A 115,343-nucleotide genomic window follows, 5' to 3' on the forward strand; every position below is an offset into this window, starting at 1 on the left:
AATCAGTAGACTGTAAATGATCACAAACAGGGTCAAGGTAAACAGCACGCGTTCTGGGGGGAGCGGTGATACGATCTCGGAGGTTCTCACCAAGTTATAGACAATCCAGGGCTGACGACCGATTTCGACCACATACCAGCCTGCCAGTACCGCAATGACACCCATAGGAGTAAATAATGTCACCAAAGCCAGAAAGGCTTTGTTTTCATATAAGCGATCTTTACGACGTAGCAACAGCGCGAGCGCCGCAATGCCCATCATGCCAAAGCCAATACCCACCATGACACGGAAAGACCAAAACACTAACGGCACATTGGGTCTGTCTTCTGGTGGTACGGCTTTTAAGCCTTGCACAGCGCCATCCCAAGAGTGAGTTAAAATCAAGCTACCAAGGTTGGGAATACCGACTTCATAATCGTTCGACTCGGTTTTCATATTCGGCATAGCGAACAACAGCAGAGGAACGTTTGCTTCTTGCGCAGGCCAAATGCCTTCCATTGCCGCTAATTTGGTTGGTTGATGTTCACGAACGTTCAATCCGTGCATATCACCGATCCATGCTTGTAGTGGTGTTAGCACCAAGGCAAACCACATGCACATAGACAGGCCTTTTTTCGCAAAAGGCAGGTTTTTCTTTTTCAACAAATAATACGCGCAGATGCCAGCCACCACGAAAGTCGCGGTGATAAACGACGCCACCACCATGTGAGTGAAGCGATAGGGCATAGATGGATTGAAGATCACTTCCATCCAGCTTTCGACTTCAAACTTACCATTAACAATTTTGTGGCCCGTTGGGGTTTGCATCCAAGAGTTGGCCGCTATGATCCAAAACGCGGAAATCCAAGTGCCTATCATGACAACCAGGGTGGAGAAGAAATGCAGCTTGCGACCGACACGCTGCCAACCGAATAGCATGACGCCAAGGAAACCGGCTTCCAAGAAAAAAGCGGTCAGCACTTCGTAGGCCATTAATGGCCCAATAACGGCGCCGGTTATTTCCGAGAACTTGGAAAAGTTGGTGCCAAATTCATAGGACAAGACGATGCCAGAAACCACGCCCATGCCGAATGTAATGGCAAACGGTTTGATCCAAAACTTGGCAAGCTGTAAGTAATACGGATTGTGTGTTTTAAGCCATAAGCCTTCCCAAATAGCAATCAGCGTCGCCAGACCAATAGTGATGCTGGGGAAAATAATATGAAAGCTCACCGTGAAGGCGAACTGTATGCGAGATAAAATGGCGACATCGAGGTCCATAATGGCTCCCTTAGGAATGAATAAGCGTTAAGAAATAGGGAAAGCGTTAGGCGTGTTTCTTAACGCTGCGCGTACGTATTTGTTGTACCAGCAGAGGCAATAGCGCCAAACCTACCATGCTAAAAAGGGTGATGATCTCGGTCATTAAAAAGCCAGTATTCATAATATCGCTCCTAGAATTTGATGTTAGTTTGATATAGATCAAAAATTTCTGTCGTTATGGTGGGGAGTAGAGCAAAGGACAGGCCAACTATTAATGAAATTTATCTATTTGATTTAAAAGGGAAAAATTATAGCTTTGCTTGTGGTGTAAAAAAGGTTTACGATTTTCTCACTTTTAGGTGTAAACGAGGTTTACGATTTTGACGCTTTCCTTGATGTTTGAAGTGGCCATGCTGGTGACCAGTGTGTGCGGCGTATTGGTCGCGGTTTGGCTATTGTGGCGAGCGCGCAAGCAAAGCGACCTGCAAGCCTTAGCCGGTTTCGCCATCATGATGGCGATTTGGTGTTTTGGGCATGTGGCGTTGTTTCAAGGCTATGAGGAAATGGGCATTCACATCATTCTTGCCAACCCGCTAATGCCGACTTTTTTCTTACATTTTGCCATTCGTTTTGTGAACTCAGGCTCGGTCAAAGAGCCGATGCTAGAGCGCTTATATCAGGCGGTGCCTTGGTTTTATCTCACCAGTTTCGCGGTGGTTTTACAGAGCTGGTGGATAGGCGCGGGCGACGCCATTAGTACCTTGGATACGCGCTCCTTTTTTATTTTTACCGAAGCGGGGGCATGGAATCTCGTCTATACCGTCTTGGTCGGTATGTTGGCTCATGGTGTGTTGTTGTTCGGTTGGTATCGGCATTCTGGTAACAAGAAGCGTTCCATTCTTGCCATGTTTGGTGTTGGCGCTTGGGGGTTGTTGCTAGCAACGAGCTTTGTTTTCCCTTCTTTTGGTATTAGCTGGTTTCCTTACCCTATGTTATTGCTGCCAACCTATTTGCTCTTGTTGGTGTATGCCGTGGTGCGTTATCAGATTTTATCGGTGAACGCGTTTGCCAATCGTGCCTTGCTTTGGCTTGCCATGATGCTGGTGATTCTGTGTGTGATCGCGGTGATCAGTGTGGTGTCTGGGCGCATCGGTTTGCAGGCGTTAGCGAATGTTCCCAGCTGGCAGTTGTGGTTGTATTCCCTGTTGATTTTGGTGGTTGCGGCGGTGATTTATCAACCGTTGAACCGTTTGTTTTCACGTCTTATTTATCCCGGTGCTGCGTTGAATGAAGCGGTATTGGATACTTGGTCAAGGCAATTAAAAGACGCCCAAGACTGGCCACAACTGATTGCCATTGGTGAGCGTTTACTCTCTCTGCAGATAAGACGTAACGTGGCGATTCAATTGCAACGTTCTGCTTTTCCAGTAAGGGAGCAAAATGATGCCTTGGCAATACGAGTGTCTCGATCAGATTCGGACTGGCACTTTGTTTTGATCGGCTGGGAAGATGCCAGCCCTGGGATGCGTCTGACGGCAGAAGTGTTCGCTTCCTTGTTTTCGACCAGTTGCGGTTTGCTTGAACGATCGCTGGCGTTGGCCGTGGCGGAGCGAAAACGCCTGGACGAGCAGCATCTTGTTGAATTAGGAAGCTTGTCTGCGGCGATGGCTCACGAGCTGCGTAATCCGCTGAATATTATTTCCATGGCGGCCTATGATGCGCCAGCCGAGACGCGTCAGCATATTCAAACTCAACTCAAGCGCGCCGATCGTTTGGTGAGCGATATGTTAGTGTATTCCGGTGGCTTGACGTTACAAGTGGCCGCCACGCCATTACGTTCTTTAGTGGCCAGTATTTTGGCGCAGACGCAACCAGAAGGCGTGGCGTTTGAGTTGGATATTGATGAAACGATTGAGCTGGAGGCCGACCCGCAACGCCTGCAACAGGTGTTTATTAACCTCATCGATAACGCGATGTCTTTTTTGCGTAACACGCCAGATGGCAAATTATTGATTGAAGCCAAAGAACAAGAGCAGCAGATAGTGGTTTATGTGCATAACAACGGACCGGCAATTGACCCAAGTCTGCATGGCGAGGCGCTGTTTCAACCCTTTGTGACCAAGCGAGCGGGCGGTAGTGGTCTCGGCTTGGCGATTGTGCGCCGTATTATTGACGCCCATGGTGGCAAAATCAGACACAGCGTTGATTCTTCTTGGCCGGTGACTTTCGAGCTTATTTTACCTCGCCATTTTTCTGGCGCTGCGATTTCAAACAGAGAATTCCATGACACAAAATAAAATATTACTGGTCGATGACGAGCCAGCCTTTCGTGAGCTGGCTAGCCGTTGGTTGGCGAAGCAAGATTATCATGTAAAAACCGCCGGTAGTTTAGACGAAGCTCGAAGCGCTTTGACGTCGTTTGATGCGGATTTGGTGTTATTAGACTTGTCTATGCCGCCGCATTTTGACCCGCAAGTGACCTTGGACGCGATGGACGAGTTTGCTGGTCGTCCGGTGATTATTATTACTGGCCATGCGGATCGAGATTTGGCGCTTAAAGCCATTGAATTGGGCGCTTGGGATTTTATTGCCAAGCCAATTGACCCCGATATGTTGGCGGTGGTGGTGCGTCGAGCCATCACTAAAACCACCTTGGAACGAGAGCTGACCCAGTTAAAGCAAGCCAGTCATTCTCCTCAAGGGGCGTCGGCTTACATCGGTCATTCGATGAGTTCGCAAAAGGTTAGGGCGCTGGTGGAACGAATCGCGCCGACCGATGTGCGCGTCTTGGTCACGGGGCCATCGGGAACGGGCAAAGAAGTGATTTCACGTACCTTACATGATTTAAGTCACCGCGCTGCCAAGCCCTTTGTTTCAGTGCATTGCGGCGCGATTCCGGCGGATTTATTGGAAAGCGAGTTGTTTGGCTATGTGAAAGGCGCGTTTACTGGGGCGGAAAAAGACAAGGTGGGTTTGTTGAGTTTGGCCGATAGTGGCACCTTGTTCTTGGATGAAATTGGCGAAATGCCCTTGGCGATGCAGGTGAAATTACTGCGAGTACTGCAAGAAGGCACTTTTTTCCCTGTCGGTGGGCGAGAACAGAAATACATCGACATTCGGGTGATTTCCGCAACCAATGCCGACTTACTCGAAAAAGTCCGCGAAGGCAGTTTTCGAGAAGATCTATATTACCGCATCAAAGGCGTCAATATTGAAACTCAAGCGCTTGCACAGCGGCTAGAAGATGTTCCTGTACTCTTGCAATCTTTCTTACAGCGTTTGCAACGTCAGCAAGCGAAACAACTGCAACTCAGCCCAGAAGCCGTGCAATGGTTTCGCGATCAATCGTGGCCGGGCAATGTACGTGAATTGAAAAATGCTTTGGAAAGCGTGGCGTCTATTTGTCCGCAAGGGCGCATTACCATAGACGATATTCAGCTACTCTATCCCACGGGCGAACGTACTCGTCACACCGCGGCAACCTTGCCGACCAGCGACGCCTCGTTAGACGAACAAGTTCGAGACCTTGAAATTCGACTGATTAACCAAGCCCTAGAAAAACAACAAGGCAACCGCACTCAAGCGGCCAAGCAACTGGGCATTTCACGGCAGGGGTTGATCAAAAAGATAGAAAGGTATGGGTTAACCTTTTGAATTATGGGTAGATTTGTTTGTTATATGGCAAACTTTTTATAAATACGTTATTTTATTTGTTATATAGCAAACTTATAAGCCTTTAAATACAGGTGTGGGTGGCGAAATGGCCAATCGAGAAGAAATCGGCGAGAAAATTTGCGCAGCACGTAAGGCGCTGAAGAAAACGCAAAAGCAAATGGCAGAACAGACAGGTATTCATAAATCGACCTTGTCGTTGATTGAAAACGGCCGTTTTACTGGCTCGTTGGATATCCTAGAACGCTACTTAGACGCTGTTGGTTTAACACTAGAAGTCGCTCCTAAAAAGCATCGATTACCCCAATGGGATGAAATAGAAGCCCTATTTGCGGAGGATGACTGATGTCTGCTGAAATCTCCTCTATTTTATTCCCGAATAAAATAGATAAGCTCACGGTTTGTGCAGAAGGTTATGAACTTGGCTTGTTAACCAATGCTTCTAGGCATCATTATCAGCCTAGCCAAACAGAGCGTTTTGTTTCTCTGACCATGACTAAGCCAGATTTAGACGGTTATTCTTCTGGTGCCCTGCATCCTATTTTTTCTCAGAATCTTCCCGAAGGTTTTAATCGTCGTTTTATTGCTGAGAAACTGGCGCGTTATGCTCGGGTTGATGATATGTATTTGTTGGCGCTGCAAGGAGAACATGGCATTGGTCGCTTGTCTTATCGTGGCGAGTTGGCTTTACCCGAGTTAGAGCCTGTTGGCTTGGATGATATTTTGCGGTATCAGGGGAAGCAGCCTTTGTTTCCACAGTTACTGGAAAAATATTATCTGCGCAATAGTTTAGCCGGTGTGCAGCCTAAGGTGAGTATTCCGAATGCCAGTTTGTCGACGGGGCGAAGCTTGCAGCAGAAAGATCTGATCGTTAAATCATTTGATGCTGAGTTTACCTTGCTGACCGTGAACGAATTTGTTTGTATGGAAGCGGCAAGATTTTGTGGTTTAGAGCCGCCTAAAACCTATTTGTCCGAAAACTTAGATACCTTTGTTGTAGAGCGCTTTGATAAACCAAATGGCGAGAGCTTAGGTTATGAAGATTTTACTACCTTGCTGAAAAAGCCCAATACACCAGATGCAAAATACAGTGGCAGCTATGAGGCCTTGTTGAAAGCGACTTTTATGTACACCAATAGTCTTGACGAAGTGCGTAAAATGTATCGGTATATTGTATTTAACTGCCTTATTGGCAACGGTGATGCGCATCTGAAAAATTTTGCCTTGCAATACACGCCGGATATGACACGTATTTTTGTCGCGCCACCTTTTGATATAACGCATACGGTTATTTACCAGACGATTGACGATAAAATGGCGTTAAAGTTGGCAAAGAGTCATGCTTTTCCCGATTATAAAACTTTGCTTGGGTTGGCGGATTCTGCTTTGTTTCGAATTCGTGATGCTAAAGACATTATTGATAGTACGGCTCAAGGTATTTTAGAGTCTCTAGCAGGCTCTAATGAAGTTGCTTTGCTGACAGGTTTGAAAGACTCCATTGAAAAATCGGTAGCGGTTGGCATGAGTGTACAAGCGATAAGTAAAGATTTCCGACACGATAAAAAACGTAAGTTTGAATAGGGCTGTATTAATGCCAATGAATAATACGGCGAACATTTTCTCGATTACTAAGCCTAGTCATACCTGCTGAAAGAATTACTACTCCTTACGAAGACGTTTTAATATTTGCCCTTGGGTGACTTCGCCTAACATATGCTGTTGTAAAAGCGCGACCAACAAGGCTTGGCGTTCAGAGGCTGTCATTTTAGTGGGTGTTTTCATGGAATATCTATAGTGAGCATAGTTTTGCTCACTTTACTCAAAAACAGGCGTTAGATAGTCAGGGCCCAGTTGCTGCATTTGTTGTTCAACCCAGTTCACTCTTTGACGAAGGTAAAAAGTCAAATCGTTGGGGTTTCGAGTACGTGGGCTGGGTAATAAAATGGCCAGCCGTGCGGCTTGGTTCATGGTGAGTTTGCTGGCGGATCGACCAAAATAATGCTGGCTTGCGGCTTCGACGCCGTAAATGCCTTTGCCAAATTCTGCGACGTTTAAATACACTTCGAGAATACGTTTTTTACCCCAAAGTGCTTCAAGGCTCACCGCCAATCCCGCTTCCAAACCTTTGCGAATAAAGCTTCGACCCGACCAGAGAAAGAGGTTTTTCGCGGTTTGCTGTGTGATGGTACTGGCACCACGAAGACCGTCGCCTTCATCGTATTGAGTGAGCGCTTTACTGATTGCCGTAAAGTCGACACCAAAGTGCTCAGGAAAACGCTGATCTTCAGCAGCGACCACCGCCAGCGGCATATAAGACGGCAGCTTATCAATGCTGATCCAAGTCTGTTTCACCGGATAATTGCTTTGCAGCATAAACGCTGTCGTTGGTGGCGGCACAAAGCGAAACACCAGTAAAACAAGCATCAGCAAGAGCAAAGCGCGCCAAATGATCGTCCAAACTTTTCTAAAAATACCGCGTTTACGCTTTGCCATTGATGGTCTCTTAATTGGTTTAACGAGGCTTTTTAGCCCATTACGCGCACAAGTATAACCAATAAAAGAGGCAATCTTTAATGAATCTTTAATGGTGAGTGCGCAGATTCTAGATCTCGATTGCGGTAGCATTCGCCCACCCAATTTTCACCCTTCGTTTATCATTTGTTTGCCCTTGAAGCGAAAACCGCTTGGGGCATTGGTGGCTTCATCTTTCTTGGCGCGACCATTCACCTGATACTTGACGAGTTATACAGTATTGAACTATCAGGAATGCGCATCAAACGCTCATTTGGCACCGCGATGAAGCTCACCGATTGGGGGGAGCCGTTGGCGTCGCTGGTGTTGGTGCTCTGCTGCGCTTTGGGTTATTGGTTAAGCCCAAGTTGGTGGCTGGAGCCAGAACGTTTGGCTGAGTGGATAAAGCAGGGACTGGATGAGTTTAATCACTTGTGGAGCTAGAGCTCATAACATTACGGTTTCACCTTTAAGTCACCATCAAGTTGAGCGCCAGCCATCATATACTTCGCTACATGAGGATGAATTGGCGATAGCCCAGATTTTATTCCCAGAGGCTTGAAAACCTTGTCGATAATGCTCTGTACTTGGTTGCCTTTGTCTTGTTCGATATCTGTCAAGGTGCGACGACTGACTCCCACTAACTCAGCGTAGCGAGTTTGAGAAAAGCCAAGTACCTCCTTACGCAGGTGTTTTAACATTTGCCCTTGAGTGAGTTCACCTAATATATGCTTCTGTAGCAGCTCTACTAATAAAGCTTGGCGCTGTTCTGCTGTCATGCTCATAAAAGCCCCCAACGTTTGAGTTTTGTTTCTAGCCATTTAACCTGGATAACATCTAATATTCGTTCGGGAACACCTCTCGCTTTCAAGCGTTGTTGTTGAATCAGAGCTTGAATAGTGAGTGTTTTCATTGAATGCCTATATGTGCATAGTTTTGCTCATTATAGTCATTTAAAGTAGATTTTGAGAAACAAATTGCTCAAAAATATCGGTAAAAGTTATGTTTGAGCATAATATTGCTCATTTTTTATGACATGAAACAGGTTAAGTCGTGCAACCCTGTCAGACTGGCTTATGAAGACATAACCCAGTCTGTGGCTTCTTTCTTACGCTTGAACACCTTAATGTCTGCAGAGATAAACCAGCTAATTACACGAATTAGTCTATTCTGCCAACGACTCTTCCCATAGATGGCAATGCGATTAAACTCACCACCAAGTCGTTGGCTTAATAAAAACTCCGACCAAGCGCTTTTCATGCTCCAACCTTCGAATTCGCTAATATCGACCAGCAAACCTGCGTAAGGTAAATGGATAGAATAAATCGCTGCCTCTAACTGAGGCGTGATGCGTTCAAAATCCATATCACTTGAAATTGGGGTCAGATGAAAATAGAACACTGGTCGCTAGCTTGACTCAATAAGTGTTTGCCCTAAGATATTAGCTAGCCTGATATTTATGAACAGGATGTTCGTATCAGAGTCTTTTCAGTAAAGCTTATTTCAAAGGAGTGAAATATGGCGAGGCTTCCCCGACTTTGTCCGATTGGTATCCCGCAACATATTATTCAACGTGGTAATAACCGCCAAGTGTGTTTTGCCAGTGAAGATGACTTCATCGCTTATGCACACTGGTTAACAGAGTACGCCCAGCAGTATCAGGTAAAAGTCCATGCATGGGTCTTTATGACCAATCATGTACATTTACTTGCAACGCCGATGACCGAGGGCGGTATATCGAAAATGATGCAAGCACTGGGACGCCGCTATGTCCGTTACTTCAACTACACCTACCAAAGAACCGGCACATTGTGGGAAGGGCGGTTTAAATCTTGTGTCATCAGTGCTGAGGAATACTTTTTTATCTGCCAGCGATATATCGAACTAAATCCCGTTAGAGCAAATATGGTCGCTCATCCAGCAGACTACAAATGGTCGAGTTATCGCTTTCATGCTCAGGAGTCACTGGATCTACAAAGTGAACTTTGGCAACCACATGAACTTTATCTCAAACTTAGCCGTCAGCAGGAAACGCGAGCGAAGCGTTATCAAGCTTTATTCAAATACCACATCCCAGAAGAAGAACTCGGACGGATTCGATCCGCTACGCATTCAGATATGGCACTGGGAAACGAACGTTTCAAAGAGGAGATCGAGAAGCTAACGGGTAGGCGAGTGACGCCAAGAAAACGCGGTAGAAAACCAAGTCAGATGGATTAAATTTTCATCTGACCCTGAGGTATCCCCACAAAATTACGCATGCTTAGACCCCTTCGATAACTGTTGGACGAGTTGTCTGATTCCATTCCTCCAATCCTGTTTTGATATTTGGAAACGTGTCATAACAGCTCGTTTCCCAAGGTAAAAGTGTGATAGAACTCTTCGCTTGCGTAGTGTATTGGCTTGGAAGCGGTTCGCATATCCTGCCAACTCTATAACTTTACCGACTAAAACAAGCAACAGCGCAGTAAGAGTTGTTAGCAGCATTAAGTTGCTCAACCGCTGTATTTTGAATGTATAACTTAGCTCAAATCCCAAGCCGAATCGGCTGCTTTTTATATCGCGAAACCCTTCTTCAATTTGCATTCTCGTTTCATATGCCCTGACGCAACGTTTCGCAAAAAGACGGTTCACTGGAAGAGAAGACACTAATAACCAAGGCTCTTTTGCTCCTCTTGCTGCGGTGAGTGAAGACAAGGAAGCTCGTCTGTTTCCTTTCTGATTTATAGAATGACGTCCCTTAGGGCAGCTTTTGTAGAGAACAAACTGGTTGGTGACCGGACTCGACTGGCGATGTTTAAGCTCTAGATGCTGAGGTTTTTGATTGGCGTTTGAGAATAAAGTGGATATACAACGCCAAGCTTGAAGCGAGTTATCATAGTACTTACGCGGCCTTCTGACTCGCCCGACATAATCCCAACCTTGCTTCACCACTTCCTCTAGCCAAGGTGTCTTAAATCCAGCGTCCGTTACAATGATGGGCTTTGCTTTACTTGGCAGCAGTGCTTTTAAAACGCTTAAAAACTGTCGATGTGTTTTAGGCTTTTCTTTTGTGAGCTTGTCATGGACTTCTTCATAAAGCGTAATAGATCGCCCCTCAAAAGCCATGCTGGCGCGAATTAGAAAGTGTTGTCCACGAGCATCCAAATCAGACCAATCCACACTAATGATTGGACGCGTTTGAATCAGAAAGAGCCGGCAGATATAAGCGTAAATCGATAATGCTTCGCGGCGTAAATTCGGGTTGGAGAGCAATCGGTCTGATTGTTTAATGCGGTGCTTTTCGTACGCTTTTGATTGGATACCTCGACCGATACTCGTCACGGTGCAAAGATTACCTTGTGCTAAGCTGAGTACACAAGCGGATAGCGCCTTGCGTCGAGTTTTATGCATATTTGGGCTGACAAGAGGAAGGATTTTGTTCAGAATAGTGGTCGCGTTCATGGCTCTCGTGTTTGGTTGTTTTTGGCGAAATTATTGATCACCAAGGGCCATGAACGTTCCCTTCTTACGTTAACTAATTGTTATTTATATCAAATTCGTGGGGATACCTCAGCATCTGACCCCAATTGCTCATCTGACTCCAATTGTTCGTTAATAACTATTTTTAGATAGTAGAGTACATACTATATAAATGTATTTTTCCTATTCCTAGTGATCTATCGATACTTTTGACTGGAAAGTCATAAACTGCACTTATATTTTTTTTACGAGTGTTTTTCTTGAAATTGTTTATTAAAAACAAAGAAATTGCTATGGTCGAGGGCTTAGTTCCTAATGGAGCTAGTATGATTTTTTCATAAGCATCCCATAGTTCATCAATTTTTTGATATAAAGCATATGGGTTTAAACTTGAGCATAAAGATAAAGAGCATTGATGAGTTTTTTTAAAGTGTCTTAAATTTGACTTGATGGATCTATTCTCCCACCCTACTTTATACGCTGGAATAGCAATTAGACCAGTAATAGAGCTGTATTCTCTTCCATCATCTGAATTTAACAATTGCCCTAATCTCATTGGTTCAAAACCAAGAGGTGCTACTATAGCTGCCTTTTCATCTAAATTCATCACTCCAAAATTTGGGAGGTGAGAAAAAATATTTTGATTTAAACTTAAATCAAAATCTATTTCTTCTGGTGTAGTAGATTCTTTCTTTTTATATTCCCTTGGCTCTAAGTAGATAATATCTATTTCGATTTCTTTAAAGCTAAGCTCTCTTAGAATATAAGTTAATTCTGGAAAATCTAGAGAAGTGGATTCTATTAATACTTTATCCCCTACCTTAGGGAAAAAAGAATTTATTTTGTTTGGGTTTATTTTTTTTCATTTATTTCAATTTCTTTTTTTGAATTTATCCATCTTATTTTTGTTTTTACCACACCTTCATTTTTTTTGATTTCTGAAATTATTTTCCTAGTTCTATCATCAATTTCAACCCCATAAAAAATATGGGTGTAATTTTTAAAATTAATATTGTTCAAAGAAGGTAGTATTTTTACTCTTTTGATTTCAATCATAAAAACTCAACTGTATTCCGTTTTTTTCTTCTGAGTTGTAAGGGTCTTCATTTACTTTCCATTTTTTTTGAAAGTTGTTAAGTAATTTTTTGAAGTCTTCATCGCTTCCTTTGATAATGGTAGAGAAATCTGTAGAAGAAAGACTTAATTTTCGACGTTTTGTTGGGCTTATTCCAAAGTGAGATGATAATACAGGATGCAAAATATAATCATATGATTCAATGTTAGTGTCAGATTTTACTTTTGTACTTGCTTCTTCGAATAAAACTGACCAAACAAGGCACTCATTTAATAGCTTTCTTGACTCTTTATCTAATGAGGCTAATCCTGAAATAGGAATGCTAAAATGATTTACTTCAGGTTCACTTTGAGATTTTCGTGCTTGGCTATTAAGGAATAAAATACCAAAACGTAATGCAATTCGTTTTAATAGATTTCCATGAGCTCCGAGATCTGCAATTTTATCTAATTCTAGCTTGCTTGTATATTTTGTCGCTTTTGCCTGAATATCGATAGGAATCGGATCTGCTGGAGAAAAATCATCTAATGAATCTTCGGCTTTAACAATTGCCTGATGACAGAGCTCTATAAAGTGACGTAAATTTCCTCGGGACATCAAAGTAAATTGATCAAAACCAGAATAAATTGGACATATTCTATTAGGTGTGGCGTTATATATATAAATAATAACGCCTTTTAGGTTGTTTGGAATCCAGTTATCATATTTTGAGATTTCTCCATTTTTATATTATAAAAATTCCTTATGTAATATTTCCGGAAACATAGATTTAGATTTTCTATTTAATAGTGCACCATTTACAATACTAGCTTGTTTATAATTAGGGTCTAGAAAGTCACTTATGAGATAGTCAGAATTATGAAGTTTTAGACCTGAGTCAATTAAGTTTTTAAGTTTGTTGTTTAAGGCGTTGTTTTTTAGTATATCCTCAGAAATTTCTGACATAGTTGTTTTCGGGAGTATTTTTTGTACAATAAATTTGATGTTCTTTAAATATTTATCTGATCTTCTTGTACTTATTAACTCTGGATCCGAGCAAATATCAATAAATTCTTCTAATTCTGTTATATGATTATCTTGTATCCATTTAAGAACAAACACTTCAGCCGCTAAGTTTTCAAAGTCTTTTGAATAAATTTCGTCTAAATCAATAAGTCTAAAATCATTTCTCCCGACAATTTTCTCTTGGCTTTTTGTTTCTCTACTAACCTCGGAATGTTTTTTATGGGCTATTGAAAATATTAAGTTTTGAGAGCTGTGTTTAAGCCAAGTGTTAATTATTTTTTGTTGCTGATTTGTTAAGTTTTCAAACTCATCTACAAATATAGTGAAGATTGATTTCTGAAATACGGAGATATTAATTGATAGTCTTTCTGTTATGAGCTTTAAACTAGACACAAGATCTATGAAGCTAGGGGGGATGCTAGAGTCTGGTGAGTTTATCCAGTTGCATAGGTCGAAATTTATATCTTCAAGCTCTTCTTTGCAATCGATAAATTTTTCTTTTTTTATGCCTAGTTTTTGTCTTATTGGCTTTGGTAATTCAAAAGAGGCTATTTTTTCTATTTCATCTTTAGAGTTGAATTTAGATCGTAAAATGTTTTCAAGCATTTTTGCAAAATCAATCAAAAGTGTTAATGTCATTAGGCTATTAAATGATCGTTCCCATTTTTCTCCTAGTAACTTTTCATTTATATTTTGTGTGAAGAAAGTATCTGGTCTCCAATGGAAACCTATGAATTCAAAATCTTCATTTCTAATAATATCTTTTTTAGGGCTAAATGTAGTTGGATGGCAGTGATATTTTAAAAACATGGTTTTACCTGAACCTCTACCTCCAACTAAAACTGTAGGTTTTGTCCATTTTTTTAAATCAAAACGTCCTTCATTTCTTGGGTGAACAAACATCTTCCAAAGGTCATCTGGTAATTCCTCTGTACGATTTTTTGCAAATATTTCAGATAAAGATCTAATCCTACTCATTATTTATCTCACAGCTAAGTTTTTCCAATGCTCATCTTTATATGTAAGCAATGTTAAATTATTATTTGGGGTGGAGTTATTAAATAGGTAAGTGAGCTCCTCTTCCCCAAATCCTAAAGGATTATTGATTTTTTTATTGATTGTTTTACACAATTCAAGATATATTTTTTTGAATTTCAAATGGCCATCTTTAGATTTTACCGTCAACATTTCATTATTTTCATTGAAAAAATTAGAACCGTTATTTATTATTTCAATTGGATGTATTTTTATATTTTCATATTTATTGTTAAGGTATAAGTAGGAGTTTTCTATCGCGCTTAATGGACAATATATGAAGAAAAAAGGAGAACTTTCGATGTTAAACTTTTTTATGAAAGTTTCTAGTTGTTCGCCTGTACATAGCATATCATCAATAATTATAATGGCTTTTACAATTGTTTTAGCCGTTTTTTGAAAGTCTGAACTATTAATTCGATCTATCGATAGTATAAGGCTTTTATCGAAATAATTGCGTTGTAAGTTTCGTAGAAGAGTCTGCCCGCTTTTGGCTGTTTGGTGGTCAACACTCTCAATAGTAGTAAATCTTATTGGAATGTTCGATCTGGCGTCAGATGACGATATATCATTCATCCAGGTTGAAATATCCTTTATTTCATAAATTGAGTTATCTTCTAGTATTTGTGGTAAATGAACCTGAAGAAGGTGTGTGAAAAAAGCTTTTTCTGCATCTTGACTTCGATATATTATACTTTCAAGAATAGCACAAGCTAGGTATTTTTCAGCACCATCATTGAAATTATTGTACCAATTTAAGAGTGAAACTTTTCCAATTGCATCCCAATAATTTAAGTCTATCAAATGCTTGCATTTTTCAATTATTCTGTCACAGATTTCTTCGTGGTTTTCAGGTAATAAATCTTTCATAATATCATTGGGAACCTGTATATTTCTGAAATAGTTATATGCTTGGCTCCGACTCCTTTTGATACGGATTTTAACCAAGAAACTCCAAAACTCGACTTTAAACTTTGATAAACTTTATATCTTATAGATTCATCTTTTATTCTTATTACAATAATACAGTCAGAAATTGCTTTTCCTCCTATATTAGAAATGTTCACTTTTCCAATAGATCTACTACCTACTCTGGCAACTAAGATATCACCTGGTATAGAATATATGAAATCTTTAGGAGCTTCTTTGTGTTTTTTTTCTATGTTACAGTTTTCGATATTATTTGTATGTATATAGTCTATATTTAAATTTTTTAAATATTTCCCTGAATGTTTTCCTCTAATTATTTTTGTTTCCAACTCTCTTAAAGTAGTCTTCGATATTGAAATGGGTTTGTTATAAAAATTATAATCACCTCTATTAATGAAGTCATTTTTTTGGATAGTTATTTTCTTTGTAGAACCTAACTTCGAAAGGATAATGTTTGAGTGTTTAGGTTTTTTGTTTACTATTTGGATTATATGGGTTTTAGCTTCTGTTCCTACAAAAGATTTTGGTGGGATTTCTATGATTCTTTTAATTGTGTATTTTTTAAATAATTCTTCTCTAAACTTTTTTAGCCTTATATTAGTTAATATTCCATCTGGTATCACATAAATAAATTGAGCATCATTTTTTAAAAGCAATAGGCCATGAACTATAAATATTAATTCTGTAGGTATAAACTTTGAATTTAGTAGATATTTTAAGTTTGTTGCTTCAAGTGTTTCTCTTAACTCATCGATTAATGATGATTTTCCATATGGTGGGTTGCCGATTACTAAATCAAAACGTCCATAGTATGAAATTATTTCTTTTATTGTCGTTTTTCTTGTACTGTCCTTTAAAATTGCAGTGCAACTGTCAATATTATTGGATATGTATTTTACATTTTTCGGGTCTAAATCTATAGCAACACAACTTTTTAATTTTTTTATTTTTTTTACTGCTTTAATTAGAGCTCCTTCACCTGCTCCGATATCTATGCACGAATCAACCTCTCCCGATATTATAGAGGCCATGAATTTTGCAATATCTTCTTGTGTATAATACTGAGAAAATGTTTTTTTATCTTGAGCAGGCATTATCCTTTCCTGATACTAGCTTTTTTGAATTAGGCTGTATTTTTAATTTTTTGAATTTTATAGATCTTTTCTTTTAGATCTATCTTCTATCGGTTCAAACTATATTTGACCATAGTTAATTTACAAAAATGTATTTTTTATTAATTGTAGAGGTTACCAGCTCTTTTGGTGCTATGTCATTGGTATCTAATCTTCGGTCTATTTTCAAGTCTAGTATACTTGCTCATTTTGAAATTGTGGGCACAATGAACGATCACGCAGTCCTGTCATTTGTGTTTTTACATTAATTGAGTTGGTCGTTTTTTACAGGTTAGAAAAGCAATATCTGTTTCGGATCCTATGATATTATGTATCTGATAGATCTTTTCAAATACCCGAACCATTACATTCACCATTCTATTTTTGATAGGTAACAAAAACATTCCTGCAATTGAGTAAATTTATTTCATTGATTGAATCGTTTCTAGTTATTTAACTATTCCTTGTTAGCCTCTCATTCCGCTTTTCAAGCGTACAAACGTCAAAAGGTCTCTAGGAAATTAAATGAGTCAATCATTGCAACGGTAGCCTGTTTAATGTTCCATTAATATAGTTGTAACGCCTTAACACTGCAATTTTTACCATCCGCAGCAATTATTGCTGTGGCGGTAAGTGGAAAAGCGCTTCATTTAAAGTGTTTGCTCTATGGGCTGTATGTGACATCCTTGATCCTTAAGTCGTCTTGACGAGCCTGTCAATTTTGCATAGCATTATTCACGAGTGCTTTGGATATCCCTGCTTTTGCAGCCCACCAAAGACAAACGAAATATAAAAAAAGCCATGCATCTGCGTGGTTTTTTTTATTCTAAAGTAATGTATTTCTCATTACGAGAATAAATCACCACAGCCTTCACTATAAGCATCACTTCCTTTTGTCGCTTCCAACATTAGAGCCAACCCGCTTTTTTGTAGCACATCTAAAACGTCTTCTTGTGGTTCGGATCAGAGCGGGTTACTTCCTAAGAAAATCGTTCAGTAGCTAAGATTTTTGTTCAGTTTGGCCGTTTAGCTAAGAAAATTGTTACGCTTTACTGCTTTTGAGTGTCACTTAGAGGGTTCTGCCGAACTTGAAGCAACCGTTAGGAAGGTAGAATTTCATAACGGTCAGTTATATACTTTGTAATAACACGGCTCCTTTCAATGAGGCTACTTGATGTAGCTGATTTGCTTAGGAGTTTTTTTGTGCTCAAAGAAAGTCAGAAGCCGCTAGGGGCTGCGGGTAAAAAAGCTTTAGATCAGACTATCTTGGTTATTTTACATTCTGCCTGAAGGTTCTTTATCATTGACTGTTTGTTGTCGGTTGCAATACGTTGGTGTCAGTACTAAAATTGATCATGTAGAAGGGCTTAACATATGACTCATTACTGGATTGTCCATATGTTCTCACGCTACCAATGATTCGCCAGTGACATCATTGTTGATGGTTAGACTAAACATTGTTTAGTCACCCTGACCCCAAAGAGCTAAAGAGCTAAAGGGCTGCCACGAACTATCATTTTTTATTTTAAAAAAGAGCATTTGTCACGCTCTTTTTTTATGCCTGTTTTATATCATTGCGATAACTGTCCCTGGGTGGGATTTTCTATCGTAGGCACTGATAATGTCGTAATAGGTTTTGTCTTTGGATAATCTTAAAATGACCAGCCCCGTCTTGGACTCAATAACCAGCGCGGCGTTTTCGTCTTTCACCGTGTCAACAATGACGGTTGCTCCGTCAGTGATGATAGATTCTATATAGCCCGATACTTGGCTTGGGCAGGTAATGCCAATTTCTTGGCTATGTTTTTCATAGATATGTCTAACACCAAATGCTCCCGATCTTGTTCTTCCAAAACCTGCAAAGCCGACTTTCAATCGAATTTCTAGTTCTGGCCAGTGAGCGTTGTTTTTAGGAAAGGTGCCAAATGAAAGTGAACCGTTCGTTGTCGTAACAAAGGCGTTTTTACTTCGTTTGTGCGACATCCATTCGACTGAAAGGTCGCCATGTAGAATGGTGGTTTCCATTTAATCCCTTAAGTTTAAAGTAGGCTCTTCCTTGAGCCTTGCTCGTATTCATTTGTTATTTTAGAGCCTTAATGCGCCTCGTCCCAGTTGTCTCCAACCCCCGCTTCAACCAGCAAAGGCACGTCAATCTGACTACTATTCTGCATGATGTCGACGATTTTTTCTTTGGCAGCGTCGATGTCTTTTTCAGCCACTTCGAAGATGAGTTCATCGTGTACTTGCATGATCATTTTTACATCTAGGTCGGTGCTCTGCAGCCAGTCGTGCATTTTGATCATGGCGCGTTTGATGATGTCGGCGGCGGAGCCTTGCATCGGGGCGTTGATGGCGGTGCGTTCGGCGGCTTGGCGCATCATGGCGTTTTTCGCTTTGATGTCTGGTAGGTACAAGCGGCGGCCGTAGATGGTTTCGACATAGCCTTTTTCTTTCGCGCTTTCGCGGGTGTTTTCCATGTATTGCTGTACGCCGGGGTAACGTTCGAAGTAGCGTTTGATGTACTTGCCTGCTTCTGGACGACCAATGCCCAGTTGTTTCGCTAGACCAAAGGCCGACATGCCGTAGATCAAGCCGAAGTTGATGGCTTTGGCGCGGCGGCGTTGTTCTGTGGTGACCTCGTCTAGGCTGACTTCGAAGACTTCCGCGGCGGTGGCTTTGTGCACGTCGGCGTCTTTGGTGAAGGCGTCTAATAAGCCCGGATCTTGTGACAAGTGCGCCATGATGCGTAATTCCACTTGCGAGTAATCGGCCGCGACTAGCTTGTAGCCCGCTGGTGCGATAAAAGCTTGGCGAATACGACGACCTTCCGCAGAACGGATGGGGATGTTTTGCAAGTTCGGATCCGTCGACGACAAACGACCAGTCGCGGTGATGGCTTGGTGGTAAGAGGTATGAATGCGGCCGGTTTTTTGGATCATTTCTGGCAGTTTGTCTGTGTAAGTGGATTTCAGCTTAGACAGTGTGCGGTGTTCCATGATCAAGCGTGGCAGTTCATGGTCTTGCGCCAGTTCTTGCAAGATAGGTTCGGCCGTGGAGGGCTGACCTTTGGGGGTTTTCTTGATCACTGGCAAGCCTTGTTTTTCAAACAAGATCACTTGCAGTTGCTTGGGCGAGCTTAGGTTGAAGCTTTCACCCGCTTCTTCGTGGGCTTTGATTTCCAGTTCTTGTAGCTTGCCAGCGATTTCACTGCTTTGAATATGTAAGAGTTCTGGGTCGATCAAGGCGCCGGTTTGTTCCATTTTCGCCAAGACCGGAATCAATGGGCATTCGATGTCTTTAAAAATACTGACCAATTCTGGCGTCGCTTCGATTTTCGGCCAAATCGCTTCATGCAAACGCAAGGTGATGTCGGCGTCTTCGGCGGCGTAAAACGCCGCCACTTCTAGGTCGATTTGGTTAAAGGTTTTTTGCTTGGCACCTTTGCCGGCGATGTCTTCAAAGCTCACGTTGGTGTGGCCGAGGAACTTGCTGGCAAGGGTGTCCATATCGTGACGGGAGCTTACGGAATTGTACACGTACGATTCCAACATGGTGTCGTAAGCGATGCCGCGTAAGGTAATGCCGTAGTTGTTGAGTACGTTGGCGTCGTATTTTAGGTGTTGGCCGACTTTCGCTTGGCTGTCGTCTTCTAACCAAGGTTTCAGCTGTTCGAGCACCCAAGCGCGGTCTAGTTGTTCTGGCGCGCCTTCATAATCGTGCGCTACCGGAATATAGGCGGCTTCGCCCGCTTTGATGGAGAAGGACAGGCCAACCAGTTCCGCTGCCATGTAGTTCAGCGAGGTGGTTTCGGTATCGAAGGCGACCAGCTCAGCCGCTTGGATTTTCTCTAGCCAAACGCCAAAGGTTTCTTTATCCAATACCGTGGTGTAGTTGGCTTCTAGATCAGATTTAACCGGTGTGTCGACTTGGCCGTTTTGTTCAGAGGAAATATTGCCCATGGTGTCGCTGGCGGATTCGACGTTTGGGGCTTTGTCTAGGTCGGTCAGCCAAGTTTTAAATTCTAGTTTGGCATACCATTCACGTAGGGTGTCTTTGTCGGCTTCGCCGTTTTTCAATTCGAGGGAGTTGAAGGGCAGTTCCACGTCGCATTTGATGGTGGCTAAGGTGTAAGACAGCTCGGCCATTTCTTTGTTGTCGACCATTTTTTGCTTCATGGTTTTGGAACCACGAAAGCCCAAATCGGCGATCTCGTCTAGGCGATTGTAAATGTCTTTGATGCTGCCCAACCCTTGCAGCAAGGCAAGGGCGGTTTTTTCACCCACGCCGGGTACGCCGGGGATGTTATCGACCTTGTCGCCCATTAAGGCTAAGTAATCGATGATAAGTTCGGGTGGGATGCCGAATTTATCTTTCACGCCTTGGATGTCCATGACGGTGTTGTTCATGGTGTTCACTAGGGTGACTTTTTCGTTGACCAGCTGTGCCATGTCTTTATCGCCCGTGGAAACAACGACCTCGCGGCCCGCTTCACCCACTTGTTTGGCGATGGTGCCGATCACGTCGTCGGCTTCTACGTTATCGATGATCACCAGTGGCAAGCCCATGGCTTCCACCATGCGGTGAATCGGCTCGATTTGTGGACGAAGATCGTCCGGCATGGGCGGGCGGTGGGCTTTGTATTCGCTGTAGATCTCGTCGCGGAAGGTTTTGCCCTTGGCGTCGAAGATGATCACCATCGGCGAATCTGGGTAGGTTTTGATGAGGCTGCGGATCATGCTGATCACACCGCGTGTGGCGTTGGTCGGGTGGCCGTCGCGGGTGTGCATCGGTGGAATCGCGTGGAATGCTCGGTAAAGGTAAGACGAACCGTCTACCAGAACCATAGGGGATGTTTGTGTTTTTGAATCCGTAGCCAAAATAGAACCTCTTTTTAATCGGCGGTTATGGGCTCTATTCTATGTGTTTATGATGAATTTTTCAGTGTTAAAGATGAATTTATACTTGGTTAATTGACCTTTTGATGCTTATTGTGGAGCATAGGCGCTTCTTTTTTCATTCCATCTTTTTTTAGACAACAATAGGTAAAAACTTGGCTGTTTACACTTCCCTTTCTGACTCTGACATGCGGGCCTTAGTGGCCGATTATTATTTAGGTGAACTGGTTTCGTTCCAAGGTATTTCCGGCGGTGTCGAAAACACCAATTATTTTTTGACCACGACAACGGGCAAATACGTGGTGACCTTGTTTGAAGAATTTCAGTTAGAAGAGGTGCCTTACTTTTTAGATGTGGTCGCGCATTTGAAACACAAAGGTTTTAATGTTCCTGCTGCTTTGATCGACATTCATGGTGAGCGACTACGCGAAGTAAATGGCCGACCAACCATTATTGTCGATTGTTTCCCCGGCAGCGAGTTAAAAAGCACCGATGAGGTTGCTTGTCGTTTGATGGGGGAAGCCTTGGCGAAGTTACACATTGCGGGTGAAGATTTCCCTGTTCATCGTGACAGTCATCGAGGCATGGCGTGGTGGCATAAAACGAGCGCCGCGATTGAGTTACAGTTGGAACCCGAACAAGCGCAATTGTTGTTCGCGCAAATCGCTGAATTCGATGCCTTTATTGCAGAGCATCCTGATCTGCCTAAAACCACCATTCATGGGGATTTGTTTTATAACAACACCTTGTTTGAAGGTCATAAACTCTCGGCCATTATCGATTTCTACAACGCGTGTCATTCTTGGGTGATGTATGACTTAGCCATTGTGGTGAACGATTGGTGTTCTGATATGGCAACAGGCGAATTAGATAAAGCCAAATACAAGGCGTTGATAAAAGCCTATTTGCACGAGCGAGAAGTCAGCTCTGAGGAAGTTCTAGCGTGGCCTTATATGTTGCGTATTGCGGCATTGCGTTTTTGGTTGTCTCGCTTGGAAGCTTGGCATGGCGCGAAACATGATCCTGAGCGTTTGGCGCAGCAGCATGATCCTCGTGAGTTTCAGCGTATTTTAGAAGCTCGGGTACGATATGCTCCGGCGTTGGTGGACTCTCTATGAGACAAGCGGTGCGTTATTTGAGTGTTTTTTTCAGTGCGTTGTTTGCTGTTTCAGCGATGGCGCACCCACACGTTTGGGTCGATTCTCAATATCGCGTTAATGTCGATCAAGCAACCATTGAAACGCTTGAGGCGACCTGGGGTTTAGATCTTTTTACCTCGACCAGTTTAATTGTCGAATACGATGTTGACGGTGATGGTGAATTAACGGGGCAAGAAAAGCTCGATATGATCGAGGTGTTGAAGAGCTTTGATCAATACGGCTTTTTTATCAAAATGAAGCAAGATGGCGCCGATATTGTACCCAATGAGGTACAGGTATTGGATGTTCGCGTTCGCGATCAGATGCTATGGATTCGCCTCGGTATTGCGCTGCCAACGCCAGTTAACCTTGAAACCTCGACCTTGAGCTTCGCGTTTGGCGACGATGAGTTGTATTTTGCCATGGAGCCTTTAGAAGAAGGTTTGGTGCGTTTGTCTGGTACTTTGTCTGAAACCTGCACCCCCATTGAGCGTGAAGCGGAAGAAACCTCGGTAGCGCTATGGGTGGATTTGACCTGCAAACCCTAACGCTATTCCTCTTATTTTAGCGCCTTTAAGGTAGAAGCACATGTTAGAGCATTTTCAATGGTTGCCGTTTTTAGCGACCATTACTTTGTTGACGATGAGCCCCGGTGTAGACACGATTATCGTCATGCGTAACGCTGCAGCGGGTGGTTGGCGATTGGGCTTTTTGACCAGTTTGGGGATTTGCATGGGCCTGTTTGCTCATGCGACTGTGTCGGCGTTAGGTTTGTCGGTGATTCTACTGGGCTCGGCTGGGTTGTTTACCGCGTTCAAGTTGGTGGGCGCGGCGTATCTGGTGTATTTGGGGGTACAAGCTGTTCGCAGTGCGATGAAGCCGGTGGGAATGACGTTTAAAGACGCTAAGAGTGCAAAGGCATTGACGGCGTGGGGCAGCTTTCGTCAGGGGATTTTGTCGAATGTGTTGAACCCTAAGCCGATTATTTTCTACATGGCGTTCTTGCCGCAGTTTATTGATCCGAGTCATTCGGCGTTGGCGCAATCGCTTTTTATGGCGTCTCTTCACTTTATCATCGCGATGCTGTGGCAAACGTTTCTGGCGCTTATGGTGCATAAAGCGCGAGTCTGGCTGGCGCGACCCAAAGTGGCGCAGGTGTTAGATGGTTTAACGGGCGTCTTGCTGTTGGGCTTCGGTGTAAAGCTGGCCTTGAGCCAACGTTAATCGTTCACTGGTTTATCGTTTACTGGTTATTGTCTACTGATTAGGCCATTTTAGGAAGGCGAGTTTGACGTGGTGCAGACGCCTTCCATTAACACTAATTCTATTATGGTTAATACTCTTGTTCTGGGCACTCGTCCTAGACGCTCTGCTTCTATCATGGTGAAGAATAAACCATGGAAGCATTCTGTAATTACCGCCGCACTAACGTCTACTCGGAAGTGACCACTTTGTTGGCCCTTTAAGAAGAAGGCATCGAGTTTTTCTTGTGCTTTTGTGCACTCGCAGTTTTCTAATAGCTCTGGTTGCCAGTGTTGAATGGTAAAGAGCGTTAACTCTTTATTTTTATAGCAGTTTTCCAGCAGTTTTCGTACCCCTTCTCTTGGCTGTGCCGTGTCTAAATTAGCGTCTTCTATCGCCAGTTTATAGGCGTTCATACTGCTGCTCTGTAGTCTTTCTAGCAGGCTTTCTCTAGTGGGGCAAAAACGATACAAGGTGGCTTTACTCACCCCGACGGCACAGGCAAGTTCTTGTAGTGACGCTCGTGGATGTTCCACTAATGCAAGCGCCAGTGCGTTCTGTAATGCCTCGTTTGTTTCGTGCTCAGCCATATCAGTATCCAGTTTACGTTTGAATAACCATATTTCATGATGGTTTATTATGTTACTCGTTTTTTGTGCCTTAGTGATTTTACGCAGAATATCTTTTATATGAAATCTTATATGCCAGTAAAAAGCAGAAATAAAAAGAACTTTATTGGAATCAAATGAATCATTATAGATTCATTTGGGTCATTTTAATACTATTAGAAACTGTTTTATCTCTGGCAAAAATATAAGGTATTAACCAATGATACGAATTCTCAAGAATGGACGAACGTTGCTACCGGCTTTGGTGGTGTTATTGATAGTGTCTGGCTGTACCCCAAGTGAGCCAGAGGCCCAAGTTAGTTCTCCTGCCAGTGCAAGAGCCGCTACCGTGATGGCTGTGCAACCGGTTGAATATGAAGAAAATGCGATTTTGCCGGGTCGAGTTGAACCGATCCGTGAGGCGGAAGTGCGCGCTCGTGTTCCTGGTATTGTACTGCACAGAAAGTTTGTCGAAGGGTCTGATGTTAAGGCAGGCGATGTGTTGTTTGAAATTGATCCAGCGTCCTTAAAAATCGCCCTTGCGCGTGCGAAAGGTGAGCTAGCCCGAGCAGAAGCAACCGTATTTGATGCAAAAGTATTGGTGGATCGTTATGCCCCTTTATTAGAGTCTCAAGCGGTGAGTAAGCAAGTATTTGATGCGGCGCAAGCGGCTTATCTGAGTGCAAACGCAGCGGTTATTTCGGCGAAAGCGGACGTGGACAATGCAGAACTGAACCTTGATTATGCAACGGTTCGCGCCCCTATTTCTGGGCGAATTGGGCGAGCAAATGTCAGTGAAGGTATGTTGGTGGGTCAAGGCGACACCACCTTGTTAGCCACGATTCAGCAGCTTGATCCTGTGTACATCGATTTCACTCAGTCCGTGACCGATAGCTTGAAATATCAACAATCTGTAGAAGAGCGCGCTGCCACTAACAGCACGATATTAATGGCTAAGTTGGATGGTTATAATACGTTTTTTGAAGGTGAATTATTATTCTCTGACAGTCAGGTTGATGAAAAAACCGGTAACGTCGTGTTACGTGGTCTGTTCCCTAATCCGAATGCAGTACTGTTGCCAGGTATGTATGTGCGCGTTAAAGCGGTGCAATCTCACTCTGCTCAAGCAATTTTGATTCCTCAGCGTGCTGTTATGCGCGGTCACGACGGCCGAGCATTTGTGTATGTTGTTAATGATCAAAATACCGTGGAATCTCGCCCTGTAGAAACGGGTTCAATGGCGCAAAACTTGTGGCGTATTACGGAAGGTTTGCAAGCCGAAGAAAAGGTAATTATAGACAACGCTGCTATGTATCAAGCGGGCGAAAAGGTAACAACATCCGTTAAATTGGCCTCAAATTCGTAGTTTTTCTTATTTTATCTTAACTGTTAAGACGTTTCCTTAGAGGCTGAATGCATGTCTAATTTTTTCATTGCTCGACCCAATTTTGCTTGGGTCATGGCAATCTTTATTTTTTGCGCGGGTTTGTTGGCGTTGCCCACTTTACCTGTGTCGCAATTCCCAGTGGTTGCACCACCGCAAATTGCGATTACAGCAACGTATCCCGGTGCGTCTGCTCAAGTATTAGTTGACTCGGTAACCAGCGTTATTGAGGAAGAGTTAAATGGCGCGAAAGGTTTGCTCTATTTTGATTCCTCCAGTAACTCAAACGGTATTTCCCAGATTACGGCGTCTTTTGAACCGGGTACGGACCCTGATTTGGCTCAGGTTGATATTCAAAACCGACTTAAAAAAGCCGAGGCGCGTTTACCCAGCAGTGTTATTACTCAAGGTGTGCAAGTAGACCAAGCCAGTTCTGGTTTCTTGATGATGTATGCTTTGACATTTAAAGGCGACGATTCTTCTAAGAGTATTGTGCGTTTGGCTGATTTTGGCGCCCGCAATATGAACAACAATATTCGTCGTGTAGAGGGTGTGGGTAAACTGCAGTACTTCGGTACAGAAGCCGCGATGCGTGTCTGGGTGTCGCCAGAAAAATTGTTGAGCTACGGTTTATCCATTGGCGATATTAATACCGCCATTAGAAACCAAAACGTGCAAGTCCCAGCAGGCAGCTTTGGCGGTCGTCCAGCCGATGATGCACAAGAACTAACGGCCAGTCTGGTCGTCAAAGGCTTTTTGGAAGACCCTGAAGAGTTTGGCGATATTGTGTTGCGCAGTAACGCGGACGGCGCGGCGGTTTATTTAAGAGATGTAGCCCGAATCGAGTTGGGCAAGCAAGACTATAACTTTGAAACCCGCCTAAATGGTAAAAAAGCCATCATGGGAGCGGTTCAGTTATCGCCTGGTGCGAATGCGATCGAGACGGTAAAAGCGGTTAAAGCGCGTGCCGCTGAATTGGAAGAGAATTTTCCAGACGATATTCAGATTAGTTTTCCTTATGACACCTCTACATTCGTCAGTGCCGCGATTGAAAAGGTTATTTACACCTTAGTTGAAGCCATTGTCTTAGTGTTTTTGGTGATGCTGCTGTTTTTACAGAATTTTCGTTACACCCTGATTCCTACCATTGTGGTGCCGGTTTGTATTTCAGGCACCTTTGCGGTGATGTCTTTGATGGGCTTTTCGGTGAACATGATGACCATGTTTGGTATGGTGCTCGCCATTGGTATTTTGGTGGATGATGCCATTGTTGTGGTCGAGAATGTCGAGCGTATTATGGTGGAAGAAGGGCTTTCGCCACCAGCTGCCACGATTAAAGCCATGGGCCAAGTGTCTGGTGCGATTGTGGGTATTACCTTGGTGTTGTCTGCGGTGTTTGTACCGCTTGCCTTTATGAGCGGCTCGGTGGGGATTATTTATCAGCAGTTTTCCATGTCTCTGGCGGTGTCAATTATGTTGTCTGGGATCTTGGCGCTGACTTTTACGCCAGCCTTGTGTGCGACTTTGCTGAAACCGATCAACCAAGAAGAGCATCATGAAAAAAGCGGATTCTTTGGCTGGTTTAATCGGATATTTGCAGGTCTGACGAGTCGCTATACAGTATTAAATGGCAAGCTGGTAAACCGTTCAGGGCGCTTTATGCTGGTGTATCTTGTGCTGGTTATCGGCCTAGGTTATGCCTATGTGCGCTTGCCTGAATCTTTTGTGCCTACGGAAGATCAAGGTTACATGATTGTTGATATGCAGCTTCCGGCGGGTGCGACGTTTTCCCGAACCAACGAAACCATGAAAGGCGCTGAGCAATTTTTGGGTCAACGGGATGCGGTTGAAAATGTCATTACCATAATGGGCTTTAGTTTCTCTGGTATGGGCGCGAATGCGGGTCTGTTATTTCCAACCTTTACTGATTGGTCAGAGCGCGAGCAGTCTGTATTGGATGAAACCGTGGCTTACAATCAATTCGCAGGCAGCATATCAGACGGCCGTTCTATGGCTGTTACGCCGCCACCTATTGAAGGTATGGGTAACTCGGGTGGTTTCTCGGTGCGTTTACAGGATCGTAGTAACCTAGGGCGAGAAGCGTTAACAAACGCCCGTAATACACTGCTTGGTCAAGCGAATGCGTCGCCTATTATTGCTTACGCCATGATGGAGGGCTTGGAAGATGCGCCGCAGTTGAGAATCAATATAGATCGTAAAAAAGCGACGGCATTGGGCGTGGGCTTTGAGTCGATCAATAATGCCGTATCAACAGCTTATGGTTCTGCCACTGTGAATGATTTTGCCAATGCGGGTCGTTTGCAGCGCGTTGTCGTGCAGGCTGATGTGGCCGATCGAATGACGCCAGAACGCGTATTGGAACTGCAAGTTCTTAATGACGAAGGCAATCTTGTCCCGATGCGCTCTTTTGCGAGCAGTTCATGGGAAATAGGCCCTGTTCAAGTCTCCCGCTACAATGGTTATCCTGCCTATAAAATTTCAGGCAGCCCTATGCCGGGATACAGTTCAGGTGAGGCCATGGCGGAAATTGAGCGCATTATTAATACGCTGCCAAAAGGCATTGGTTATGAGTGGACGGGGTTGTCTTATCAAGAAAAAGCCGCTGGTTCACAAGCGCCTATGCTGCTGACCATTTCTATTATGGTGGTTTTCTTGTTGCTGGTGGCGCTGTATGAAAGCTGGGCGATTCCCTTGTCGGTTATTTTGATCATACCGATTGGCGCCTTGGGTGCGGTCGCGGCGGTCTTTTTGACAGGCATGTCGAATGATGTGTATTTCAAAGTTGGCTTAATCACGATTATTGGTTTGTCAGCGAAAAATGCGATCTTAATTGTGGAATTTGCCAAAGACCTTTATCAGCAAGGTTATTCTCTAAAAAACGCGGCAATTCAAGCGGCTAAGTTGCGTTTTCGCCCTATTATTATGACGTCAATGGCGTTTATTCTAGGGGTTGTTCCGTTAACTCTGGCGACGGGTGCCGGTGCAGCGAGTCAGCATTCCTTGGGTGTGAGTGTTATTGGCGGGATGATTTCGGCAACTGTGTTGGGGGTGTTGTTCGTACCTGTGTTCTTTACATGGGTACTGGGGCGCGTCAAAAAAACACCTAACACCGACTAAATTTTTGCTTATCAAAACAACTAAGCCGTTGCAAAGTGTGACTTTGTAGCGGCTTTTCTTTTTTCAATTCACGGTTATTTATTCCTCACCTTTGCTGATTTTTTGCTAGAATTCTTTCATCTGCGCTCTCTTAGAGACGGTCTTTAAATAGATGGCGTTCAGGTGGCTATTTGTTGTGCCACAAGCGCGGTAAATTGGGGGAGTTCTGACGATATAACGTCGGATTTTTGATAATTAAGTATTTGGCTTTGCTCAATACTTTTCTGGTGAATGTTTACATGAGTTTATTGATCTCGACTTGGATTAAGTTCTTTTTCCTGTTTGCGCCGTTTTTTGTGTTGTCTATGTTTCTCGCGTTAACGCGCGGTGAATCATCGGCCTCGCGCCGACAGGTCGCAAATAAGGCCATTATTGCTTCAGTCGCAATTTCTATTGTGTTGCTGTTTTTTGGCGGCAGTTTGTTTGCGGTGTTGGGCATTACCTTGGATTCGTTCCGTATTGGCTCTGGCATCTTGTTGTTTATGTCGGCGTTGAGTTTGGTTCGGGATGGTACGCGGAATCATGCGGTTGGCATGCCCAGCGAAGAGCGTGATGATGTGTCTGTGGTGCCGCTGGCGGTGCCGACGATTATCGGGCCGGCGACCATTGGTACGATTCTAGTCTACGGTGCCGAGCTGCAAGGCTGGGACTTATTCCTCGGCTTGTGTGGTTTGCTGTTGGCGTTGGGTACCTTGACCATTATTTTGTACTCTGGTTCTTTGATCGAAAAAATGCTCGGCCGTACGGGGTTAAATGTCTTGTCTAAAATTACCGGTTTGATTCTGGCTGCCATGGCGGCGCAAATCTTTATGAGCGGTGTGATGGGGTTTTTACAGCCAGTGGTTCCTGCCATTAGCTAACGCTTATTAATTGACGTTGGTACAAAATGTGACGTTTCTGGGCTTTGGCTTCTCCTTGGGTTTTACTTGTTATATCATAACAAAATCGTATTCAACCTCAGGTGAGAGCCAATTATGGCGAAGAACGTCGCTTTTTTTCTGTTATCTTTTTTATTGCTGAGTCCACCGCTGTACGCTGCGGTGGAATTTTCGGTGTATCAAGACTTTATTCAGTGGACCCTTTCTCAACAGGCGACTTTTCATCGTGAATTGGTGTCTTTGGTTCGCTCTATCAGCAAGGGCGGCAGTCCGGTTTTATTGTGGGGTTTAATATCCACTAGCTTCTTTTATGGCGTGTTTCATGCGGCTGGCCCAGGTCATGGCAAGGCGGTTATTTCAGCCTACATGCTAGCGAGTAAAGCGCCGTTACGCCGCGGTGTGAGTCTGGCGTTTTTGTGCGCTGGCGTTCAAGCCGTCATGGCGATATTGGTTATTCTTGTGTTGAGTCAGGTGTTTTCTTTGGCCGGAAAAGCCATGCAAATCAGTCGCTTTTTTGAGATTGCCAGCTTTGCGGCAGTGGGCTTGATAGGTGTGTGGATTCTGCTGCGTTTACTGCGTGGTCAGTCCGGTTGCGGCCATGATCACTCAGAAGAAAGCCATTCACCAGATCATTTAACCGAACATCATCATTCTGATGCAGATCGGGGCCATTCACATGAACACTCTGATAACCATGCCTGCTGCGCACATCATGCCGATGAAGCTAAAACCGCTCGTCGTAGTATTTGGGCGATGGTCGCCGCCGTGGGGATTCGACCTTGTACGGGGGCGATTTTAGTCTTGTTGTTTTCTTTGAGTACGGGCATCTTTTTGTGGGGCATCGTTGCGACCTTTGCCATGGCACTGGGCACTGCGATTACGGTGGCGGTGTTGGCTGGGGTGAGTGTGTTGGTACGTGATACTGGGTTGGCGTTAAGCAGTGAACATCGTGTTTGGCGACAACGGGTGTCGCGCATTTTTGGGTTTATGGCGGCTTTTGCCTTGATCATCATTAGTGGTTCCATGATTTGGAGCTACTTGAGCAATGCAGGAAGGACGTTTTAATGACAAAACAAGATTTACAGTCTCATCAATATGGCGCGCGCCATAATCACGATCATTGTATTGATACGGCGCTTGCTACTGCAGAAACCTTGTGTGTTCAGCAAGGTCAGCGTTTGACGAAAGTACGCCGTCGCGCATTGGAGTTGATTTGGGAAAGTCATCGTCCACTGGGTGCGTATCAGTTATTGGCTAAGTTGGCGGAAGAAGGCTTCAACTCTGCGCCGCCAACGGTTTATCGTGCTTTGGACTTTTTATTGGGTGCAGGCTTGATTCATAAAGTCGAATCAATGAACGCGTATCTTGGTTGTTCTCATGCTGATAAGGCGCATAAGGGGTATTTTTTAATTTGCGACGAATGCCACAATGTGATGGAGTTTGATTACCAAGACATCCATGCGGCGTTGATTGCTAAAGCGGCTCAGCAAGGCTTTGAATTGCGCGCTGAAACCATTGAGTTAACGGGCTTGTGTGCCAAGTGCAAGGCGAACTCTGCAGGAGCCAACCCATGAGTAAGCGATTGGTCGCTTTTGAAAAAATTGGTATTGCATTTGATGGTCGTATTTTGCTGGATAATATCGATATGAGCGTCAGTGAAGGCGAGATTGTCACCTTGATTGGCCCCAATGGCAGCGGAAAAAGCACGCTTATTCGCACCTTACTAGGTCTGCAAGAGGCAACCTCTGGTGAGGTAGTGCGACACAAAACCTTGCGCATTGGTTATATGCCGCAAAAACTGCACATTGATCCGACGCTGCCTTTAACCGTAAAGCATTTTTTGGCCTTGGTGCGAGGTGTTGATAAACAGCAGATTCTTCCCACGCTGGAAAAGCTCGGCATTGCGCATTTGCTGCATTCCCAAGTGCATGTCTTGTCTGGCGGTGAAACACAGCGCGTGCTGTTGGCGCGGGCTTTGTTGAATCGACCCAATCTATTGGTGTTAGATGAGCCAGTGCAAGGCGTGGATGTGAACGGTCAGGTGGAACTTTATAACCTGATTGAAAGCATTCGTAATGAGCTTAACTGCGGTGTGTTGATGGTGTCCCATGATTTGCATTTGGTGATGGCGAAAACCGATACGGTCGTGTGCATTAACCAGCATGTTTGTTGTTCTGGTAGCCCTCAGCATGTGACTGGGCATCCGGCGTATCAGGCGTTGTTTGGCGTACCTGGCGCGGATGAGTCCATCGCTATTTACGCTCATCAGCACGATCATGTGCATGACGAACATGGCAGCATTTTATCTGACGATAATAAGGCTCACGCCCATTGTGAGCACCATTAATATCTCCCAGTTACCTAGTTAGTCGATTTTGGAGTCAGGAATACCATGTTAGATCTTTTGCTCAGAGCCTTGTTAGGCGGTTTGGGGGTAGCGGCGGTGGCCGGGCCGTTAGGGGCGTTTGTGGTGTGGCGACGCATGGCGTATTTTGGCGATACCTTGGCGCATTCGGCTTTGTTGGGTGTGGCGTTAGGCTTTTTGTTAGACATCAATTTGAATCTTGCCATTGTCGTCTTATGTGTTGGCTTGGCCTTGGTATTAGTGACCTTGCAGAAAAAACACATTATCGCCACCGATACCTTGTTAGGGATTTTAGCCCATTCGGCCTTGTCACTTGGTTTGGTGGCGGTGAGTTTTCTGGACAATATCCGCATCGATTTGATGGCGTATTTATTTGGCGATTTATTAGCCATTAACCAAGCCGATGTGTATTGGATTTACGGCGGTGGCTTGGCGGTTATCAGCTTATTAGTTGTCTTTTGGAAGCCGCTTTTGGCCGTCACCGTCAACGAAGAATTGGCAAAAGTAGAAGGTTATCCGGTAGAAGCGATCCGTCTATTATTGATGTTGCTGGTGGCACTGGTGATTGCCGTGGCGATGAAAATCGTTGGCGTGTTGCTGATTACCTCCTTGATGATTATTCCCGCCGCGACCGCACGCAAACTCTCCAAGACGCCGGTGCAGATGGCGTCCATCGCTAGCCTGATAGGTTGTTTGGCGGTATGTGGCGGCTTGTGGGCGTCTTATCGCTGGGACACGCCAACCGGCCCTAGTGTTGTGGTGTGCGCCGCTTTATTGTTCTTGATTGCTTATACCTTGCCGTTTCAAAAAATGAAGCGATTTGGCTGACCATAGCGTTAGCGTGGGTCAGCATCAGAATAGAACAATAACCAATGTCATACCCGCTAAGCCAAGGGCGGCGAAGCGGGTTGTTTATGTTATTTGCCAACTTCTGCCTTTGCTTCTGCCAAGTACTCATCTTTTAGTTTGACGTAGTTGAGCCCTGCATACTGGAAGTATTCGATTTCTTTTTCACTCAATGGGCGTATCTGTTTCACCGGGGAACCCATGTACATAAAGCCTGTTTCTAAACGTTTGCCGGGTGGGACTAAAGAGCCTGCGCCTATGATGACTTTGTCTTCAATCACTGCGCCATCAAGAATGGTGGTTCCCATGCCGACCAATACTTTATTGCCAATCGTGCAGCCATGTAACATGGCCATGTGGCCGACTGTTACGTCGTCGCCAATCTCTAAAGGATGGCCTTCTGGCTTGTAAGCACTGGCATGAGTAATGTGCAAACAGGAGTTGTCTTGGATACTGGTGCGAGCGCCAATGCGAATACGGTGCATGTCGCCGCGTATGGCCACCAAAGGCCACACTGAGCTGTCTTCGCCTATAGTGACATCGCCAATAACCACCGCACTGTCATCGACCCAAACACGGTCACCGAGTTGTGGTGTTTTACCACGGAAAGATTTCATCACCATAAATCCTCTCTATAAGGGTTTTTACTACAAAATGAAGGAACTATTAACGCAATAGGGTTTTATGCATTGAAAAAGTGTTAAGACAACCTATCTTAGTAAGCATAGTATTGTATTAATTAGTGCAATACAGCGTTCAATTTATATAAAAGGATACCATGATATGTCACAGTCTGTATGGGACGCGACCAGCTTACCGAATTTTACCAATGTTGATGTTGCGAACATTGAAGCGGATCTAGAAAGCCTGCTAAAGCACCACCAAGTAGCCATCGACGCCTGTGTCAGCGAGAACACCAATCCAACGTGGCAAAGTCTTATTTTACCATTGGATCAACTGCACGATGATCTCAATAATTTTTGGTCACCGATTGGTCATTTGAATTCTGTTAAAAATACCCCAGAGCTACGGGCGGCGTACAATGCTTGTTTGCCAAAGCTCACCCAGTACTACACCGACCTTGGGCAAAACAAAGCCTTGTATCAAGCGTACAAAACCCTTGCCGAAAGCGACGCTACAAAGAATCTAACGCCAGCGCAAACCGAAGCCCTAAGCCAAACTATTCGTGACTTTGAATTATCGGGTGTGGGTTTAGAAGGTGATGCGAAAAAACGTTACGGCGAGATAAGCCAACGTTTGTCCGAGCTGGGTAGCCAGTTTGGTGAAAATGTTCTAGACGCCACACAGGCTTGGAGCAAACTCATCACCGACGAAAGTGAGTTGTTAGGATTGCCTGAATCGGCTCTCGCCCAAGCGAAGCAAATGGCCGACGCCAAAGAAAAAGACGGTTGGTTGTTTACTTTAGATTTCCCCTCTTATATGCCAGTGATGAGTTACGCCGACAATGCTGAGCTGCGCGAAGAAATGTATCGGGCTTTTGCGACGCGCGCGTCTGATCAAGGTGGCGACATCAAATTCAATAACGCCCCTTTGATTGATGAGATTTTGGCGTTGCGTCATGAAATGGCACAGATTCTTGGTTTTGATAATTATGCAGAACTGTCTGTTGCCACTAAAATGGCCGACAACGGACAGCAGGTTATCGACTTCCTGGAAGACCTTGCTAAAAAATCAAAAAGCTCGGCAGAACAAGATCTTGCGCAATTAACCGCGTTTGCGAAAGACGAAAATGGTGTGGAAAAATTGAACGCGTGGGACATGACTTACTACGCGGAGAAATTACGTCAGCATAAGTACAGTATTTCCCAAGAAGAACTGCGTCCTTATTTCCCCATGAACAAGGTTTTGTCTGGATTGTTTCACGTGGCACAAACTTTATTTGGCGTCGATATTCGTGAAGAAAAAGAATTTGATAGTTATAACAAGAACTTGCAGTTATTTACTATCAGTAAAGACGGCGAAGACATTTCTCGCTTCTATCTAGATCCTTATGCTCGTGAAGCAAAACGTGGTGGCGCGTGGATGGATTCTTGCCGTACTCGTCGTCGTTTGAGTGATAACCGCTTACAGCTACCGATTGCCTATCTGGTGTGTAACTTCACGCCACCGATTGGTGACAAGCCAGCGCTGTTGACGCACGATGAAGTCACCACCTTGTTCCATGAATTTGGTCACGGTTTGCACCATATGTTGACCCAAGTGGACGTTTCATCCGTATCCGGTATTAACGGTGTGGCTTGGGATGCCGTTGAATTACCCAGTCAATTTATGGAAAACTGGTGTTATGAGCCAGAAGCGCTGGCGCATATTGCGGGTCATTACGAAACGGGCGCACCGCTGCCACAAGATTTGTTAGATAAGATGCTGGCTGCGAAGAACTTCCAATCGGGCATGCAGATGATGCGCCAGCTGGAGTTTTCTTTGTTCGACTTCCGTTTGCACATGGAATACCAAAAAGGCGTTTCTGTTCAATCGGTTATCGACGATGTGCGCAGCAAAGTCGCGGTGATTACGCCGCCTGAATTTAACCGCTTCCAAACCAGCTTTTCGCACATTTTTGCCGGTGGTTACGCGGCAGGTTACTACAGCTATAAATGGGCGGAAGTCTTGTCAGCAGATGCGTTCTCGAAATTCGAAGAAGATGGCATTTTCAATAAAGATACCGGCGCACGCTTCCGTGATACCATATTGGCCAATGGCGGTTCTCGTCCAGCAGCGGAATTATTCGCTGAATTCCGTGGCCGTGAGCCAAGCACCGATGCCTTGTTGAGACACAGCGGCATCGCGGCGTAAATTTTCGTTTTGCAAGGAAGCAGTGTTTAGTTTGATGATTATCGAACAAGGCGCTGCTTTTTTATGACGTCGTTCAAGGCGTTACTTTTTAAAGGTAATTTGGGTTATGACAGTAAAACGCTTTATCGCAGGGGCGGTGTGCCCTCGTTGTAGTGAGATGGATAAGATTCGTGCATGGCGTGACGATGATGCTGAAAAGCAATATCGCGAATGCGTTGTGTGTGGTTACACGGATGAGCAATCGACTGTTGTGCAGGCGCAGCCAACTGAAATCCCCACGCGCGTTAATACGCCGCACAGCAGTGCGCCACAAGCAGACGAAATGGTGATTAACTTTATCCCGAATCCTGGCTCGACCAAGCACTAATTAATGGCGTGTTAAGAGTCTTTGAGGGAGAAGGTTAGTTGCTCAAACAAAAACACCAGCCGAGGCTGGTGTTTTTGTTGACGCAGTAAAAAAAGCTAAACGGTTAAGATTGAGCTTTTTTGAACGCTTTGATCAGTGCTTGGGTGGAGGCATCCAGTGCGCTGTTGTCGCTGTCGCTAACAAGGCGGTTGTAAATGTCGGTGCCCAGTACTTTGCCTAGTTCTACGCCCCATTGGTCGAATGAGTTGATGCCCCAGATGGTACCTTGTACAAAAGTACGGTGCTCGTAGAGGGCGATCAAGGCACCCACGGTGGCAGGTGTCATTTTGTCGGTCAGTAGGGTGTTGCTAGGGCGGTTGCCCTTGATCACTTTGTGCGGCGCAATAGCGTCGACTTGTTCTGGTGTTGCACCAGCATCACGCAGTTCTTGCTTGGCTTGCTCAAGGCTTTTACCGACCATCAAGGCTTGCGATTGGCTTAGGCAGTTGGCAAACAATTGCGTGTGGTGTTCGCCAATGGGGTTGTGCGACGCCAATGGTGCGATAAAGTCGACCGGCACAAGACGTGTGCCTTGATGTAATAATTGGTGGTAAGCGTGTTGGCCGTTGGTGCCCGCGCCGCCCCAGATGATGGGGCCTGTGTCGGTTGCTACGCCGTCGCCATTCAATAGATTCGCTTTGCCGTTGCTTTCCATGTCGAGCTGCTGAATGTGAGCTGGCATGGCGCGTAGGTAATGGTCGTAAGGAATCAGTGCGTGGGTTTGGGCGTTGTGGAAGTTGATGTACCACACGCCAAGTGTGCCCATGATAACCGGTAGGTTTTCTTCAAACGGGGTGGTGCGAAAGTGCTCGTCCATTTGGTGAGCGCCGTCGAGTAAGGCGTAGAAGTTGTCCATGCCAACGGCAATCGCAACTGGCAAACCAATCGCTGACCAAAGTGAGTAGCGTCCGCCAACCCAGTCCCACATTGGGAAGATGTTTTCTTTTGCCATACCGAAGTCGACGGCTTTTTTCACGTTTGAGCTAACCGCTGCAAAATGCTTGCTGACGTTCTCTTGTGAGCCACCGTTACTGAGGAACCAATCGCGCGCGGCATTGGCGTTAGATAAGGTTTCTAAGGTGCCGAAGGTTTTAGACGAGATGACAAATAGCGTGGTTTCTGGGTTAAGTTGTTTTAACTTACCGGTGATGTCTGAACCATCGATGTTGGCAACAAAGTGCACCTTGATGCCGTCTTTCTTATAAGGTGTGAGTGCTTCTGCGACGACTTTTGGGCCAAGGTAAGAGCCACCAATGCCGATAGAGACCACGTCAGTAATGGTTTTGCCGGTGTGGCCTTTCCATTCACCGCTGTGTAGTTGCGCGACAAATGTTTCCATTTGTTTTAGGGTCGCGCGCACTTCTGCTAAGACGTTAACGCCATCGACCATTAATGTGTCTTGGGCTTGGCTCGCACGTAGAGCGATGTGCAGCACAGAGCGGTCTTCGGTGTTGTTGATGTGCGCACCGCTGAACATGCCTTTGATGGCGGTTTCTAGGCCGGCTTCTTTGGCCAATTCTGTGAGCAGTGCAAGGGTTTTTTCACTGGCGCGGTTTTTTGCGTAATCCAATGTCCAGCCGGCCGCTTGTGCGGTGTATTTCTCGGCACGTTTTGGGTCTGCGTCAAACAGGGATGTCATGTTAACAGACGCCATTTCTTGTTTGTGCTCTGTTAATTTTTGCCAAGTAGTTAGTTTTGTGGGTGAGCCCATTACAATCTCCCTAGAAATCAAAGTTATAGCTCGACACGCAAATTATCAATCAAGCGTGCACTGCCTAAGTATGCCGCAGCCAAAATGACCAGGCGTTTCTCTTCCTCTGACGGTGTTTGTAAATTATCTTGTGCGCGGATTTCGAAATAATCTCGACGGAAACCAGCCGCTTCAAGCTTCTGTTGAGCTTGTTCGCGAATGTCCTCGTGACTCGCACGGTTTGCTAAGAGCGCCTCTTTCGCCCAGAGCAGGGTTTGGTACATTGCTGGTGCAATGCGTCTTTCTTCTTCTGTTAGGTAGCCGTTGCGCGAGCTCATGGCGAGCCCGTCGTCGTTGCGAGCCGTGTCTATGCCGATAACTCGGACGTTAGAACTGAGGTCGCGTACCATGTCTTCAATGACTTTAAGTTGCTGGAAATCTTTGTTGCCGAATATCGCACAGTCTGGCTGCACAATATTAAACAATTTGGTCACTACGGTGGCAACGCCAACAAAGTGACCTGGGCGTGATGCGCCGCACAGGATGTCCGATAAGCCCATCACTTCGATTTGGGTTTGGCTGCGTTTGCCATCTGGGTACATTGCTAAGGCGTCTGGGGCGAATAAGTAATGACAGCCATTGGCTTCAAGCACTCTTTTGTCTTCTTCCAGTGTTTTTGGATAGCGTTCTAAATCTTCGTTGGCTGAGAACTGCATTGGGTTGACAAAAATTGAGGAGACAACGACGTCGCCTTCTTCTGTGGCTCGGCGAATCAATGACATGTGGCCATCGTGTAAGTTGCCCATGGTGGGGACAAAGGTAATGCTTTTATCTTGTAAGCGCTCGATTTTTAGCGCGGCACGAAGTTCAGCGATGGTGTGGAATGTTTTCATTATTTGAATCCGTGCTCTGGTCCAGGGAAGGTCATGTCTTTTACTTCTTTCACGTAAGCTTCAAAGGCTTGTGTGACATTACGGCCGTTGGTGAGGAAGTTTTTAACGAATTTTGGTGTGTGGCCTAGGTTGATGCCAAGCATGTCGTGCATCACCAGTACTTGTCCATCGGTATGATGTCCCGCACCGATGCCGATGGTAGGCACCGGAACGGCGTCGGTCAAGGTTTTGCCCAACTCAGTTGGAATACATTCGTATAGAAGAATGTCGGCGCCGGCGGCCACAAGGTCTAGCGATTCTTGCAATAGTAAGTCGGCGGCGTCTTGGCTTTTGCCTTGCACTTTGTAACCACCAAATTTATGCACAGACTGTGGCGTCAGGCCTAAATGTGCGCAAACAGGAATGCCCCGTTGGCTGAGTAATTTAACCGTGTCTGCCAGCCAGCTGCCACCTTCTAGTTTGACCATGTTGGCGCCCGCTTGCATGAGTTTTGCTGCGTTATCGAGCGCTTGCTCAGGCTTGCTATAACTCATAAAAGACATGTCCGCGAGAATAAAGGCGTTGCTGTTGCCACGTTTGACGGCGGCGGTGTGGTAGCACATGTCTTCGATGGTGACGGGCAGGGTGCTGTCTTGGCCTTGTATGACCATGCCAAGAGAATCCCCAACTAGGATGGTTTCCACCCCAGCCACGTTCATCACATGGGTAAAAGAAGCGTCATAGCTGGTTAGGCAGGTGATTTTTTCTTTATCCGCTTTCATTTTTTTGAGCGTCGATAAGGTGACTGGTTTGGTGAGTTTTCTTTGTGAGTTATCTGAATACATAGTTTATTCTTCTTTGATAAAGACCAAATCACTGGTGTCAAGTTGCTGTAACTGCTCGGTAACGGTGTTGCCATTGGCTAAGCGCATATCCGGCGCTAAGTCACTAAGCGGCTTTATTACAAACCCTCGCTCTAGCATGAAGGGATGTGGCACGGTGAGTCGCGGCTGCTGTATTTTTTCCTGTCCATACAATAACAGATCTAGGTCTAAGGTGCGCGGTCCCCAATGCCGTTCTCGTACTCGGCGTTGCGATTGTTCAATGCTTTGTAATAAGTCGAGTAAGTCGATAGGGGAGAGGTCGGTTTCAAATGAAGCGACGGCATTAACATAGTCTGGTTGATCCTGAGGACCAACCGGTTTGCTGCCATAAACCGAAGAAACACGAAGATGGTTTAAATCGTCGTGTTTCTTTAGGGCGTCAATGGCGCGATCTAGCTGCGCCATTGGATTGTCAAGATTGCTGCCGAGGCCAATATAAGCTTGTATCACGACACATCCTCTTATTCGTCGGAAGTTTCTCTTTGTGGGGCGCTGCTATTATTTTTTCGGCGACGACGAGGACGGCGTTTTTTAGGGCCTTCTTTGTCGTTAGCGAACTTATCAATGCTTTTAATCAGATCTCTTTGTTGGCTTTCTGTCGCGTGTTGGAATTTTTCCCACCAATCGCCCAATCCATCTAATTCTGTTCCGCTTAACTCGCGTATTAACAAGAAATCAAAACCGGCACGAAAGCGTGGGTGTTCAAGCAATAGAAAGGCGCGTTTGCCATAGCGTTTGGGTAAGCGATACTGCATGTCCCAGATTTCGCGCATTGGTGTAGAAAATCGACGCGGAATAGCGGTGGAAGCGACTTGGTTATCTAAGACCATATTGGCGGCTTGATGCAACGCCGGAGTCGCTGGCATGCCTTGCGCTTGGAATTCTTCATGACGAAGTGCCACACTCGGCCAAAGTAATACCGCGTACAAGAAATACGGAGCGGTGGTTTTGCCGCTTTGGATACGATCGTCAGTGTTTTTCAGGCCTTGAAGTATGAAGGCTTCCGGATCGATGTCATCACGTTTCCAGCCGCTTTGTAACAAGGCGTCAGTGTCTGGAAATAAGTAGCGAAATAAACCGTATTGACGTAGTAAAGCGAAGGTCTCAATGCCGTTGCCGCTACCAAGAAGTTTTAAGACTTCTTCAAATAAGCGTGCGGGTGGAATGTGATCTAGCAGGTGCGCCATTTCTTTAATGGGGGCGGCCGTGTCGGCTTCTATTTCGAATCCTAGCTTTCCAGCAAATCGAATCGCACGCAGCATGCGCACTGGGTCTTCTTGATAGCGCTGACGTGCGTCGCCGATCATTCTAATTTGTTTGTTTTCAATGTCTTTTAGGCCGCCACAGAAATCGTGAATGCTGAAGTCTTGAACATTGTAATACAAGGCGTTAAAAGTGAAGTCTCGACGCTCGGCATCTTCTTCAATATTGCCATACACATTGTCGCGTAACACAATACCATGGGCTGATCGTGCTGAGTCTTTGCCTTTTAACGAGGTGGTTGGTGTGTCGTCATCGTCATTATCGTCTTGAGCGGAGGGTGCTCTAAAGGTTGAGACTTCAATAATTTCGCGTCCAAACGTCACGTGGACTAATTTAAAGCGTCGTCCAATGAGTCTTGAGTTAGAAAAAATGGTGTGAACTTCTTCTGGCGTGGCATTGGTTACGACATCAAAGTCTTTTGGTTCAATACCAATAAGATGATCTCGAACGCAGCCTCCGACTAAGTATGCGTCATAGCCTGCTTTATTGAGACGATACAATACTTTGACAGCATTCGGGCTCAAATCTTGGCGAGACAAGCTGTGATCGCTGCGGGGGATGATAATAGGGTAAGTCTGTACCTTTGGAGAGGCAAACAGAGAGGTAGCTTTACGTACCAGAGATTTTAATCCTGTAAGCATTAGACAACAAATTTTAAAGTTAACGAAAAGGGCATTCTACACGTGATAAGCGAAAGTTACACGAATAAAGGTCTTATCTGGGTGATTTTGGTAAGTCTATAATTAGGGGGGGTATTCGATAGAGCGATTGATTATTTACAATTGAGTAAATAAAATAATCGCTTTGGATACATGAAGATACTAGTTCCGAAAACAAAGTGGGTGCTGCTTCTGCAGTTCTACTCAGGTTTTATTTTTATTATTGCATTGTTTTCATTGCCCGAAGGCTTATATATCTAAAAAAATCAATTATCCAAAGCGATTTTCCATCCATGACCTCAAATTTTTATTTTTGTTTGAAGAGGTCACGGTGTTCCTAGTTGTTATTTTTATTGTTAAGAACCTACATACGACGATTAACTTATTTTTATTCTTGGTCAATCTTCTTATCGTTGTGCCATATATAAGGCATTAGTTGTGCCAAAAATAATAAGATGCTGATTTCATTAAGGTTTAATGTATTTTTGTACACTTTCTTTACATATTTGTACTTATTTTTTGGGTATTTTGGTATCAAGTGTTACTTTTCGGTTGTTACTTTTTTGGGTATCGCCAACTTCTGTCGTCTTTCCCATAGGCTTTTTCTTGATATGCCCAAAGAATGTGCAAGTTGTGTCTCTGTCATCTTGTGTTGGTGCGTGAGGACAAAGTGTTTGAAGTAATCGTCTAGGGTGGATCCTGCGAAAGTGTTGGCCTCGGAGGTGAGTGAGTCCTTTATTGTATTGCTCATGCCTTGTTGGCTGGCAAGCTTTAGGTTGGCTGCCTCGACTCTCTCCGGTGGACTAAGAATGACGGCCCTTTCGATGGCGTTTTCTAGTTCCCTTACGTTCCCTGGCCAGTGATGTGAGCGAATGGCTTTGTCGAACGCGCGGTTGTATCGATAAATGGACTTGTTGTGCTTCTGACAGGCTTTTTCCAATAAAATCTGCGCCAGCATGGAAATGTCATCGCCTCTGTCTCTCAATGGGGGCAGTAGGAGTTCCATGACATAGAGGCGATAGTATAAATCCTCTCGAAACAGCCCTTGTTTGACCATGGCGATCAAATCTCGATGAGTGGCGGTAATTAATCGGATATTAACCTTGGTTGAGTGGGTGGCGCCTACTCTGCGAATTTCCCCTTCTTGGAGTACGCGCAGCAGTCTTGCTTGGGCTTCTAGTGGCAGTTCGCCTATTTCGTCTAAAAACAACGTGCCTTTGTCGGCGGCATAAATTAGACCGTCATGGGAGGTGTTTGCGCCAGTGAAGGCACCTTTTTCATGGCCGAAGAGCTCTGATTCTATTAGGTTTTCTGGGATGGCGGCACAGTTTACGCTAATGATGGGGTGGTGGTGGCGCTGGCTTAAGTTGTGCAGTGCTTTGGCGACTAATTCTTTACCTGTTCCTGATTCTCCCCGTATCAGCACGGTGACATCGGTGCCGGCAATTTTTCGCATGTCGCTAAACAAGTCTTGCATTAAAGGCGATTGGCCAATGATGCCGCTGCCCTGAGCGCCTAAGGTCAGGGTTTCTTCTTTTGTGGTGTTGGTTGAAGATGGCTGGGAGGTGGTGGTTGAGCTGGGCTCGTTGTTTTGCTCCAGCACGTTTACGACGTGTTTGAGTAGCGTTTCCGAATCGGTTGGTAAGGGCAGGTAGTAAACCGCTCCTTGAGCCATGCAGTTGACGCCTGTGCTTAGGCTTGGCTTGGTATCGAGCACAATGCGGCGCGGTGTGCTAGGCAGTTGAGTGTTGGACGATTGAGTATTGGACAGTTGAGTGCTGTTGAGGTGCTCAATGGCTTCTTGGTCGATAAGCAGTAGATGAAATTCTGTTAGTTCATAATATTTGTTGGCTTGTTCTAGGCTGTTGCTGGTGTTGACCTGAAAACCATAGCGAGACAGCCACTTTTCGGACTCTTTGAGTGGTGAGTGGTCGGGGCAAATAATCATAATACTGTGCATGAAGTGTCACCTCTTGTAACTAGTGTAACGATTATACACATAGGGGCGTGTGGGTCGAGGTGAGCTTAGCGCAAATTGATCAGCTGATCTTGGGTATTGGGTGATTTTTAAAGGAAGCCTCTTAAAGGACGTTGTTAAAGAAAGTGACGATCTTCTGCTTCGAGTGGTAACTGTTGGATGTTTTTCAGTTTATCTGGGTTCCAAGCGTCGATTGCTAATGATAAGGCTTCGGCGATGGAGGTGGGGGTTGTTAGATCAATTTTCAAATAATGCAGGGCGCGTAATAAGGTCGCCAGGTGGCCGTTCTGAATGGGCTTGGCATGATTTTGTTTGCTTATTTTATCTCCGGCTGGATTGGTGATAAGAGGGATGTGGCAAACGCTAGGAGGTGTCCAGTCAAATAAATCATACAGATAGAGCTGCTGCGCCGTGGTGTCGATTAAGTCGGCGCCTCTTACTAAATGCGTGATGTTTTGTAGGTGATCGTCTACGACGACGGCCAGTTGGTAGGAAAAAAAGCCGTCTTTTCGTTTCAGCACAGGGCTGTTTTTTAAGTCATCGGTAAAGACTAATTTGCCTTGAATACGATCTTGGCACTGATAAATCGTCGAGCTGGCTTTGAGTCGCCATGAATGCGGTTTATCGGGAGTGCTTTTGCAGATTGATGGGTGGTTGCCCAGTTGTTGGCTGAGGGACTGGCGTGTGCAATTGCATGGGAAGACAGTTTGTTGCTGTTTTAAGATCAGCAAATGTTGTTCGTAAATGTCGCTGTGTTGGCTTTGTATTCGAAGGTTTTCATCAGAAAAAAGTTGGTAGCTATTTAAGGTGTCGAGAATTTGTTCAGAATATAATGGTTTGCAGCGCGTACCGTCCACATCTTCAATGCGAATGATCCAAGTGCCATGGTGTTGTTTGGCGTCCAAATAGCTCGCTAATGCGCTGACTAGCGAGCCAAAATGGAGTGGGCCGGTTGGCGAAGGTGCAAAACGGCCACGATAGTGTGTCGAAACGGTATTAGTGTGTTTAGGCACAGTACTAAAGGCTAGCCGCCGATTTGTCTCTCTTTGATTTCTGCCAATGTTTTGCAATCAATGCACATGGTGGCAGTAGGGCGCGCTTCTAATCGGCGGATGCCAATTTCGATACCGCACTCTTCGCAATAGCCATAGTCGTCTGCATCAATCAATTCGACCGTTTGAGAGATTTTCTTCACCAGTTTGCGTTCACGATCACGTGCACGAAGTTCTAGGCTGAATTCTTCCTCTTGGCTCGCGCGGTCGTTGGGATCCGCGTAGTTCACCGCTTCTTCTTTCAGGTGGTGAACCGTACGATCAACCTCTTCCATAAGGTTTTGCTTCCAGTTGAGCAGGATGCTTTTAAAGTGCGCCAACTGCTTCTCGTTCATGTACTCTTCGCCTTCCTTAGCTACATAAGGAGTGAAGTCTTTCATTAATGAATCAGGGTTCATTTTTGGCATACGCATTGCCTCACTTCGCAGGTTTCCATTGTGGTAACCTGTAAACGATAAAATTGGGGGTTTATTTTCGGCCGGAAACTTACCAGATAACGTGAAAGTTAACCAGATTTTTTATGCAAAATGTCACGAAAATTTTAAAATAGGCAGAGATCGCGGGATGAAAAAGCATAAGTTGGCAACAAGAGTTGAACAAATCGCTCCGTTTCAAGTGATGGCGATTTTGGCGCGCGCAAAAAAGTTAGCCTTAGCCGGTGAGGATGTTATTCATCTGGAAATTGGCGAGCCAGATTTTGTTGCTGTCGACGCGGTTGCCGAAGCGGGTGTTTTGGCGATTCAGCAAGGTAAGACAGGCTACACGTCAGCGACGGGTTTGCCAGAATTGAAGCAAGCTATTAGTGAGTATTATCACTCTCGTTATCACGCCAGTGTGTCGCCGGAACGTATTATTGTCACACCGGGGGCGTCTGGGGCTTTGTTGCTGATGGCGTCACTCATGGTGAACGCGGGTGAGGAGGTGATCATGCCGGACCCTTGCTACCCTTGTAATCGGCATTTTTTGATTCAGGCAGGGGCAAAGGCGAAATTAGTCGAAACCAAGGCAGAAGACGGTTTTGAAATGGATCTGAGTGCTTTGTCTGAGCATTGGCAAGATAACACCTCGGGGCTTTGGTTGGCGTCGCCGTCGAACCCAACTGGAGCGGTGTTAAGCAAGCAATATGTTTCAGAAGCTTGGCAAAAGGTGTCTGAATTGGGCGGTCATTTATTGGTAGACGAGATTTACCAAGGCTTGGTTTACGACGGTGAGGATTTTTCGGCGCTGTCTATTTCTGATGATATTTTTGTCATTAATAGTTTTTCAAAATACTTCGCCATGACGGGGTGGCGATTGGGCTGGCTGGTGGTGCCAGAGTGGGCGATTGATGGCGCGACAAAGCTGGCGCAAAATGTCTTTATTGCCGCGCCAAGTGTGTCTCAATATGCCGCAGTACGTGCCTTTTCGCCCGATGTGTTGGCCGAGTGTGAGTTACGCAGACAAACCTTAAATGCGCGTCGTTTGGTTTTACTCGAACAATTAAACGCGATTGGCTTACCCGTGGTTGCCCCAGCACACGGCGCGTTTTATGTTTACGTGGATGTGTCGAGTGTAACGCAAGATGCTATGGCTTGGTGCTTGGCATTGCTTGAAAAAGAGAAAGTGGCGCTTACTCCCGGCGCGGATTTTGGTGTTAAAGACGCACATAAGTATGTGCGTTTTGCTTACACCTGCGATGAAGCTCGCTTAAAAGAGGCGTTGGCGAGAATTGCGCGTTTTATAGCGCTGAGTTCCTAGTCATCATCTAGGTGGCTTTGCTGGCGCAGGGTCAGCCTCTGCGTCGTATTAAGAGGATGCCCGCCAATAAGCAGATGATAATCGGAATGCTCACGCCGATAATGGGCGGAAAGCTGACGGCTATGCTCATTCGACCAAATAAGTTGAGCGCGTTTTGAAAGGCCAATCCGATGATAACGCCAGAAAATATTCGCCCGCCCATGGTAGAGGATCGAAGAGGACCAAACACACTTGATAGTGCGACTAGTACCAAGGCGAGTGAGGCGATTGGTCGTAGGGCGGTGATCCAAAACTCCAACTCATATTGAGAGCCATCAAGCTTTTGTTGGTGCAAGTAACGGTGATAATCCAGTAATTGGCTAAGGGAGAGTGCGCTAGGCTCTTGAGAGGCCAAAAACAAATACTCAGGCTTAATGCTGACGTTCCAATCTTCATGTTCATGGCGCTTGGTTTCAATGCGATCCGCAAAGAAGTAGGTCTCTGTGACCTTGTTTAGTTGCCATTGGGTGCCTTGGATGTGTTGAGCACTCTCGGCACTTTTGGTGTACTTTAATTGTTGTTGTTCTGGCGCGTAGATGTCTATTCCATAGAGCTTTCCGGTGTTGTCAGCCGCATCGATGTAAACAAAATTGTTGTCGGCTTTGAGCCAAACGCCGCCGGTTAATGAAAAAGTATCGTTTTCTTGTTGTTGGAATTTTTCAATTAAGTTGGCTTTTTGTTCTGCGGTAGGCGCAACGAATTCTGAAATGGCCATTCCTAGCAAGGAAACCAGTAATATGGGTTGGCAGGCGGCAAAACCAATGCGCCAGATTGGCATGCCTGCGGCGCGCATAACGGTCAGCTCTGAGGTCGCCGCGAGAGTGCCAAGCCCCATTAATGTCCCGATTAATGATGCGACGGGAATGTACTCTGCCAATTTTCCGGGCAGACGATATAAGATGACCTGTAATAAGGATTGAATGGTGTAGTCATCGTTGACCTTTTTAATTTGCTCAATAAAGGTTAGCGCGAAATCCAGCCCCAGCAACACGACCACGACAATCAAAAAAGCCCATAAGACGCTGCTTGCGATGTATTTGTCTATTTTGTTCATATCGAACGTCCATCCGTGTCTGTTGCCTTGGGAGTGCGGTCTGCTGTGTTGGAAATGTTGGCTTTGCGACGTTCAAATATTTGGTTGTATTGGGCAAACAGCAGCGCGGCAATAATGATAAAAATACCGTGTATCCACCACAAACCAAGCTGAATGGGCAGTTTGCCTTTTTCCAAGCCAGTTCGCCCCCAGATGAGCAGAGCAATGTATACAATCATTAATAAAATAGCAGGAAGCATCTTAAAAAAACGCCCTTGTCTTGGGTTTACTTGGCTCAGTGATAAACCAATAATGGCCAGAATTGGCACCATAACGACTAATGAAATACGCCATTGCAGCTCGACTTTGTCTTTCAGCTGGGGGCTTTTTATTAGGTCGAGTGTGCTTAGTGTATAGGGCTCGTCTATCGGGCTGCTGTCTTGGCTTGCCATGCGAACTGCATAGGTATCAAAATTTGTGATGCGGTAGCTGGCTGTGCCGGGTTTGCCTTCGTATCGAGTGCCATCTTTAAACACCAAGTAGTTTTGGTTGCCTTCGGAGCTGATGCGTATTTGCTCTGCATAGGCGGCCAAGGTTTGTGTGGGAATATTTTGGTCTTTTTTACGCACCACGTCTGAAATAAAGATTTGTTCCATCCAGCCTTCGTTTGGGGTGAAGCTGTCAACATAGGTGGTGCGTTGTCCGCTGCCTTCAAAGCGGCCGGGTATTAAGAAGTCAAAAGCAGACAGTTGGCTTTGCGCTTGCGATGCCTCTGCTGCGCGATATTCGCTGGCTGGCGCTATCCAGAAGTTAATGGCGGCGCTCACTGTGCCCACCATGCAGGCGATGCCAAGGGTGTAACCTGCGAGTTTGACTTTGCTAATGCCGCTGGAAAAAAGCACCGACATTTCGTTTTCTATGTACAAACGTCCAAATGCCATCAGCAGTGAGAGAAAAAATGCCAAGGGTAAGATCATTTGGACGAAGCTAGGAATATGGTAGCCCAGAATAACGAATAGAAATTCGAAGGTCATTTTTCCTTCGGCGATACGGCCTAAATAGGAGGAAATGCGGCCACTTAGTATGACAAGTAGTAAAATAAGCGTCACGCCAACGGTTGACACAAGCACTTCTTTCGCTAAGTATCTGAATAGTCTCAAAGTCACCTCTGGATGGATTCTGCTTTTTTAAGCGTAGAGTTGTTTACACATCTAAAGCCCCCATTATCTCGTGGTAAGAAGGATATTATCCAGTTTTTTTTAAAGTTATCGTTTGAGGTTCTTTCATGAATATGGCGTTATTTGATCGTATATCTACAGCGCAAGCGGATTTGCTTGTGGTATTTGTCCCGAGCGAGGGCGACTTCGCCGAGTCCACCGCGTGGGTTGATGAGAATGCCAATGGGCAAATCTCTCAACTACGCGAAACCGGCGTCTTTAAAGGTGGCGTAGCACAAACACTGTTGTTGCCAGGCGTGTCGCAAGATTTTGCGCAAGCGGTTCTGTTAGTTGGGATTGGTAAAGAAGCCCAATTGAGTGATATGCAGGCGCGTAAAATAATCGCGGCCGTAGCCGCTCAAATTAAAGGTTTGCCCTTTGCCTCGGTTGCGGTTGCAAGTGCCGGACTGGTATTGAAAAATCGCTCTCAAGCCGATGTGCTTGCGTTGGTTGCGCAATGGCTAAATGAAGGTTTTTATAACTTCCTTGGCTTTAAAAAAGACGATGCTGAGAAAACGACAAAAGTTAAATCCTTGTTGTTAGAGGGTACAGATGAAGCGGCTTTAGCCATTGGTACGGCCACGGCGAAAGGTTCTGCCTTTGCACGTCAGCTAGGAAACCTGCCTGGTAACGTATGTACGCCAAGTTACTTGGCATCTAAAGCTCAGCAGCTAGGCGAAGAATACAGCATTAGTGTTGAGTTGCTTGATGAAAGTAAAATGGATGAATTAGGCATGCATTGCCTATTGTCCGTGGGTCATGGCAGCGATCAGCCAAGCTACTTGATCGTGATGAACTATCGTGGCGGCGAAGCGAGTGAAGCACCTCATGTCCTGCTCGGTAAAGGGATCACCTTTGATACGGGTGGTATTTCTTTGAAACCGGGTCCAAAAATGGACGAAATGAAGTACGACATGTGTGGCGCTGCTAGCGTTTTTGGCACCATGAAAGCGATTTGTGAGCTAAAGCCAAAGCTTAACTTTACCGCGGTGATTGCCGCCGCTGAAAATATGCCAAGCGCACGCGCAACGAAGCCGGGTGATATTGTGAAAACCATGTCTGGCCAAACGGTAGAGATTTTGAATACCGATGCGGAAGGTCGTTTGGTGCTTTGTGATGCATTAACTTATATCGAACGCTTTAAGCCTAAATCGGTTGTGGATATTGCCACTCTTACCGGTGCTTGTGTGGTTGCCTTGGGTAGCGTTAACTCAGGCATGTACGCGAACAACGAGGATCTAGCAGTAGAGTTGAAAGCAGCCAGCCAAGTCGCAGCCGACAAAATTTGGCAAATGCCACTCGATGAAGAATATCAGCAGCAGTTAGATAGTAATTTTGCTGACATTGCGAACATTGGTGGCCCAGAGGCGGGTTCGGTTACGGCGGCGTGTTTCTTGTCTCGCTTTACGGGCGCTTACCCTTGGGCGCATTTGGACATTGCGGGTACGGCGTGGGCTGGTGGCGCAACCAAAGGCGCCAGTGGTCGTCCTGTTGCCTTATTGACTCGATACCTATTGAATAAAACGTCTTGATTCGCGTTCTTTAAACGCTAGAGTGAGCTTTCTAAAAGCAGTGACAATTATTTGTCACTGCTTTTTTTATTGTCTTTTTCTCAGAAAGATTAATCTGATCAAGGTGTTATTTTCCTTCTTACAAGAATAGAACAAAGCCCATGGTGTCTGAGGGTGGACTTTTGCTTTTGTCAGTGCGAAAGTTAACGGCTATTAAGAGCGATAGGTTAATCGGCTTAATCCGTTTGATTTGTCATATGTTGTGTTTTTACCGTTGGTTTTTCCTATGTCAGATTTAGCGACTCAGCATGATGATGGTGTTTTCGAACCAGATGAAGAAACCTTGATATCGGCTTTACGAAATCAAGATGACATTCCTATTTTGATGGATGTTGTTGAGGAGCATGTGAGTGCTTCGATCAGTCAAGAAATCCACCTCTCTCAGTCCTTAGATGGTCCAAACGACGGGTCATTGCAGTCAGAGGTGCGAGTTGAGCCTGCTGAAGAAAAAAGAGCAAAAGAGGAAAGTAATGCAGGGGCACTTTCGAAAGAACTCATCGCAAAGACCATAACTGATGTGCTGGCAAAACGTTTGCCAGCATTGGTTGAAGAGGTGATGCAGACATTACAGACTGTGTCCGCCAAACAAAAATCAGACGAAAACGAATAGCAAAAGCACCTTGGTTAGACAGACTGTTGTCTGATAAATGCCTTAATTGTATGCGTGTTATTCTTTATATTGCTATGACGCGTTATAATTCCTCAACTTACAATTTACCGCTACATAAGAGCCTTAAGACACCATAATGGAAAAGACTTACCAACCTCAGAGTATTGAACAGCCTATTTATCAACGTTGGGAAGAGGGTGGTTACTTCACACCTCAAGGCAACGGTTCTCCATTTTCTATCATGATTCCCCCGCCAAATGTCACTGGCAGCTTGCACATGGGGCATGCTTTTCAGCACACCTTGATGGATGCCATGATTCGCCGCGAGCGAATGAAAGGCAGTCGTACGTTATGGCAGCCCGGTTGTGACCATGCGGGCATCGCGACGCAAATGGTGGTTGAACGCCAATTAGCGGCTCAGAATATTACTCGCCATGATCTTGGTCGTGAGAAATTCCTAGAAAAAGTCTGGCAATGGAAAGACCAATCTGGCGGTACGATTTCAGATCAAATGCGTGTGCTAGGCGATTCGGTTGCTTGGGATAAAGAGCGTTTCACCATGGACCCAGGCATGTCTGCTGCGGTTCAAGAAGTCTTTGTGCGGTTATTTGACGAAGGCATCATTTACCGTGGGCAACGTTTGGTAAATTGGGACCCGGTTTTACACACGGCTATTTCAGATTTAGAAGTGGTTTCCGAAGAAGAAAATGGCTTCATGTGGTACTTCCGTTACCCGCTGGCGGATGGCGTTAAAACCGCCGATGGTAAGGATTACATTGTTGTCGCCACGACGCGTCCAGAGACTATGTTTGGTGATGCGGCAGTGGCCGTTGCGCCAGATGACGAGCGCTTCACGGATCTTATCGGTAAATTTGTTGACTTGCCATTGGTGGGTCGTCGTATCCCCATTGTTGCTGACGACTATGTTGATAAAGAATTTGGTACGGGTTGCGTAAAAATTACCCCAGCTCATGATTTTAATGACTATGAAGTGGGTAAACGCCATGACATGCCATTGATCAATATCTTGACCGACGATGCTGCGATCAATGACGTTGCACCAGAAAAATACCATGGCATGGACCGTTTTGACGCCCGTAAAGCCGTAGTGGCGGATTTTGATGCGCTTGGCTTGCTTGAAAAAGTGGTTGATCACAAGTTAAAAGTGCCACGCGGTGAACGTGGTAATACGGTGATTGAACCCTATTTGACGCAACAATGGTATGTGGCGGTTGAGTCTCTTGCTAAGCCTGCGATCGAAGCGGTTGAAAACGGCGACATTCAATTTGTGCCTAAACAGTGGGAAAACACTTACTTTGCTTGGATGCGTGATTTGCAAGATTGGTGTATTTCTCGCCAGCTTTGGTGGGGACACCAGATTCCTGCTTGGTATGATGCGGACGGCAAACACTATGTTGGTAAGAGTGAAGAAGAAGTTCGTGCAAAATACAGTCTAGCGGCTGATGTTGAATTGACTCAAGATGAAGACGTATTAGACACTTGGTTCTCTTCTGCCCTTTGGACGTTTGCAACGCAAGGCTGGCCGGAAGAAACGCAAGACTTTGCCGAGTTCAGTGAGTCGGATGTGTTGGTCACGGGCTTTGATATTATTTTCTTCTGGGTTGCCAGAATGATTATGATGACGTTGAAGTTCACCGATAAGGTGCCTTTCAAAACAGTTTACATCACGGGGCTCATTCGTGACGAACGCGGCGACAAAATGTCCAAATCCAAAGGCAATGTTATTGATCCATTGGATTTGATTAATGGTATTGATATCGAGTCTTTGGTCGCGAAGCGTACTTACGGCATGATGCAGCCACGTTTGGCAGAAAAAGTCGAAAAGAATACTCGCGAAACCTACCCAGAAGGGATTCAGCCTTACGGCACCGATGCACTGCGTTTTACGCTTTGTTCATTGGCGTCTGGTGGTCGAGACATTAAGTTTGACCTTAATCGTCTTGAAGGTTACCGCAATTTCTGTAACAAAATCTGGAACGCCACTCGTTATGTGTTGATGAACACAGAGGATCAAGATTGTGGTCAAAATGGCGCTGAGGTTGAGTTGTCTTTGGCGGATAAGTGGATTATCTCTCGCTTACAACACGCAGAAGAGGCGGTAAATCGCGCCTTTGATACTCATCGTTTTGATTTGGCGGCTCAAGCGCTTTATGAATTCATGTGGCACGAATACTGTGATTGGTATTTGGAGCTGTCTAAGCCTGTGCTTTGGGACGAAAATGCCACGGTTGCACAATTGACTGGTACTCGTCGTACCTTGGTTCGCGTATTGGAAGCTTTCCTTCGCCTTGCTCATCCCATGATGCCATTCTTGACCGAAGAAATTTGGCAGCGCGTTGCGCCGCTAGCTGGCGTCGAAGGCGAGACCGTTATGTTGGGTCACTATCCACAAGCGGATGAAGATAAAAAAGACGCGCAAGCCGAAGCGGATGTGGAGTGGCTAAAAGGGGTTATCGAAGGTATTCGTAATATCCGTGGTGAAATGAATATTTCCCCTTCTAAACCACTGACTATTTTGCTCCGCAATGGTTCTGAGCAAGATAAAGCGCGTTTAGAGGCGAATTTAACCTTCTTGCAAACCTTGGCTAAGTTAGGGTCGGTTACTTGGTTAAATGTTGGTGATGAAGCGCCCATGTCTGCGACGGCATTAGTCGGCGACATGGAAGTGCTTGTGCCTATGGCTGGTTTGATCGATAAAAACGCTGAAATCGCCCGTTTGCAAAAAGAAATCGACAAAGCGACGAAAGAGCTCGAGCGCATTCAAGGTAAGCTTTCTAACGACAGCTTTGTGGCGAAGGCGCCAGTTGCCGTGGTAGAAAAAGAGCGCGCTAAGTGTGATGACTTACAGCTTGCTGTGACCAAGTTGGAAGAGCAAAAGATCAGTATTGAGTCGTTGTAAATACGCTTAGTAGTGCATAGATATCAGAAGTACATAGATATCAGAAGTACATAGATATCAGAAGTACATAGAGATCAGAAGTCCGTGTTGGCTTCTGATCTTGCGCTTACTTAATAAAAATAACAAAGAGGCGAGATAGAGATGGAAAGGTTAACGGGAAAAGTGAAGTGGTTTAACGACGCCAAAGGCGTAGGTTTTATCAAGCGAGAAGAAGACGGTGATGTATTTGTTCATTACAAGTCGATTGCTTGCGAGGGTCATAAAACCCTTAGAAAAGGCCAGTCGGTTCATTTTGAGTTATCAAGCACGGACTTTGGTGTACAGGCGATCGATGTGCGCTTAGAGAAAGAGGCGCAACGTGCATCCTCTGGCTCTAGTCAACCTCTCGAAAACGCTTAGTTTAAGCTGGTTTTTTTAGCATTTTATGTGCCAGTTTGACGAAGTCGACAGGGGTAAGAATGCCGACGAGTTTGTCATTCTGAGTAACTGGCAGGCAGCCGTATTTGTTTTCAATGAAAAACTCGGCCGCCATGTCTAAGTCTGTCTCAGGGCTAACCGTTAATATGTCCTTGTTCATGGCGTTGGCAATGGGTGTTTGCTGCTCTTTTTTGGACATTTGCTGAGTGCCAAACTGACTCACCAGATGAAAGGCATGGCGCAGATATTCACGCTGCGTGAGCATACCAACGCATTCTCCTTGGTCGTTTACGATGGGGATGTTCCTAATGTTTTTTTCCTGCATTAATGCTTTGGCTTTCGCTAAAGAGTCGTTTTCTCTTAAAGTAATTAAATCAGTAACCATCAGGTCGGCCACGGTGCGCATGAATGAGTCTCCTTGTGTCTGTTTCAGCGTGTTTATTTTGACAGTAAGATCCAGTGTAGAGCGTATTAAGTATGAAAGGCAATCCTGTATTTAAGACAATATAGTTCCTTGAGGTAGATCAAGCATGACAGATCAAGAATGGATGGAACGCGCGATCGCGCTGGCGGATAAGGCGGCATCAGAGAGTGAAATTCCTGTGGGGGCGATTGTTGTACTTAATAATGAGATGATTGGTGAAGGCTATAATTCGCCTATTTCGAATTGCGACCCAACAGCCCATGCCGAAATACAAGCCATTCGCATGGCCTGTAAAACCATGAATAACTATCGGCTTCCCGGTGCGACTTTGTACGTGACATTAGAACCTTGTTCCATGTGCGCTGGCGCCATGGTGCATTCGCGTATTGATAGAGTGGTGTATGCCGCCACGGAGCCAAAAAGTGGCATTATTGAAAGCCAAGGGCGGTTTTTTGACGCGCCATTTCTTAATCATAAAGTGAAAGTTGAGTCTGGAGTCTTGGCCGAAAAGGCGTCTCTGCAGCTGACTCAGTTCTTCCAATATCGTCGTGAGCAAAAAAAGCGGCTCAAGGAACAGGCAAAAAAGGCGATTTAGGCGATTAATTCCGTCATTTGGTGTAGAAATTTCATACTCTGCTGGCCTCTATTTGCCTCATTGATTTAAAATACCCGCACCATTTCCCCAAAACTACCAAGTGAGGCAATACTCAACATGCTAATCCTGCATGGTTCCGCAGCGCTTTCAGCGTTTCGCAAGGCAAAGTTATTAGCCAATATGCAAGCATCTATCCCGTCTGTCACAGATGTTGATGCTCAATTTCTCCATTTTGTGGAGTTGGCTGATACTCAAACGCTGACGGCTGAACAGGAAACTGTTTTGCAGCGCGCTTTGGCCTACGGTCCTAAACCCTCCCAAGTCTGTTCATCTGATCAAAGCGTTTTAGTGGTGCCGCGTTTAGGCACTATTTCACCTTGGTCCTCGAAAGCAACCGATATCCTTCATAACTGTGGCCTTGCGGCCGTATCCCGCGTTGAACGTGGCGTGGAATACTTTATTCATAGCTCGGAAGCCTTAACGCTTGAAGCGCTAGATTTGTTGTCTGCCATGTTGCATGACCGCATGACAGAAAGCGTGCTTCCGGCATTGAGCGACGCAGCTGACATGTTCTCTCATGCAGAACCCGCTCCCATGACCAGTGTGGATGTATTGGGCGGTGGCCGCGCCGCGTTGGTTGAGGCAAACCAAACGCTCGGCCTTGCTCTTGCCGATGACGAAATTGATTACCTTGTGGCGTCTTTCGTTGAATTGGGTCGTAATCCAATCGATGTGGAATTGATGATGTTTGCCCAAGCAAACTCTGAACATTGTCGCCATAAAATTTTTAACGCCTCTTGGACGATTGATGGCGAAGAGCAAGAGCGCTCTTTGTTTAAAATGATCAAGAATACGCACGAGCATAACCCGCATGGCACCTTGTCTGCTTACAAAGACAACGCCGCGGTGATGGAAGGTCACTTTGGCGGGCGCTTCTTCCCGTCTGCTGAGACACGCGAATACGACTTTAGTCACGAACACATCGACATCTTGATGAAGGTGGAAACGCACAACCACCCAACGGCCATTTCACCATTCTCGGGTGCGGCAACGGGTTCCGGTGGTGAGATTCGTGACGAAGGCGCCACGGGTATTGGCTCAAAACCAAAAGCAGGTTTGAGCGGTTACACAGTATCCGACCTTAAAATTCCAGGCTTTGAACAGCCATGGGAAAGCTATTACGGAAAGCCGTCTCGTATCGTTACGCCGTTGGACATTATGATTGAAGGTCCTATTGGCGGTGCTGCATTTAACAATGAGTTTGGTCGTCCAAACTTATTGGGTTACTTCCGTACTTATGAACAAACCATCCAAGGTGCGTCGCAAGAAGAAGTGCGTGGTTACCACAAGCCAATCATGTTGGCGGGCGGTATCGGTAACATTCGTCGTGAGCACGTTGAGAAAAAAGAAATTAAAGTTGGCGCTAAGCTAATTGTGCTTGGTGGCCCGGCTATGTTGATCGGTCTTGGCGGCGGTGCGGCGTCTTCTATGGCGTCTGCTGATGGCAATGAAGATCTGGATTTTGCTTCGGTACAACGTGGCAATCCAGAAATGGAACGTCGTTGTCAGGAAGTGATCGACCGTTGCTGGCAACTTGGTGATAAAAACCCAATCAGTTTTATCCATGATGTGGGCGCGGGTGGTTTGTCTAACGCCTTGCCTGAATTGGTAAAAGACGGCGAGCGCGGTGGTAACTTTGATTTGCGTAAAGTGCTTAATGATGAGCCTGGCATGTCTCCACTGGAAATCTGGTGTAACGAATCACAAGAGCGTTATGTGATGGCGGTTTCTCCAGATCGTATTGAAGAGTTTACCGCGATTTGTGAGCGTGAGCGTTGTCCTTTTGCCATCGTGGGTGAAGCGAAAGAAGAAATGCATTTGCAAGTAGCGGATGAGCATTTTGATAATAATCCTGTCGATTTGCCCATGTCGATTCTGTTTGGCAAGCCGCCTAAAATGCACCGCGAAGCTACTAAAGCCGTTATCTCGGGTGATGATTTCACGGCAATTGATGTTGATTTGGCCGAGGCGGCAAACCGTGTATTAAGTTTGCCAACAGTCGCCAGCAAAAATTTCTTGATCACCATTGGTGACCGCTCGATTACCGGCATGGTGGCTCGTGATCAAATGGTGGGTCCATGGCAGGTGCCAGTCGCCGATGTGGCGGTAACAACCTCCTCTCTAGAAAGCTACACTGGCGAAGCCATGACCATGGGTGAGCGCACTCCTATTGCTTTGCTGGATGCGCCTGCGTCTGGCCGCATGGCGGTGGGTGAAGCCTTAACAAATTTGGCGGCAGCACAGATTACTAAACGTAGCAGCATTAAGTTATCTGCGAACTGGATGGCCGCAGCCGGTCATGAAGGTGAAGATGAAAAACTTTATCAAACGGTGAAAGCCGTGGGTATGGAGTTGTGTCCCGCCTTGGATATTGCCATTCCGGTTGGTAAAGACTCGATGTCGATGAAAACCGTATGGAAAGAAGATGGCCAAGAAAAAGCCGTAACCTCGCCATTGTCTTTGGTTATTTCGGCGTTTGCACCCGTCACCGATGTTCGCAAGACATTGACGCCTGAGCTACAAAATAAAGCCGATACGCGTTTGTTGTTGATTGATTTGGGTGCCGGTAAAAATCGTCTAGGCGGTTCTGTGATTGCTCAGGTTTACAATAAACTGGGCCAGCAAGCGCCAGACGTCGACGATGCAAGCGCGTTGGCTGGCTTCTTTGATACCACGCAAGCGCTTAATGCTGAAGGTAAATTGTTGGCCTACCATGACCGTTCAGACGGTGGTGTGTTTGCAACCTTGGTTGAAATGTCATTCGCTAGCCATCTAGGTTTGACTATCGACTTGGATGAAACCATTACCAATCGCATGCAAGTGGCGCCCGCTTTATTTAGTGAAGAATTGGGCGCGGTGATTCAGGTCGCTGAATCCGATGTGACTGAGGTTATTTCAGCTTATGCTAGCGCAGGCGTGACGGTAACGCCGATTGCTACCTTGTCTGATGACGATACAATTCGTGTGCGTTTTTCAGGCGAAACGCTGCTTGAAGAATCTCGTGTTAATTGGCAGCGTGTTTGGTCTGAAACCAGTTACCGTATTCAAGCTTTACGTGACAACCCAGAGTCTGCACAGCAAGAGTTTGATAATTTGTTGGATGCGAAAGACCCAGGTTTGTCGGCTGACGTGCGTTTCGACCAAAATGAAGACATTGTTGCTGCCTTTATTGCTTCTGGTGTTAAACCTAAGGTCGCCGTCCTGCGTGAGCAAGGCGTAAACGGCCAAGTCGAAATGGCGGCGGCTTTTCATAAAGCAGGCTTCACTCCAGTGGATGTTCACATGAGTGATATCTTGTCTGGTCGTACTACGCTTGATCAATTTAGCGGTTTGGTGGCTTGTGGTGGTTTCTCATACGGTGACGTATTGGGAGCGGGTGAAGGTTGGGCGAAATCCATCCTTTTCAACCCAGTCGCTCGTCAACAGTTCGAAGCTTTTTTCAATCGTCCTGATACTTTCACGCTCGGTGTGTGTAATGGTTGTCAGATGTTGTCGAACCTTCATGAATTGATTCCAGGGGCAGGGCATTGGCCGAAGTTTGTGCGTAACCAATCCGCACAATTCGAAGCGCGTCTTGTTCAGGTAGAAGTTCAAAAATCCAACTCTATCTTGCTGGCTGGCATGGAAGGTTCTCGTCTGCCTATTGTTGTAGCGCATGGTGAAGGGTTAACGGAATACCGTGATGATCAAGACATGGCCGAGTTGGCTTCCTCTGCTCAAATCGCACTTCGTTATGTGGACAACTACGGCCAAGCGACCGAACGCTATCCATTCAACCCGAATGGTTCTGCGCAAGGGGTAACGGGTTTAACGTCTGAAGATGGTCGTGTGACTATCATGATGCCTCACCCAGAGCGTGTTTATCGTACGCTTCAGCACAGCTGGCACCCAAGTGAATGGCAAGAGCAAGCGCCGTGGTTACGTTTGTTCCAAAACGCGAGAAAATGGTTGGGTTAATTTATTAGCTTCAATTGCCTTAAAAGGTCTCTAATCGAAAGATTAGGGGCCTTTTTTTATATGATGGTTTTTCTTTTGATTGGAAAATAAACGATTTAGACGGTTTTTGAGTGTTTTTTGAACTAAAAATATAAAAGATTCAATTAATTAAAAGAATTTACAAAAAGAGGTTGCACAAAATCTGTAGATCCTTAATATACGCCCTCGCTGACACGGACAAGGCTTCAGAGCAACGAAGACCAAGTTCAACTTTACCAGATTAAGATTCTGGTAAAGAATTCAAGTCAGCCCGCTCTTTAAAATAGATAATCAGATAATTTGTGTGGGCGCTCGCTGGAGGCTTCAGAAGATCATCGCAGACCGGTTTTACCGAGATGTAGTTGATCAAAAAAATTGAAGTCTTACGAGTGTTTATACAGTAATTCGCTTTATGTTGGCTTGTTGTTTTTCGAAGCAGTGAGTCGATTAAGTTATAGTTAGTGTAATAAATTTTGAGTAAGCAAGCTTTTTTAACTGAAGAGTTTGATCATGGCTCAGATTGAACGCTGGCGGCAGGCTTAACACATGCAAGTCGAGCGGTAACAGGGGAGCTTGCTCCTGCTGACGAGCGGCGGACGGGTGAGTAACGCGTAGGAATCTGCCTAGTAGAGGGGGACAACATGTGGAAACGCATGCTAATACCGCATACACCCTGAGGGGGAAAGGAGGGGATCACTTGTGACCTTCCGCTATTAGATGAGCCTGCGTAAGATTAGCTAGTTGGTAGGGTAAAGGCCTACCAAGGCGACGATCTTTAACTGGTCTGAGAGGATGGCCAGTCACACTGGGACTGAGACACGGCCCAGACTCCTACGGGAGGCAGCAGTGGGGAATATTGGACAATGGGCGCAAGCCTGATCCAGCCATGCCGCGTGTGTGAAGAAGGCCTTAGGGTTGTAAAGCACTTTCAGGGGTGAGGAAGGGCGTTTGGCTAATATCCAAATGTTTTGACGTTAGCCCCAGAAGAAGCACCGGCTAACTCTGTGCCAGCAGCCGCGGTAATACAGAGGGTGCAAGCGTTAATCGGAATTACTGGGCGTAAAGCGCGCGTAGGTGGTTTGTTAAGTCGGATGTGAAATCCCAGGGCTCAACCTTGGAATGGCACCCGATACTGGCTAGCTAGAGTATGGTAGAGGGGTGTGGAATTTCCTGTGTAGCGGTGAAATGCGTAGATATAGGAAGGAACATCAGTGGCGAAGGCGACACCCTGGACTAATACTGACACTGAGGTGCGAAAGCGTGGGGAGCAAACAGGATTAGATACCCTGGTAGTCCACGCCGTAAACGATGTCTACTAGCCGTTGGGTTGTAATGACTTAGTGGCGCAGCTAACGCAATAAGTAGACCGCCTGGGGAGTACGGCCGCAAGGTTAAAACTCAAATGAATTGACGGGGGCCCGCACAAGCGGTGGAGCATGTGGTTTAATTCGACGCAACGCGAAGAACCTTACCTACTCTTGACATCCACAGAACATTTGAGAGATCAGATGGTGCCTTCGGGAACTGTGAGACAGGTGCTGCATGGCTGTCGTCAGCTCGTGTTGTGAAATGTTGGGTTAAGTCCCGTAACGAGCGCAACCCTTATCCTTATTTGCCAGCACTTCGGGTGGGAACTTTAAGGAGACTGCCGGTGACAAACCGGAGGAAGGTGGGGACGACGTCAAGTCATCATGGCCCTTACGAGTAGGGCTACACACGTGCTACAATGGCGTATACAGAGGGCAGCGAGCTAGCGATAGTGAGCGAATCCCAGAAAGTACGTCGTAGTCCGGATTGGAGTCTGCAACTCGACTCCATGAAGTCGGAATCGCTAGTAATCGTGAATCAGAATGTCACGGTGAATACGTTCCCGGGCCTTGTACACACCGCCCGTCACACCATGGGAGTTGATTGCTCCAGAAGTAGGTAGTCTAACCGCAAGGGGGACGCTTACCACGGAGTGGTCAATGACTGGGGTGAAGTCGTAACAAGGTAGCCCTAGGGGAACCTGGGGCTGGATCACCTCCTTAAACGATAGAAGGCTCTGGTGAGCGTTCACACAAATTATCTGATACCTATCTTAAAAGCATTAGCACAAAGTATTAAGCAAGACGCTAAGCATCAAACACGACTGTGATTGATGATTTTTAGTCTCTGACTTAGTGCTTTGCACTAAACTTGCTCTTTAACAATTCGAATTTTGAAATAACGATAAATCAAGTGTTAAACCGGTGGAAGTTCACTTGCTCTTATTCTTTAAGGATAACAGCTTAGTGACTTCTATTATCGTAAATCCAGAGAGACACAAAAGCTCTTTGGTATGTGATCTGATGGTTGTTTCTACTTTTTATACTGAGTCATTTATGGCTTTTTATTGAATCGTAAAAACTACTTTGGGTTATATGGTCAAGTGACCAAGCGTGCACGGTGGATGCCTTGGCAGTCAGAGGCGATGAAGGACGTGGTAATCTGCGAAAAGGTTCGGGGAGTCGATAAACAGGCTGTGATCCGAACATGTCCGAATGGGGAAACCCACTCTACTTGTAGAGTATCCCACAGTGAATACATAGCTGTGAGGAGGCGAACCCGGGGAACTGAAACATCTAAGTACCCGGAGGAAAAGAAATCAACCGAGATTCCCTAAGTAGCGGCGAGCGAAAGGGGATTAGCCCTTAAGTGATTTTGGTGTTAGTAGAAGGCTCTGGAAAGTGCCGCGATAGAGGGTGATAGCCCCGTATACGAAAACACCTTAATGATGAAAACGAGTAGGACGGGACACGTGTTATCCTGTCTGAATATGGGGGGACCATCCTCCAAGGCTAAATACTCCTGACTGACCGATAGTGAACCAGTACCGTGAGGGAAAGGCGAAAAGAACCCCTGTGAGGGGAGTGAAATAGATCCTGAAACCGTGTACGTACAAGCAGTGGGAGCGGACTTGTTCCGTGACTGCGTACCTTTTGTATAATGGGTCAACGACTTATTTTCAGTAGCAAGGTTAAGCGATTAGTGGAGCCGTAGGGAAACCGAGTCTTAATAGGGCGTTTAGTTGCTGGGAATAGACCCGAAACCGGGCGATCTATCCATGAGCAGGTTGAAGGTTGAGTAACATCAACTGGAGGACCGAACCCACATCCGTTGAAAAGGCTGGGGATGACTTGTGGATAGGAGTGAAAGGCTAATCAAGCTCGGAGATAGCTGGTTCTCCTCGAAAGCTATTTAGGTAGCGCCTCGTATCTCACCATTGGGGGTAGAGCACTGTTTGGGCTAGGGGGTCATCCCGACTTACCAACCCCATGCAAACTCCGAATACCAATGAGTGCAATTACGGGAGACACACGGCGGGTGCTAACGTCCGTCGTGGAAAGGGAAACAACCCAGACCGTCAGCTAAGGTCCCCAAGTGCCAGTTAAGTGGGAAACGATGTGGGAAGGCTTAGACAGCTAGGAGGTTGGCTTAGAAGCAGCCATCCTTTAAAGAAAGCGTAATAGCTCACTAGTCGAGTCGGCCTGCGCGGAAGATATAACGGGGCTCAAACTGGCCACCGAAGCTACGGATGCTTAGTTTACTAGGCATGGTAGAGGAGCGTTCTGTAAGCCGTTGAAGGTCAAGCTGTAAGGCAGGCTGGAGGTATCAGAAGTGCGAATGTTGACATGAGTAACGATAAGGGGAGTGAAAAACTCCCCCGCCGGAAGACCAAGGTTTCCTGTCCCATGTTAATCAGGGCAGGGTGAGTCGGCCCCTAAGGCGAGGCAGAAATGCGTAGTCGATGGAAAACAGGTTAATATTCCTGTACCGATGTATATTGCGATGGAGAGACGGAGAAGGCTAGGCCAGCACAGCGATGGTTGTCTGTGTTTAAGGCGGTAGGCAAGTGACTTAGGCAAATCCGGGTCACTCTTTAAGAGAGGATGTCGAGAACTGATGACGAGCCCTCTTTTGGGCGAAGTGGTTGATGCCATGCTTCCAGGAAAAACTTCTAAGCGTCAGATATACATTGACCGTACCCCAAACCGACACAGGTGGTCAGGTAGAGAATACCAAGGCGCTTGAGAGAACTCGGGTGAAGGAACTAGGCAAAATGGTACCGTAACTTCGGGAGAAGGTACGCCGGCCAGTGTGAAGGGCTTGCCCCGTAAGCACCAGTCGGTCGAAGATACCAGGTGGCTGCGACTGTTTATTAAAAACACAGCACTCTGCAAACACGAAAGTGGACGTATAGGGTGTGACGCCTGCCCGGTGCTTGAAGGTTAATTGATGGGGTTAGCGCAAGCGAAGCTCTTGATCGAAGCCCAAGTAAACGGCGGCCGTAACTATAACGGTCCTAAGGTAGCGAAATTCCTTGTCGGGTAAGTTCCGACCTGCACGAATGGCGTAACGATGGCCACACTGTCTCCACCCGAGACTCAGTGAAATTGAAATCGCAGTGAAGATGCTGTGTATCCGCGGCTAGACGGAAAGACCCCGTGAACCTTTACTATAGCTTCACAGTGAACTTTGAACCTACTTGTGTAGGATAGGTGGGAGGCTTTGAAGCGGTGACGCCAGTTACCGTGGAGCCACTCTTGAAATACCACCCTGGTATGTTTGAGGTTCTAACTCAGGTCCGTTATCCGGATCGAGGACACTGTGTGGTGGGTAGTTTGACTGGGGCGGTCTCCTCCCAAAGAGTAACGGAGGAGCACGAAGGTGTGCTCAGCATGGTCGGAAATCATGCATAGAGTGTAAAGGCAAAAGCACGCTTAACTGCGAGACAGACACGTCGAGCAGGTACGAAAGTAGGTCTTAGTGATCCGGTGGTTCTGTATGGAAGGGCCATCGCTCAACGGATAAAAGGTACTCCGGGGATAACAGGCTGATACCGCCCAAGAGTTCACATCGACGGCGGTGTTTGGCACCTCGATGTCGGCTCATCACATCCTGGGGCTGAAGCCGGTCCCAAGGGTATGGCTGTTCGCCATTTAAAGTGGTACGCGAGCTGGGTTTAGAACGTCGTGAGACAGTTCGGTCCCTATCTGCCGTGGACGTTTGAGATTTGAGAGGAGCTGCTCCTAGTACGAGAGGACCGGAGTGGACGAACCTCTGGTGTTCCGGTTGTCACGCCAGTGGCATTGCCGGGTAGCTATGTTCGGACGGGATAACCGCTGAAAGCATCTAAGCGGGAAGCCTCCCTTAAGATAAGATCTCACTGGGACATAAGTCCCCTAAAGAGCCGTTCGAGACTAGGACGTTGATAGGTTGGGTGTGTAAGTGCTGTGAGGCATTGAGCTAACCAATACTAATTGCTCGTGAGGCTTGACCATATAACACCAAAGTGGTTTTGCTGACTAGACGAAAGTTGAACAGTAAACACATAGAGACACAGATTACGATAACGCATCAGTCATGATGAGCATCGGTTTAATACTTGATTATTGTTATTTCAAAACAGAATTGTTAAAGATCCAAGCACGTCTTCGCGTGTTTTGGTGAGACGAAAAGTCCAGCCAGAACGAACGCAACAGAATTGCTTGACGATCATAGAGGCGTTGAACCACCTGATCCCATCCCGAACTCAGAAGTGAAAAGCGCCATCGCCGATGGTAGTGTGGGAGATCCCATGTGAGAGTAGGTCGTCGTCAAGCTTTACATTAAGAAAGCCCTGATAGCTAACGCTGTCAGGGCTTTTTTTCGTCTGTAGAAAAATCAGAAACACACTCGCCTTGATGTTCGATTCGCTTGCGCCTGTTTCGCGGGCTCAACGCGTCAGCGCGAATCCAACACCAAGACGAGCTTTTGCGAAGGTTGGATAGGTTTTGTAGGCCTGATGAGGGAGGCACGACCGTTATCAGGCGTGTGACTCTATTCATCCTGCAATTGATTGATTTATATTGTTTTTGTAGGTCGTGGCTTTAGCCCGACAAGGCGTAATTTGTCGAGGTGAGTTTTTTGTCTGTAGAAAAATCAGAAATACACTCGTCTTGGTATTTCATTCGCTTGCGCCTGTTTCGCGGGCTCAACGCGTCAGCGCGAATCCAACACCAAGACGAGCTTTTGCGAAGGTTGGATAGGTTTTGTAGGCCTGATGAGGGAGGGACGACCGTTATCAGACGTGTGACGTTATTCATCCTGCAATTGATTGATTTATATTGTTTTTTTGTAGGTCGTGGCTTTAGCCCGACAAGGCGTAATTTGTCGAGGTGAGTTTTTGTCGGCATGCTATTTTTTCAGGATGAATCGCGACCTACAAGATCGGCGGAAGTCGTTTGCGGAAGTCGTTTAGCGACACCCTTGAAGGCGGAAATCCAACACCAAGACCTGCAATCATAAAAATAGCCTTAACCGCGTGTAGCTGGTTAAGGCTGTTTTTTATTTATTCACTGCCATGGGAAAACCCCGCGGGCTTTAATGTTAATAACTTAGGCACTTATCTACTTCCTTGTCATGGCTCGGCTTTTTCGACGTAAGCCAATGCCTTGGGTACTGTTTTTTTAATGTCATCAAAAAGGCATGAATTTCGCTTAAATTCGTCATACCATTAAAGCTGACTTTTTGGTTAGTATTTTTTCAATAAGAACGATGTTTGAATAAATGGAGTAATGTCATGACGTTTTTTGTGCATAAGGGCGCGACGCTGTTTGCCTCTTCTTTGCTGCTTGCTACGATGGCGCAGGCTTCTACCATTGACCTGCGAGTCATGGAAACCACTGATATTCATATGAATTTGGTGGATTACGATTACTACGGTGATAAGCAAAGCGATGCGGTTGGTTTGTCTCGTGTGGCGACTTTGATTAAAGCGGCCCGCGCTGAGGTGACGAACTCTGTATTGGTGGATAATGGTGACTTATTACAGGGCACGCCGTTGGGTGATTATGTGGCAAAAGGTCGTGTGCTGCGCTTTGGTGAGACACACCCTGCTTATAAAGCGATGAATTTGTTGGATTACGATGTGGGTAATGTCGGTAACCATGAGTTTAACTACGGTTTAGACTTTTTGATGAAGAGTTTAAGTGGCGCTAATTTCCCTTATGTTAATTCGAATGTGTATGTGGATGATGGCGACAATGATGCGTCAAATGATCAGCCATATTTCCAGCCATATCTCATTAAAGACAAAACCTTTGTCGATTCTGACGGTAATAAACAAACGGTCAAAATAGGCTACATTGGTTTTGTTCCGCCACAAATTATGACGTGGGATAAAGACAATTTGACCCATAAAGTTATTGCTAAAGACATTATTGAAACGGCCAACAAGTACGTGCCTGAAATGAAAGCCAAGGGTGCGGATGTGGTTATCGCGATTCCGCACAGTGGCATGATGAATTCGCCTTATTTAAAAGGCGAGGAAAACGCTTCTTATCATCTGGCGAAGGTTGATGGTATCGATGCGATTTTGTTTGGTCACTCTCATCGTATTTTTCCAGGCGATAAAGCCTTTGATGCCTTCGATGGTGTGGATAGCGAAAAAGGCACGGTATTTGGCAAGCCTGCTACCATGCCGGGTTTTTGGGGCTCTCACCTTGGGGTGATTGATTTAAAACTTGAGCCAGCTGGCAATGGTTGGAAAGTGGCCGATGGCAAAGCTGAAGTGCGTGCGATTGCACGTCGCGAAGGCCGTAATACAGTGGCTTTGGTGGAAGCGGATGCAAGTATTAACGAAGCGGTAGAAACTGAGCACGAAGGCACCTTGGCTTACATGCGCCGCAAAGTGGGCGAATCCACGGCCGATATCAATAGCTTCTTCGCTCTTGTGCAAGACGACCCTTCTATTCAAATCGTCAATAACGCGCAGATTTGGTATGTGGAAAATATCGTTCGTGGTACGTCTTATGAAGGTTTGCCAATCTTGTCTGCGGCGGCACCCTTTAAAGCCGGTGGTCGTGGTGGCCCAGAGTACTACACGGATGTGCCAAAAGGCGATATTGCCTTGAAAAACGTCAGCGATTTGTACATTTACCCAAATGATTTAAAAGTCGTGAAGTTAACGGGCGCGCAAGTAGTAGCGTGGTTAGAAGTTGCCGCTGGGCAGTTTAACCAAATCGATGCGACGTCTGCTCAGCCCCAAGAATTGGTGAATCAGTCGTTCCCAACCTATAACTTCGATGTGATCGACGGTATTTCGTATCGTATCGATGTGACACAACCTGCTCGTTACAACGGCGATGGCGAAGTAGTGAATAACGATGCACATCGAATTACTCAGGTGATGTTTAATGGCGAACCTTTGAACATGGGCGGTGAGTTCTTGGTGGCGACGAATAATTACCGTGCGGGTGGTGGCGGTCATTTTCCAAACCTCAATGGCGAGACAATCGTTATTGATGCGCCAGATAAGAACCGTGATGTGGTCGCGAATTATCTACTGAGTCAGAAAACCATTAATCCAGCGGCCGATGGGAACTGGTCGTTTACTGGGTTTGGTAAGGCAAATGTCTTGTTTACCACGACGCCAAAAGCAAAAGAGGCCGCTAGTAAAAACATGACGTATCAGTCTTTGGATGAAAATGGCTTTGCGATATTTAGGCTAAAATAACGTTAAATGCTGTAGGCATAAAAACGCCCGTATGACTCACGTTATACGGGCGTTTTTATGCGCTAATTGATTGCTTTAAAAGAAAAAGTGAGCAGTTACCGCTGTTTACTTTCAAACTCAGGGTGAATCCAAACCGGAGCGTTTAGGCTCGGCAAGGCGGTTTTACCAAGAATCATATCGGCGGCTTTTTCTGCCACCATGATGGTCGGCGCATTCAAGTTGCCGTTGGTGATGGTGGGGAAGATAGACGAATCCACCACGCGCAAGCTTTCGACGCCGCGCACTTGGCATTGCTCGTTCAACACCGCCATTGGGTCGTTGTCGTCGCCCATCTTACAGGTACAAGATGGATGATAGGCACTTTCCACATTCTGTTTTACCCATTGGTCGATGTCTGCATCGCTCTGGATATTTATGCCCGGCTGGATTTCATCGCCACGGTATTGGTCTAGAGCTGATTGTTGCAGCACTTCGCGCGTTAGGCGAATGGTATCGCGCCAATCCTGTTTGTCTTGCTCGGTCGAAAGATAGTTAAACAAGATGCGCGGTTTGGCCGCTGGATTAGCAGATTCGATCCATAACTTACCTCGACTCTCTGGCTTGTTTGGGCCGACATGGACTTGGAAGCCATGGCCTTCTACGGCGGCTTGACCATCGTAACGCATGGCAGCAGGTAAGAAGTGATATTGAATGTTGGGCCATTTAAGACCTGCGCGGGAGCGAATAAAACCACAAGATTCAAAGTGGTTGGTCGCGCCTAAGCCGGTTTTAAACAGCATCCAGCGTGTGCCGATCAAGCCTTTACTGATCAAGCCCAGCTTGCTGTTTAGCGTCACCGGTTGTTTGCAGTAGTATTGAAAGTAGACTTCCAAATGGTCTTGTAGGTTTTCACCCACGCCCGGCAGTTCGTGAACCACTGGGACGCCGGCTTTTTCTAATACGTCTTTTGGCCCGACACCAGACAGTTGTAATAACTGCGGAGAGCCAACGGAGCCTGCCGACAAGATAACTTCTTTGTTGGCGGTGACTTGTTGAACTTGGCCGTTTTTGCTGAACTCAATACCGATGGCTTTTTTATCATCAAAGAGCACTTTATGGCTTAAAACGCCGGTTTTTAGCGTCAGGTTAGGGCGTTGCATCGCTCGGCGTAAATAGGCGTTAGACGTAGAGGCACGCACGCCGTTTTTCACCGTCATGTGCATCGCGCCAAAACCTTCTTGGCGAAACCCGTTGTAGTCGTCGGTTTTGCCGTAGCCAGCGTCTTCACCCGCGTCGATAAAGGCTTGGTAAAGCGGGTTATAAGTCATGTCGTTGCCGTTGTTGGTCGATAATGGGCCATTGCCGCCACGGTACAAATCTGCGCCGCCTTTCCATGTTTCAGCTTTTTTGAAATAGGGCAGACAGGCTTGGTAGTTCCAACCTTTGGCACCGTTTACTTCCCATTGGTCGAAATCACAGGCGTGGCCACGAACATAGACCATGCCATTGATAGACGACGAACCGCCTAATACTTTGCCGCGTGGGCAATGCATTTCACGACCATCAAGGCCCGGCTCTTTGTCGGTGTGGAACTGCCAAGCGTATTTTTCTGTGTTCATTGGGTAAGACAGGGCGGTTGGCATTTGGATAAAGACGCTCTTATCTGAGCCGCCCATTTCCAATAGCAATACCTTGTGTTCGCCACTTTCTGTCAGTCGGTCTGCTAACACGCAGCCCGCGGAGCCAGCGCCGACTATAATGTAATCGTACGTTTCGTTTGTCATGCTTATCTCGTTTTAATAAGAGTCTCGCTTAATTGAGTAAGAGTCGCTTAGTAAGGACTTTCGATGTCGTTTAGATCGACAAAGACGCTCTTGTTTTGTGTGTAGTGGTACAAGGTTTCGATGCCGTTTTCACGACCAATACCAGATTCTTTGTAACCACCCACTGGCATTTCAGCAGGAGAAGCACCCCAAGCGTTGATCCAACAAATACCGGCTTGCAATTGATTAATTACACGATGAGCGCGCGCGAAGTCTTTGGTGAAAACGCCTGCAGCCAGTCCTAGCTTGGTGTCGTTAGCACGGGCAATCACTTCGTCTTCGTCGGTGAAGCTAAGCACTGACATGACAGGGCCGAAGATTTCATCGCGCACTTGTGGCATGTCGTCGGTGCAATCAGTGAAGACAGTTGGCGCCACAAAAGCGCCTTTGTCTAAGCCGTTTTCAGTGACTTGGTAACCACCGCACAACAAGGTTGCACCGGCGTCTTTGGCGGCTTGAATATAACCTAAAACTTTTTGCATGTGATCTTTTGAAATCAAGGCGCCGACTTGCGTGTTCATGTCCATTGGATCGCCAATGATCATCGCCTCAGTGCGCGTTTTTAGTTCTTTGGTGAAGGCGTCCAGCATGTCGGCATGGACGAAAACACGGGTGCCGTTGGTGCACACTTCGCCTTGGGTGTAGAAGTTCGCCAACATTGCCGCAGAAACCGCCTGATCCACTGGCATATCAGGGAAGATAATCATGGGGGATTTGCCACCCAATTCCATCGTCACTTGTTTCAACGATTGCGCCGAAGCGGCCATGACTTTTTTGCCTGTGCCGACTTCGCCGGTGAAAGAGACTTTGTCGATGCCTGGGTGTGCGGTGATCATTTGGCCTGTGCGACCGTCACCCTGAATGACGTTGAAAACACCATCAGGCAAGCCAGCTTGAGTGAAAATTTCCGCCAGTTTAAGAGCGGTCAGTGGCGTTTCTTCGGATGGCTTGAAGATCATTGCGTTACCAGCGGCGAGCGCAGGGCCAGCTTTCCACATGGCGATTTGAATGGGATAGTTCCATGCGCCGATACCAGCACAAATGCCGAGTGGTTCGCGGCGAGTGTAGAAGAAGTTGCCCTTGCCAAGGTCTTGGTAATCACCTTGGATCTTGTCGGTTAGGCCTGCGTAATATTCGATCACGTCTGCGCCAGTTTGAATGTCCACGCAAATGGCTTCTTGCAGTGGCTTACCAGTGTCTAATACTTCCAGACGGGCAAGTGCTTCGTTGTTTTCACGCAGTAAGTCAGCGGCTTTTTTAAGAATGCGGCCACGTTCCACTGGGCTCATTGCCGCCCAGACTTTTTGACCTTGCTTTGCAGACTCAACGGCAGCATCTAGCTCGGCTTGTCCTGCGTGCTCGATTGTCGCAATCACCTCACCTGTGGCTGGGTTGATTGTCTCAAAGTGTTCACCGCTGGTAGATGCATGGTAGCGGCCATGAATGTATTGCTGCTGATGTGCCATGATGTGCCTCTTGTCGTCTGTTTCGGTGTTCTTACAGGGATCACCGACCAATGAATTTTTTATTAAACGCGCGTTTAATAAAAACAATTGTACATATTTTGACTATAAATTGCAGCCTGAATCCATGAAATAGTGGTTTTGGGGCAAAAAAATGACGTTATAGAGTGAAAGCGGTTTAGGGTAATTAAGCGTCAAAGGATGGACAAAGGACGGTATTGAGAGACGAACGTCCCGATCTGAATTTCGAGATCGAGACGTGCTATTAGTCGCTGTATGAAGGTTTAAAAGGGGTATTACAGGCTGATGACGCCGTTTGTGTCGAAGCTTACCGGGCTTGGAACATAGGCGTCGGCCATGTCGTCGTTGAGCCAGTTTTGCTCGTCGATTAAATAGCGAAGTTGATAGCTATGATCAACCTCTAAATTTAGCGTTGAGGCAAACACGCCAGACTTTTGTTTTTTCATTGGGTTGGCGGTGCCATCCCAGTTATTAAAGTCGCCAACCAGAGCGACGTTTTTGGCGTCACCGACGATTTCAGCAGGTAGGGCAAATTTCACTTTGCATTCAGGTTTGGTTTTTAGGTAGGTTTTTTCAATCATTTCCGGCTCCAAGGTCTATCTAGTGATAAACAAAAAGTTAAGGCTACTGAAAAAGCCTGAGTGTGGATGAATTTTATGCTTACGTTGTGAAAGCTAAGCAAGGCTTGCGCCATATTTCTTAACTCATTCATTGATCAATAAAAAAACTCGTACGCCGTCTTTCTTGTGGCTTTATATCAAATGTTTTAGCGCTTTATCTCGCTGTATTTGTTTTATATTTGAGCATATTGCACTCTTGTGGGGCTTGTTTCATCGGTCCAAAATAAAGACGTAAATTCACATTTGAGACGGTTTTCTGTCCTATACTCAAAGTGCACCAATAAAAATAACGAGGTGATTCATGGATATTCAAATGATCGTTCTTATTGCGCTTAGTGTGATGCTGGTTATCAAGATTGTTTATTTGGTTTTCTTTAAACGTCCTGAACAAGCAGCTCATCATACTCATCGCCATCATTCGCATGGTCATCATCACGATCCAAGATCGTAAATTAATGACTCACTTGGTTATGACCTCGGTAGCGTTTGTTTTTCGCTTCTTTGACTGTATTTAGGTCTACTAGGACCAATCCGTCCACACAGTAGCCAAAGTCGGCATCGACACCAAAGTCTAAGAAGCGAACCCCACCGGGCTCACACAATTCACTGTATTGTTTGAACAGCGTTGGCACACTGGCACCAAAGTGGCTGAGTTGCTCTTTTAATAGTCTAAAATCTTCTTCGTAATCGTCACCACTGAAGATAGTCGAAATGATGTCATTGTGTTCGGCATTAACTTGATAGGGCGTGAAAGCGCGCGCTAAGTGTTCTTTGTCGGCAAAATACAGTTTGTAGAAAGAGACGATAAAGTCTTTTGCCACTTGTGGGTAGCTGTTGCTTAGGCTTACCGGGCCAAACATGTAGCGAATGTCAGGGTGTTTATCGAGGTAAGCACCAATGCCGTACCACAAATAATCCAGACTACGCTTGCCCCAGTATTTGGGCTGGATAAAGCTGCGTCCTAGCTCGATGCCTTGCTCGAAATAGGGTTCCATATCGCAAGAGTATTGGAACAGCTCGGCACTGTAGATACGATTTGGTGTGTCTGATTTCATATATCGAGCCACTTCGCCAATACGGTAAGCGCCAACGATTTCCAGCTCTTCTTCGTCCCACAGAATCAAATGGCGATAGTACTGGTCGAACTTATCTAGGTCAGAGCGTTCGCCTGTGCCTTCACCCACTTTGCGGAAGGCAATCTCGCGTAAGCGGCCAATTTCTTTCATGGTGATTGACATAGGATCGTAATCGAATAGGTAAATTTGTTTGTTGTCTTTGGTGTTGCCAAGATGCTCTGCCAGTTTGAGTTCTTGTTTGATCATCTGTCTATTTTGCGGGTGTTCAACGGTTTTTTCGGTTTTAAGCAGCGGTTTTTTGCCTTTAGCGATGCGGTACAAATGGCGTTTTACCAGTTTGTTTTTCTCTTTGTCGCTCAAAGGCAGCTTTGCCAATTCTTGAATGGGAATGGCTTGACCCACTTGCATGGGAATTTTGCGATTTTTCTGACGAAACATTTCATTGGCAAGTTGAATCGTAGACAGCGGACGATACAAAAGTGAGCTGGTGTAAAACAGCATGGAATTGCGTCCGCCAATATGAACTGGCAATAATGGACTGTTGGTTTTTTGCGCCAATTTGAGATAGTTCTGATTCCATTGCTGGTCTTTGACGCCACTTGGCGACATACGAGAGACTTCGCCAGCGGGGAAAATAATCACCGCTTCTTCATTGTGCAGGCAACTCATAATGGCTTTAAGTTGCTGGCGCGCGGTTTTTCCGCCTAGATTATCCACTGGTAGCACCAGCCTCTTTAAACCATCAAACCCCATTAATAAATCATTGGCGACGATTTTTACGTCGGGACGAATTTCGCCTATTAAGCGTAATAGCGCCAAGCCATCTAGTGCTCCAAGGGGGTGATTGGCGATGATCATCACGCGTCCGCTGGCGGGAATGTTGCGTCGGTCAACTTGGCTGACTTGATAACTAAAGTTGAAGTGATCCAGTACGCGATCAATAAATTCGAAGCCGACACAGCCGTGGTTTTTTTCCAGGAAATGGTTTACTTCACTTTCGTGGAATAAGCGCTTTAATAGGCTTAACGTCGGGCGAGTGATGAGTGGGCTCTTGTCGAAAAACTGAGGCGATTTACTGGCAATCATTTGCTCAACTTGTATCACAGTCGTACTCCGCTCTAATAAGATGTCTTATTGATGAGAGTAGAGCGTCAATATGACAAGAACGTGACGTTTGTGTGTCGAAAAAATGACCTGTTGCTATTCTGTTTGCGGACAAACGTGGTTGTCTAAGGCGTTGTCTAATAAGTCGGAGGTCAATTAGGTAGGCGTAGAATAAGAGTGATTTGAGGTAGGATTAATCTCGCGCTTTGGGCTTTTAATATACTTAAACTAACGTATACCCAAGCGCGCGATAATAGAGCTTCTAACGGATAAAAATAACAAAAACGTTTGCGATAAACGAACTGTCTTTAGCGCTTATTGTGCTTTGGTTTTGCTATTTCCCAAAGAAATATGGCGCGATCCTGTTAATTGCGATTGTCCACTAACCCCTGAATCAATCTTATCTATTTGACCACCACGAGCAAGAAACTCTTGCATCTGCTTTTCGATGGATTCTGAGGTTTCCGAAGCGGCTGGCTGCTTTTTCTTCGTTGCCATAATAAATAGTCCTTGTTATTAGATTGAATAAGGACTATACCAGAATCTTAGAAACATTGCTTGTTATTCACTAACGTCTGCTATCGTGCGCTTAATTTTCGTATGTCGTAACAATTGTATTAAGTGTGCGAATGTGGATGATAACGACGAATAATCGGATTGAGTAAACGTGTAAACCACCCCGTAAACTCAATCGGTGCATCTAATACCGTTAAACAAATGCATTCGGCGTCTTCAGTGACCATCGGCTTGTGTTTGTGGCTGGCATCACGGCAAATGAAATCTCCCTGTCTATAAACGCCACTGTCATCGGAAAACGCCCCTTCTAATACCAAGGTTATTTCATCCCCTGTATGAGTGTGAGTCGGCATGTGGGCACCGGCTTTGACTCGCGTAAGAGCAACTTGTGCACCGCCTTCTTCGTTGTAAAGTGTGGCGATCTTAAAGGACGGAGACAAACGCATCCAAGACAGCTCATCGTAGCTTTTGCTAATAAACTGGCGCAGGCTGCGAGGAATGGCGTAATCATCCCATTGGGTGTCTTTATCTTTATCTTGCTGTGTGCTTTTAACGCTTTCTTGTGCTGGCTGCTGGGCTAAGTTTTTGAAAAAACTGTCTTTTAAATTACTCAGTGGACGGTTTTCCGTTTGCGCCTGATCAAAAAGGTGTGAGCCAAGCATTTCTAATTTTCGGATTTGCTGTTGGCATTCAGGGCAATGCTCCAAATGTGTCGACACGCACAAGGAATGCGCTAGAGGCAATGAACCCGCAGCGTAGTCGGTGAGTATTTCAATCGATGGATGGTAGTGGGTCATCGATATTACCTCTTAACGTAAATAGTGAGTTTGTGCAAAGCAAGGCGAACCCGAGATTTTATCGTTCCAAGAGGGAGAGATAATTCTTCCGCGGCTTCCTTATGTGTTTTGCCTTCTAAATAGACTTTTGACAGCACCTGTTTTTGATCTGGTGGTAACTTGTCTAAGCCTTGCTGAATGCGTTCTTGATCTCTTTTTTGCTGTGCGTCTTTAAATGGATCGGCGTTTTCGTCGATCACATTTTGCCAAAGATATTCCGGATCAATATCCGACTGATGTCGACTGTTTTTGCGCAAATAATCAATACGTGCGTTTCTTGCTAGGGTAAAAACCCAGGTATTAAGCGACGCCGATTCAGGTTTGTAAGTGTGTGCTTTATTCCAAATACGTATCATCACCTCTTGGGCAATATCATCGGCCATTAAATTGGCCCCCGGCTGGGCGGCAAGGCAGAAAGATCTTACTTTCGGAACATAGTGATCAAACAAACGCCCTAAGGCGGCTTGGTCTCTATGTTCGGCAACGGCAAAAAGGTCTGCTAGCCGTTTTTCGTCAATGGGTAATGGTGTTGCGCGTTCCATTTATCGCTCCAAAAAAAGCAAAACTGTCATACGCCAGTGTGCGCTGTATCAAATATACGTTGGATTTGTGGCGGTGGATCACTTTTGTTTATTTAAATAGTTTAATTTGTCCTGTGTTTAATTTTTCATTCTGGGCGTTTAATTTTTCATTCGAGGGTGATCCAAAATGCGCTGAAATGCGTTTAACCACTAGGGTGAGACAAAAAGCCCCTCCATCAAGGCAAATAGCTAAGGTAAATGATGAGTATGACGGACTCAAAAGTGCCCCCCAATTCTTTATTAATAGAACGCTTTAAGGCGTTTTATCAAGATGTGAAGCACCCACGATTAGATAAGATCGACGATGTTTACGCTGATGATGTGTTTTTCAAGGATCCTATCCATGAAATACGTGGCGTGGCAACCTTGCACGCTTACCTGTCGGAAATGTGTGCCAATGTGCACAGCGGTCGTTTTGAATACCTAGACCAGCTGGTGTCTGAGAATACGGCTTACATTAAATGGAATATGCATTTTAAACACCCTAAATTAGGCAATCAAATTATTACGGTACGGGGTATGAGTCAGGTGCAATTTAATGAGCGCATTTATTTCCATGAGGATGTGTACGACCTTGGTCAGCTGATTTATGAGCATGTACCCTTATTGGGCGCAGCGGTTAAAGGCTTAAAAAAGCGCTTGGCAAAGTAAGTAGAGGGATATTCGATGAATCAAAAGACGGCAAAAAAAGTGGTTTGGGTAACCGGTGCCAGCTCTGGGATTGGCTTGGCGCTCACAAAACGCTATTTAGAAGCAGGCTGGCGAGTCTTGGCAAGTGCAAGAAAGCCGGGTGAGTTAACGCCTTTATTAGACAAGCATGAGCACTTAGCCTTTATTGAGTTTGATATTGCCGACGACAGTCAAATTGATTCGGTACGGGCTGCATTGGCGGCTCACTCAGACTGCTTAGATTGTGCGGTTTTAAACGCAGGCACCTGTGAATACCTCGATATGAGCGATATCGACCCAGATTGGAAAATGATGGATCGAATCATGTCAGTGAATTTTTTCGGCCTGGTCAACAGTGTGGATGTGTGTCTGCCTTTGCTGAAAAAATCTTCGCGCCCGCATCTAGTTGGGGTCAGTTCTCAAGCCGTGCAAGCGGCCTTTCCTCAGGCCGAAGCCTATGGCGCGAGTAAAGCCGCTGTGCGTTATTTCCTCTCTTCTTTGCGCATGGATTTAAAGCCATTCAATATTGATGTGACCTGCTTGTTACCAGGCTTTGTTGATACACCATTAACGCAGAAAAACAGCTTTTCGATGCCTTTTTTGATGTCTGCCGATGACGCCGCTAAAAGAATGTTCAGCGCCTTAGAATCACGCCCTTTTGAGTTTGCCTTTCCTAAGCGTTTATCGGCCATGTTGTGGGCAGGGCGGCACTTTCCGAAATTATGGCTGACTATGTTGGCACCTAAAAAAGAGCGTTAGTGTCTAGAAAAATCGTTAGTGCCTAAGCAAAGTCATTAGCGTCTAAAAAACAGCAAATCAAACGGAATAAAAATATCGGCCTAACTTGGCGGATGAAGAAACCTATGTTTAAGGGGACAATGAGTGAAAATTGCCATAATTGGGTCAGGGATTTCCGGTTTAACCAGCGCCTATCTTTTACAGCAACAACATGAGGTGATGGTATTCGAATCTGCTGAGCGCATTGGTGGTCATACCGCAACGGTCGATGTGGCCGAAGGCGGGCGTACGCGGTCGATTGATACCGGTTTTATTGTGTTTAATGATTGGACTTACCCCAACTTCATTCGCTTAATGGATGAACTGGGAGTGGCGTCTAAGGCGACAGAAATGAGCTTTAGTGTGAGCTGTCAGCGCACGGGGTTAGAATACGGCGGCAACAACCTTAATACCTTGTTTGCACAGCGTCGTAATCTGTTAAATTTTGCCTTTATGGGCATGTTAAAAGACATCGTGCGTTTCAATAAAGAAGCCATCCAAGACCTAGACAGCGGCCAATTGAAAGAAGGCGTCACACTGGGCGAATACCTGCAAGAAAAAGGCTATGGTCCGCGTTTTGCCAGCCATTATTTGATTCCGATGGGCAGTGCGATTTGGTCGTCCACACTGGATGAAATGATGGATTTCCCCTTGGTGTTTTTTGTGCGTTTCTTTAAGAATCATGGCTTGTTGAGTGTTAATGATCGTCCTCAGTGGCGCGTGATTGAAGGTGGCTCATCGGCGTATCTAGCGCCGCTGGTGGCTAAGTTCCAAGACAGAATCCAACTTAGCGCCAACATCAGCAAAGTGCATCGCTTTGATGACAAGGTGGTGATTCACTTTGCCGATGGCTCTGAACAGACCTTTGATCAAGTGGTGTTTGCCTGTCACAGCGACGAAGCCTTGGCTTTGCTGGCGGATCCTTCTGCCGATGAAAAAGCAATTTTGTCGGCGATTCCATACCGCAATAACGATGTGGTATTGCATACCGATAGCCGCTTGCTACCGAAGAAAAAACTCGCTTGGTCGAGCTGGAATTACCATTTAGGCGAAGATAGCACCAAACCCGCTACGCTGAGCTATAACATGAATATCTTGCAGCATTTTTCCAGCGATACCACTTATGTGGTGACCTTGAACCAGACCGAGATGATAGACGAAGACAAAATAGTCGGGCGCTTTCAGTACTCCCACCCGACGTTTACCTTGGATGGCATCAAAGCACAGGACCGCTGGCAAGAGATTAATGGCGTCAATAAAACCTGGTTCTGTGGCGCTTATTGGCGCAATGGTTTCCACGAAGATGGCTGTTGGAGCGGCGTTCGTGTCGCCAATGGATTGGGTGTCATATGGTAGATTTTGTGCCTCAGCACAGTGCTATTTATCAGGGTACGGTGCGTCATCGCCGTTTTACGCCGCGCGCTCATGCGTTTCGCTATGGCGTTTTTATGATGTATTTCGATTTAGATGAGTTAGACGATGTGCTGGCGATGAGCCCTTGGTGGTCAATGAAATCTTGGTCGCTCGCTCGATTTTCGCGCAAGGATTATTTTGGCGACCCAAGTGTGTCGATCAAACAAGCGGTGCTGAATGAAGTCAACACGCGTCTTGATTTGAACTTATCGGGTGCCGTTAGGATGCTGACTAATTGCCGCTATTTCGGCTTTATTATTAACCCCATTACTCTCTATTACTGCTTTGATGAAAATGAGCAACTACAGGCCATGTTGCTTGAAGTCACCAATACGCCTTGGCGAGAAAAAATCCCTTACGTTTTAAAATGTGATCCAAATCAGCCAATGCAGCGTATCCAATTCAATAAGGCAATGCATGTGTCGCCTTTTCATCCAATGGAACATTTTTATGATTGGCGCAGCAATGTTCCGCACCATAAATTAGCGGTCCACATGCAAAATAAAGCGTTAGTGGGAGAGCAATGTGTGTTCGATGCCACCTTGTCGCTGACTCGTATGCCGTTAACGTCTTCTGCTATGGCGAGGGTGCTGTTTCGCTATCCGGTCATGACCATGCAAGTGGCCTTTGGTATTTATTGGCAAGCGCTAAAATTATGGATTAAAAAGGTGCCTATTTATTCGCATCCAAACTCATCGTCTACCTCTACTAAAAAAAGTAATCAGTAGCAAAACGCATTAGGAGACTACTAACTATGAACTCCGTCAGTATGGATAATCAGAAAGTGAGCAAAAATAACACAACAACATGGTTTGATACGCTAGCCCGCAAAATGGTGTTTGCTATGCTGGGGAAATTGGAAATAGGCCATCTTACGCTTGAAGAAAATGGCAAAACCTATGCATTTGGTGAGGCGAAAGACAGCACTCGTTACCTTGCTCATATTCAAGTCCATGATATTCATGCCTATCGCGATGTGTTTTTAAACAGCAGTATTGGTGCTGGCGAAGCCTATATGAAAGGCTGGTGGTCGTCGTCTGATGTGGTCGCGGTGATTCGTTTGATGGTGGCCAATTTAAACTTGATCAATAAAATGGACGCCAAACGTCCCATCTGGAGCCGTATCGGCGCCAAGATCGTACACAAGCTAAACGCCAACACCAAGAAGGGGTCAAAGGATAATATTTCTGCCCATTACGATTTGGGTAATGACTTTTTTTCTTTGTTTTTAGACCCAACCATGATGTATTCCTCGGCGGTTTATCCACAGTTAGATTCTTCTTTGGAAGAAGCGTCGGTGAATAAACTGGATCGGATTTGTCAAAAACTGCAATTAAGTAAAGACGATCATTTATTAGAGATAGGCACGGGATGGGGCGGCATGGCGATTCATGCGGCCAAACATTATGGCTGCCAAGTAACCACCACTACTATTTCTAAGGAACAGTACGAGTTTGCCAAAGCTCGGGTAGCAGCCGAAGGTTTGCAAGACAAGGTGACCTTGTTGCTAGAAGACTACCGAGATTTGCAAGGTCAATATGACAAGCTGGTGTCGATCGAGATGATAGAAGCCGTTGGTCATGAATACTACGATAGTTATTTCTCTAAGTGCAGCGAACTATTGAAACCCCATGGTGTGATGGTGATTCAGGCCATTACCATTGCAGATCAGCGTTATGATTATGCGCGCCGCTCGGTCGATTTTATCCAGCGTTATATTTTTCCGGGTGGTTGTTTGCCATCTAACCAAGTGATTGCGCATAAAATTGCCTCAAAAACAGACATGCAAATTGTCGGTTTAGAAGACATTACCGAACATTATGCTAAAACCTTAGCCGACTGGCGCATGCGCTTTCACGCGGCTCGCCATGAAGTAACCAATATGGGCTTTGATGACGTGTTTTGCCGTATGTGGGATTTTTATCTCGCCTATTGTGAAGGTGGTTTTAAAGAGCGTGCTATTAGCACCGGGCAATTCGTGTTTGCCAAACCTGATCACCGTTTGTCGATTGATTCGAAATAATAGGAGAAGGTGGCATGAAACCCTTACTGAATGCCATTTTGTTTCAAATTGTTTGGTTTGTTTGCTTACTGGCCGGAAATGTATGGGCTCTCGCCGTCACCGTTTTGTATTTGTTTTTGCATGATCGCTATTTTATGCGTACGCGAAGAGAGTGGCGTTTGCTGCTTGTCTTTCTCATGCTGGGGGTGGTTGTAGACGGCACCTTGTTTCAATTAGGTGTTTTTTCATCCAGTGCAGGCGGCGCCTCTGTCATGAACAGCCTACCGCCCATTTGGTTACTTTGCCTTTGGGTATGCGTGGCTACCTTGTTTGCTCATAGTTTGGCGTTGTTGCGTTTTCGTTATGCATTGAGCGCATTAATGGGCGCTATCGGCCCCACATTTAGCTATTTTGCTGGCGCCAAACTAGCGGGTATTCATTTAGCCGACCCTATCTGGTTAACCTTGCTGATGGTGGCCATTATCTGGGCTCTGGTATTAACACTAGGGGTGTGGTTGGCCGATAAGTGGTCACTGTTTGAAAACCAAGGGCAAATAAAATGATCAGATCCGCGAGGTTTACTACGCCAAAGCGCGCCATTGTTGTGGCGGTTTGTGGTGCTGTGTTGAGCTTAGTTAATGTGGCACATGCGGCGCCAGAAAAAATTATCGGCAGTGCTTACAGTTTAAAAACCGGTGCCTTGTTGTATCGAGAAACCCACCAACGGCTCGATGACAATACTCATAAAGTGGACTATTCAGAACCCAATGGGCGTATTTTTGCCCGCAAAACCCTCGATTTTTCTCAGTCACAGATTGCCCCAAGCTTTTCTCAACTCAATGAGCGCAATGGGGAGACAATAGACGTCAAGCAGGTTGAGGATAGATTACAGGTTAACTACTTGGAAAACAGCGCGTCTGAGCGGGAAGAAGAGTCGGTACCCCTGGTGTCGGGAATGGTCGTCGATGCGGGTTTTGATGCCTTTGTTAAGCAATATTGGGACGCATTGGCCGGCAAAAAAATGGACATTGAATATCTGGTGCCTAGTCAACAAAGGACATTTTCTTTTCGTGTCGGCAAAACCACGTGTGTTGAAAATACGCGGTCGGATGCGTTCTGTTTCGCGCTGACCCCTGTTTCTTGGTTGGTGAAAATGGCCGTTGATCCTATTGTGGTGGCGTACGATCCGAGCAACAAGACACTGTTACGTTTTACCGGGCGGGCCAATATTTGTGATGAAAATGGCAACTATCAGAGTGTGGACATTCAATATCGTTATCTTTAAGCCTGTTTTATGAGGGAGTCAGTATGAGTCATCTAGGTCGATCTGTTATGGGTAAAGTTTTGCTGTTATTGAGCTTGTTGTTGAGCTTATTGTTGGTCACGGCGTGCTCAACGTCCGATGTGTCTTTATACGCTAAAAATACGCCGAAGTTTGAATTGCAGAGCTTTTTTTCAGGTTCGTTGACGGCGCACGGTATCTTGAAAAACCGCAGTGGCGAGGTTATTCGTTACTTCAATGCGACCCTAGAAGGAAGCTGGGACGATGGCGTAGGCACCTTAGCCGAAGTGTTTGTGTTTGATGATGGCGAGGTTCAAAAACGCACATGGACAATGACGCCAAATGAGCAGGGCAATTATACGGCAACAGCGAACGATGTGATCGGCTCCGGCGAGGTGAAAATAGCCGGTAATGCATTATTTATGAACTATGTTCTTCAAGTGCCTTATGATGGCGACCTGATTGAAGTGAACGTGGACGATCGCATGTATATGGTTAAAGAAGGCGTCGTTATCAATGAGTCGGTGATGCGCAAATTTGGTGTTGAAGTGGGCTATTTGTCCATTGTGATTGAGCAGGCAGATCGCCAGTTGTAAGACTTAATGAGTAATAAATCACTCATTAAATGACGTTAATATCATTTGGCTAGAAAACAGTCGTTGGTTAGAAAAACGTGCCATTAAGTTGCGCAACGCACTGGATTATATGCACTGGGTAATATTGTATTTTCACTTAGCTTCTCTTACCCTTTAGCGCTTCTTTTGTCTCTGCAAGGTTATGTCATGGCAACTCTGGTGTTCCGGCTCAAATATGTTCCAGATGAGGAAGCGGATGATATTCGCCAATTATTAACCGATCATGATATTGCCTTCTACGAAACGACCGCCGGACGTTGGCAAGTGTCTATGGTTGGGCTCTGGGTAAAAGACAAAGAGCAAGCCACACAAGCCTTGGCGCTGATACGGGAAGATCAAATGGCCCGTGCCCAAACCATGCGTCCGATTACGCTAGGGCAGTGGGTGCTGGGTTATCTACAGCATGCGCGCCAAAACCCCGCGGAAGCCTTTTTTACCTTGGTGGCGGTTTTGCTGATTCTGGGCATTTCCATTATTCCGTTTACACTGTGGTTGTAGGGCCATTGACTCAAACGGTTGGGCTTTATTGTTTGTTACGCCACATTACTTAACGGCTTTGAGAGTAAGGCGGCTTTACGCTGTGCTCTGGCACTGATCCATTGCACGTTAATCGCACTAACAATAACAATCAACATGCCCAATAAACTTAGCAAATCCGCATGAGACGAACTAATGCTGCCGGTCCACCAACCCAAGGCGACACACAGTTCCGTTAGAATGAACGCCATCACTGGTGTTAACGCAACAGACGCACTGACTTGTACGGTTTGCCAGTAGCGCATGGCTTGTGCAAAAGCACCATAGGCGATGAGCGTATTAAGACAGCAAAATGCAGCAATCCAAGCCTCATCCGAGGACATGTTCAGCAGCTCGCTGGGCGATGAAAACGGCAACATCACAAGCAAGGCATAAAGGTAAACCGCCAATAAAATATTCGATGGTGCGAGGCGCTTGAACAACGATTTTTGTAGCAAGGCGTACAGAGACCAAGCCGCCGCAGACAGTTGCACAATGGCGAATCCCAGCCAAATAGAACCTTGCCCGCCTAGTCCAAAAATAGGGTGGAAGAACACCAACATCCCCAAGCCTATTCCGACAAAACATAGCCATTGTTGCCAATGAATGCTTTCTTTTAAGAAGAACAAGCCCCCTAAAGCGAGAAACAGCGGCGCGACTTGGAAACTCAGCTGTGCTGAACCCGGCAATAAAAAGTCTAAACTCCAGGCAAAGCAGGTGTAGTTAACAATCAAAAATGTGCCCGCCGTAAAAAGGCGTAGCCAGTCTTTTTTGACAAGCGATTTGAACTCGCCAAGTTTGCCGCGCTGCCACTGCCATAATCCCAGTAGGATGCCGGCCACTGAAAAGCGTAACCACGTCAGTGTAATGGGATCAGAAAATCCGCTAGACAGCTTGAGGGCAATCGGCAGCATTCCCCAAAATAGCACGGTAATAGAGCTAAAAAAGAGACCGTATAGAAACGTCTGTTTGGCGGTTAGCATGGCAGTTGCCCTTCAACATAAAGTAAATCAGAGCGATCATAATGGCGTTCCCTCTTTATTAAATCCAATGCATAATAGTTCTAATCATTATGCATAAAACGAGATTCGCTCATGATTCCTAGCTCGCTACAACATTTGGATCTTAAATCCCTGACTGGGTTGTTATATTTATTGGAAGAGCGCAATGTTGGGCGCGCCGCCGAGCGCTTGTACTTGAGTCAATCTGCGATGAGCCGATTATTGAACCGATTGCGTGACGCCTTTGATGACCCTTTGTTTATTCGCACCTCAAAAGGCATGGTGCCAACATCGAAAGCCATAGCACTAGAAGCGCCATTAAAGCTCATGTTGGAGCAAATGGCGGGGCTGTGGACAGAATCTGAATTCCAGCCACAAAGCAGTTATCGCACGTTTCGTATGCAAACCACTCATTATCAAGCACAAGCCTATATGCCTGCGATTGCGGAGCAATTTTATCGAGACGCTCCTTTTGCCTCACTCGAGACCAGCACGCTTACGGAAACCAGTTTGCTAAACCAAACCGAGTCCGCTTTGGATCTTGCTTTGTGCAGTGATTATATCCAGCTTCCGAAACATTTTGAGAAGCACTTATTGGGTCGAGAAAAGTTTCGCTGTGTTATGTCGGCGAATCATGCGTTGGCCACAAAAGACAACATTAGCCTAGACGACTATTTGGCTTACTCGCATGTGTTAGTGAATTTGGGCGGATCCAATCCGGTTATTAGTGATGCGTTACTTGGCGAGCGGGCCCGTGAGCGGCATTTTGCCTTTCGTACCCCTTATATGTTGGCCGCCTTGGAAACCGTGGGGCGGACGTCACTTTTAATGAGCAATAGTGGATTATTGCCAGAACGCTTCCAAAAACAATTTGGGCTGGTGATCAAAGATTTGCCGATGGATTTCCCTTTTATTCACTATTATTCAAGCTGGCCAAAATCGATAGAAAACGACCCCGGCGTGATGTGGTTTCGAGACATTTGTGAGCGAGTGGTAAAAGCCTTAATTCCTTATCCAGAGCAGTGACAGTCTAGGGAAGTGCCAGCAGATTTAGTCCAAGCTGGGCAATTCGGTTATACTCGTGTTTTGGTTTGAAACAATGGCATTATTGTGGTCTTAAAAAGCAAGAATACGAAGAGTAAACGCACCAACAAATTAGAACTCCATCCGCGTAATCCGCATCGAGCGCGTTACGATTTTGCGCTATTGGCCGACTCTTGCCCGGAACTTTCAAACTTTATACAGCTGAATCAATACGGTAACGAATCGGTCGATTTTGCCAACCCTGATGCCGTTAAAACCCTAAATCGAGCCTTGCTCAGTCACTTTTATGGGGTGGCTTTTTGGGATATTCCACCAGGCTACCTTTGTCCGCCGATTCCGGGGCGGGCCGATTACATTCATTATTTAGCCGACTTATTAGCGGTCAGCAATCAAGGCGTGATTCCACGTGGAAAAGCGATAAAAGTCTTGGACGTTGGGGTCGGCGCCAACTGTGTGTATCCGATTATTGGCCACCAAGAATATGGCTGGCAGTTTGTCGGTTCCGATGTCAATCCGGTTGCGGTGGCGACGTGTAACACCATCGTTAAATCCAATGCGGGTTTAAAAAGTGCGATAGTCGCGCGTTTACAAACGCAAGCAGACAAAGTATTTGATGGCGTGTGGAAAGAAAAAGACCGCTTTGATTTGACCTTATGTAACCCGCCCTTTCATAGCAGTGAAGCGGCGATGATTGATGAATCTCAGCGTAAATGGCGCGGCGTGAAAGGCAAAACCATTCGCGCAACCACAACCGTAAAACCAGTGTTGAACTTTGGTGGCAGCGCCGCAGAGTTGTGGTGCGATGGCGGGGAGGCGGGGTTTATCTCTCGCATGGTCAAAGAAAGCGTGCACTACGCGGATCGTTGTTTTTGGTTTACTTCTTTGGTGGCGCGCCAAGAGAATTTGGACACGATTTACCGCGCCTTAAAAGAGGTCGGCGCCCGCCAAGTAAAAACCATCGACATGGCGCAAGGCCAAAAGATCAGCCGATTTGTCGCGTGGAGTTTCCTCGCTGACGATCAAGTCGACTATTGGAAAGACCATTATTGGCAGCACTAATTTGCCAAAATGACGGTGGTGTGTTCATCGTTGAGTCAATGCAAGCCAGATGATGCCGACGCGTTGCCGTCTTAATATGGCGTAAAAGCCTTACAAGCCCTATTATTCTTATTATCCAGTGGCCAGTATTAAAGAGGATTTAGCGTGTTAAAAAGCTTTCAGGCACGACTGATCATGTTTGTTTTATTGCTGCTGGCGCTGGCTCAACTTGGAACCGCGCTCGCGGTATTGTCGTCGTTAAAGGAAGACAACTACAAGCAAGGTGTGCAATCCATCGATGTCTCACGCAATGTGTTCGATTTGTTTTTGGCTGCCCGTGCTGAACAATTGACCAAGGGCGTAGAAATACTCACCTCAGACTTTGGCTTTAAACAAGCCGTCGCGACCCGAGAAACGGGCACGATTCGTTCCGTGCTAGAAAACCATGGGGCGCGTATCAACGCCGATGTGTCCTTACTGGTCTCTCCAAACGGTGAGTTAATCACCGCCACTCAAGCGCTTGATATCGACAATACCATTGCCGATTTAGTCTACGCTGCGCGCCGTTCTCGTGGGGCGTCAATTAGTGCCATGATTGCGTTAGAGCGTCGCGCTTATCAATTGGTTTTGGTACCGATTCGAGCGCCCAATGTGGTTGCTTGGGTGGGAATGGCATTTTTATTAGACCAAGCGCTTGCCGAGCAAATAAAAAATGTGACTGGGCTGGATATTAGTTTTGTTTATGAAACCGGCGATAACTCAATGCTGGCGGGCGGGTCCACTTTGCCAGTGAATGAGAAAGCCTTGTTGTTTAAAGAGATCGGCAACACAAAAGACCTATTGACCGCTCCGGTGTTTTCTAATGATGAGAAGTACTTGTCTTTGGGGGTTGATCTGGGCATGACGGATCAATGGGGAATGATTCATTTGCCTTATCGTCCTTGGTTAGAAAGTTACAACCATACTCGTAATCAGTTGGTGTTGATCTTCACTGGGGCGCTGGCGTTGGCGTTATTATTTGGTGTGGCTCTTGCGCGGAATATGACGCGGCCCATTAATCGCTTGGTCGAATACGCGACGCAAATAGGACTGGGGGCGGCAAAAGGTCGATTGGAGTCGCCGCACATGTCTGGTGAGTTTGGGGTTTTGTCGAATACGATGGAGACCATGCAAAATGCCATTATTAACCGCGAAGAAGAATTAACGTATCGAGCCTCCCATGACCAGATGACAGGGCTGTTTAATCAAAGTGCGGTCGAGCATTATTTGAGTGAGGCGTTGCCAAAACAAGATGGGGCGCTGCTATTAATTAATATCCGACAATTTAAACAGATTAATAATATGTTGGGTTTTGATGTCGGTAATATTTTATTGGAGAAAATGGCCCAGCGGTTGAAAACCTGGAGCGGCGATGTCCATATGTTGGCGAGAATGAGTGGCGATAAATTCTTATTAATCGTTAATCAAAATGTCTCTTATCAAGACTGTGGCGCGATAAAACAATTGTTTAGTCGTGAGTTTGAGATTGAGCCAGGATCAGCGATTCGCCTCGATATTAGTATGGCCGTGCTGCCTTTTGAATACGCGACCGCCAGTGTCAACAGCGCCATGAGACGCTTGGATATTGTGGCGGATAAAGCGCGAGAAGACAGCCGCTTGTGTGTGTTTTATGAAGAAGGGCAAGACGAAGATCATCGTCGAAAACTGATTATTATCCGAGACTTACCGGCCGCATTAGACAGTGGGCAGTTGTTTGTGGTGTATCAGCCAAAGGTCAGCGTGGCGGAAAATGGTTGCCATGAGGCGGAGGCATTAATTCGTTGGATTCACCCCGATCTTGGCTTTTTGCCTCCTGATGAGTTTATTACGCTGTTAGAACGCGCAGGCTGCATACAGTTATTAACCCAATGGGTGTTGAATACGGTGCTTTCTCAGTTGCGGGTATGGTGGCAAGCGGGTCATGAAATACGTGTGGCGGTGAATTTATCGGCTCACGACTTGGTTGATGAAACCTTGCCCAATATGGTCGCAGAGGCGCTAAAGAAAAATGCCTTGCCGGAGCGTGCTTTGGCGTTGGAAGTGACGGAAAGTGCGGTGATGAAAGACCGGGAAAAGGTCATTGGTGTTTTGAATGCACTACAAAATATGGGCATTCACCTTGCTATTGATGATTTTGGCACGGGGCAATCCTCTTTAGCGTATTTACGTGAGTTGCCAGTGAATGAGGTCAAAATCGATCGGGCGTTTATTCAGTATATGGATACCAATAAAGGTGATGAGTTTATTGTTAAGGCGACGATTAATTTATCCCACAGTTTGGGTTTTCAAGTGACCGCAGAAGGCGCGGAGAATGTTGAAGGTGTCGCGCTTTTAAGACAGTATCAATGTGATAAAATACAGGGCTATTTCTTTTCTAAGCCTTTGGCTGCAGAAGAGTTTTTTAATTGGCGTGACAGCTTTAATCAGCGCTAAGTCAGCTCTTAAAACGATAACAAATCTTATAAATTGTGAAGGAAGACCGGCTCGAATATGTTGTTTTTGATACGGATGGCGTTGCTATTATGGTTAATCGTGGGGGTAACCCTGTGCGGTATTGTATTTTGTCTGCTGACTCTGTGGTCGAAAAATCGCGTTTATTATATCAGTCGCGTTTTTGCTCAGGTTGGCCCGCTGTTTGGATTATCCGTTGAGGTTAGGGTGGCGGCGTTAGCAAAAGCGGTTCCTCAAGCGGTTTATGTCGCTAACCATCAGAATAATTTTGATTTGTTTACCTTGGCGAAAATTGTTCCCAAAGGTGTGGTGACCGTGGGGAAAACCAGTTTGCGGTGGATTCCATTTTTCGGCGCGCTTTACTGGGCCAGTGGCAATATTTTGATTAATCGAGACAATCGTCAACAAGCCATCGCCACCATTGAGCAAGTGGTAGCGAGTATGAAAAAAACGGGTCTTTCGATTTGGATGTTTCCCGAAGGCACACGGAGTCGAGGGCGTGGCTGGCTACCGTTTAAGCGCGGAGCTTTTCATGCTGCGCTGCAAGCTGGGGTGCCGATTATTCCGGTGGTGTGTAGTAGCACTCATGGTCAAGTGAACTTGAATCGCTGGGATAATGGCAAGGTGCTGGTGGAAATGTTGCCGCCCATCGATACCGCAGGGTTACTGGAAATCGATGTAGTGGCCTTGATGAAACAATGTGAGCAACAGATGCACGACACGCAACAACGTTTGGATAACGAGCTTGGGAAGCGCACGCTGGCTTAGTTTTTCTCTTGGTTCAGCGCTTCTCTTGGTTTAGCGCTTGTTCGAGCGCCTGTTGCAAACCTCGTTTACTTGGATGGGAATCAGGCAGATCCTGCGTTTCCCATTCTGGGTGCTGTTGTGCTTGTTTCCAGTAAGGCTTAATGCGTTCGATCAAGGTGTCGCCTTGTGCTTGAGGAGTTAGCTGGTAGGCTTGTTGAGAAGCGTGCCCTCTTTGATGCAAGTGTTGAATCACCGTTAAGCCGCGCAAACATAGCAGTGTCAGGGTGGCTTTATCCACACACAAATAATAGCGTTTGGTCAGTTTGCTTTTCAGGGTATCTTTGTAATGTCGTCCGGTTTTCCATGTGGCGCCTAACAATGCGCCAATGGTTGTGGCGGTGCCTAATGTTAGCCCTGCTGACATTATGTCAACACCTGCCCCAATAGCGGCACCGGTTAATGCGCTGGTGCCCGTGTTTATGCCCCATTCTTTTAAGGTCTCGGTATCGAAAATATCCTGTTGCCAGCGATTGTTTTGGATTGCCAATGGCGTGGCGATAACATCTTCTTGTTGAAACTCATAAAGCCGCAACAGTCCGGCTATGTAGCGACTTTCTAGGGCGCGTATTTTATTTTCAAAGGTGTCTGTATCGTTGCTGGTCGGCGGATAGTGTGTGCATTCCAAACGGGCGCTAGCGGCTTTGATCATGAGTTCGGTGAGCTGGTTGACGGCCATGACTTTGCGTAATTGGGCGGCTTCTTCGCGCGATTGAATAAGCTGAGCGATGGCATCATAGTCTTCGGGCATTAGGCTTTGAATGCTCTGATAGAGCCGCTTTTCGTCTTCCACATAAAACGCCACGGTGTCGTATTTGATGACGGCGTGCAAATGTCGCTCGGCCAGAACTTTTCGCCACGCTTCTAGATGAGCGCTTGGTGACGCACTGAAGTTCAGGATGGGAATAATAGGCTTGTTGGCGCTGGCTAATAACGCCAGCTCATCTAGGTATTTCCCCAGCGGCGCTTGGCGAATATCAATCACGTATAAAATAATATCCGTCTTGCTTAACTGCTTTAAAATCTTAGCTTCTTGTTCAAACTCATTTTGCGCAAAGTGGCTTGCACAAAAAGGCGGCAGCCAGTCTGCGCCTTGATAAGCACGGAACGCTGCAGAATGGCGAATCTGCCATAACCCCATTGAGTCTTCAAACCCTGGCGTATCGGTTAGGGTGATGGTCGATTGTTGGCTGATTTCTATTGTGACGCTTTCGACGTGGCGCGTGGTACCGGCTCGGTCGCTAACATCGCCAAAGTCGTGACGGCGCAACAGCGTACGAATCAACGACGTTTTTCCGGTATTCGCGTGACCAACGATTAAAAGGGCAATTGACACAGCGTCTTCCTTTTATGTAAATGGGGTAAAGGGCAAATGGGTTTCTCTGGCAAGGCGTTGCCAATCCTCGCTGAATGTCGCGTTTTCACCGCCGTATATCACCATAAAGAGCGCCGGGTATGTGGTGCTGGCTTGGGAGAAAAAACGCCTTGTTCCCCGATCTGGACTTTGCTTTGCGTCTACTAAAATATACATAGCCTCGTCGCTGGGGGAGGCTAAAAAGTCATCTTGTTGTTGGCGATTGTTTAATAAAGATAAAGAGCGCGGTTGGCGTAAAGAATCGGGTTTCGCTTGGCTCCATTCATACAAGGCCCAATGCTGAGAGAGCGCATTGCTTGGCAGAGGTCCGTTACTTGCGTTGTTCGCATTTGTCGCTGAATGGCTGGCTGGATGGTGATCGGCATCTAAAATGTGTCGACTTTGCTTTGCCTGCTGTCGATAGCGATTTTGAATGATCTTTTCCGGCGTACTGAGTGGCTGAGTGGCGCGTTTGACATGGTACAAACCTAGACAGATAGCCGTCAAAATCAGCCTTGGCAACACCCCATAAAGCATAATGCTCGCCAATAAAAAGTTAGCCCAATGCTGTCTGGTCGCAGCGGTCTGTGACACCAAGTCAACGCGACTGGCGAGAATATCCAATTGGTTCGGCAGGGAAATACCAAACCATTGGGGAATAACGCTCAAGGTTTGCGTTAGTTGAATAAAGGCATTGTCGCTTAGAAGCGTGGTTTCCCAGACAAAATTGACCTGATTGGTGAGTAATAATAACAAAGTCATCATCCAGCCAGCGAATAAATAACACCCCCAGGCACCATGGGAAATACTGCTTACCAGCCATTTGTTGGCGTGAGTAGGGCATTGCCAATGGAAATAAGCAGCGGCCACTTCTTCTTCGATATGTGAGTGCTTACTGATTTTTTTGTTGATGAAAATCAACAGGCTAAGTAACAGACCTTGGCCTGATGTTTGTTGTCTCATGGTCGCCAGCATGGTGATAAACCACACCACAAAGTTCAGTGCATGAAAGCCTAACAAGATAATGAACAACCAAAAAATGTTTACCTGATGGGATTCCCCGGTGGCAAAAGCTGGCGGTACCGCAATCATCCCCAACAAAAAGGACACGACAAACAGGCTCAAAATTGCACGTATAAAATACCGTCTCAAACGCGAAAATTGCGTCAAATAACCGTTGAGATGAGGCGTGGTTTCAAGCGCTTTTAAGGCATCGGACAGATTATTTGCCTCGGTCGGCAGGCGAAATGCGGAGTGCGATTCTAACCAAGCCGCGAGAGCAAGTTTGGCGCCTTGTGTTGGGAACGTCATGTTATCGCGTTACTCTTTTGTTAAACGTGAATTGAAAGTGTTTTGCTGGCTATTTTTTGTCGATGAATGTTGTTGTACGTGATCTTGCGGCTAAAAGCAAAGCCAACGAGTTGAATGAAAAACAGACTCGATTAAGGCGTTTTTTAATGCTTTATCTGTGACCTAGAACAGTACCAGTATCGACCATCGTTAAATTGTATTGGTGTGTTATGACAAGTCCTTCTACTATTAGTGTGTGCGCGATAAATAGTGAGTACGCGATAAAATGATACTTTTTGTTAGGAGATAAACCATGCGTCTGCATTCCATTCGGGTAAAAACCACCTTACCTATTGTTGTGATGGGAATCACTTTCACGATCGCCCTGATTTCAATGGGGTATATTATAAATCAATTTAGTGCGGCTTTGGACGCGCAGGCGGATTCCTATGGGAAAGCGTCTGCGGTGATTCTAAACGCCGACCGGGATTTATATCAGGCTAAGCTGGCGGAGCAGCGGATTGTTGCTGGCGTCGGAGACCTCGTCAATGAAGAAAAAGACCGCTTAGAAAATGCCCAGCAAGTAGAAGAAAGGCTGGACTTGTTTCGCCAGCATTTGTCTCAGGAAGCGCACGTTTACCAGACCATAGGGGATCTTGATAGCGCCCTAACAACCTGGCTAAATGCCTCTAATGCGTTCGTTGCTGTTCGCGTTGGTGAACCTGGTTTTGTCGCCGCCGAGGAAAAAGCCAATAGTGACTTTCAAGCCTTAAGAGATATGCTCGATAAAGCCGGTGAAGCTGTTAACAACCATGCGGTATTCTCGAAAAACTCTATGCTCGAAAAAGCCCAAACCTTTGAGCGATTCGCCATTATCATTGTGCTGATTGGTTTATTGATTAGTGTCTGGTTTAGCTACAAAATGCCGAAGGTATTGGCAAATCAAGTGCAATACTTGGGGCTGCGTATTCGTGAAATTTCCGAGGGAGATGGTGATTTAACCCAGCGTATTGAGTTTTCAACCAAAGACGAATTGGGTGACCTTGCGAATGAGTTTAATGGTTTTATTGGTCGTTTAAGAGACATTATCGCCAGTATTCATCAGCAATCGGATGCCTTGGGTGATATGACGGGGCAGTTAAATGAGGTGGCCACGAAAACCACGGGCATTACCACCGCCTTGGCGAATGCATCGACGTCTATCGTTAGCGCGGGTCATGAAATGGACATGTCAAATCAGCAAATGGCCAGCGTGGCTCGTGATACCGCCGACGAAGCGAAAAAATCGAATACCTTGACACAAAGTGGTATGACGGCGGTGAATAAATCGCACCGTGCGATAACAGAATTGGTATCGGATATCGAACTGGCGCTTGATCGGTCGGGTGAGTTGCAAAAAAGCTCAGACAGCATCGCCTCTGTTTTGGAAGTCATTCGTAATATTGCCGAACAAACCAATTTACTGGCATTGAACGCCGCGATAGAAGCCGCTCGTGCCGGTGAACAGGGTCGTGGCTTCGCTGTGGTTGCCGATGAAGTTCGCACCTTGGCGACGCGCACGCAAGACAGCACCAATGAAATAGAAACCATGATTGAGAAGCTTAAAATCAATGTGGCAGAGTCGTCTAAAGCCATCCAGAATAGTCGCGACAATGCTGAGTCTACGGTCAGTTATTTTGAAGAAGTGACGAAAACATTTAACGATTTGCAGTCATCGTTCGCCAAAGTTCAGGAAATGGCGGCTCAAACCGCGCAAGCCACACAAGAGCAATCAATCGTCGCCAACGATATCAACCGCAATATGGTGTCGTTAAAAGAACAGAGCGACTCGGTTCAATCCGTGTCCGACTTATTGCAGCAGCAATCGCAAGATATTACTAAGCTGTATAAAGGACTGGATCAACAAGTCGGTAGTTTCAAAGTCTAGCGTCTAACATGGAACCACAATCGAAAAACCGCTTATCGAGAGATAAACGGTTTTTTTCGTTAACTTTAAAGAGGGTAGGGTTGAGCAAGAAATCAAATCTAACAAGCCCGCTGTAACTTAAAAATGACGCTTTGTTAAGCAAAGTGGCGGATCAATCTGGTGACCTCCTGACATCGTTGAAATTTGATACAACAGAGGCTCCTGAAAAAGTAGCATTTCCAATGCTGTTAGATAGCATGAGTGGTCGAAATGAAGTGGTTTTATTGTTTTAGCGCTGGTATTCCCCCGCTTTATTGATGGCTGGTTTATGGTTAAACCGTTATCATAGACGGCTATAAGGTGGTTGTTAGCTGCCTTACTTAACATTTTTAGGATCATAATGAAAAAGACGTTTGTACTCTCTCACCCCAAGCTTTCTTATCAGCGCCTTATCGAAGCGGCGAAAAACGAAGTGAAGCAATACATCAAAACAGAGCGTAACAAAGCTCTGCCAGAAGGCGCTGACTTTTGGGGATTTAACTGCAAATTTGGCCAAGCCGCAGACAAAGCAAGAAGCGTTCACGAAGGCGATATCAACGCCAGTATCAGTTCTGCACAAAGCCAGCATTGGAAATCTTTTTACCTCGAAGTGATCCCAACCCCTAAGACTCGTGCTAAGCGTTCAGAAGACTAAAGGACAGTCTGTTGAAAGAATTCGAGTTGATACAAAACATCTTTCAAGCGTCGGTGATGGCGAGTACGCAAGGACGTGAAGATCTTTTGTTGGGTATTGGTGATGATTGCGCTCAGGTGCAAGTGCCACAGGGCCAGAGTCTGGTATTTTCCATGGACACCTTGGTGGAAGGACGACACTTTCCGTTCGATGCGGATCCGGTGGATATTGGCTATCGTGCGGTGGCAAGCTGCGTGAGTGATTTGGCTGCGATGGGTGCGAAACCGGCATTCTTCACCTTGGGTCTGACGATTCCTCAATCCGATCCGCAATGGCTAGCGGGCTTGGCGCAAGGCATGGCGGAATTGGCAGAGCCTATTGGCTTGGCTTTGGTTGGCGGCGATACCACCAAAGGCCCATTAACCATTACCCTACAAGTGCATGGTTATGTGGAAGCGGATATGGCGGTAAAGCGCAGCGCAGCAAAAGTCGGTGATGATATTTACGTCACAGGGTTGCTTGGCGACGCGGCCGCCGCTGTGCCGATTGTCACCGGTGAGTTACAGGTTTCGAGCGAGCGTTTTGACTATTTTTATGAGCGTTTCTGGCGACCACAGCCAAGGCTAATAGCTGGCATGGCGTTGAAACGAGTGGTGCATGCCATGATGGATATTTCCGATGGTCTTGCGCAAGATATCCAGCATATACTCAAAGCATCCGGTGTCGGTGCGAACATCGATGCCGGTCGTTTGCCAATGTCCGCTCAGTTACGCCAATGGCAACCCGATTCTGCTGTGGCATTAGCCTTGACGGGTGGTGATGATTACGAGTTATGTTTTACCGCCCCCAAGGAGCAAGCCGCTGAGATTGCCCTGATTACTCAAACACTGAGTTTGCCTTGTACCAAGATAGGTGAGATTGTCGCAGAGGCAGAGGGTTTTGTGATTCAAAACTATGAGGGTGAAATACGTGGCTGGCAGCATTTTTAGCAAGGATTGCGCCCACTAAGCGTTTTTAGTTTTTTAATTTAACCAAATAGGTAATGACTTCATGGCAAACTCTGCCCCCGCGTCGGTATGGCGTAATCCGATACATTTTTTGGCCTTTGGTCTAGGTTCTGGCGCGGCGCCAAAAGCCCCAGGTACCTTTGGTACGCTCGCTGCTGTGCCGATTTTTATTTGGTTATTACAAGATTTAACTGCGACGACCTATCTTGCTGTGCTGGTGGTGACGTCGTTGGTAGGGATTTACCTTTGTGGTAAAACCTCGAAAGACATGGGCGTACACGACCATGCTGGCATCGTCTGGGACGAGTTTGTCGGCTTCTGGATCACCATGTGGCTCGCGCCTGTGGGCTGGTTTTATATCGTGCTCGGCTTTGTGCTGTTTCGTCTATTCGATATCCTGAAACCTTGGCCAATTTCGTGGGTTGATAAAAACGTCCACGGCGGCTTCGGCATCATGCTGGATGACATTCTGGCGGGCATTATGTCTTTTGTCGTGTTACAGGCCTTGGTTACCTTCGTTCTTTGAGAACTTAGTTTCTTTTTTCAAAATAACCCCCTCCCAGCCTCCCCCTTCAAGACACAAGGGGGAGGAGCAGACCTAAACTGTCACTGTCCCTTCCCCTTTCAAGACACGAGGGGAGGAGCAGACCTGAATTGTCACTGTCCCTTCCCCTTATCACTTCCAAGGGGAAGGCTAGGATGGGGTTATCTTTAGTCAAATCGATTGAATTATATGGTTTTTTGTAGGTCGCGGCTTCAGCCCGACAAGACTTAATTTGTCGTGGCGAGGTTTGTTGTCGGCATACTTTTTTAGGAGAAATCGCGACAAGATCGACTCAAATCGTTTTGCGATACTCCTTTCAAGGACTAGGGTGGGGTCAAAGATCTCAAGCAAGCTTTGGGCCATCAAGTGGCATCTCTTGGCGTAAGCGAGTATATTCGCTTACCCATGTTCAAATCGATGAATGTCGATTTTTAAGACTGTGATTAAGGTTGTTATGTCCCGCGAATTACCTCCACAACAGGCGTTTCAAACCCATTGCTTAGCACAAATGGGCGTGGTGTCTTGGTTGTCTATTGAGAAAAGTGAGTCTGCTTCGGACAGCGTGACAGGTACGGTGTTTATGCCGGTTCAACCTTGGCCAGTTGATGTGGCGACGACCGAGACTTCGCCAGCCGAAACGCCCATTTATCCTGAATCTACCGGATTTAGGTCTTCAGAGCCTGCGCCTGTTCCGGTTGCCAAATTATTGCCAGAAGAAAAAGACCCCTTGGTTCACCATCTTCGTGAGCAGCTAAATGCTGGGCCGGAAATCATTGTTGAAGATTTACAGCCGATTGAAGAGTTGGCTGTTGATATTGTGGTTGAGCCAGATCCAGCTTTGAATACTCACATCACGCGGCTTAATATTTATGCTTATGCTTTATCAAATAAGCTGTTGATTTTGAGCGATGTACCTGAAGTATTTTCTCAAGCGGAAGAGGTTGAGCGTTTGGCGTTAAAAATGGGTCAAGCCTTATTAAAGCAATCTGTTGATGAATGGCAAGGCAGTGCATTTTCTTGGCCGGGGGCTTTGAGGAATCCACATTTCTGGAAGCGCACAGATTGGTTGTTTGGCGCCCTGGAAAGCTATGTGGGGCGTTTGGTAAAAGACTTTCCTGAAACGCCATTATTAGTGCTTGCGGGTGCACAAATCACTCAGCTGGTGGCCGATCTTCCGCCAGAAAGCCTTTTGAAACACTATCCTACTGCGCGTATTGTGAGTTTGTCCGAATTGTATCGTATTCCCGAACTGCGCAAAGAAGCATGGCAAGTGATGCAGTCGAGCTTTTTCCGTTAATATCTTTGCCTTTAAATGAGGCGTTCAATTTTATGATACCTGCTGTTTCTATTCGTTTGGCGACCGAGTCAGACTTGTGCGTTATTCTTCAGCTCGATGCTTTGTCTAACCCTCATCCTTGGGGAGCAAACTTGGTGGTCGACGCCTTACAAACCCGCCAAAACTGGGTGGTTGAGTTGGGCGATGCGACGCAAAAAATGATCGTTGGTTGGCTCACTGCATCGATGGTGCTTGATCAGTCCGAATTAGAATTAATTGTGGTTGATTACTCTGTCCGTAGACAAGGGCTAGCAAGAAAGCTGATCATGGTTTGGTCAGAAGCGGTCGCGCAGCAAGGTGTCAGTGAACTCTTGTTAGAAGTGCGCGAGTCGAATCAGGGTGCTATTTCGCTTTACGAATCTTTGGGGTTCGAGCTGGTTGGACGTCGAAAAAATTACTATCAAATAGACAAAAAAGGGCAAACAGCACAAGGCCACGAAGCGGCCTGCTTGTTTACGCGAAAAATGTGAATGATCTAAATGTTTGAAAGAGGCAGAGTATGAGCAAGGTATTAGTTCCTATTGCGAACGGCAATGAAGATATTGAAGCCATAACCATTATTGACGTGTTACGTCGTGGTGGTGTGGACGTCACGGTGGCGAGCGTTCACCCGTCAAAGCAGGTTGTTTTGGCGCATGGCGCTAAGTTAGAAGCGGATGTGTTACTGACTGACGTGGCAGAGCAGATATTCGATGCGGTGGTGTTGGCGGGCGGTATGCCGGGCGCGGAGCATTTGCGTGATTGTGCGTTGCTTATTGATATGTTGGAAAAACATGACATTCAAGATGCGTTACTGGCGGCTATTTGCGCCTCACCGGCGGTGGTATTTGGTACGCATGGTTTTGTGGTGGACAAGCAGGCGACTTGTTATCCCGGCTTTGAAGACGGACTGATTGGCGCTGAGTACATTGCCAATGAACCTGTGGTAATGGATGGCAATATTTTGACTGGCAAAGGGCCAGCGGCCGCCATGGTGTTTGCCTTGACTGTATTGGGTAACTTAAAAGGTTACGATGCCGCTAAAAATGTGGCCGATGGATTATTGTGTTAAATCATTGTCTGACGACTTGGTGGTTTAATTTTATTCCTGACTAAGAAGTCAAGAAAAAATACCCGCTTATTCTGTGTTTTTACCAGATTTGGCGGCAATTCGGTGGACGCTAAAGGCGTATCAGAGTAGAATTAGGCAGATTTTTTGAACGCGAGATCCATTGATTATCTATCAATGGATGCACGGCAAAAACGCAATTTCTTAAAAGCGAGATGAGCCGCCGGTTTATCTCGCTTTTTTGCAACCTGAAAGGCTCTAAATGGGAGGTTCCTTTGGCAACATCAGCGATTCTGGCTCTGGAAGACGGCACGGTTTTTAAAGGGGTGTCGATCGGAGCAGATGGCTCCTCAACAGCCGAAGTGGTATTTAACACTTCGATGACTGGTTATCAAGAAATTCTTACTGATCCTTCCTATGCTCGACAAATGGTCACCTTGACCTATCCCCATATCGGGAATACTGGCGTTAACTCTGAAGATGAAGAATCCGACAAAATTTGGTGTGAAGGTTTGATCATTCGTGATTTGCCTTTGGTTGCCAGCAGCTGGCGCTCACAAGAATCTCTAGATTCTTATTTGAAGCGCAAAGGCGTGGTGGGTATTGCCGACATTGATACACGTAAGTTGACGCGTATTCTACGTGAAAAAGGCGCCCAAGCCGGTTGCATCATGGCGGGTGAAAACCTTGATGAAGCCGCTGCCATTGCTGCTGCGCGTGCTTTCCCAGGCTTGAAAGGCATGGATTTGGCCAAAGAAGTCACGGTTGAAAAAGCTTACGAGTGGACAGAATCAACGTGGAATTTGGTGAAGGGTCACACAACACCGGAATCATTTGATTTCCACGTGGTGGCGTATGACTACGGCGTAAAACGTAATATTTTGCGTATGTTGGTTGAGCGCGGTTGCCGTTTAACAGTGGTGCCAGCACAAACGCCAGCAAAAGACGTATTGGCGATGAATCCAGATGGCGTTTTCTTATCCAATGGTCCTGGTGATCCAGAGCCATGTGATTACGCGATTCAAGCCATTAAAGACATTTTAGCAACAGATATTCCTGTGTTTGGTATCTGTCTGGGTCACCAACTGTTGGCCTTGGCGTCTGGCGCGAAAACCAAAAAAATGAAGTTTGGTCACCACGGTGCAAACCATCCGGTGCAAGCGCTTGAAAAAGGCACTGTGATGATCACCAGCCAAAACCACGGTTTTGCGGTAGACGAAGAGACTTTGCCAGCTAACCTTGTGATGACGCATAAATCTTTGTTCGATGGCTCTTTGCAAGGCATCGCGCGGATCGATAAGAGCGCCTTCAGCTTCCAAGGTCACCCTGAAGCGAGCCCGGGGCCACACGATGTTGCGCCGCTGTTCGATCAGTTTATTGAAAACATCAAAGCCTCAAAAGCCACTAATAAAGCCTAAGACAAAACCCTAAATAGGAGCGGAACGAAAATATTATGCCAAAACGTACTGACATAAAAAGCGTCTTAATTTTAGGTGCAGGCCCTATTGTTATCGGTCAGGCTTGTGAGTTTGACTATTCTGGTGCGCAAGCGTGTAAAGCGCTTCGTGAAGAAGGCATTCGCGTTATTCTGGTGAACTCAAACCCAGCCACCATCATGACAGATCCAGCGATGGCCGATGCGACTTACATCGAGCCAGTTGAATGGAAAACCGTCGAAAAAATTATTGAAAAAGAACGTCCCGATGCGGTTCTGCCGACGATGGGCGGTCAAACCGCATTGAACTGTGCGTTGGATCTTGAACGTCACGGTGTGCTTGCTAAATACAATGTTGAAATGATTGGTGCGACGGCCGACGCCATCGACAAAGCGGAAGATCGTAGCCGTTTTGACAAAGCCATGCGTGCCATTGGTCTTGAATGTCCTCGTGCGGGCATTGCCCACAACATGGAAGAAGCGCTAAAAGTGCAAGCGGAAGTAGGCTTCCCTTGTATCATCCGTCCTTCTTTTACCATGGGCGGCACGGGTGGCGGTATCGCCTATAACATGGAAGAGTTTGACGAAATCTGTACTCGTGGTTTGGATTTGTCGCCAACCAACGAATTGCTGATCGATGAATCTTTGATCGGTTGGAAAGAGTACGAAATGGAAGTTGTCCGCGACAAAAAAGACAACTGCATCATCGTTTGTGCGATTGAAAACTTCGACGCCATGGGGGTTCACACCGGTGACTCCATTACGGTTGCGCCAGCACAAACCTTGACCGATAAAGAATATCAAATCATGCGTAACGCGTCTTTGGCGGTATTGCGTGAGATCGGCGTAGAAACTGGCGGCTCCAACGTACAGTTTGGTATGGACCCAGAAACAGGTCGTCTTGTGGTGATCGAGATGAACCCTCGTGTGTCTCGTTCGTCTGCCTTGGCATCGAAAGCGACAGGTTTCCCTATCGCAAAAATCGCCGCGAAATTGGCGATTGGTTATACCCTTGATGAATTGCAAAACGACATCACTGGCGGCCAAACGCCAGCGAGCTTTGAGCCAGCCATCGACTACGTGGTCACTAAGATTCCTCGTTTTACCTTCGAAAAATTCCCTACCGCAAACGACCGTCTAACCACGCAAATGAAATCGGTGGGTGAAGTGATGGCGATTGGCCGTACTTTCCAAGAGTCGCTACAAAAAGCCTTGCGCGGTTTGGAAGTGGGTTCTGACGGTTTCAATCCTCAGTTAGACTTCGCGGAAGAAAATAGCAAAGAGAAACTCGCTTACGAGCTTCAATCGCCTGGTTCTGACCGCATTTGGTACATTGGCGATGCCTTCCGCTCTGGCATGACAGTTGACGAAGTATACGAAGCAACGGGTGTTGATCATTGGTTCTTGGTGCAAATCGAAGACTTGATCAAAGAAGAAGTGGCGTTGGCCGACAAGGGTCTGATCGACATGACCTACGACGTATTGCGTCGTTTGAAGCGTAAAGGTTTCTCTGATGCGCGTTTGGCTAGCTTGTTAAGCGTGACGGAAAAATCGATGCGTGAGCGTCGTTATTTGATGAATGTTCACCCAGTCTACAAGCGTGTGGATACTTGTGCGGCGGAATTCGCGACTAACACCGCCTACATGTACTCAACGTACGAAGACGAGTGTGAAGCGGCACCTACTGATCGTGAGAAAATCATCATTCTTGGTGGTGGTCCAAACCGTATCGGTCAAGGTATCGAGTTTGATTACTGCTGTGTGCACGCGGCATTAGGTCTACGTGATGCCGGTTACGAAACCATTATGGTGAACTGTAACCCAGAAACCGTTTCGACTGACTACGACACTTCTGACCGTTTGTACTTCGAGCCAGTGACGCTAGAAGACGTGTTAGAAATCGTTCGTAAAGAAAAACCAAAAGGCGTGATCGTTCAATTCGGTGGCCAAACACCGCTGAAAATCGCTCGTGCTTTGCAAAACGAAGGCGTGCCAATTATTGGTACCACGCCTGAGTCTATCGACCGTGCAGAAGATCGTGAGCGTTTCCAAAGCATGATCCAACGTTTGGGTTACAAACAACCTCATAACGCGACGGTGCGCAGCGTTGATCAAGCGGCAGCGAAAGCCGCGCTTATCGGCTACCCACTTGTGGTGCGTCCATCCTATGTATTGGGCGGCCGTGCGATGGAAATCGTTTACAACGAAAAAGAATTGATGCGTTACATGACCAGTGCTGTAAAAGTGTCTAATGACAGCCCTGTGTTGCTAGATCACTTCTTGAACGCAGCGATTGAGATTGATATCGACTGTATCTGTGATGGACATCAAGTCGTTATCGGCGGCATCATGCAACATATCGAACAAGCGGGCGTTCACTCAGGTGACTCTGCGTGTTCTTTGCCACCATATTCTTTGTCTAAAGAAGTGCAAGACGACATTCGTGAGATGATCAAAAACATGGCGCTAGAATTGGGCGTTGTCGGTTTGATGAACACTCAGCTTGCGATTCAGGATGGCGAAATCTACGTAATTGAGGTTAACCCTCGTGCATCACGTACTGTGCCTTTCGTTTCTAAGTGTATCGGTCGCTCTTTGGCGCAAGTTGCTGCATTGGTTATGTCAGGTAAAACACTGGAAGAGCTTGGTTTCACCAAAGAAATCATTCCTTCTTACTACAGCGTGAAAGAAGCCGTTTTCCCATTCAACAAGTTCCAAGGTGTCGATCCGATTCTTGGGCCTGAAATGAAGTCTACGGGCGAAGTGATGGGCGTGGGTGATACCTTCGCTGAGGCGTTCGGTAAAGCGGTTCTGGGTGGCGGTACGGAATTGCCAACATCGGGTCGAGCTTTCATTAGTGTTCGTGATATGGACAAAGAAGGCGCGGTAGATGTAGCGCGTCGCTTGGCGGAACTTGGTTTTGACCTTGTTGGCACCGAAGGCACAGCTAAATACCTAACTGAGCGCGGCGTTGACGTTCGCAAGGTGAACAAGGTGAATGAAGGGCGTCCGCATATCGTTGATATGATGAAAAATGGCGAGATTCATTACATCATCAACACCACGTCTGGCACACAAGCCATTGCAGATTCCTCTGTTATTCGTCGTACAGCTTTACAGCGTAAGGTTTGTTACACTACGACATTGGCTGGAGCTGAAGCGACAAGCATGGCGATTAGCCTAACAGGTGAAACGAAAGTTAGAAGACTGCAAGATTTGCACTTGGGGAAATAATGAAAAAAGTACCAATGACAGTAGAAGGTGAAGCTCGTCTTCGAGAAGAGCTAAATCACTTGAAAACTGTCGTCCGTCCTCGCGTGATTGCGGATATCGCAACCGCACGCGAGCATGGCGACTTAAAAGAAAACGCAGAGTACCACGCCGCTCGTGAAGAGCAGGGGTTTGCTGAAGGTCGTATTAAAGAGATCGAAGGCAAGCTGGCTGATTCACAAGTGATCGACATTAAAGTATTGCCAGTATCTGGCAAAGTGATTTTCGGTACGACAGTCACCTTATTTAATGTCGATACCGAAGAGACCGTCACTTACAAAATTGTCGGCGATGATGAGGCTGACGTAAAAGTGAAGAAAATCTCTTACGCGTCACCGATTGCTAAAGCCATCATCGGGAAAGAAGAAGGTGACGAAGTTGCCATTCAAGTCCCTAGTGGTGAAGTGGTGTACGAAATCGAGAAAGTCGAATACCTTTAAATCTAAGGTGTTTTTAGACGACTCTAAAAACCACGGTGTGAAAGCAGCGTGGTTTTTTTGTGCTTGTAAAACCGGGGAAGCCAGCATGAGCCGAATAATTGACTTATTCGGCTCATTTATTTGTGCTATTCTGAGCCGAATAGTTTACTTAATTGGCTCACACTATGAAATACAGCTGGCAACACCCTGATTGGCCAAATTTCACCTTTGACGAAACGCCCTGTCGAGACGCCTTGTATCAGTACGCGTTAGAGGCTGGTCGCTTGTCTGGCGGAATGAGTCAACTTGAAAATACGTTGCAGTATGATGCCTATATCGACCTCATGGTGAGCGAAGCAATCAATACCAGTCAGATAGAAGGCGAGCGTTTGGATCGAGAAGACGTACGTTCCTCTATCAAAAACTTTTTAGGCTTGAGTAATCCGCCCACCCGAGTTGCTGATCCGCGGGCAGAAGGCATGGCGGCTTTAATGGTCGATGTGCGAAATAGCTTTGCAGGCGAACTCACAAAAACCACCTTGTTTCATTGGCATCAATTAGTACTTCCGCAGCAAGAAAATAGTCTACTGCCGCGTAACCTAAAAGTTGGACAATGGCGAGATTCCGCAGAGCCTATGCAAATAGTCTCTGGCCCAATTGGCTATGAAAAAGTGCATTATGAAGCACCACCATCACATCAAGTCGATACAGAAATAAGCCGATTTCTGGATTGGTTTAACCGCTCTAACCCCTTAAAAGCAGAGAGAGACAAAACAGAGAAAGACATTGTTCTGGCTGGGCCAGTACGCTCGGCTATCGCGCATTTGTGGTTTGAAACTATTCACCCATTTGATGATGGCAACGGCCGAGTAGGGCGAGCGATTGCGGAAATGGCCTTGGCTCAAGACCTTAATCGACCGCCATTACTCAGTTTGTCGGCGATCATCGCGCAAGACAAAAACGCCTATTACAATGGACTCAACAACGCCAGCCAGTTCAATTTAGAGATTACCGACTGGGTGACATGGTTCGTCGACTCGGTTTTGTTGGCACAAAAAGAAGCCGCTCAGAAAGTCGATTTTGTCTTGAAGAAAGCCAAGTTCTGGGAAAAACATCGACACACCGAACTGAATGAACGTCAAACGAAAGTGCTCAACAAGCTCTTTAATGCCGGGTCAGACGGCTTTGAAGGTGGACTAAGTGCCAAAAAATACATCGGCATCACCAGTAGCTCTAAAGCCACCGCCACCCGCGATCTTGGTGATTTGGTTGAAAAAGAGTGCTTGTACCGCTTGGAAGGGGGCGGCAGGAATGCGCGTTATGGGCTTAGTATTTAGCCTATTTTGTGTTCTCTACTACGGAGTGAAAAGCCGTAGTGAAAAGCGGGTCGTTGCCACTACATAGCGACAGAATAATGCGTATAGGGTGGATGCTAAGAAAATAGCGTCACTAGATAGACCAATTCGAAAAGGCTTTTATCGTCTCGAAGAGCTGCGCTTTTGCCTGTTCGAAACTCTCTCCTAATGGATTGTTCTTATGATAAATAAGATAAATGGGGTAGGTAAACTCGGTGGCGCCATTCACTTTTTTCAGCCGTCCTTCCTGGATATATTTCTCGACCACTCGGGTGCGAAAGTAGCCATTGCCACCTTTTGCCAGCAAGTATCTTAGCGCCATAGGACCAAGAGAAAATTGCATCGCCGTTTGGCGGTTAAAGGGGATACAGCGATCAAATTGATGTGAAAATTCTTCACCCCAATCAATGAATAAATCAGGGCTTGGCTGTTTGCACGAGGCGACGTGGATGAGCTTTTCTTCGGCGATTTGTTCGACAACCAATCCGGTTAAATAGCGTGGGCTGTGAACAATAATGGCATCTATTTCTTTCTTTTGTAGAGACTGATAAAGCAGGTCTGTGGTGGCAACCTGGCTATTGACGAGCCACTGTGGCATGGCGTCATTAAGCGCAAACAGCCAATCAATCAAGATTGGGTTCCACAAGCTTATTTCCCCGCCAATGTTGAGTGTCTGTTGAATGTGATGGGCAGAATGGCCGCAAATTTGCTTTGCTTGCTCCCACGCTTCCAGCATGTTTTTGGCCGGTGTGACAAAGGCTTCCCCATGTTTGGTCAGCTTGGCTCCCGCTCTATTACGAGTGAATAGGCGACAACTCAGCGCGGCTTCTAACGCTTGTACTCTTGCCGTTACCGTGGTTTGCGTAACATGCAGGCGTTCAGCAGCACGAGCAAAGGTCCCTGAATGAATGATTTCTAGAAACGTTTTGGCTTGTTCAATGTCCATATGATCGATTTTAAATGCAATATTATTGCATTTAAACCTCATTTTAATTCGTTATACAGAAGGCTATTTTACTCATTAAAATGGCGCTCTTGCCAGATAAGGCGGTGCTTTTTATGAAAAAGAAGACACTTTATTTGGCGTTGTCCGTTGTCTATGTGATACAGCGCCTGTGTCACTTCAGTAAGGCTAAACCGCCCACATGTTCATCTCGTTATGTCGTAATATCGCTCGATTTATTGGTGTTGAAATCAATAAAACCTCCCACTTTGAACGCTTTCTCTCTGGTATAACAGCATGCATTGCCTTGGCTGGTGTGTTTTATATTTCGGGTTTGTTTTTGTCGTTGCCGGATTCGCTGCTGGTAGTGGCGTCGATTGGCGCCAGCGCGGTTTTATTGTTCGCGATTCCCCATGGCGCCTTGTCACAACCATGGCCGTTTGTCGCTGGACACCTTATTTCAGCGTTTATTGGCATTAGCTTTTATCAGGCGTTTGGTGCGTCCTTCATGATTGGGGCAATGGCGGTTGGCACATCGATTATCGCCATGCATTACCTAGGTTGCCTACACCCACCCGGAGGATCAACCGCCTTGTTTTGTGTGATAGGCGGCAGCAGCCTACATGCCATGGGCTACGAGTTTTTGCTGTACCCATTGTTGAGCAATTTATTGGCGATGCTACTGCTCGCTTTTATACTGAATAACGCCTTTTATTGGCGCCGTTACCCTTCCTTTTTAAACGCTTCCTTGCGTAACGAAAAGAACGAAAAACACCTTTTTGAGGTGGATGACCTCTATCACGTATTAGAAGCTGAAGATGTCTTTATTGACGTGAGCGCAGAAGAACTTATGCACATTTACAACGCAGCGAGAGAGAAGGCTAAAGTCCGCCATAAAGGCCTTGTATCCAAATTGCCGAAGTAGGGTCTTAGTGTATAAAGATTACTTATTTTAGAAGAATTTAGGGTTCGATGGCTCTTACTTAAGTAATTCCTAGGCTTCTACCTAATGTAATAAACGCATAGCTTTTATTGTTTATAGGAAGATATTGCTTTCCCCCTCATCAAGATAGTATCGCTAAAAGCTAGTCAGCGAAGGTAGGGTGAGTTTTGGAGGCCTGATGAGGGAGGTACGACCGTGATCAGGCGTGTGACGTTATTTAGCCTACAATTGGTTGATTTATATTGTCTTTTGTAGGTCGTGGCTTTAGCCCGATAAGGCGTCATTTGCCGTGGTGAGTTTTTTGTCGGCATGCTATTTTTTTAAGAATAAATCGCGATCTACAAGATCGACGGAAGCCGTTTAGCGACTTCCTCATCAAGAGATGAGGAAGTTCTTCGACTCCTTGCTGGTGTCCATAATTAAATCATCGTCTGATCTGTCTTTGAGTTTGACGCCAGACAGTTTCAGGGTTCGTGCTTCGTTTAATAAATAAAAGGCTTTGCGCGCGGCTTCCTGATAGACCAAGCCCGCAGGTCGAACGTTGGAAATGCAGTTGCGGTAGGCATCGGTATAACCCACTTTACCGCCCCAAGTGAGATACAAGCCTAAGCTATCGGGCGAGCTCAGCCCCGGACGTTCACCGACTAATACCAAGACGCATTTGGCGTGTAGGCGCTCACACACATCGTCACCAATGGCGACGCGGCCTTGTTTAACAAAGCAGATAGGTGCGAGGTTCCAGCCCTTGATATAGCTAGAAAGAGCTTGTAAAAACGGTAAGGTATTTTGTTCAATCGCCAAAGACGACAAGCCATCGACGACGACAATCGCTAGATCGTATTCTTGTGAGGTAGACGCCCGATGTTCGTCTAGTTTATTAGCGGATGCGTCATCCAGCCTGCGGCCATAATCTGGACGCTGTAAATAGGTTGCGCGGTCCGTCGCGCGACTGTGCAAGAGTAGGGGGGCGCAGTGTTTCATCCAATCTTGGGCCCAATCCTGAGCCATTAATTGATCTGCTAAACCATCGGCATCGAGTTGCGTGTGAACCGCGTCGATGGCTTGGGCATGAGCCAGCTGAAACGCTAATAAATGTTTGGTTGGTACACTGATACCAGAGCGTCCCAAGCCAACCCGAGCGTCAGTAAAGGCTTTAAGCTTGCTCCACGGGTTTTCCGTCACTGGTTCTTCTTTTTTGGAGATCAGTTCTTCTTTTCCAGTAACAGCTGACGCGTGTGGATGCGTTGGGAAAGACTTATTAGATTTAGGAATATCTTGGCTCATGACTTGCCTCCAATCATCTTATGCAGTGATTGATGAAAGGCGTCAGGCACCTGATGATTGAGGATAAATTGCTCGTTGTTTTTGAAGATTTCCATCTTGGCTAACCAGAGATCAAATTCTGGTGACGGTTTTAATCCCAACACTCGGCGAGCGTACAAGGCATCGTGAAACGAGGTGGTTTGATAGTTCAGCATGATGTCATCAGAACCCGGAATGCCCATAACAAAAGTGCAGCCTGCGACCCCTAACAGTGTCAGTAAATTATCCATGTCGTTCTGGTCTGCTTCGGCGTGATTGGTGTAGCACACGTCGCAGCCCATGGGTAATCCCAGCAATTTGCCACAAAAGTGATCTTCCAGACCCGCGCGGGTGATTTCTTTGCCGTCGTACAAATATTCAGGGCCGATAAAACCCACCACGGTATTCACCAATAGCGGATTGAACTTGCGCGCTACCGCATAGGCGCGCGCTTCGCAGGTTTGCTGATCTAGACCGTGATTGGCATTGGCCGACAAGGCGCTGCCTTGGCCTGTTTCGAAATACATCACATTATTGCCAACCGTGCCGCGATTCAACGATAAGGCCGCCGCTTGGGCTTCGGCCAGCGTGGCAAGGTTAAAACCAAAACTGTCGTTGGTGGCTTGGGTGCCGCCAATCGATTGGAACACCAAGTCGACCGGCGCGCCTTGTTCAATGCATTCAATGGTGTTGGTTACGTGAGTTAAAACGCAGGATTGAGTCGGGATTTCATAATGCTGGATGACTTCGTCCATCATCTTGATCAAGCGTGTGGCTTGCTGCACGTTGTCGGTGGCAGGGTTAATACCAATTACCGCATCGCCATTGGCGTAGAGCAAACCGTCCAACATGCTGGCGGCGATGCCGGTTAAATCATCGGTCGGATGGTTTGGTTGCAAACGTGTCGACAAATGCCCCGGCAAACCAATGGTGTTACGAAACGCGGTTTTTACATGGCATTTTTTCGCTACTAGAATCAAATCCTGATTGCGCATGATTTTACTCACCGCAGCGGCCATTTCTGGTGTCACGCCGGGACGAATCTGAATCAGCACCTCGCTGGTGGCCAAATCGCTTAATAACCAATCACGAAAACCGCCCACCGTCAGATGTGAAATCACAGAAAAGGCGCTTTTGTCATGATCGTCTAATATGAGTCGGGTAATTTCGTCTTCTTCGTAGGGAACGAGGGCTTGTTCAAGGAACAGTTTAAGCGGCACATCGGCTAGTGTCATTTGTGCGATGGCGCGTTCTTCGGCGCTTTCGGCAGCCACCCCAGCTAAGCGATCACCCGAACGGGCAGGGGTGGCTTTGGCCATTAAATCCGCAAGATCGACAAAGCCGAAGGTGCGTTCTCCTACCCTATTACTGAATTGAAAATGGCGAGATTGATAAGTGGAATGTGGATGACTCATAACGGTTACTCACACCTAGAATGAAAAGTAATAGGCCAAAAATCAATCATTGAAAAAGGCCCGTGTTTTGCTATTACTAACGTTACGTCGTTTTATAAATTGACGTTATCGAATAATGGCAAATGTTAAAAAGTCATATTTTTCATATGTTTAGGATTTTATATTGATGTTTTTCAATTATTAGAAGAAAAAAAGACAGGTAGTGTAATGTTGAATACAAGGATTAACGCACCAAAAAAGAGCGCTTTAGTTCGTGTGTCGGAAGCGCACGATGCCGACTTGCACGCGGGCAATCTGACTAACTGGCAACAAGAGTACGATCAAACCAGCCGTGGGCGTTTTTACGGTCGTATTGTTGAGCTGCCGTTTGATGGCTTGCAGGTGTTTTGCGAACATACCAGTCAGGCGTTACAGCAAAAGTGCATGGTGTGGCCGGATTCGGTTTGGTTGGGGATTCCTCTTGCCGACCAAGCAGAGAGTCGAATCAATGGCTTAACCATTAAAACCAACACCATTATGTGTCGGCCGGGCGACTGCGATTTTCAGCTTTCTACACCACAAGACTATGATTTATATGGCTTAGTAGTGGATCGCTCAAAACTAATTAAAATGGCAGCGATTCATGGGGTAGATCTGAATTGGAAAGAACTCACCGAATATGGTCGCCTTGGTGTGCCGAACAAAACCTTAGAGGAAGTGCGTTTTTTACTGGCGCGTTTGCTTTGCATGCAAAACAAAGAAACACCACCACGATTGCAGCAAGACATTGTTATGATGGCGCTGCTCGAAGTACTCAAAGAAGAAACCCCACAGCCGGCTAAAACACAAAGCTATTATCACCGTAAAAAAGTGGTCGATTGTGCTTGTCAGTTTTTGGATCACCACCTTGATGAACCTGTCACCGTGACGCAATTGTGTGAAGTCACCAACGTAAGCCGACGCACCTTACAGTACAGCTTTGAAAGCATCCTTGGCGTGAGTCCAATACAATACTTGCGCATTAGCCGCTTAAATGGCGTCCGTCGTGCATTAGTACAATCTAAAGCGGGACAATCTAAAGCAGGACAGGCTAAAAACACTCAATCCGTCAGCGATATCGCCGCCCAATGGGGCTTTTGGCACTTGAGTCAATTTTCAAAAGACTACAAACAACTGTTTGGTGAAAGCCCTTCTAGAACACTCATAGGCTTGAATGGTTGAGTAAGAAGCTCTTACCTCTTCTGCGCTCATGTTTTGAGGGTGTTGCCGCTTATGGGATCGAATAAAATATTTAATCCAATATAGGTAAGATTTGTCTGTTTTTAAGCTTAGCCACGTAAGCGCAGCTCATGGCGGATAAAATTGAGAAAAGGGCTAGAAGACATCACACACTCCTTGTGGATAATTGATTGAAAGCTGTACAGATATACAGTTTATTTTTTTGATTGCCAAATTTTGGCTCGGTTTGTCAGTTTTGAATAGTCCTATTTTGCGTATTTGTACTGGCAGTAAGCTAGAAAGTCTTTTAGTATCAATAGCTCAGAATATCAGCAGCCGAAATAACAGGCTGTGAATAAATGTGTAAACCCGCACGCTCGAATTTCCAATTAACCAGCCTGTGGAAAAGGTTAAAAAGTGCCATAGAATCAGTTTTTTATAGGGATTTATATGGAAATTAAAAACAGTGTAGATGCGCATGCGCACTATTAAAATGTTATGTGAATAGGAGATATTTACGGTGAAAATGGAAGTTCAAAGTAAGTTTGATCAATACCCAATTCATATAAAACCGCTTCTCGAAAACCTTCGAGAGTTAATTCTTGAAGTGGCAGAAAGCCTCAGCCTTGGTGATGTTGAAGAAACATTAAAGTGGGGAGAACCCAGCTACCTCGTGAAAGGTGGAAGCACTATCAGGATTGACTGGAAAGAAAAGTCTCCTGAACAATATTTTATATTTTTTAACTGCAATACGAAGTTGATAGATACTTTCCGAGAATTATATTCCGAAGAGCTTGAGTTTCAAGGTAACAGGGCAATTATTTTAAATGCCAGAAATTCTATTCCATTGCATATCCTCAGACATTGCATTGAGCTTGCAATGAAATACAAGAGCGTCAAGCACAAACCACTCTTGGGTGCTTAGTATTGTGCAATATTCACATAACAAGCCCATCCAAGCGACCGCATTCTGCGGCGCTTTATGGGGGCGTTATATTTTTCAAAAGGTTTGGCATGAAAATCGATAATGCATCAAAAGCTGATTACTTAGCTTTAATTGAAATTTGGGAAAAGTCTGTGCGAGCAACGCATGATTTTTTACCTGAAGAAAATATAAAAACGTTGAAGCCTCTTATTTTAGAACACTATTTTGATGCTGTTGATTTAAGAGTTGCTAAAAATGATAGCGACAATATTATTGGTTTCATTGGTGTCTCAGAGGGCAATGTAGAAATGTTGTTTATATCACCTGATTCTCGTAATAGTGGCGTTGGTTCTCTTTTATTAAAAAATGCAATTGAGTATCAGTCTGCCAGTAAAGTTGATGTAAATGAACAAAACCCAGATGCTATTGGCTTTTATAAGCATTTAGGGTTTCAGGTGTTTGATCGCTCTCCATTAGATGGTCAAGGTAATCCTTTCCCATTGTTACACATGGAGATAGGCAAAATATAACAAGAACTTCAAACGGAAAAAATACAGTTGGCTGTTTTCACTCCGTTCAACATTTTAGCCAACTATATTTTTCCGCTTAAGTAAGCGTTAAAAACCTAGGGAAGTCCGAAATGGGTCGAAAGTTTATTTCTCAAAAGAAACAGACAAAAGAAGAGCTTTTTGACTCCCTGGTCAAGAATGCAATAGATTTTTTGGATTCATCGCTTGATGATTTGGAAAAGAGGCCTAAGAACTCTATTGTTGATTTTTATACCTCAATTGAGTTGTTTCTTAAGGCTCGTTTGATGGATGAGCATTGGACTCTTATTCTCAGTAAACCCGAAACTGCAAATATTGACAGTTTTAGAGTTGGGGACTTTCATTCCGTTTTCCTAGAAGACGCAATCAAAAGACTTAAGTCCATCGTCAGTGAACATCTTGATCAGACCACAATTGATAACTTCAAAGCGTTAGGTGAGCACCGTAATCAAATAGTTCATTTTGCTCACTCTGATTACGCTGATTTGTCCGCAACGAAGGCCGGTGTGGTAGTGGAGCAGTGGGCATCTTGGCATCACCTGCACACCTTGTTAACAGAAAAATGGAAAGATGTTTTTAAGTTATATCAAGAAGAGTTTAAGCGCATCCACAGACGAATGATGGGGCAAAAAGACTTTATCTTAGCTAGGTACAAAGAACTAAAACCAAAAATAGAAATAGAAGAAAAATCAGGGAAAAAGGTTATTGATTGTCAGCATTGCGGAATGTTGGCGGCCGTTGTCAAAGAGGAACATAAATGGGGTTCTGATTATAGCTGTATTGTTTGTGGGGTTTCAGACACCGCAGTAGTATCAACAAGAGAAAGTATCGAGTGTCCAAACTGCCATAAAGATTTCGAGTTTTTTAATAAAAACCTAGATGCCTGCCCACACTGTGAAATAGCTATTACGACGGAGAAGCTCATTGATTTATGTGAAGCCAAGTACACTGAGGGAGATGACTGGTGGGAAGAGGGACAACCACATATAGCAGGATGCCATAGATGCCAATACGAAAGACCCTCTGTATTTTTTATTGACGGCCTGTGGAGTTGCGTATCTTGTTTTGATAGAGGATGGCAGGCAATATCTTGTCCCCATTGCGACGAATTCGTAACTGGCGATATGGAAACAATTAAGTATTTCGCTTGTTATAAATGCGAAGATGAAGCTAGAGAACGATTCAAAGCAGACGGTTTTTAACAATGCATTGCAGCGGACAAGCCGCTGAATGGTAAGCGCCCTTAAATCTGCATTCTTGCTGACCTTCTCGTAATATCAGAACCTAACACCTGTTTACTTTAACCATGAACAGGTGTCTTTATGAATACTTTTTCGGATCCTCAATCCCGTGCTGACTTTTGGCGGGCGCAAGTCACAGCTGCTGAGGCAGCGGCCATGTCCAGTGCTCGGTTCTGCAAAGAAAACGATCTCAATTATTCTCAATTCATGTATTGGCGGCAGAAATGTCAGACACCATCAGCCCCAATATCGGAGGACAAGTCGTCCAGTTTTATCAAAGTGGAACCTTCATTGGGCCAGTTAGGGTCAGGCTTGTCGGTGTCTTTGCCAAATGGCATGCAAATCCACGGTATTGATTCGACCAATGTGACCTTGGTTCGTCAGTTGTTGGAGTGGGCGTTATGACACGTTATTTTCGCCCGTCGGTCGACATGCCTAAGATCTATCTTTATCGTCAGCCAGTGGATTTTCGTAAAGCCGCTGTGGGGCTGGCAGCGATTGTGGAGCAGGAGTTGGCGCAGAATCCTTTTGATGGTGCTTTGTATGCGTTTACCAATCGGCACCGGAACAAAATTAAATGTTTATTTTGGGAGGACAATGGTTTTGTGCTGTATTACAAAACCCTTGCCGAGGACAAGTTTCGTTGGCCCAAAAAGGGTGACGAGGTGATCTCTCTTACTGGACAACAGATTAATTGGCTGCTGGATGGCTATGATATAACGGCGATGAAAGGCCATAAAAAATTGCATTATGAGTCTGTTTTTTAACGCGTTTTAGGGGCTGTTATGATAAAATAACGTACATGAAAACAGCCCCTAATACGCACAACATCTCGGTCAATTATGCGACTCTGTCACAGGCGGAGTTGTTGTCGTTGCTGGTCAAAAAAGACCAAGATCTCGTGCAAAAAGATCAGGTGTTAGCGCAAAGAGATCAGGTACTAGAGCTGAAAAATCAGCTCCTTGATGATCACCATCAGGTTATTCAGCATCAAAAAGCCTTGCTGGATGAAAGAGACCGTAAAATTGCACAGTTAGAGGAGCTCCTGCGCTTAGCCAAGGCTCAGAAGTTTGCGGCAAGCAGTGAAAAGTCCGTCTATCAAATCGATCTGTTTGATGAGGTGGAATTGGAAGCGGCCATTGCGGCTCTGATCGAACAACTGCCCGAAGACGTGCTTCCAGAAGCGGTTCGATCTCGTAAACGCCAACGTGGCTTCTCTGACAAACTGACTCGCGTACGGGTGGAACTGCGTTTGTCAGAAGAAGAAAAAGCCGGTGCCACGTCTACCTTTTTCAGCAAGGTCAAAGAAGAACTGGACATCATACCCGCCCAGGTTCGAGTGTTAGAGTACTGGCAGGAAAAAGCCGTCTTTAAAACACAAGAGGACCAAGCAGACCACATCGTTGTCGCCAAACGTCCTCTTCACCCACTCGGTAAATGTGCCATTAGCATCAGCGCGCTGGCTTACATCATCGCTGGAAAATATGCGGATGGCCTGCCCTTGTATCGCTTGGAAAAACAGATCGAACGTTACGGAGGGCATTATGACCGCACCAGCATGGCCCACCACGTCATCCTGCTGACTGACAGAGTCCAGTCCCTACTGAATCTTGCTTGGGAAACCCAATTGGAAGCGGGGTACCTACAGGGTGACGAAACCCGTATCCAAGTGCTCAAAGAAGACGGCAAAACCGCCCAATCGGATAAATGGATGTGGGTGATACGCGGCGGACCGCCAGACAAACCTATCGTGCGTTTTGAATACAACCCTTCCCGAAATGGGGAGGTACCCGTGCAGCTGCTCGATGGGTTTAAAGGTGTCCTGCAAGCCGATGGCTATGGCGGCTACAATGCCGTGTGCCAGAAATACAACCTAACTCGCATTGGTTGCTGGGATCACGTGCGCCGTAAATTTATTGAGGCCAGCAAAGGCGCTGACACCAAAAAGAAAAACAAAAACTCACCCCCTACCAAAGCCGAGGTGGCATTAAGCCATATCCGTAAACTCTACAGGATTGAAACACAGATAAAAGACCTGAGCGACGCTGAGAAACATCGCGTGCGCCAAGAGCAAAGCCTTCCGGCCCTCAACACCTTTAAAGAATGGCTCGGCAATAATGTCGATAAAACCCCAAAAGACCAGCTGACCTACAAGGCCATCCGCTACGCCCTCAACCAATGGGAGACACT

Annotated in this window: 99 protein-coding genes, 3 rRNA genes and 1 pseudogene (2 of these 103 cut by a window edge); 62 read left to right on the plus strand and 41 right to left on the minus strand. The window is 46.0% G+C overall.

The window, feature by feature from the left end; all coding sequences use genetic code 11:
* On the minus strand, positions 1-1,260 hold the 5' portion of the coding sequence (locus tag J8N69_RS08895; protein WP_168825351.1) for a cytochrome ubiquinol oxidase subunit I. The gene continues 195 nt to the left of window position 1, outside the view; only the first 1,260 of its 1,455 coding nucleotides appear in the window; its start codon is at positions 1,258-1,260; its stop codon lies off the left edge, out of view.
* A 362-nt stretch (positions 1,261-1,622) separates the two neighbouring features.
* Between J8N69_RS08895 and J8N69_RS08900 the strand changes: the two genes are divergently transcribed.
* From J8N69_RS08900 to J8N69_RS08915, 4 genes are all read left to right on the plus strand, one after another.
* Entirely contained in the window at positions 1,623-3,539 is a 1,917-nt protein-coding gene (locus J8N69_RS08900; protein WP_227803854.1) for a sensor histidine kinase, read from the plus strand.
* Positions 3,526-4,896, plus strand: a complete 1,371-nt coding sequence (locus tag J8N69_RS08905) for a sigma-54-dependent transcriptional regulator (RefSeq protein WP_168825353.1) — start codon at positions 3,526-3,528, stop codon at positions 4,894-4,896. The genes J8N69_RS08900 and J8N69_RS08905 overlap by 14 nt, the downstream gene beginning before the upstream one ends.
* 106 nt (positions 4,897-5,002) lie before the next feature.
* Complete coding sequence (locus tag J8N69_RS08910) at positions 5,003-5,260, plus strand: helix-turn-helix domain-containing protein (protein WP_168825355.1); 258 nt, start codon at positions 5,003-5,005, stop codon at positions 5,258-5,260.
* Complete coding sequence (locus tag J8N69_RS08915) at positions 5,260-6,495, plus strand: type II toxin-antitoxin system HipA family toxin (RefSeq protein WP_168825357.1); 1,236 nt, start codon at positions 5,260-5,262, stop codon at positions 6,493-6,495. Before J8N69_RS08910 ends, J8N69_RS08915 begins: the two co-directional genes overlap by 1 nt.
* 78 nt (positions 6,496-6,573) lie before the next feature.
* On the opposite strand, the gene J8N69_RS17120 is transcribed toward J8N69_RS08915, so the two are convergent.
* Entirely contained in the window at positions 6,574-6,696 is a 123-nt protein-coding gene (locus tag J8N69_RS17120) for a hypothetical protein (RefSeq protein WP_268921707.1), read from the minus strand.
* A gap of 33 nt (positions 6,697-6,729) precedes the next feature.
* Positions 6,730-7,407: a monofunctional biosynthetic peptidoglycan transglycosylase gene (gene mtgA, locus J8N69_RS08920; RefSeq protein ID WP_168825359.1), complete on the minus strand. Its 678-nt coding sequence runs from the start codon at positions 7,405-7,407 to the stop codon at positions 6,730-6,732.
* A gap of 165 nt (positions 7,408-7,572) precedes the next feature.
* Here mtgA and J8N69_RS08925 point away from each other — a divergent pair, with 165 nt between their 5' ends.
* Positions 7,573-7,869 (plus strand): hypothetical protein, encoded by a 297-nt coding sequence (locus J8N69_RS08925; protein WP_211085030.1) that lies wholly within the window; start codon positions 7,573-7,575, stop codon positions 7,867-7,869.
* Positions 7,870-7,880: 11 nt separating this feature from the next.
* Here J8N69_RS08925 and J8N69_RS08930 read toward each other — a convergent pair whose 3' ends face one another.
* Positions 7,881-8,210 carry a helix-turn-helix transcriptional regulator gene (locus J8N69_RS08930; protein ID WP_168825361.1) on the minus strand — a complete coding sequence of 110 codons (330 nt, stop codon included), beginning with the start codon at positions 8,208-8,210 and terminating at the stop codon, positions 7,881-7,883.
* A gap of 289 nt (positions 8,211-8,499) precedes the next feature.
* Positions 8,500-8,826 carry a SpoIIAA family protein gene (locus J8N69_RS08935; RefSeq protein WP_227803855.1) on the minus strand — a complete coding sequence of 109 codons (327 nt, stop codon included), beginning with the start codon at positions 8,824-8,826 and terminating at the stop codon, positions 8,500-8,502.
* A 117-nt stretch (positions 8,827-8,943) separates the two neighbouring features.
* Between J8N69_RS08935 and J8N69_RS08940 the strand changes: the two genes are divergently transcribed.
* Positions 8,944-9,645 carry a transposase gene (locus J8N69_RS08940; protein ID WP_168825365.1) on the plus strand — a complete coding sequence of 234 codons (702 nt, stop codon included), beginning with the start codon at positions 8,944-8,946 and terminating at the stop codon, positions 9,643-9,645.
* A gap of 33 nt (positions 9,646-9,678) precedes the next feature.
* Here the strand turns inward: J8N69_RS08940 and J8N69_RS08945 are convergent, their stop codons facing one another.
* The 9 genes from J8N69_RS08945 to polA form a co-directional block, all read right to left on the minus strand.
* Positions 9,679-10,869, minus strand: coding sequence for an IS4 family transposase (locus J8N69_RS08945; RefSeq protein WP_168825367.1), 1,191 nt, complete (start codon positions 10,867-10,869; stop codon positions 9,679-9,681).
* A gap of 163 nt (positions 10,870-11,032) precedes the next feature.
* Complete coding sequence (locus J8N69_RS08950; RefSeq protein WP_168825369.1) at positions 11,033-11,494, minus strand: hypothetical protein; 462 nt, start codon at positions 11,492-11,494, stop codon at positions 11,033-11,035.
* 245 nt (positions 11,495-11,739) lie between these two features.
* Positions 11,740-11,943 (minus strand): hypothetical protein, encoded by a 204-nt coding sequence (locus J8N69_RS08955; protein WP_168825372.1) that lies wholly within the window; start codon positions 11,941-11,943, stop codon positions 11,740-11,742.
* On the minus strand, positions 11,936-12,676 hold the full coding sequence (locus J8N69_RS08960; protein WP_456298957.1) for an ORC-CDC6 family AAA ATPase: 741 nt from the start codon (positions 12,674-12,676) through the stop codon (positions 11,936-11,938). The genes J8N69_RS08955 and J8N69_RS08960 overlap by 8 nt, the downstream gene beginning before the upstream one ends.
* 15 nt (positions 12,677-12,691) lie before the next feature.
* Positions 12,692-13,945, minus strand: a complete 1,254-nt coding sequence (locus J8N69_RS08965; RefSeq protein ID WP_168825376.1) for an ORC-CDC6 family AAA ATPase — start codon at positions 13,943-13,945, stop codon at positions 12,692-12,694.
* A 3-nt stretch (positions 13,946-13,948) separates the two neighbouring features.
* Complete coding sequence (locus J8N69_RS08970; protein ID WP_168825378.1) at positions 13,949-14,872, minus strand: phosphoribosyltransferase-like protein; 924 nt, start codon at positions 14,870-14,872, stop codon at positions 13,949-13,951.
* On the minus strand, positions 14,869-16,026 hold the full coding sequence (locus tag J8N69_RS08975; RefSeq protein ID WP_168825380.1) for an Eco57I restriction-modification methylase domain-containing protein: 1,158 nt from the start codon (positions 16,024-16,026) through the stop codon (positions 14,869-14,871). Before J8N69_RS08975 ends, J8N69_RS08970 begins: the two co-directional genes overlap by 4 nt.
* Positions 16,027-17,610: 1,584 nt before the next feature.
* The gene (locus J8N69_RS08980) at positions 17,611-18,069 is read right to left on the minus strand and encodes a hypothetical protein (RefSeq protein WP_168825382.1); all 459 of its coding nucleotides are present in this window, start codon (positions 18,067-18,069) and stop codon (positions 17,611-17,613) included.
* A 68-nt stretch (positions 18,070-18,137) separates the two neighbouring features.
* Positions 18,138-20,888 carry a DNA polymerase I gene (gene polA / locus J8N69_RS08985; RefSeq protein ID WP_168825451.1) on the minus strand — a complete coding sequence of 917 codons (2,751 nt, stop codon included), beginning with the start codon at positions 20,886-20,888 and terminating at the stop codon, positions 18,138-18,140.
* Between the two features lie 206 nt (positions 20,889-21,094).
* On the opposite strand from polA, the gene J8N69_RS08990 reads away from it, so the two are divergent.
* Genes J8N69_RS08990 through J8N69_RS09000 form a run of 3 tightly spaced genes read left to right on the plus strand, consistent with a single transcriptional unit; the run spans position 21,095 to position 23,302 of the window.
* On the plus strand, positions 21,095-22,057 hold the full coding sequence (locus J8N69_RS08990; RefSeq protein ID WP_168825384.1) for a homoserine kinase: 963 nt from the start codon (positions 21,095-21,097) through the stop codon (positions 22,055-22,057).
* Positions 22,054-22,626 (plus strand): DUF1007 family protein, encoded by a 573-nt coding sequence (locus J8N69_RS08995; protein ID WP_211085032.1) that lies wholly within the window; start codon positions 22,054-22,056, stop codon positions 22,624-22,626. The genes J8N69_RS08990 and J8N69_RS08995 overlap by 4 nt, the downstream gene beginning before the upstream one ends.
* Positions 22,627-22,666: 40 nt before the next feature.
* The gene (locus J8N69_RS09000; RefSeq protein ID WP_168825386.1) at positions 22,667-23,302 is read left to right on the plus strand and encodes a LysE family translocator; all 636 of its coding nucleotides are present in this window, start codon (positions 22,667-22,669) and stop codon (positions 23,300-23,302) included.
* A gap of 50 nt (positions 23,303-23,352) precedes the next feature.
* On the opposite strand, the gene J8N69_RS09005 is transcribed toward J8N69_RS09000, so the two are convergent.
* The gene (locus J8N69_RS09005; protein WP_168825388.1) at positions 23,353-23,910 is read right to left on the minus strand and encodes a TetR/AcrR family transcriptional regulator; all 558 of its coding nucleotides are present in this window, start codon (positions 23,908-23,910) and stop codon (positions 23,353-23,355) included.
* Between the two features lie 238 nt (positions 23,911-24,148).
* Between J8N69_RS09005 and J8N69_RS09010 the strand changes: the two genes are divergently transcribed.
* The 7 genes from J8N69_RS09010 (at position 24,149) to znuB (ending at position 32,560) form a co-directional block, all read left to right on the plus strand.
* Complete coding sequence (locus J8N69_RS09010) at positions 24,149-25,294, plus strand: efflux RND transporter periplasmic adaptor subunit (protein ID WP_168825390.1); 1,146 nt, start codon at positions 24,149-24,151, stop codon at positions 25,292-25,294.
* A 51-nt stretch (positions 25,295-25,345) separates the two neighbouring features.
* On the plus strand, positions 25,346-28,450 hold the full coding sequence (locus J8N69_RS09015) for an efflux RND transporter permease subunit (RefSeq protein WP_168825392.1): 3,105 nt from the start codon (positions 25,346-25,348) through the stop codon (positions 28,448-28,450).
* A gap of 278 nt (positions 28,451-28,728) precedes the next feature.
* Positions 28,729-29,349 (plus strand): MarC family protein, encoded by a 621-nt coding sequence (locus J8N69_RS09020; protein WP_168825394.1) that lies wholly within the window; start codon positions 28,729-28,731, stop codon positions 29,347-29,349.
* 114 nt (positions 29,350-29,463) lie between these two features.
* Positions 29,464-30,432 (plus strand): nickel/cobalt transporter, encoded by a 969-nt coding sequence (locus tag J8N69_RS09025; protein WP_168825396.1) that lies wholly within the window; start codon positions 29,464-29,466, stop codon positions 30,430-30,432.
* Entirely contained in the window at positions 30,432-30,941 is a 510-nt protein-coding gene (locus tag J8N69_RS09030) for a Fur family transcriptional regulator (RefSeq protein ID WP_168825397.1), read from the plus strand. The genes J8N69_RS09025 and J8N69_RS09030 overlap by 1 nt, the downstream gene beginning before the upstream one ends.
* Entirely contained in the window at positions 30,938-31,714 is a 777-nt protein-coding gene (gene znuC, locus J8N69_RS09035) for a zinc ABC transporter ATP-binding protein ZnuC (RefSeq protein WP_168825400.1), read from the plus strand. The genes J8N69_RS09030 and znuC overlap by 4 nt, the downstream gene beginning before the upstream one ends.
* A 45-nt stretch (positions 31,715-31,759) precedes the next feature.
* Entirely contained in the window at positions 31,760-32,560 is an 801-nt protein-coding gene (znuB, locus tag J8N69_RS09040; protein WP_168825402.1) for a zinc ABC transporter permease subunit ZnuB, read from the plus strand.
* 89 nt (positions 32,561-32,649) lie between these two features.
* On the opposite strand, the gene J8N69_RS09045 is transcribed toward znuB, so the two are convergent.
* Entirely contained in the window at positions 32,650-33,201 is a 552-nt protein-coding gene (locus J8N69_RS09045) for a gamma carbonic anhydrase family protein (RefSeq protein WP_168825403.1), read from the minus strand.
* Positions 33,202-33,361: 160 nt separating this feature from the next.
* Here J8N69_RS09045 and prlC point away from each other — a divergent pair, with 160 nt between their 5' ends.
* On the plus strand, positions 33,362-35,392 hold the full coding sequence (gene prlC / locus J8N69_RS09050) for an oligopeptidase A (protein ID WP_168825405.1): 2,031 nt from the start codon (positions 33,362-33,364) through the stop codon (positions 35,390-35,392).
* Between the two features lie 106 nt (positions 35,393-35,498).
* The gene (locus tag J8N69_RS09055; RefSeq protein WP_168825407.1) at positions 35,499-35,759 is read left to right on the plus strand and encodes a YheV family putative zinc ribbon protein; all 261 of its coding nucleotides are present in this window, start codon (positions 35,499-35,501) and stop codon (positions 35,757-35,759) included.
* Between the two features lie 103 nt (positions 35,760-35,862).
* Here the strand turns inward: J8N69_RS09055 and pgi are convergent, their stop codons facing one another.
* From pgi to dksA, 8 genes are all read right to left on the minus strand, one after another.
* Positions 35,863-37,509 carry a glucose-6-phosphate isomerase gene (gene pgi / locus J8N69_RS09060; RefSeq protein ID WP_168825409.1) on the minus strand — a complete coding sequence of 549 codons (1,647 nt, stop codon included), beginning with the start codon at positions 37,507-37,509 and terminating at the stop codon, positions 35,863-35,865.
* A 23-nt stretch (positions 37,510-37,532) separates the two neighbouring features.
* The gene (panC, locus tag J8N69_RS09065) at positions 37,533-38,381 is read right to left on the minus strand and encodes a pantoate--beta-alanine ligase (protein WP_168825411.1); all 849 of its coding nucleotides are present in this window, start codon (positions 38,379-38,381) and stop codon (positions 37,533-37,535) included.
* A complete protein-coding gene (gene panB, locus J8N69_RS09070; RefSeq protein WP_168825413.1) occupies positions 38,381-39,205 on the minus strand; it encodes a 3-methyl-2-oxobutanoate hydroxymethyltransferase in 825 nt (274 codons plus the stop codon). Before panB ends, panC begins: the two co-directional genes overlap by 1 nt.
* Positions 39,206-39,208: 3 nt before the next feature.
* Positions 39,209-39,691 carry a 2-amino-4-hydroxy-6-hydroxymethyldihydropteridine diphosphokinase gene (gene folK, locus J8N69_RS09075; RefSeq protein ID WP_227804031.1) on the minus strand — a complete coding sequence of 161 codons (483 nt, stop codon included), beginning with the start codon at positions 39,689-39,691 and terminating at the stop codon, positions 39,209-39,211.
* A 14-nt stretch (positions 39,692-39,705) separates the two neighbouring features.
* A complete protein-coding gene (pcnB, locus tag J8N69_RS09080) occupies positions 39,706-41,148 on the minus strand; it encodes a polynucleotide adenylyltransferase PcnB (protein WP_168825417.1) in 1,443 nt (480 codons plus the stop codon).
* Between the two features lie 559 nt (positions 41,149-41,707).
* Positions 41,708-43,126, minus strand: a complete 1,419-nt coding sequence (locus J8N69_RS09085; protein WP_168825419.1) for a sigma-54-dependent transcriptional regulator — start codon at positions 43,124-43,126, stop codon at positions 41,708-41,710.
* 134 nt (positions 43,127-43,260) lie between these two features.
* The gene (gluQRS, locus tag J8N69_RS09090) at positions 43,261-44,157 is read right to left on the minus strand and encodes a tRNA glutamyl-Q(34) synthetase GluQRS (RefSeq protein WP_168825421.1); all 897 of its coding nucleotides are present in this window, start codon (positions 44,155-44,157) and stop codon (positions 43,261-43,263) included.
* Between the two features lie 11 nt (positions 44,158-44,168).
* Positions 44,169-44,603, minus strand: a complete 435-nt coding sequence (gene dksA, locus J8N69_RS09095; RefSeq protein ID WP_168825423.1) for an RNA polymerase-binding protein DksA — start codon at positions 44,601-44,603, stop codon at positions 44,169-44,171.
* 157 nt (positions 44,604-44,760) lie between these two features.
* Between dksA and J8N69_RS09100 the strand changes: the two genes are divergently transcribed.
* Positions 44,761-45,933 (plus strand): aminotransferase class I/II-fold pyridoxal phosphate-dependent enzyme, encoded by a 1,173-nt coding sequence (locus tag J8N69_RS09100; protein ID WP_211085039.1) that lies wholly within the window; start codon positions 44,761-44,763, stop codon positions 45,931-45,933.
* Between the two features lie 31 nt (positions 45,934-45,964).
* Here the strand turns inward: J8N69_RS09100 and lptG are convergent, their stop codons facing one another.
* Together lptG and lptF are read right to left on the minus strand one after the other, a co-directional pair.
* A complete protein-coding gene (gene lptG / locus J8N69_RS09105) occupies positions 45,965-47,026 on the minus strand; it encodes an LPS export ABC transporter permease LptG (protein WP_168825425.1) in 1,062 nt (353 codons plus the stop codon).
* The gene (gene lptF, locus J8N69_RS09110) at positions 47,023-48,171 is read right to left on the minus strand and encodes an LPS export ABC transporter permease LptF (protein ID WP_227803856.1); all 1,149 of its coding nucleotides are present in this window, start codon (positions 48,169-48,171) and stop codon (positions 47,023-47,025) included. Before lptF ends, lptG begins: the two co-directional genes overlap by 4 nt.
* Positions 48,172-48,290: 119 nt before the next feature.
* Here lptF and J8N69_RS09115 point away from each other — a divergent pair, with 119 nt between their 5' ends.
* The 4 genes from J8N69_RS09115 (at position 48,291) to J8N69_RS09130 (ending at position 53,722) form a co-directional block, all read left to right on the plus strand.
* Positions 48,291-49,754 carry a leucyl aminopeptidase gene (locus tag J8N69_RS09115; protein WP_168825429.1) on the plus strand — a complete coding sequence of 488 codons (1,464 nt, stop codon included), beginning with the start codon at positions 48,291-48,293 and terminating at the stop codon, positions 49,752-49,754.
* Positions 49,755-50,019: 265 nt separating this feature from the next.
* A complete protein-coding gene (locus J8N69_RS09120) occupies positions 50,020-50,403 on the plus strand; it encodes a hypothetical protein (protein WP_168825431.1) in 384 nt (127 codons plus the stop codon).
* A 136-nt stretch (positions 50,404-50,539) separates the two neighbouring features.
* Positions 50,540-53,323: a valine--tRNA ligase gene (locus J8N69_RS09125; protein ID WP_168825432.1), complete on the plus strand. Its 2,784-nt coding sequence runs from the start codon at positions 50,540-50,542 to the stop codon at positions 53,321-53,323.
* Between the two features lie 141 nt (positions 53,324-53,464).
* Positions 53,465-53,722, plus strand: a complete 258-nt coding sequence (locus J8N69_RS09130) for a cold-shock protein (protein ID WP_168825434.1) — start codon at positions 53,465-53,467, stop codon at positions 53,720-53,722.
* A 1-nt stretch (position 53,723) separates the two neighbouring features.
* On the opposite strand, the gene J8N69_RS09135 is transcribed toward J8N69_RS09130, so the two are convergent.
* On the minus strand, positions 53,724-54,146 hold the full coding sequence (locus J8N69_RS09135; RefSeq protein ID WP_168825436.1) for a CBS domain-containing protein: 423 nt from the start codon (positions 54,144-54,146) through the stop codon (positions 53,724-53,726).
* 124 nt (positions 54,147-54,270) lie between these two features.
* On the opposite strand from J8N69_RS09135, the gene tadA reads away from it, so the two are divergent.
* The 6 genes from tadA to J8N69_RS09165 all read left to right on the plus strand — a co-directional run bounded on the left by tadA (position 54,271) and on the right by J8N69_RS09165 (position 67,312).
* Positions 54,271-54,759 (plus strand): tRNA adenosine(34) deaminase TadA, encoded by a 489-nt coding sequence (gene tadA, locus J8N69_RS09140; RefSeq protein ID WP_168825438.1) that lies wholly within the window; start codon positions 54,271-54,273, stop codon positions 54,757-54,759.
* 117 nt (positions 54,760-54,876) lie between these two features.
* Entirely contained in the window at positions 54,877-58,776 is a 3,900-nt protein-coding gene (gene purL / locus J8N69_RS09145) for a phosphoribosylformylglycinamidine synthase (protein ID WP_168825440.1), read from the plus strand.
* 510 nt (positions 58,777-59,286) lie between these two features.
* Positions 59,287-60,824 (plus strand): 16S ribosomal RNA (locus tag J8N69_RS09150).
* 374 nt (positions 60,825-61,198) lie between these two features.
* Positions 61,199-64,097: ribosomal RNA gene (locus J8N69_RS09155) — 23S ribosomal RNA — on the plus strand.
* Positions 64,098-64,303: 206 nt separating this feature from the next.
* A 5S ribosomal RNA gene (rrf, locus tag J8N69_RS09160) occupies positions 64,304-64,418 on the plus strand.
* The 16S, 23S and 5S rRNA genes sit together here, the layout of an rRNA operon.
* Before the next feature lie 959 nt (positions 64,419-65,377).
* Positions 65,378-67,312: a bifunctional 2',3'-cyclic-nucleotide 2'-phosphodiesterase/3'-nucleotidase gene (locus J8N69_RS09165; protein ID WP_168826996.1), complete on the plus strand. Its 1,935-nt coding sequence runs from the start codon at positions 65,378-65,380 to the stop codon at positions 67,310-67,312.
* A 95-nt stretch (positions 67,313-67,407) separates the two neighbouring features.
* On the opposite strand, the gene betA is transcribed toward J8N69_RS09165, so the two are convergent.
* From betA to J8N69_RS09180, 3 genes are all read right to left on the minus strand, one after another.
* Positions 67,408-69,075, minus strand: coding sequence for a choline dehydrogenase (gene betA / locus J8N69_RS09170; protein ID WP_168827006.1), 1,668 nt, complete (start codon positions 69,073-69,075; stop codon positions 67,408-67,410).
* 47 nt (positions 69,076-69,122) lie between these two features.
* Positions 69,123-70,580: a betaine-aldehyde dehydrogenase gene (betB, locus tag J8N69_RS09175; protein WP_168827008.1), complete on the minus strand. Its 1,458-nt coding sequence runs from the start codon at positions 70,578-70,580 to the stop codon at positions 69,123-69,125.
* 293 nt (positions 70,581-70,873) lie between these two features.
* Positions 70,874-71,179, minus strand: a complete 306-nt coding sequence (locus J8N69_RS09180; RefSeq protein WP_168827010.1) for an isoamylase early set domain-containing protein — start codon at positions 71,177-71,179, stop codon at positions 70,874-70,876.
* A gap of 340 nt (positions 71,180-71,519) precedes the next feature.
* Between J8N69_RS09180 and J8N69_RS09185 the strand changes: the two genes are divergently transcribed.
* Entirely contained in the window at positions 71,520-71,669 is a 150-nt protein-coding gene (locus J8N69_RS09185) for a hypothetical protein (RefSeq protein ID WP_168827012.1), read from the plus strand.
* A 1-nt stretch (position 71,670) separates the two neighbouring features.
* Here the strand turns inward: J8N69_RS09185 and J8N69_RS09190 are convergent, their stop codons facing one another.
* The 4 genes from J8N69_RS09190 to J8N69_RS09205 all read right to left on the minus strand — a co-directional run bounded on the left by J8N69_RS09190 (position 71,671) and on the right by J8N69_RS09205 (position 75,292).
* Complete coding sequence (locus J8N69_RS09190; protein WP_168827014.1) at positions 71,671-73,398, minus strand: GNAT family N-acyltransferase; 1,728 nt, start codon at positions 73,396-73,398, stop codon at positions 71,671-71,673.
* Between the two features lie 315 nt (positions 73,399-73,713).
* Positions 73,714-73,896 (minus strand): hypothetical protein, encoded by a 183-nt coding sequence (locus J8N69_RS09195; RefSeq protein ID WP_024025667.1) that lies wholly within the window; start codon positions 73,894-73,896, stop codon positions 73,714-73,716.
* Positions 73,897-74,015: 119 nt separating this feature from the next.
* Positions 74,016-74,711, minus strand: a complete 696-nt coding sequence (locus J8N69_RS09200; RefSeq protein WP_168827016.1) for a ChrR family anti-sigma-E factor — start codon at positions 74,709-74,711, stop codon at positions 74,016-74,018.
* Positions 74,712-74,716: 5 nt separating this feature from the next.
* Positions 74,717-75,292 carry a sigma-70 family RNA polymerase sigma factor gene (locus tag J8N69_RS09205; RefSeq protein WP_168827018.1) on the minus strand — a complete coding sequence of 192 codons (576 nt, stop codon included), beginning with the start codon at positions 75,290-75,292 and terminating at the stop codon, positions 74,717-74,719.
* Positions 75,293-75,538: 246 nt separating this feature from the next.
* Between J8N69_RS09205 and J8N69_RS09210 the strand changes: the two genes are divergently transcribed.
* From J8N69_RS09210 to J8N69_RS09250, 9 genes are all read left to right on the plus strand, one after another.
* Positions 75,539-75,982, plus strand: a complete 444-nt coding sequence (locus tag J8N69_RS09210; RefSeq protein WP_227803857.1) for a nuclear transport factor 2 family protein — start codon at positions 75,539-75,541, stop codon at positions 75,980-75,982.
* Between the two features lie 15 nt (positions 75,983-75,997).
* The gene (locus tag J8N69_RS09215) at positions 75,998-76,759 is read left to right on the plus strand and encodes an SDR family NAD(P)-dependent oxidoreductase (RefSeq protein WP_168827022.1); all 762 of its coding nucleotides are present in this window, start codon (positions 75,998-76,000) and stop codon (positions 76,757-76,759) included.
* 123 nt (positions 76,760-76,882) lie between these two features.
* Complete coding sequence (locus tag J8N69_RS09220) at positions 76,883-78,133, plus strand: NAD(P)/FAD-dependent oxidoreductase (protein ID WP_168827023.1); 1,251 nt, start codon at positions 76,883-76,885, stop codon at positions 78,131-78,133.
* The gene (locus J8N69_RS09225; RefSeq protein ID WP_168827025.1) at positions 78,127-78,918 is read left to right on the plus strand and encodes a DUF1365 domain-containing protein; all 792 of its coding nucleotides are present in this window, start codon (positions 78,127-78,129) and stop codon (positions 78,916-78,918) included. The genes J8N69_RS09220 and J8N69_RS09225 overlap by 7 nt, the downstream gene beginning before the upstream one ends.
* 26 nt (positions 78,919-78,944) lie before the next feature.
* Positions 78,945-80,213: an SAM-dependent methyltransferase gene (locus J8N69_RS09230; protein ID WP_168827027.1), complete on the plus strand. Its 1,269-nt coding sequence runs from the start codon at positions 78,945-78,947 to the stop codon at positions 80,211-80,213.
* Between the two features lie 14 nt (positions 80,214-80,227).
* Positions 80,228-80,755, plus strand: a complete 528-nt coding sequence (locus tag J8N69_RS09235) for a DUF2878 domain-containing protein (RefSeq protein WP_168827029.1) — start codon at positions 80,228-80,230, stop codon at positions 80,753-80,755.
* Positions 80,752-81,477 (plus strand): hypothetical protein, encoded by a 726-nt coding sequence (locus tag J8N69_RS09240; protein WP_168827032.1) that lies wholly within the window; start codon positions 80,752-80,754, stop codon positions 81,475-81,477. The genes J8N69_RS09235 and J8N69_RS09240 overlap by 4 nt, the downstream gene beginning before the upstream one ends.
* A gap of 23 nt (positions 81,478-81,500) precedes the next feature.
* Entirely contained in the window at positions 81,501-82,070 is a 570-nt protein-coding gene (locus J8N69_RS09245; RefSeq protein ID WP_168827034.1) for a DUF3833 domain-containing protein, read from the plus strand.
* A 186-nt stretch (positions 82,071-82,256) separates the two neighbouring features.
* On the plus strand, positions 82,257-82,607 hold the full coding sequence (locus tag J8N69_RS09250) for a DUF6164 family protein (protein WP_168827036.1): 351 nt from the start codon (positions 82,257-82,259) through the stop codon (positions 82,605-82,607).
* 35 nt (positions 82,608-82,642) lie between these two features.
* On the opposite strand, the gene J8N69_RS09255 is transcribed toward J8N69_RS09250, so the two are convergent.
* Complete coding sequence (locus J8N69_RS09255) at positions 82,643-83,608, minus strand: DMT family transporter (protein WP_168827038.1); 966 nt, start codon at positions 83,606-83,608, stop codon at positions 82,643-82,645.
* Between the two features lie 111 nt (positions 83,609-83,719).
* Here J8N69_RS09255 and J8N69_RS09260 point away from each other — a divergent pair, with 111 nt between their 5' ends.
* From J8N69_RS09260 to J8N69_RS09275, 4 genes are all read left to right on the plus strand, one after another.
* On the plus strand, positions 83,720-84,652 hold the full coding sequence (locus J8N69_RS09260) for a LysR family transcriptional regulator (RefSeq protein ID WP_168827040.1): 933 nt from the start codon (positions 83,720-83,722) through the stop codon (positions 84,650-84,652).
* A gap of 84 nt (positions 84,653-84,736) precedes the next feature.
* Positions 84,737-85,729: a 23S rRNA (adenine(1618)-N(6))-methyltransferase RlmF gene (gene rlmF, locus J8N69_RS09265; RefSeq protein ID WP_168827042.1), complete on the plus strand. Its 993-nt coding sequence runs from the start codon at positions 84,737-84,739 to the stop codon at positions 85,727-85,729.
* A 144-nt stretch (positions 85,730-85,873) separates the two neighbouring features.
* Entirely contained in the window at positions 85,874-88,180 is a 2,307-nt protein-coding gene (locus J8N69_RS09270; RefSeq protein ID WP_168827044.1) for a putative bifunctional diguanylate cyclase/phosphodiesterase, read from the plus strand.
* Between the two features lie 57 nt (positions 88,181-88,237).
* Positions 88,238-88,966, plus strand: coding sequence for a 1-acylglycerol-3-phosphate O-acyltransferase (locus J8N69_RS09275; protein WP_168827046.1), 729 nt, complete (start codon positions 88,238-88,240; stop codon positions 88,964-88,966).
* 13 nt (positions 88,967-88,979) lie between these two features.
* Here the strand turns inward: J8N69_RS09275 and J8N69_RS09280 are convergent, their stop codons facing one another.
* Both J8N69_RS09280 and J8N69_RS09285 read right to left on the minus strand, forming a co-directional pair.
* Positions 88,980-90,338, minus strand: a complete 1,359-nt coding sequence (locus J8N69_RS09280; RefSeq protein WP_168827048.1) for a DUF3482 domain-containing protein — start codon at positions 90,336-90,338, stop codon at positions 88,980-88,982.
* Between the two features lie 12 nt (positions 90,339-90,350).
* A complete protein-coding gene (locus tag J8N69_RS09285) occupies positions 90,351-91,667 on the minus strand; it encodes a DUF2868 domain-containing protein (RefSeq protein WP_168827050.1) in 1,317 nt (438 codons plus the stop codon).
* 292 nt (positions 91,668-91,959) lie between these two features.
* Between J8N69_RS09285 and J8N69_RS09290 the strand changes: the two genes are divergently transcribed.
* The 11 genes from J8N69_RS09290 to J8N69_RS09340 all read left to right on the plus strand — a co-directional run bounded on the left by J8N69_RS09290 (position 91,960) and on the right by J8N69_RS09340 (position 104,621).
* Positions 91,960-93,573 (plus strand): methyl-accepting chemotaxis protein, encoded by a 1,614-nt coding sequence (locus tag J8N69_RS09290; RefSeq protein WP_168827052.1) that lies wholly within the window; start codon positions 91,960-91,962, stop codon positions 93,571-93,573.
* Positions 93,574-93,952: 379 nt separating this feature from the next.
* A complete protein-coding gene (locus J8N69_RS09295; RefSeq protein WP_168827054.1) occupies positions 93,953-94,246 on the plus strand; it encodes a DUF6172 family protein in 294 nt (97 codons plus the stop codon).
* An 11-nt stretch (positions 94,247-94,257) separates the two neighbouring features.
* Positions 94,258-95,214: a thiamine-phosphate kinase gene (thiL, locus tag J8N69_RS09300; RefSeq protein ID WP_168827056.1), complete on the plus strand. Its 957-nt coding sequence runs from the start codon at positions 94,258-94,260 to the stop codon at positions 95,212-95,214.
* A 61-nt stretch (positions 95,215-95,275) separates the two neighbouring features.
* Entirely contained in the window at positions 95,276-95,758 is a 483-nt protein-coding gene (locus J8N69_RS09305; RefSeq protein WP_168827058.1) for a phosphatidylglycerophosphatase A family protein, read from the plus strand.
* Between the two features lie 472 nt (positions 95,759-96,230).
* Complete coding sequence (locus J8N69_RS09310) at positions 96,231-97,073, plus strand: hypothetical protein (RefSeq protein ID WP_168827060.1); 843 nt, start codon at positions 96,231-96,233, stop codon at positions 97,071-97,073.
* 32 nt (positions 97,074-97,105) lie between these two features.
* Complete coding sequence (locus J8N69_RS09315) at positions 97,106-97,582, plus strand: GNAT family N-acetyltransferase (RefSeq protein ID WP_168827062.1); 477 nt, start codon at positions 97,106-97,108, stop codon at positions 97,580-97,582.
* Positions 97,583-97,611: 29 nt separating this feature from the next.
* A complete protein-coding gene (locus J8N69_RS09320) occupies positions 97,612-98,163 on the plus strand; it encodes a DJ-1 family glyoxalase III (RefSeq protein WP_168827063.1) in 552 nt (183 codons plus the stop codon).
* Positions 98,164-98,435: 272 nt separating this feature from the next.
* On the plus strand, positions 98,436-99,578 hold the full coding sequence (carA, locus tag J8N69_RS09325; protein WP_168827072.1) for a glutamine-hydrolyzing carbamoyl-phosphate synthase small subunit: 1,143 nt from the start codon (positions 98,436-98,438) through the stop codon (positions 99,576-99,578).
* A 35-nt stretch (positions 99,579-99,613) separates the two neighbouring features.
* The gene (carB, locus tag J8N69_RS09330) at positions 99,614-102,829 is read left to right on the plus strand and encodes a carbamoyl-phosphate synthase large subunit (protein ID WP_168827080.1); all 3,216 of its coding nucleotides are present in this window, start codon (positions 99,614-99,616) and stop codon (positions 102,827-102,829) included.
* Positions 102,829-103,305 carry a transcription elongation factor GreA gene (greA, locus tag J8N69_RS09335; RefSeq protein WP_168827082.1) on the plus strand — a complete coding sequence of 159 codons (477 nt, stop codon included), beginning with the start codon at positions 102,829-102,831 and terminating at the stop codon, positions 103,303-103,305. Before carB ends, greA begins: the two co-directional genes overlap by 1 nt.
* Positions 103,306-103,469: 164 nt before the next feature.
* Positions 103,470-104,621: a Fic family protein gene (locus J8N69_RS09340; RefSeq protein WP_168827084.1), complete on the plus strand. Its 1,152-nt coding sequence runs from the start codon at positions 103,470-103,472 to the stop codon at positions 104,619-104,621.
* Between the two features lie 112 nt (positions 104,622-104,733).
* Here J8N69_RS09340 and J8N69_RS09345 read toward each other — a convergent pair whose 3' ends face one another.
* A complete protein-coding gene (locus tag J8N69_RS09345) occupies positions 104,734-105,627 on the minus strand; it encodes a LysR family transcriptional regulator (RefSeq protein WP_168827085.1) in 894 nt (297 codons plus the stop codon).
* A 157-nt stretch (positions 105,628-105,784) separates the two neighbouring features.
* Here J8N69_RS09345 and J8N69_RS09350 point away from each other — a divergent pair, with 157 nt between their 5' ends.
* Complete coding sequence (locus J8N69_RS09350) at positions 105,785-106,507, plus strand: HPP family protein (protein ID WP_168827087.1); 723 nt, start codon at positions 105,785-105,787, stop codon at positions 106,505-106,507.
* A 393-nt stretch (positions 106,508-106,900) separates the two neighbouring features.
* Here J8N69_RS09350 and eutC read toward each other — a convergent pair whose 3' ends face one another.
* Both eutC and J8N69_RS09360 read right to left on the minus strand, forming a co-directional pair.
* Positions 106,901-107,809, minus strand: a complete 909-nt coding sequence (gene eutC / locus J8N69_RS09355; RefSeq protein ID WP_227803858.1) for an ethanolamine ammonia-lyase subunit EutC — start codon at positions 107,807-107,809, stop codon at positions 106,901-106,903.
* On the minus strand, positions 107,806-109,242 hold the full coding sequence (locus J8N69_RS09360; protein ID WP_168827089.1) for an ethanolamine ammonia-lyase subunit EutB: 1,437 nt from the start codon (positions 109,240-109,242) through the stop codon (positions 107,806-107,808). The genes eutC and J8N69_RS09360 overlap by 4 nt, the downstream gene beginning before the upstream one ends.
* Positions 109,243-109,449: 207 nt before the next feature.
* On the opposite strand from J8N69_RS09360, the gene J8N69_RS09365 reads away from it, so the two are divergent.
* Complete coding sequence (locus J8N69_RS09365) at positions 109,450-110,442, plus strand: helix-turn-helix domain-containing protein (RefSeq protein WP_168827091.1); 993 nt, start codon at positions 109,450-109,452, stop codon at positions 110,440-110,442.
* Here J8N69_RS09365 and J8N69_RS17185 read toward each other — a convergent pair.
* The gene (locus J8N69_RS17185; protein ID WP_408631804.1) at positions 110,377-110,517 is read right to left on the minus strand and encodes a hypothetical protein; all 141 of its coding nucleotides are present in this window, start codon (positions 110,515-110,517) and stop codon (positions 110,377-110,379) included. The two genes, J8N69_RS09365 and J8N69_RS17185, sit on opposite strands and share 66 nt — an antisense overlap.
* A gap of 448 nt (positions 110,518-110,965) precedes the next feature.
* Between J8N69_RS17185 and J8N69_RS09370 the strand changes: the two genes are divergently transcribed.
* From J8N69_RS09370 to tnpC, 6 genes and pseudogenes are all read left to right on the plus strand, one after another.
* Positions 110,966-111,364, plus strand: coding sequence for a DUF1801 domain-containing protein (locus J8N69_RS09370; protein WP_211085176.1), 399 nt, complete (start codon positions 110,966-110,968; stop codon positions 111,362-111,364).
* A gap of 89 nt (positions 111,365-111,453) precedes the next feature.
* Positions 111,454-111,894 carry an acetyltransferase gene (locus tag J8N69_RS09375; protein ID WP_168827094.1) on the plus strand — a complete coding sequence of 147 codons (441 nt, stop codon included), beginning with the start codon at positions 111,454-111,456 and terminating at the stop codon, positions 111,892-111,894.
* 110 nt (positions 111,895-112,004) lie between these two features.
* A complete protein-coding gene (locus tag J8N69_RS09380) occupies positions 112,005-113,114 on the plus strand; it encodes a hypothetical protein (RefSeq protein WP_168827096.1) in 1,110 nt (369 codons plus the stop codon).
* Between the two features lie 120 nt (positions 113,115-113,234).
* Entirely contained in the window at positions 113,235-113,558 is a 324-nt protein-coding gene (gene tnpA / locus J8N69_RS09385; RefSeq protein ID WP_168827677.1) for an IS66 family insertion sequence element accessory protein TnpA, read from the plus strand.
* The gene (gene tnpB, locus J8N69_RS09390) at positions 113,555-113,920 is read left to right on the plus strand and encodes an IS66 family insertion sequence element accessory protein TnpB (protein WP_168827675.1); all 366 of its coding nucleotides are present in this window, start codon (positions 113,555-113,557) and stop codon (positions 113,918-113,920) included. The genes tnpA and tnpB overlap by 4 nt, the downstream gene beginning before the upstream one ends.
* 218 nt (positions 113,921-114,138) lie before the next feature.
* A pseudogene (gene tnpC / locus J8N69_RS09395) lies at positions 114,139-115,343 on the plus strand (IS66 family transposase) (its annotated part continues 277 nt past the right edge of the window); the annotation flags it as partial.

This window comes from Marinomonas profundi (assembly GCF_020694005.1).
Lineage (GTDB): Bacteria > Pseudomonadota > Gammaproteobacteria > Pseudomonadales > Marinomonadaceae > Marinomonas > Marinomonas profundi.

Excerpts from the sequence above, each read along its gene's own strand:
- J8N69_RS08905 (WP_168825353.1), top strand. The coding sequence starts at position 3,526 with ATGACACAAAATAAAATATTACTGGTCGATGACGAGCCAGCCTTTCGT.
- J8N69_RS08910 (WP_168825355.1), top strand. The coding sequence starts at position 5,003 with ATGGCCAATCGAGAAGAAATCGGCGAGAAAATTTGCGCAGCACGTAAG.
- J8N69_RS08915 (WP_168825357.1), top strand. The coding sequence starts at position 5,260 with ATGTCTGCTGAAATCTCCTCTATTTTATTCCCGAATAAAATAGATAAG.
- J8N69_RS17120 (WP_268921707.1), bottom strand. The coding sequence starts at position 6,696 with ATGAAAACACCCACTAAAATGACAGCCTCTGAACGCCAAGCCTTGTTG.
- mtgA (WP_168825359.1), bottom strand. The coding sequence starts at position 7,407 with ATGGCAAAGCGTAAACGCGGTATTTTTAGAAAAGTTTGGACGATCATT.
- J8N69_RS08930 (WP_168825361.1), bottom strand. The coding sequence starts at position 8,210 with ATGAGCATGACAGCAGAACAGCGCCAAGCTTTATTAGTAGAGCTGCTA.
- J8N69_RS08940 (WP_168825365.1), top strand. The coding sequence starts at position 8,944 with ATGGCGAGGCTTCCCCGACTTTGTCCGATTGGTATCCCGCAACATATT.
- J8N69_RS08945 (WP_168825367.1), bottom strand. The coding sequence starts at position 10,869 with ATGAACGCGACCACTATTCTGAACAAAATCCTTCCTCTTGTCAGCCCA.
- J8N69_RS08950 (WP_168825369.1), bottom strand. The coding sequence starts at position 11,494 with ATGAATTTAGATGAAAAGGCAGCTATAGTAGCACCTCTTGGTTTTGAA.
- J8N69_RS08955 (WP_168825372.1), bottom strand. The coding sequence starts at position 11,943 with ATGATTGAAATCAAAAGAGTAAAAATACTACCTTCTTTGAACAATATT.
- J8N69_RS08965 (WP_168825376.1), bottom strand. The coding sequence starts at position 13,945 with ATGAGTAGGATTAGATCTTTATCTGAAATATTTGCAAAAAATCGTACA.
- J8N69_RS08970 (WP_168825378.1), bottom strand. The coding sequence starts at position 14,872 with ATGAAAGATTTATTACCTGAAAACCACGAAGAAATCTGTGACAGAATA.
- J8N69_RS08975 (WP_168825380.1), bottom strand. The coding sequence starts at position 16,026 with ATGCCTGCTCAAGATAAAAAAACATTTTCTCAGTATTATACACAAGAA.
- J8N69_RS08980 (WP_168825382.1), bottom strand. The coding sequence starts at position 18,069 with ATGGAAACCACCATTCTACATGGCGACCTTTCAGTCGAATGGATGTCG.
- polA (WP_168825451.1), bottom strand. The coding sequence starts at position 20,888 with ATGGTTCTGGTAGACGGTTCGTCTTACCTTTACCGAGCATTCCACGCG.
- J8N69_RS08995 (WP_211085032.1), top strand. The coding sequence starts at position 22,054 with ATGAGACAAGCGGTGCGTTATTTGAGTGTTTTTTTCAGTGCGTTGTTT.
- J8N69_RS09000 (WP_168825386.1), top strand. The coding sequence starts at position 22,667 with ATGTTAGAGCATTTTCAATGGTTGCCGTTTTTAGCGACCATTACTTTG.
- J8N69_RS09005 (WP_168825388.1), bottom strand. The coding sequence starts at position 23,910 with ATGGCTGAGCACGAAACAAACGAGGCATTACAGAACGCACTGGCGCTT.
- J8N69_RS09010 (WP_168825390.1), top strand. The coding sequence starts at position 24,149 with ATGATACGAATTCTCAAGAATGGACGAACGTTGCTACCGGCTTTGGTG.
- J8N69_RS09015 (WP_168825392.1), top strand. The coding sequence starts at position 25,346 with ATGTCTAATTTTTTCATTGCTCGACCCAATTTTGCTTGGGTCATGGCA.
- J8N69_RS09020 (WP_168825394.1), top strand. The coding sequence starts at position 28,729 with ATGAGTTTATTGATCTCGACTTGGATTAAGTTCTTTTTCCTGTTTGCG.
- J8N69_RS09025 (WP_168825396.1), top strand. The coding sequence starts at position 29,464 with ATGGCGAAGAACGTCGCTTTTTTTCTGTTATCTTTTTTATTGCTGAGT.
- J8N69_RS09030 (WP_168825397.1), top strand. The coding sequence starts at position 30,432 with ATGACAAAACAAGATTTACAGTCTCATCAATATGGCGCGCGCCATAAT.
- znuC (WP_168825400.1), top strand. The coding sequence starts at position 30,938 with ATGAGTAAGCGATTGGTCGCTTTTGAAAAAATTGGTATTGCATTTGAT.
- znuB (WP_168825402.1), top strand. The coding sequence starts at position 31,760 with ATGTTAGATCTTTTGCTCAGAGCCTTGTTAGGCGGTTTGGGGGTAGCG.
- J8N69_RS09045 (WP_168825403.1), bottom strand. The coding sequence starts at position 33,201 with ATGGTGATGAAATCTTTCCGTGGTAAAACACCACAACTCGGTGACCGT.
- prlC (WP_168825405.1), top strand. The coding sequence starts at position 33,362 with ATGTCACAGTCTGTATGGGACGCGACCAGCTTACCGAATTTTACCAAT.
- J8N69_RS09055 (WP_168825407.1), top strand. The coding sequence starts at position 35,499 with ATGACAGTAAAACGCTTTATCGCAGGGGCGGTGTGCCCTCGTTGTAGT.
- pgi (WP_168825409.1), bottom strand. The coding sequence starts at position 37,509 with ATGGGCTCACCCACAAAACTAACTACTTGGCAAAAATTAACAGAGCAC.
- panC (WP_168825411.1), bottom strand. The coding sequence starts at position 38,381 with ATGAAAACATTCCACACCATCGCTGAACTTCGTGCCGCGCTAAAAATC.
- panB (WP_168825413.1), bottom strand. The coding sequence starts at position 39,205 with ATGTATTCAGATAACTCACAAAGAAAACTCACCAAACCAGTCACCTTA.
- pcnB (WP_168825417.1), bottom strand. The coding sequence starts at position 41,148 with ATGCTTACAGGATTAAAATCTCTGGTACGTAAAGCTACCTCTCTGTTT.
- J8N69_RS09085 (WP_168825419.1), bottom strand. The coding sequence starts at position 43,126 with ATGCACAGTATTATGATTATTTGCCCCGACCACTCACCACTCAAAGAG.
- dksA (WP_168825423.1), bottom strand. The coding sequence starts at position 44,603 with ATGCCAAAAATGAACCCTGATTCATTAATGAAAGACTTCACTCCTTAT.
- J8N69_RS09100 (WP_211085039.1), top strand. The coding sequence starts at position 44,761 with ATGAAAAAGCATAAGTTGGCAACAAGAGTTGAACAAATCGCTCCGTTT.
- lptG (WP_168825425.1), bottom strand. The coding sequence starts at position 47,026 with ATGAACAAAATAGACAAATACATCGCAAGCAGCGTCTTATGGGCTTTT.
- J8N69_RS09115 (WP_168825429.1), top strand. The coding sequence starts at position 48,291 with ATGAATATGGCGTTATTTGATCGTATATCTACAGCGCAAGCGGATTTG.
- J8N69_RS09120 (WP_168825431.1), top strand. The coding sequence starts at position 50,020 with ATGTCAGATTTAGCGACTCAGCATGATGATGGTGTTTTCGAACCAGAT.
- J8N69_RS09125 (WP_168825432.1), top strand. The coding sequence starts at position 50,540 with ATGGAAAAGACTTACCAACCTCAGAGTATTGAACAGCCTATTTATCAA.
- J8N69_RS09130 (WP_168825434.1), top strand. The coding sequence starts at position 53,465 with ATGGAAAGGTTAACGGGAAAAGTGAAGTGGTTTAACGACGCCAAAGGC.
- J8N69_RS09135 (WP_168825436.1), bottom strand. The coding sequence starts at position 54,146 with ATGCGCACCGTGGCCGACCTGATGGTTACTGATTTAATTACTTTAAGA.
- tadA (WP_168825438.1), top strand. The coding sequence starts at position 54,271 with ATGACAGATCAAGAATGGATGGAACGCGCGATCGCGCTGGCGGATAAG.
- purL (WP_168825440.1), top strand. The coding sequence starts at position 54,877 with ATGCTAATCCTGCATGGTTCCGCAGCGCTTTCAGCGTTTCGCAAGGCA.
- J8N69_RS09165 (WP_168826996.1), top strand. The coding sequence starts at position 65,378 with ATGACGTTTTTTGTGCATAAGGGCGCGACGCTGTTTGCCTCTTCTTTG.
- betA (WP_168827006.1), bottom strand. The coding sequence starts at position 69,075 with ATGACAAACGAAACGTACGATTACATTATAGTCGGCGCTGGCTCCGCG.
- betB (WP_168827008.1), bottom strand. The coding sequence starts at position 70,580 with ATGGCACATCAGCAGCAATACATTCATGGCCGCTACCATGCATCTACC.
- J8N69_RS09180 (WP_168827010.1), bottom strand. The coding sequence starts at position 71,179 with ATGATTGAAAAAACCTACCTAAAAACCAAACCTGAATGCAAAGTGAAA.
- J8N69_RS09185 (WP_168827012.1), top strand. The coding sequence starts at position 71,520 with ATGGATATTCAAATGATCGTTCTTATTGCGCTTAGTGTGATGCTGGTT.
- J8N69_RS09195 (WP_024025667.1), bottom strand. The coding sequence starts at position 73,896 with ATGGCAACGAAGAAAAAGCAGCCAGCCGCTTCGGAAACCTCAGAATCC.
- J8N69_RS09200 (WP_168827016.1), bottom strand. The coding sequence starts at position 74,711 with ATGACCCACTACCATCCATCGATTGAAATACTCACCGACTACGCTGCG.
- J8N69_RS09205 (WP_168827018.1), bottom strand. The coding sequence starts at position 75,292 with ATGGAACGCGCAACACCATTACCCATTGACGAAAAACGGCTAGCAGAC.
- J8N69_RS09210 (WP_227803857.1), top strand. The coding sequence starts at position 75,539 with ATGACGGACTCAAAAGTGCCCCCCAATTCTTTATTAATAGAACGCTTT.
- J8N69_RS09215 (WP_168827022.1), top strand. The coding sequence starts at position 75,998 with ATGAATCAAAAGACGGCAAAAAAAGTGGTTTGGGTAACCGGTGCCAGC.
- J8N69_RS09225 (WP_168827025.1), top strand. The coding sequence starts at position 78,127 with ATGGTAGATTTTGTGCCTCAGCACAGTGCTATTTATCAGGGTACGGTG.
- J8N69_RS09230 (WP_168827027.1), top strand. The coding sequence starts at position 78,945 with ATGAACTCCGTCAGTATGGATAATCAGAAAGTGAGCAAAAATAACACA.
- J8N69_RS09235 (WP_168827029.1), top strand. The coding sequence starts at position 80,228 with ATGAAACCCTTACTGAATGCCATTTTGTTTCAAATTGTTTGGTTTGTT.
- J8N69_RS09240 (WP_168827032.1), top strand. The coding sequence starts at position 80,752 with ATGATCAGATCCGCGAGGTTTACTACGCCAAAGCGCGCCATTGTTGTG.
- J8N69_RS09245 (WP_168827034.1), top strand. The coding sequence starts at position 81,501 with ATGAGTCATCTAGGTCGATCTGTTATGGGTAAAGTTTTGCTGTTATTG.
- J8N69_RS09250 (WP_168827036.1), top strand. The coding sequence starts at position 82,257 with ATGGCAACTCTGGTGTTCCGGCTCAAATATGTTCCAGATGAGGAAGCG.
- J8N69_RS09255 (WP_168827038.1), bottom strand. The coding sequence starts at position 83,608 with ATGCTAACCGCCAAACAGACGTTTCTATACGGTCTCTTTTTTAGCTCT.
- J8N69_RS09260 (WP_168827040.1), top strand. The coding sequence starts at position 83,720 with ATGATTCCTAGCTCGCTACAACATTTGGATCTTAAATCCCTGACTGGG.
- J8N69_RS09275 (WP_168827046.1), top strand. The coding sequence starts at position 88,238 with ATGTTGTTTTTGATACGGATGGCGTTGCTATTATGGTTAATCGTGGGG.
- J8N69_RS09285 (WP_168827050.1), bottom strand. The coding sequence starts at position 91,667 with ATGACGTTCCCAACACAAGGCGCCAAACTTGCTCTCGCGGCTTGGTTA.
- J8N69_RS09290 (WP_168827052.1), top strand. The coding sequence starts at position 91,960 with ATGCGTCTGCATTCCATTCGGGTAAAAACCACCTTACCTATTGTTGTG.
- J8N69_RS09295 (WP_168827054.1), top strand. The coding sequence starts at position 93,953 with ATGAAAAAGACGTTTGTACTCTCTCACCCCAAGCTTTCTTATCAGCGC.
- J8N69_RS09305 (WP_168827058.1), top strand. The coding sequence starts at position 95,276 with ATGGCAAACTCTGCCCCCGCGTCGGTATGGCGTAATCCGATACATTTT.
- J8N69_RS09310 (WP_168827060.1), top strand. The coding sequence starts at position 96,231 with ATGTCCCGCGAATTACCTCCACAACAGGCGTTTCAAACCCATTGCTTA.
- J8N69_RS09315 (WP_168827062.1), top strand. The coding sequence starts at position 97,106 with ATGATACCTGCTGTTTCTATTCGTTTGGCGACCGAGTCAGACTTGTGC.
- J8N69_RS09320 (WP_168827063.1), top strand. The coding sequence starts at position 97,612 with ATGAGCAAGGTATTAGTTCCTATTGCGAACGGCAATGAAGATATTGAA.
- carB (WP_168827080.1), top strand. The coding sequence starts at position 99,614 with ATGCCAAAACGTACTGACATAAAAAGCGTCTTAATTTTAGGTGCAGGC.
- greA (WP_168827082.1), top strand. The coding sequence starts at position 102,829 with ATGAAAAAAGTACCAATGACAGTAGAAGGTGAAGCTCGTCTTCGAGAA.
- J8N69_RS09340 (WP_168827084.1), top strand. The coding sequence starts at position 103,470 with ATGAAATACAGCTGGCAACACCCTGATTGGCCAAATTTCACCTTTGAC.
- J8N69_RS09345 (WP_168827085.1), bottom strand. The coding sequence starts at position 105,627 with ATGAGGTTTAAATGCAATAATATTGCATTTAAAATCGATCATATGGAC.
- J8N69_RS09350 (WP_168827087.1), top strand. The coding sequence starts at position 105,785 with ATGTTCATCTCGTTATGTCGTAATATCGCTCGATTTATTGGTGTTGAA.
- eutC (WP_227803858.1), bottom strand. The coding sequence starts at position 107,809 with ATGAGCCAAGATATTCCTAAATCTAATAAGTCTTTCCCAACGCATCCA.
- J8N69_RS09360 (WP_168827089.1), bottom strand. The coding sequence starts at position 109,242 with ATGAGTCATCCACATTCCACTTATCAATCTCGCCATTTTCAATTCAGT.
- J8N69_RS09365 (WP_168827091.1), top strand. The coding sequence starts at position 109,450 with ATGTTGAATACAAGGATTAACGCACCAAAAAAGAGCGCTTTAGTTCGT.
- J8N69_RS09370 (WP_211085176.1), top strand. The coding sequence starts at position 110,966 with ATGGAAGTTCAAAGTAAGTTTGATCAATACCCAATTCATATAAAACCG.
- J8N69_RS09375 (WP_168827094.1), top strand. The coding sequence starts at position 111,454 with ATGAAAATCGATAATGCATCAAAAGCTGATTACTTAGCTTTAATTGAA.
- J8N69_RS09380 (WP_168827096.1), top strand. The coding sequence starts at position 112,005 with ATGGGTCGAAAGTTTATTTCTCAAAAGAAACAGACAAAAGAAGAGCTT.
- tnpA (WP_168827677.1), top strand. The coding sequence starts at position 113,235 with ATGAATACTTTTTCGGATCCTCAATCCCGTGCTGACTTTTGGCGGGCG.
- tnpB (WP_168827675.1), top strand. The coding sequence starts at position 113,555 with ATGACACGTTATTTTCGCCCGTCGGTCGACATGCCTAAGATCTATCTT.